We start from the raw sequence: 115,343 nt of genomic DNA on the forward strand, positions 1-115,343 counted from the left end.
GGGTAACGTACCGATCGCCGGTAGAAACGGCCGCGCCCGCAGGGCGGCCGTCCCACCACCCGAAAGGAGAAGGGTGTTTCCTTCCCCGCCCGAGGACACGGGGTGCGCGTCCCGGAAACCGGTGACCGCGCGCCGCCAGGGGACACGCCAGCGGCTGTTCGAGGCCGCCGTCGCGCTCATCTCCGAACAGGGCGTCGAGTCCACCAGTGTGGACCGCATCGCGGAACGCGCCGGTGTCGCCAAGGGCACCGTGTACTACAACTTCTCCGGCAAGGAGGAGCTCTACGCCACCCTCATCGAGTGGGGGGTGGACCGGCTCGCGGGCGACCTGCGGGCGGCTTCCGCCGGTCCACCGCGGGAGGCCCTGTTCTCGGTGCTGCGCGCCGAGCTGGAGTTCATCGGCACCCACGAGGCCCTCGCCCGGCTGCTGATGGCCGAGGCGTGGCGCACCGGCCAGGCGTGGTACACCACCGCGCGCCACATCCGCGACGACGCGATCGGAGCGATCGCCGAACTGCTGGACAGCATGGCCGCAGAGGGCCAGATCCCGTCCGACCTGGACACCGGGGTGGCCAGTTCGGCGCTGTTCGGTATGACGGTGACCGTCGCGCTGGACTGGCGCGCCCTCCAGCCGGAGCGCCCCATCGAGGAGATCCACGCCACCCTGGTGCGGATGGCGGAGGGTTTCCTCACCGCTCCCTGACCGTCCGCGCTGCGGGAGGCGCGCTGCCCAGCCGCGCCGGTTGCGGTAACGTTCCCTGCCGGAAGCGTGTCAGTACCGTCCGAGTGGGTGCGTTGTGGCGGACCTCTATCCTCTGTTGCCGATCGTGGCCGGGCTCGTGGTGCTCGTGTTCCTGCTCCGGCACGTGCGTTTCTCGGTGTTCCTCGCCCGGAACGGGGCGCGCGCCGAGGGGGTGATCGTCGGTTACCGGGAAACCAGTACCTCGTCCCGGATGGTGGTGCGTTTCCTGACCGAGGACGGCCGGCAGATCTTCGCCACCCACGACAGCACGGGCTGGACCGCCTCCCGCAACGGCGACCCCGTGGTGGTGCTCTACGACCCGGGACGGCCGGACCAGGCCCGCATCGTCGACGCGCCGTGGCTGAGCAGTTGGGTGCGGGTGATGTTCGGCCTGTTGGCGGTCGCCCTGATCGCCGTGGGGATGCTCTTCGCCGCCGTCACCTGGGGGTGAGCCGCAGCCCGGTACGGCCGTCGGCTACTCGGTGGTCCGTGCGGTGACCGCGCTTCCGGCGGGTGCGCGGACGAGGTCGCGCGGCAGCCCGCCGCACAGGGTCATCCGGGTTACCACGCGTGTACCCGCGATGAGGTCGGCGAGTCCCGCCTGGTCGCGGCGGAACAGGATCGGCGCGCCGTGCACCGCAGCGACAGCGGGCGCCCACCACCCCAGGTCGAGCAGGAACAGTGTTCCCAGCGGGACGTACAGCAGCCCCGAGCGCAGCAGTGTGCGCGGCCGGGACGCGGGTTCCGGCGGCCCCTTCCTGGAGAGTGCCAGCCGCGAGGCGGCCCGGCCCGGGGGGCAGCGGTCCCGGCGTACCAGCGGGGTCACGATGCCCAGCGCCAGTGCCAGCGCGACCAGGGCCGCGGTGCCGACGACGTCGGTACCGACGGACGGGAGGGCGCCGACGGTGGCGGCCGTGGCGGCGAGGACGGCAGCCCCGTACCACCACACGCCCACGTCGAGGACGTGGCCGAGCACCCGCCGGGACAGTCCCGGCGGCATGATGTCGGGGACCGCCGACGGCCAGGCACGCGGCAGCACCCGGTCCAGGGCCGCTCCCGCGAACCACCCGGCGAACGCCCCGAGCGCTCCCAGTACGACGTCGTCGAGAGCCGCCACCCGGTACGGGCAGGGATATGTCCCCGCGACGGCGCTCGCCTGGACGAGCTCCACCAGTAGCGCGAGCGTCCCGCCCGCCGCGAGTGCGGCCGGTATCCCGCGGCGGTAGCGGTACCGGGCGAGGAGCCCCACGGGGAGGAGCGCGCCGGCGGCCAGCCCGGCGTGCGCGGCCGCTTCCCAGCTCAGGGGCGACACTGTGGCGAGCGGGGCGGGTTGCCGTATGTCCCCCGGCGCGGGGCACACGACACCGGCGGGGTGCGGCAGCGGCCAGAGGGCGTAGGCCCCCACGCCGACGGCTGTGGCCAGCACGGCCATGGTGACCTGCCCGGGCCAACCGTTGAACCGTCCGAACCTGCGCCGGTGGTTGGCGCCGAACACCGCGAGGGCGACGAGCGCCGCAAGGGCGAAAGCGGACGGTGCCAGCGCCGCGGAACCGGGAGTGCCGGTGAAGATCCCCTCCATAGCCTCAACAGGCTAACCGGGACGCGGGCGGCGCGCAGCGGAAACGTGTGAAGCCGGGGGACGCGACCGTAGCGCGTGACACTACCAGCGCGTTTTGTAACTTTTTGATAATTGCTTCGTTTTCCCGGCACCCCCGCTTCACCTGCCAATTCGCACTGCTCCATTGCGAATTTCCAGTTCGGAGCCGATACTTCCGGGACGGCACCGGCCCCGCCGTGCCCACCCCTCCTGTTCCGGGCGGTTTGTCCATATCCACGACAAGATAAGATCTTCTCGCCAGAACAGCCTTCTGTTCGGCTGATATGGCCGCATTTCCCGCAACCCGGCCGATCCCCGTTCCCCGATGCGCGCTTTGCCAGGGTCATAGGAGAGCAGTGCAGGCAGCAAAGCAACGAAACACGCGCACTATCAGCAGCCGACTCCGCAGGATCGTCCTGACCTCGACCGCGACCCTGCTCGCGCTGTGGCTCGTGCTGAGCGGTTACCTCTTCTACAACGCCGGGATGGAGTTGGCGCTCTCCCAGGGCAACGAGGAAGTGCTGACCCCGGCCGCCGTGGCCCTGGCCTCCGTCATGGAGGAACGCTCCGCCACGATCGCCTACCTCGAGGAACCCGACGAGCACGAGGAGGAACTGGGTGAGGCCCGCGCGCAGGCCGACAAGCACATGGAGGAGATCCTCGGGACACTGGACTCCCTGAAGCCCTACGTCGAGGAGCCGGTCAAGAAGCGCGTCACCGAACTGGACGAGGGATTCGACGACATCACCCAGATCCGCGAGCAGGTCAACCTGGGCCAGGCGACCCGCCAGGACGTGTTCACGCGCTACAACGCCCTGACGGAGGCCGGAGCCGACCTGTTCGACACCCAGTCCCGGCACGGGCGCATCCCCGAGATCATCGGCCCCGGTTCGAGCGCGACCTACATGTTCCGCACCGTGGACCAGCTGTCCCAGGCGGACGCCTACCTCTCCCGGTCCTTCGACAACGGCGAGCTCACCCGGTCCGAACAGCGGGAGTTCACCCGGCTCGTCGGCTCCTACCGCGGGTTCCTGGACGCGATCACCGAGTACATGGGCCCGGAGGAGAGCGAACGCCTCACCGAGCTGCGCAACAGCGACGACTTCGCCACGCTCACGGACCTCCAGGACGAGATCGTCGAGCGCGACGTCACCGCCTCCACCGACCCGGTCACCGGGGACAGCGAGGAGGACCTCGCGATGCCGGTGAGCGAGGAGGAGTGGAACGAGGTCTACACGCCGGTACGCGCGGAGCTCGTCGACCTCGGGAAGAGCCAGGCGCTCTACGCGGGCGATCTGCAACACGAGAGCGCCATCGACTCCCTGATCCTGGCGATCACGGGCAGCCTCACCGTCGCCGTGGTCACGGTGGGCGCCTTCGTCATCGCACGCCGCTCGTCCCGACGGCTGGTGGGGCGGCTGCACCTGCTGCGGGACGGCGCGCAGGAACTCAGCGACGAGGGACTGCCCGACCTCATGCGGCGGCTGCGCGAGCACGAATCCGTCGACACCAGCGAGGAGCACCGCGACCTGGCCTCCCAGCAGCAGGACGACGAGATCGGCCAGGTCGCCACCTCGTTCGACGCCGCGCACCGGACAGCGGTGGACGCGGTGGTCCGTCAGACCGAGCTCCGCCAGGGCGTCAACCGCGTCTTCCTGAACATCGCCCACCGCACCCAGACCCTGGTGCACCGCCAGCTGCGTCTGCTGGACAAGCTGGAGCGCCAGCAGGAGGACCCGGAACAGCTCACGGAACTGTTCAAGCTGGACCACCTGGCCACCCGTTCCCGACGCAACGCGGAGAACCTGCTCATCCTCGGCGGGGAGGCGCCCGGCCGCACCTGGCACCGGCCGATGCCGCTCATCGACGTGCTGCGCGGCGCCATCTCGGAGTCCGGCGACTACAGCCGGGTCCAGCGGGAGCACATCGCGCCGGTCGCGTTGAAGGGCCCCGCGGTCGCCGACGTCATCCACCTCGTCGCCGAGCTGGTCGACAACGCCACCACGTTCTCCCCGCCGCACACCCACGTCCAGCTCCGCAGCGAGCAGGTCCCCAACGGGGTCGCGGTCGAGATCGAGGACCGTGGTCTGGGAATGCAGGAGGAGGAGTTCACCTCCGCCAACGAGCTGCTGGCGGACCCACCCGAGTTCGACGTCATGCGGCTCAATGAGAAGATGCGCCTGGGCCTGTTCGTGGTGTCACAGCTGGCCCAGCGGCACCACATCAAGGTGTGGCTGCGTTCCTCACCGTACGGGGGTGTGCAGGCGATCGTCCTGCTTCCCTCCGAGCTGATCTCCGGGGACGCGCTTCCGCTTCCCTCCGGGGAGGAGGACGACAGCGAGCCGGCCAGTACCCGAGGGGGCACCACCCTCACAGCCGTCCCGGCCAGCAGCCGGGACGCTTCGCCCTCCCCCAACGGGTCCGACGGTGCTGCCCGGCCTGCCCCGACTCCGGAACGTTCCACGACCACCACCGGCTCGGACAACCCCCTCCCGCGCCGGTCACCGGACACCGGAGGGCAGGCCGCCGACGGGGAGCACGAGTCCTCGGACTCGTACACGCCGTCCGGGCTTCCCCGCCGTGGGACGCCCAGGAAGGGAGCCGAGACGACAACCACCGAGGACGGGCGCCCTTCCCTCCCCAAGCGCGCCCCACAGGAGAACCTGGCACCCCAGCTTTACGACGAACCGTCGGATTCGACGTCCTCCCCCGCGGCGTCGGAGACGGCGGAGGACGAGGACCGTTCGACCAAGCTGCGCCACAACATGGCCGCCTTCCAGCGGGGTACGCGCCGCGGGCGCGAGGAAGGACAACAGCGCTCGAACGACACTGAGAAGGAAACGTAACCGTGACGAACGATGCCGCGAAGGATCTGAACTGGCTGCTGGACGAGCTCGTGGAGCGGGCCGCCGGCGCGACGTACGCCATCGTGCTCTCTGCGGACGGTCTCCTCATTGGCAGGTCCAACGAACTGAACGCGGAGGACGCCGAGCACCTCTCCGCGGTCGCCTCGGCTTTCCAGAGCCTCGCCCGGGGCACCGGTAAGCAGTTCAACGGCGGGAAGGTGCTGCAGACCGTCGTGGAGATGGAACGGGCGTACCTGTTCGTCACCGGGGCGGGGAACGGAGCGTGCCTCGCCGTCGTCGCCGACGAGAGTTCCGATGTCGGCCTGGTGGCCTACGAGATGAACGTCCTCGTCGAACAGGTCGGCAGGTTCCTCGAGTCCGCGCCCCGCAAGAACGACAGTCAGGCTCCCACGGATCAGGCCAGATAGCGGAGGCACGCATGTCCGAGGGACACGAACCGGGACTGGACTCCGAGAACAGCGAACCGCTGGTCCGTCCCTACGTCATGACCCAGGGGCGGCAGCACAGCGACTCCGTCCAGCTCGACATGGTCAGCGTGGTCATCACGGCCCGCACCGACGTGGAACGGATGTCCCTGGAACCGGAGCAGCTCAGGATCCTGGACATCTGCCAGCGGGCCCAGTCGGTGGCGGAGGTCTCGGCGCACCTGGATATCCCCGTAGCGGTGGTCAAGGTCCTTCTCGGCGATCTCATCAGCCGCGGATACATCCTGGCCCGCGCCCCCTACACGACAGAGAGCCCGGTCAACCGGGACGTACTGCAGGCGGTACTCGATGGCATCCAACGACTCTGACAACACCAACGCGATCCCCTCCGCGATCAAGATCCTCGTCGCGGGCGGGTTCGGCGCGGGAAAAACGACGATGGTCAGCACGATCAGCGAGATCTCCCCGCTGAGCACCGAGGAGCTGATGACCGAGGCCAGCCTCGGGGTCGACGACCTCGCCGGGGTGGAACGCAAGGACACGACCACGGTCGCCCTGGACTTCGGCCGGATCACGATCAGCGACGAGCTGGTGCTGTACATGTTCGGGACCCCGGGCCAGCAACGGTTCTGGTTCCTGTGGGAGGAACTCGCCCAGGGCGCGCTGGGCGCGGTGGTCCTGGCGGACACCCGGAGACTGGAGACCTGCTTCCCTGCCGTGGACTTCTTCGAGCGTCGCGGCCTGCCCTTCATCGTGGCGGTGAACTGCTTCGAGGGCGCCCACCACTACGACACGGAGGAGGTACGGGAGGCGCTCACCATCCCGGAACGCATCCCGGTGCTGCTGTGCGACGCCCGCAGCAGGGAGTCCAGCAAGGAGTCCCTCGTGACGCTCGTGAGCCACGTCGCCGAGAACACCGCGACACCTGTGTGAATCCTCTCCCGCCTGAAGGCGGGCGATCCCTGGCTCAGGCTGCCCGAGCGCCCAGCGGACGCCCGGGATGCACGCCGTCAACACCAGCCGGGCCGGAACCTGCCCGGACCAGCGTGACGCGCGCGGAGTTCCTGTCTCTCGGGAGCGGGGTACCGCACGCGGTACGGGTGTGGGTGCGGTGCGACAGCGGCAGTGCGTGCGTGGTTCCCGCACGGCACTGTCCGCAGCCCATCGTCGTGTAGGCCGGTTCGGCCAGCCGCACGTCCCGCGCGTGCTTGCGCCCCCATCGCCGCTAGGTGCTGTTTTTCGGACGCTTGTCCTGCTGCGCGCCGCCCCAGGACACCGCCCGGCGGCGTTCTCGTCGGTCGACGGAGGGTCCGCTCCGCCTCCCTGACCGGCCTTGCCGGGCGGCACCGGAGACGCCGCTCGCGACGAACAGCGCCCAAAAAACAGCACCTAGTTCGCTCTCGGCGGCACTGATCGCACCATCAGCGGCTTTGCGGGACATCGCGGTCGTGCCGGGAACGGCGCCCGGAGGCCCGCGGAGAGCCACACCGCCGTGGCCGGTCACGACCCGTTCGGCCCACGTGCGGGCGTCGCCGTGGCGCTTCCGGGTCGCTGTGCGGTGTTGCTTTGCCGCCTGGCGGCAGCGGCTCGGTCTGGGCGGGCACGGCGAACGAGCAGTGCCAGTGTCCCAGCGCATCGCGGTACACCCGCACACTCGACGGGCAAGCGGGCAGGTCCCGCGACCGCACCGGCCGCACCTTGGTACCGACCGCCAGCACGAACCGCCCGTCCGCACCGCGCCCCAGAGCCCGCCGCATCGTGCCGCGTCTCACGGCCCGCTGCCCGCCCCGGTGCTGTTACCGAAAAGTTTCCCTTCCGGGAGCAGGGGCGGAGACGACGCTTCCCCCAACGGGATGCGACCGTGAGAGTAGGTACAACGACGATATCGGAAGGGTTCTGTTGAAACGGTTCGACTGGTACACGGAAACCCACCGGCTGGACGCGCGAACGGACTGTCGGAGGATCACCCAGATCCTGTCGATGCACGAGTTCCCGTGGGACATGTCCCAGGCATTGGGGTTGGCCCTCTACCGGACCTACGCTGTTCCCAGTATCGGCCAGCTCCTCGGCGACACCCGCGAGTTCACCGAGCGGACGCAGCACCGCTACGACGACACCGCGCTGATCCTGGACGCGATCCTGGCGCACGGCTTCGAGCCCGGGAAGGGTCGCGACGCGCTGCGCCGGATGAACCAGATGCACCGCTCCTACGACATCAGCAACGACGACTACCTCTACGTGCTGAGCACGTTCGTCGTGATGCCGGTGGTGTGGCTGAACGACTGGGGGTTCGGCTGGCGCCGGCTCACCGAACACGAGATCACCGCCAACACCAACTACTACCGGGAACTCGGCCGGCACATGGCGATCAAGGACATTCCCGCCACCTACGCCGAGTTCCACGAACTGCTGAACTCCTACGAGGAGAAGCACTTCGGCTACACCGAGGACGGCCGTGCGGTGTCGGACGCCACCCTGAACCTGATGGTCGACTTCTACCCCTCGTGGCAGCGCCCCCTCGTACGCCCCTTCACCATGGCGCTGTTGGACGAACGGTTGATCACCGCGTTCTCCTACGACTCCCCCTCCCGGTTCTGGCGGTTCGCCGCCCGAACCGCGCTGAGGACGCGCGCCCGCATAGTCCGGTTCATGCCCCCACGCGAAGAACCGTTGCTGGTGGAGAACAACGGCAACATCCGTAGCTACCCCCACGGCTACGACGTCAACCGGATCGGTTCCTTCCCCGCGAAATGCCCCGTCCCCCACGACATGGTGACCACCGAGCACCCCGAGACCGGGGCCCGTATCCCCGCTGAGGGCCAGGAGCTCCCGCCGCACAGCGACGAGCGGGTGTAGGCCGGTCCCGGTGACCGACCGCGCGCTTTCCGTGCCCCACAGCGCGGAAAGCGCCCCACGAACCACCGTTCAGGCCTCCACTGACAACGCCCCGCGCAGCTCCGGAACGGCCGCCTCGGCCCACGCCTCGATCACCGGTTGCGGCTGCGCGAGCTCCTCCCCGGAGAAGACCAGGCCCGGTTCGGCCACCCACGCCCCCAGCTCGGACAGCAGAACACGCACATCCTCCTCTGTGTTGCGTCCGTTGCGGGGGTCTGCCACCGAGACCATCGGCACCGCGACCGTCTGCCCCAGCCCCAGTTCCGGGAGCAGGTCCGCGAACGCCTTCAACAGGCCGGTGTAGCTGCCGTGGACCTGGGGTGACGCCACCAGCAGGACGTCGCTGTCGCGGACGGTCTCCAACGCCGCCGCGACCTCCCGTCCGGTGTCGGTGGCGAGCAGAGCCGGTCCGAAGTCGGCGAGATCGACGCTCCGGGACTCCGTGGACGTTCCCAGGCGGGCGGCGAGCGTGTCAGCGGCGCGCGCGGCGGCGCGTTGCAGGGGCGAACGCGGGCGCGGCGCGGCGGTGAGCACGACGAAACTGACCAAAGTGCCCTCTTTCCGGTGGACGCGGCGGACGGCCGCCGCGTGTGTCGCTTCCTCGGGTGACGCGGTTCCCACCACGCGGCGGGAGGGTCACGAACGACACAGCGCGCTCGCCTGCTGCCTCAGATCGACGTGCAGGCGCTGGACGAGCAGCTCACCGACAGACACGCTCCCCATATTGAGCGCCCCGGGCGCTGGCGTCAACGCCGCCGGGACCCCGCCCCGGCCGGACCGGCACGGCACCGGGAGGAAACCCCGACCGTGTGGCACGGAACACCGCACCACCGGAGGAACGTTCCCACCGGCGTCACGCCCCCGCGCCACCGTGACACGGCCGCCTTCCTCCCACCGGCGACCACACGCCGACCGCGCGTCCGGTAACTTCAGTGATGACCCGACGACACCGTTGCGAACCGGACGCGAACAGTCCCCGCCTGCCCCTCGCGGCACGCGGGTCCGCCGACACCCGGGCGAAAGGAGGAGGGCGCTTCCGCCCCCGGCACGCGCTGCTGCCGAGGCGCCACGCCCGCACCACTGATGACGACGTTGACGAACGCACGACTGGTCACACCCGACGGAGTCCGGAACGGCTGGCTGCGGGTCGCGGGCGACCGCATCACCGGGATGGGAACGGGAGAGACCCCCGGTGGGGAAGCGTCCACCGACGTCGGCGGCCGGTGGGTGCTTCCGGGCGGCGTGGACGTACACGTGCACGGCGGTGCGGGCGCCGCGTTCAGCGACGCGGACCCGCAGGCGGCGATGCGGATCGTGGAGCACAACCGCTCCCACGGCGTCACCACCCTCCTCGGCGGCCTCGTCGCGGCCTCCCCGGCGGACACCCTGCGCCAGGTCGCGGCTCTGGCGGAACTGTGCGACACGGGCGATCTCGCCGGCATCTACCTGGAGGGCCCCTACATCGCGGCGAGCAAGTGCGGGGCCCACGACCCGGAGCTGCTCCGCGACCCCGACGTGGACGAGTTCTCCCAGATCCTGAAGGCCGGGCGGGGACACGTCCGGATGATCACCGTCGCCCCGGAGCTCCCGGGCGCGCTGGAACTCGTCCGCGCCGCCACGGCGGAGGGCGTGGTCGCCGCCGTCGGCCACACCGAGGCCGACTACGAACAGACACGTGCCGCGTTCGACGCGGGCGCGACCATGGCCACCCACCTGTACAACGCGATGCGGCCGCTGCACCACCGCGAGCCCGGCCCGATCGCGGCGGCCCTCAACGATCCGCGGGTCACGGTGGAACTGATCAACGACGGGGTGCACGTCCACCCGGGCGCGGCCCGCCTGGTGTTCGACACCGCCGGGAGCGAACGCGTCGCCCTGGTCACCGACGCGATGGCCGCCACCGGGCTCGGCGACGGCGAGTACACCCTCGGGAAACTGCGGGTCCTGGTGCGCGACGGCCAGGCGACCGTCGCCGAGACCGGTGCGATCGCCAGCAGTACCATCGTGCTGCCCGACGCGATCCGGCGCGCCGTCCACACCCTGCCCGGGGAGGACGGTGTCGGTCTGGCGGCCGCGGCCCGTTCCGCCACCGCCACCCCGGCCCGCGCGCTCGGTCTGGAGAGGGTTGGCGAACTGGCCACGGGCAACCGCGCCGACCTCCTGCTGCTGGACCCGGAACTGAACGTCGCCGGGGTCATGTACGGGGGCGCCTGGACCCGTCCGCTGTAGCGCCCCGCACCCCCTGCCTCCCAGGGGGCCGGGGTCCATCCGCGTGCGGCTTTTTGGCATCCTCCCGATCATGGACATCGACACGGCTCGCGAGCTCTGGGACCTCGACACCACGTGGCTCAACACGGCACAGGTCGGCGTGCCGCCGCGCCCCGCCCAAGCGGCGCTGGACGCGGCGCTGCACGACTGGCAGCGCGGCTCCCCCGACCCCGCCGGGTGGAGCGCGACGGCGGAGGCCGCCCGGGCCCGCTTCGCCGAACTCACCGGTTCCGAGACCACGGACGTCGCCCAGGGCGCGAGCACCGCGCAGCTGCTGGGGACGGTCGCCTCCTCGGCGCCGGACGGCGCGCGGATCCTCGTTCCCGAGGAGGACTACGCCTCCACGGTCTTCCCCTGGATGGCACAGGCCACACGCGGGGTCGAGGTGCGTCCCGTCCCGCTCGAGGAACTCGCCGGGGCGATCGACGCGGACACGTGGCTGGTGGCGTTCAGCATCGTCCAGTCCGCCACCGGCGAGGTCGCCCCCTGCGGTGAGATCCTGCGTCGGGCCCGGCACCACGGCTGCCTGGTGGTCGGCGACGCCACCCAGGCACTGGGGTGGCTACCGGTGGACGCGACGGACTACGACGCGCTGGTGTGCTCGGCCTACAAGTGGCTGATGGCTCCGCGCGGCCTGGCCTACGGGTACTTCTCGCCGCGGATACGCCCGCTGCTACGGGCGGTGAACGCGGGCCCCGGCGCGGCGGCGGACCCGATGGCGTCGCTGTACACCAGCGACATGCGGCTGGCGCAGGCGGCGTCACGGTTCGACCTCTCGCCCAACTGGTTCGCCGGTGTGGTCGCCGCCGAGTCGATGCGCGTCCTGCTGGAGGTCGGCGTCGACCGCGTCCACGCGCACAACACCGCCGTCGCCAACCGGTTCCTGGAGGTCCTCGGTCTCACGCCCCGGGACTCCGCGATCGTCACCGTCGACGCGCCCGACGGCGCGCGGCGGCTGCAGGAGGCGGGTGTCGCCGCCAGCGAGCGCGGTGGCCGGACGAGGCTGGCGTTCCACCTGTACTCCACCACCGCCGACGCCGAGCGGGCGGCGAAAGCACTCGTGTAACGTTCTCTCCCCGCCCGGCGAGCGAGCTGGCGCGCGGGACGTTCCGACCGCCGGGGCGGGGGCGGACGCGGTGGCCGGGTCAGCCGGTCGCGAGTGTGCGCTCCAGCAGCGGCAGCAGACGGTCCCAGTGCCGTTGGAGACCGGAGGCGCTGAAGGCGGCCGTGTCGGACATGGTGAAACCGTGGACCGTGTCCGGGTAGACCTCGGAGGCGTAGGCGACCCCGGCGGCGTCCAGGGCGCTGTGCAACCGCTGCACGCTCTCCGGGGGCATGGCGTCGTCCTCCTCCGGGAAGCCGAAGTAGCACTCGGCCGCCAGGTTCGGGGCGAGCAGGTGCGGACTGTCGGAGTCGCCAGTGGCCAGAGAGCCGGGGTGGAAAGCCGCGACGGCGGCCACCCGCTCGGGGTTGGCCGCCGCGGTCCGCACGGCCAGGATCCCCCCGAAGCAGTAGCCCACCACCCCGACCGGCCCGGGGCGCACCTCCGGTTGGGCGGCCAGGAAGTCCAGGTAGGCTCCGGCGTCACTGACCGCCTGCTCCGCGGTGAACTCCCGCAACAGGGGCATCACACGCCCGAAGAACGGCTCGCGGTTCTCGGCCACCGTCAGGTCCGGTATCTCGACCACCGGCGCGGCGCCGTGCCGGTGGAAGACGTTGGGGACGAGCACGTAGTAGCCGTGCGCGGCGAGCTGTTCCGCCATCCCGTACAGCACCGGCCGCAGCCCGATGACGTCCATGTACAGGAGTACCGCCGGGTGGCGCTCCCCGTCGTCCGGGAACGCCGCGAACGCGTCGGCCGTACCGCCGGGCGTCGGGATCTCGACCATCGTGGTGGGCATACAGGCTGTTCTCCAGGTATCGGCCGGGCGGGATCCGGCTCCGCGCCCGGTGTCCGTTTGTCGTCGGTCTCCGGCAACCGTAGTACCGGCTCCGGGTGGCCCTCCGCGCGACGCTCCCCGCACCGGACCGGAGGAGCCCCGCCCAAGGCCCGGGAGAACACCCGCACAATGGCACCCATGCACAACCCGACCCTGCACCTGGTCCTGTCCGGAGCCACCACCGCCGGGGAGAGCGCCGCCGACCTCGTCCGCATGCTCAGCGGCGACGGCTGGTCGGTCACCGCCTTCTCCACCCCCATGGGTGAGCGTTTCCACGACCTCGCCGAGATCGCCGAGATCACCGGAACCGAGGCGGCCACCGAGTTCCGCACACCGGGCACCGGCCAACGCGTCCAACCGGCCGACCGCGTCGTGGCCTGTCCTCTCAGCTTCAACTCGACGAACAAGCTGGCGGCCGGTTTCGCCGACACCATGGCGCTGGCGCTGCTGTGCGAGATGATCGGACTGGAGGTTCCCACCGTCGTCGTCCCGAAGGGAAACACCGCCCTGTACAACCATCCGGCCTTCCCGAGAAGCCTCGCCGTTCTGCGGTCGGTTCCCGCGACGACCGTGCTGCACGATCCCGACCGGGGCGTTCCGAGCTGGCGCGAGGTCGTTCGGGCGGCCCGAACAGCACCCACTTGACGAGCAAGCGCGGGGCACCCGAACGGGTCCCGAACATGAAAAGGCCCCTGACCGCTAGGTTCCCTAGCTGGTCAGAGGCCTGATCTCTGGTGGAGGTGGCGGGAATCGAACCCGCGTCCTTCAGTGCCGGCCCAGGTCTTCTCCGGGCGCAGTCCGCTCAGCGTTCTGCTCGGCTCCAGCGTTCTCGCGGACAAGTCGCTGACGAGCCCAGCCACGTGAATGTCCCGAACGGACCCCGTGGCATGATCCGTACGGTAAGTCTCCTAACCGGTGCCGGACAGTGGGCCGGAGACGAGCCCACGCCGACAGAGATGCTATCGCCTAGGCGGCGAGAGCAACCTCAGTGCGCTTAGAGTTGGCACTTGTGTTTAGTGCGAATGCAGGATTTACGAGGTTACAAACGCAACCCTCGGCCCGCTTCACCTGGAACGACTACCGAAGTCGAAGCCAGTCACCCCCTGTGCAATTGTCAATGGACCCGCGGCCCACGAGCAGGAACCGTGTTCCTGCACCTCTCACCGTATCGCGATAACAACCACAGCACCAAGTTCATTCCCGTCCGACGGGAGAACCGGTGCCGGTCCCCACGTAAAGAATCCCCCGCGGGCGCGGATTCAGAGCCATCAACGCTGCCCGCGAGGGCGGTCGGCAGGGTCAGGCCGACCTCGGAAAACAGGGCCTCCCCCGAGATGAGGTCCTGTCCTGTGACTGGTCTCCGCAACCCCCTTTACGGACCCAGTCATAGGGGAAGACGCGTGTAACGCCGCGCAGGGTTGAGCCGCCGCGGAAAAATTGACTTCCTCCCCACGGCTAAAGCCCAATGCCGGGGGATTCCCACCAGCGGGAGTGCTGGCTGGAGAGGTACTTCCTCGCGGGTTCCCTCGGGTTCCTGCTTCGCGGACCGCCTATCGGCGAGGTCTCCACAGGCTGGCACCGCATGCCCTGCGGCGCTAAGGATGTTCATGGCGGCGTTGACGTCGGCGTGGCAGGAGTGTCCGCACCGGGTGCACCGGAAACCCGCTTGGCTCTCGCGGGAGGCCGGGTCCGTGTGCTGGCACTGGTGGCACGTCTGGGACGTGTAGGCCGGGTTGACCTTGGTGACGGTGGTGCCCGTGTAGCGGGCGGCGTTGCGCAGCGCGGTTTCCAGCCGGTGCCACCCCTTGTCGAGGATGGCCCGATTCAGCCCCGCCTTCTGGCTCACCCGCGTGCCGGGTTTTTCGGTGGTGCCGCGCGCGGAGGCGGTCATGCCGCTGGTGTTCAGGTCCTCCAGCACGATGGTGCCGTGTTCGCGGGCGAGCCGGCTGGCTGTTTGGGCGCAGAAGTCGGCGCGCCGGTCCACCGCCCGGGTGGTGATGCGGTTCATCGCGGCGCGGGTCGTGATCCGGTTGGTCGAGTTCTTCTTCTGCCGGGCCAGTGTGCGCTGGAGCCGCAAGTACCGGGTCTTCTCGCCGGTGGTGGCGAACTGCCGGTCGTGGAACTCGCCGTGGCTGGTGGTGGCCGCCACTTTCACGCCCCGGTCGACGCCGACCGGGGCGCCCGGGTGCGACTCGGGGGGTGCGCTGGCCGTCTTCCACCAGCCACGACACGAACCAGTGGCCGCCCTTGCGGGACACGGTCGCCGAGCGGATGGTGCCGCCGATGGGGCGGGACATGCGCAAAGCGACCCAGCCGAGCTTGGGCAGCTTGACCCGCCCCCGTTTGCGGTTCAACCGCTCCACGGCGACCTGCTTGGCGTCGGGGAACCGGAACGAGGGGTTCCACCGGTGCTTGGCCCGCCACCGCACTTTGAAGGTGCCGTGTGTGCGGCAGGCGGCGTCCAGGTCCTTCAGTGTCTGCTGGAGGATGTGCGACGGCGCTGCCTTCAACCACGTCTCTTCGGTCTTGGCCTCGGCCAACTCGCGGGCCTGGAGGTGGTATCCGCAGAACTCCCCGCCGCGGCCCCGGGTGTAGCGGTCGACGTAGACGCGGCGCTGGTCCAGGGCGGTGTTCCACACCGCCCGGCAGATATCACCGAACTCCTGGCACGCGGCTTCCTGTTCGGTGGTGAGTTCAAGCCGGTACCTGCGCCCCGACAGCATGGAACACCTCCCTTCTCAGCGGTTCTTCTGGTTCTCGACGTAGGCGCGGATCTGCTCCAACAGCGCACCACCCACGGTGGCCACGACGTAGGAGTTGGTCCACAAGGTCGGCAACCGCGACTTCAGCGCGGGGAACTCCTCCCGCAACGCCCGGGAGGCGCCCCTTGATGGCCTTGACCAGCCGGTGCACCCCGAACTGGGGATCGACCTCCATCTCCACCAGCCACGCTTCCTTGTCGGAGACGACCTCGGCCGCGATCTCCGTCAGGTGTGTCTCGACACGCCCGTCGAGGACGCGGCACCGGTACTTGGCACACCACACCACGTGGAAGGCGCACTGGAAGGTGGCATTGCTGGTGGAGCGCAGGGTCGCGAACACACAAACACTACACAGCGGACAATTTTATATCGCAAACGTGTTCGAGGGAAACGGCTAACCCCACGGCTGAAGCCGGGGATCTGCGCCGCTAGAAAACACTGATCAGCGGCGGCTCCGGACCGGGTCTCAGCGCGGGGGGTTCCCATCGCCGGCGGACGCGCCGTCGTCAGGACCGGCGTCGGGGGTGCCGGCTTCGGGAGGGTCGGAGGAGAGCCGGGAGCTGTAGCCGTTCGGCATCCGCTGGAGGAACTCGGCGCCCGAAGTGAGGGCGTACTGGTCCCACTGCTGCTCCGGGGGCGCCTCGGCCGTGACGGCGAACGCGAGGTTCCCCTGGTAACCGACGAACCACTGCACCGCCGTGTCCTCGCCGCCCACCTTCTGTTCGACGCTGGCCACCTGGCCGTGTACCGGGTCCGCACCGACGTCGGCGAGGGACGCCTGGCCGTCGGTCACCGCGGAACGCATCATCTTCTGCACTCCCGCGACAGCGTCCTCGTCGAGGTCGCGCTGGGCCCCCTGCTCGTCCTCACCGGTGCCGTCCCCGGTGCTCAGCTTCGGCGGGTGCCAGGTGCCGTCGGCGACGGCACCCGCCGCCAGCGCCATGGCGAGCGGGCTGACCCGCACGCCGTCCTTCCCGACCATGGTGGCGGCCGTCTCCCCGGCCCCGTCGGGAGTGGTGAACGACCCGTTGAACGCCGGTGCCGGCAGGCGCCACGCGGTGCCGATACCGAAGTCCTCGGCGGCCGACTCCAGCGCGTCGGCGCCCACCTCCGGGCCCAGCCCGGCGAACGCCGTGGTGCAGGTGTAGGCGAAGTCCTCGGTGAGGTCCGGGTCCCCCCACAGTTCGGTGCCGTTGGGGTTGGTGAACGTCCGCTCCCCCACGTCGGTGCTCGTGTCGCAGGGGACCTGGTCGCCCGGCTCCGCCGCGCCGGACTCGATGGCGGCGGCGGAGGAGACGATGGTGAACGCCTCTCCGGGGCGGTACTCGCTGGTCAACGCCCCGGTGTTGTCCACGTTGTCGGGTTTGCCGGCGGCGGCGAGGACCTCGCCGTTGCGGACGTCCACCGCTACCAGCTGCCCCTTGCCCGGCATGGTAGCCATCGCGCCCGTGGCGGCCTCCTGGAGGTTCGTGTCCAGGGTCGTGTCCAGGGAGTTGCTTTCCGTTCCCGCCCAGGAGTGCAGCGTGTCGGTGCGCTCTCCGTCCTCTCCCAGGGTGACGACCGCGGTGGTGGCGCTGCCGGCGAGGTGCTGCTGGTAGACGTTCTGCAGCCCGCTCAGCCCCACCGTGTCGCCGGCCTGGTAGGGGCCGGCCACCCGTGAGGAGACCTTGTGCTCGACCGTGCCGGCCACCTCACCGACCACGGACTTCGCGGCCTTCGGTTCCAACCGCATCGCCAGCTCGTTGGTCTCGACACCGGGGATGTCGGTGGCGTCGCTCTCCACCGAGGAGGTGACCTCCTCGTCCCGCAGGAGGATCAGCGGTTGGAACTTCTCCGGCGGCGCGGAACGGACCCGGTTCAGCAGCGGACGCGCGTCCTCGTCCAGAAGGTCGGCGAGCCGGGAGACACCGTCCTCCATGTCCTCCAGCTCGGCGGGAACCACGCCGAACGCCGTGACCTCGTCCTCGGCGACGAGCGGTTGTTCGTTGCGGTCCCTGATCTGGCCGCGGTCCGGGACGTCGTAGCTGACCGCGAGCCGCTCGCCCTCCCCGAGGTCGGGGTGGATCACCTCGGGCGACCAGGCGATCCGCCACCCGTCGGGCCCCTCGTTGAGGGTCATGCTCCCGGTGTAGTTCCACACCGGGTCCCCGATCCCGAGGTCGGCCTCGACGTCGAACTCGGCCGTCGCCGTGTCGCCCTGCGCGTCGATCGGCCCCAGGCCGAACTGCAGGTCCGCCAGGTCGAGCTGGGCGTGCGCCCGTTCCAGTGCCGCGGCCACCTCCTCCGGGTCGCCGTCGGTCCGGTTGGCGGCGGCCTCGTACGCTCCCGCCTGCCAGTCCAGCAGGAACGTACGCACCGCGACCTCGGGACTGGGATTGGTCGCGCATCCGGCGAGTACAGCCACCAGTACGAGACTGGAACCGGCGGCTGACCACCGGCGGAAGTGACGGGGGGACACCGTGGTGATCCTTTCACATCGCCGTTCGGCACCTGAGGGCTGTCCGGAACGCTCGTCCCTCAGCGCCTGCGGCGAAGGGCACGCTCGATGTCGCGTTTCGCCTCGCGTTCGGCGATATCCCGGCGCTTGTCGTGGGTGCGCTTGCCCCGGGCCAGTGCGATCTCCACCTTCGCCTTCCCGTCACTGAAGTACAGCGACAGCGGGACGAGGGTCCGACCGGCCTCCTGGGTCTTTCCGATCAGTTTGGCGATCTCGTCGCTGTGCAGCAGCAGCTTGCGCGGACGGCGGGGTGCGTGGTTGGTCCAGGTCCCCTGGGTGTACTGGGGGATGTGGACGTTCTGCAACCACACCTCCCCGTCCTTCACCAGAGCGAACCCCTCCATGAGGGAAGCCCGGCCGGCACGCAGCGACTTCACCTCGGTGCCGGTCAGGACGATGCCGGCCTCGTAGGTGGCGTCGATGTGGTAATCGTGCCGGGCCCGCTTGTTCTGTGCGACCAGCGTGCGCCCTTTTTCCTTCGGCACTGGGCTCCCTTCCTCTACCGCGCGGTGGTGACGCCGCTTCCCGACGGGGTGGTTTTATACCCGCAGATAACGCCGCAACGTCAGGAACGACGCGACGGTGCACAGCAGGACACCCACGATCACCGACACACCGATGACGTAGAATACCGCGCCCATGTCGAGCATGACGTCGAAGGAGAACCAGCCCTGGATCTTGTCCAGCAGGAAGAACTTCGTCGCCACGATGAACCCGGAGGCGATCACACCGCCGATCAGGCCCGATATGGCGCCCTCCAGCAGGAAGGGCAGCTGGATGTAGAAGTTCGAGGCGCCGACGAGCCGCATGATGCCGGTCTCCCGGCGGCGGCTGTAGGCCGACAGGCGGATCGTGTTCCCGATCAGCAGGGCGGCGGCGGCCAGCTGGACGAAAGCGACGATCAGCGCCGCCCACTTGAGTCCCTCGAGCAGGTTGAAGAACTGTTCCAGGACCTGCTGGTCGTCGGAGACCGTGTCAACGCCGTCCCGGCCCTGCACCAGGTTCTTGACCTGGTCGTAGTTCCCCTGGTCGGTGAGCTGGACCCGGAAGTTGTCCGGGATGTCGCCCTTCTCGGTGGCCGAGGTGAGCGCCTCGTCGTTGGAGAAGCGGTCCTTGAAGTCCTGCCAGGCCTCTTCCTGGTCCACGTAGTCGACGCTGCGCACCGCGTCCGAGGAGGTGAGGTCCTCCTCGATGGCGGAACGCTGCTTGTCGGTCGCGGCCCCGCTCTCCTCACAGGCCTTGGAGGGCGACGTGTCGGTACACATGTACACCGTCAGGGAGACGCGCTCGTTCCAGTAGTCGCGCATCTCGGTGACCTGCTTGTTGATCAGCAATCCGCCGCCGAACAGGGCGAGCGAGATGGCTACCGTGGTGATCACCGCGACGGTCATCGTGAGGTTCCGGCGCAGGCCGATCCAAACCTCGGATGCTACGAATTGTGCTCGCATGATTTGTTAAGGATCCATCCTCAGGGGCTTGGCCTCGCTGCTGGCACCCGCGGGCACAGCTCGACAGCCCTCAGTACGCCTGACCGTAGACGCCACGCGTCTGATCCCGCACGACCACACCCTCTTCGAGCTCGACGACGCGCTTGCGCATCGAATCGACGATGGCGGCATCGTGGGTCGCCATGACAACGGTCGTTCCGGTTCTGTTGATTCGGTCGAGCACCTTCATGATACCGATCGACGTGGCGGGGTCGATGTTTCCCGTGGGCTCGTCGGCCAGCAGGATCTGTGGCCGGTTCACGAACGCACGGGCGATGGCGACCCGCTGCTGCTCCCCGCCGGAAAGCTCGTCGGGCATGCGGTCGCCCTTGCCTTCCAGGCCGACCAGCTCGATAACCTCCGGCACCACCTTACGGATGAAGCGGCGCGGCTTACCGATGACCTCCAGCGCGAACGCGACGTTCTCGAAGACGTTCTTGTTCGGCAGCAGCCGGAAGTCCTGGAAGACACAACCGATGCGGCGCCGCAGGTGCGGCACTTTCCAGTTGGACAGGCGCGCGAGATCCTTGCCCGCAATGTGCACGTTGCCCCTGGTCGGCTTCTCCTCCTTGAGGATGAGCCGCAGCATCGTTGACTTTCCCGAGCCCGACGGACCGACGAGGAAGGCGAACTCCCCCTTGTCGACGTCCACGGAGACTTCCTCCAGGGCGGGACGTTTCTGGGTCGTGTAGACCTTGGTGACGTTGTCGAAGTGAATCACGGGCGCATCACAAGGTTCTCGAGGATTGGGGAAGCCCTGGCGGACACGTGTGTCCGCTCGGGGCACTACCGGCCACAGGGCCAACCGACAGTGTAGAGGCGATCGTAACCCGGAATGTCCAGATCGGCACACACCCCATGCATAACTCTGGGGGGAACGGGGTAGTCCGAGCGCGACCGCCGCCTATGACAGGTCAGCCCCGGCTGCTGATGTAGCAGCGCAACCGATTGTATCGGAAGAGATAACCGAAGATAACATTCACATATATAACCATGCATCTCGGGCGAACCGCCCGGCCCACTACTCCTGGCTGCGCAACCACCGGATCTCGGCGTCGATGAAACCGTCGATCTCGCCGTCGAGCACCGCCGCTGTGTTCCCGGTCTCCATGTGCGTGCGCACGTCCTTCACCGTCTGGTACGGGTGCAGGACGTAGTTACGCATCTGGCTCCCCCAGCTCGACGCGCTCTCCCCGCGCAGCTCGTCGATCTCGGCCTGTTCCTCCCGGCGCTTGCGCTCCAGCAGACGCGCCTGCAGCACCGACATGGCGGTCGCGCGGTTCTGGATCTGGCTCTTCTCGTTCTGGCAGGAGACGACGATGCCGGTCGGGACGTGGGTGATACGCACCGCCGAGTCGGTCGTGTTCACGCTCTGCCCACCCGGACCGGAGGACCGGTAGACATCGATCCGCAGCTCGTTCTCGTCGATGTCGATGTGGTCGCTCTGCTCCACCACCGGCACCACGTCGACGCCGGCGAAGGAGGTCTGGCGCCGCCCCTGGTTGTCGAACGGCGAGATCCGCACCAACCGGTGGACCCCGTGCTCGCCGCGCAGCGTCCCGTAGGCGAACTGCGCCTTGACCGCGAAGGTGGTGGACTTGATCCCGGCCTCCTCGGCGTAGGAGGTGTCGTACACCACCGTCGGGTAACCGTGCCGCTCGGCCCACCGCAGGTACATCCGCTGCAGCATCTGCGCCCAGTCGGCCGCGTCGATACCGCCCGCCTGCGCGTAGATGCTGACCAGTGCCTCGCGCTCGTCGTAGGGACCGCTGAGCAGGGTCCTGATCTCCAGGTCGCCGATGTCGGAACGCAGGCTCTTGAGCTCGCGTTCGGCCTCGGAGAGGGTTTCGCTGTCGCTCTCGGCCGCGGCGAGGTCGTAGAGCACACCGAGGTCGTCGATGCGCTGCCGGAGGTTCTCCACCTTGGAGACCATGGACTCCAGGTGCGCGAGCCTGCGGGTGACCTTCTGCGCGTTCTCCTGGTCGTTCCACAGCTCAGGGTCAGCAGACCGCTCGCGTAGCTCCGCTATCTCGGTGTGCTTGGCGTCCAGGTCCAGCACGGCCTCGACGCTCGCCAACGTGGACGAGAGTTCCTTGATTTTCTCTGCGGGTTCTTGGTCTGCCACGGCCCCAAGTCTAAGGGCGACGCGCTGTTCTCCACCGGGGCCGACCCCACCACGGCCAACGCGCCGCCCGTGCCGGCGGGTGGTGACACCGCACCCGCCGGCACGCTCGGGGTCACTGGTCGCGGGACGCCACCAGCGAACGCACCGAACGCAGCGCCACCGACAGTGTCGCCAGGTCGAACCGCTCCGTCTCCCAGATCTCCGAGAGGGTCTGGACGGCGCGGTCCACGGCGTCGCGGTTGCGTTCGAACCAGTGCGAGCGCAACCGGTCGGGTGCCTCCCCGGCGTCACCGGACAGCAGCACGTTGGCCGTCAGCTCGGCGTGGCAGGCGTAGAGGTCGTCCCGCAGGGCCGAACGCGCCATAGTGTTCCAGCGGTCGTCCCGCGGCAGGGCGATGATCCGTTCCCTCAGCTGGCTGATCTGCAGGTTCTCGGCGAGATCGAAGTAGACCTCAGCCACCTGGCGCAGCGGCCGGTCCGTCCGGTGGGCCACCTCCACCAGGTCGAACGTGGAGTACGCCGGAACCATCGCCGCCACCCGCGTCGCCAGTTCCGTGGGCACCCCCCGGGCCTCGAACCCGTCCCGCCGGCTGGTGAACGCCGCCAGGTCCCGGCCCTGCAGCAGTTCGGGAAGCTGCGGCGCGATCGAGGCCACACCCTCGGTGAAGAACGCGATCTCACCGGAGAGGTCGAACGGTGAGGTCCGGTTGCGCAGCAGCCAACGCGAGCAGCGCTCGGCGAGCTTGCGCGCCTCCAGCAGCATGGTGACCTGGGTGTCGACGCTGAGCTGGTGGTCCAGTTCCTCGACGTCCTGCCAGAAGGTGGGCAGCCCGAACACGTCCTGCACCACCAGGTAGGCGCGGGCGATGTCGGCCGAGTCGGCGCCCAGCTCCTCGTTGAGACGGAACACGAACGTCGATCCGGAACGGTTCACGATCTCGTTCACCACCTGGTTGGTGATGATCTGGCGCGCGAGCGGGTGGTTGGCCATCGCGCCGGAGAAGCGTTCCCGCAACGCGGCGGGGAAGTACTCGGTGAGCGTGTCCCGCAGGTAGGGGTCGGCCGGCAGGTCGGACTCGGCCACCGCGTCCTTGAGGGTCATCTTGGTGTAGGCGAGCAGCGTCGCGAACTCCGGACCGGTGAGGCCGTGTCCGCTGGAGCGGCGGGAGGCGATCGCCTTGTCGTCCGGCAGGAACTCCAGTTTGCGTTTCAGCTGCCCGGCGCGCTCGAGTTTGCGCATGTAGCGGGCGTGGACGTGCAGCATGCCGCCGGCCTGGTGGCGCGAGGCCGCCAACGCGACGTTCTGGGCGTAGTTGTTGTCCAGGGTGAGTTCCGCCACGTCCTCGGTCATCCCGAGGAAGAGGTCGTCGCGTTCCCGCTTGGTCAACCGGCCGGCGGCGACCTCGCGGTCGAGCAGGATCTTGATGTTCACCTCGTGGTCGGAGGTGTCCACACCAGCGGAGTTGTCGATGAAGTCGGCGTTGACCCTGCCGCCGGCGAGCGCGAACTCGATCCGCCCGAGCTGGGTCACGCCCAGGTTTCCGCCCTCACCCACCACTTTGCAGCGCAGGTCCGCGCCGTCCACCCGCAGGGGGTCGTTGCTCTTGTCGCCCACGTCGGCGTTGGTCTCGGTGGAGGCCTTGACGTAGGTACCGATCCCCCCGTTCCACAGCAGGTCCACCGGCGCGGTGAGGACGTACTGGATCAGCTCCAGCGGGGTGAGGGACGTGACCCCCTCGTCGATGCCCAGGGCACGGCGCACCTGGGGGGTGATGGTGATCGCCTTCTCCGAGCGGGAGTACACGCCGCCGCCCGCGGAGATCAGCCGCTCGTCGTAGTCGGCCCACGTGCTGCGGGGAAGGGAGAACAACCGCTGCCGTTCGGCGAACCCGCGTTCGGCGTCGGGGTCGGGGTCCAGGAAGACGTGCCGGTGGTCGAACGCGGCGACAAGCCGGATGTGCGGGGAGAGCAGCATGCCGTTGCCGAACACGTCGCCGGACATGTCGCCGATGCCGGCCACCGTGAACTCCTCGTTCTGGACGTCCACCCCCAGTTCGCGGAAGTGGTACTTCACCGACTCCCAGGCGCCCCGGGCGGTGATCCCCATCTCCTTGTGGTCGTAGCCCACCGAACCGCCGGAGGCGAACGCGTCGCCCAACCAGAATCCCCGCTCGACGGCGACCTCGTTGGCGATGTCGGAGAACGTCGCCGTTCCCTTGTCCGCCGCGACCACCAGGTAGGAGTCCTCCCCGTCGTAGCGGACCATCTCCTCGGGGTGCGTGACCTCCCCGTCCACGAGGTTGTCGGTGACGTCCAGCAGTCCGCTGACGAACTGCCGGTAGCACGCGACCGCCTCGGCCTGGACCTCCGCGCGCCCGCCCGACGGCAGGCGCTTGCACACGAAACCGCCCTTGGCCCCGCTGGGGACGATCACGGCGTTCTTCACCATCTGCGCCTTGACCAGACCCAGCACCTCGGTGCGGAAGTCCTCGGGGCGGTCGGACCAGCGCAGCCCGCCGCGGGCGACCGCGCCGAACCGCAGGTGCACCCCCTCCGTGCGGGGCGAGTAGACGTAGATCTCGTAACGCGGACGGGGCGCGGGCAGGTCCGGGATGCGCTGCGGGTCGAGCTTGTACACGAGGTAGGGCTTGGGGCCGCCGTCCTCGCGGGCGGGGTCGCTCTGGAAGTAGTTCGTGCGCAGGGTCGCCCGGACCGCCGCGAGGAAGGACCGCAGGATGCGGTCGTGGTCCAGGCTGGCGACCTGTTCCAGCTCCCCGTCGATCTCCTCCGCGATGGCCTCGGAACGCTCGGCGCGTCCCGCCTCGTACGCCGGGTCGAAGTAGGACTCGAACAGTCGCACCAGCAGGTTCGCGATGCGCATGTTCGCGACGAGCACGTCGGCGAAGTAGGCGGGGCTGAAGGTGCGGCCCGCCTGCCGCAGGTACTTGGCGTAGGCACGCAGGAGGGTGAGCTGGCGCCAGGTCAGTCCCGCGCGCACCACGAGCGCGTTGAACCCGTCGGACTCGCTGCGTTGGTGCCACAGGGCCGTGAAGGCGTCCTCGAACAGGACTTTCAGCTGTTCGGAGGGGATGTCGGCCGCTCCGCCCGAGGGAGCGAGTCCGAAGTCGTATATCCAGGCGTGCGCGGACTCGTCCCCGTCGTGCTCGGGGATGGTCAGCCCGTAGGGACGTTCGTAGCGCACCTCCATCCCCAGGTGCTCCAGCAGCGGGAGGACCTGCGACAGCGAGATCGGCTCCCCCCGGTGGTAGAGCTTGAACCGCCACCGGTCCGGGTGGTCGGAGTCGGAGTAGTACAGGTTGACGTCGACACCGCCCTCCTCGAGGGCGTCGATCCGGGCGACGTCCTCCGCCGCCGAGTCCGCCGGGGTGTCGACCTTGTAGCCCTCGGGAAGCACGTGCCGGTAGGAGGCCAGTTCGGTGGAGCGGTCGGCGCTGAACCGGCCCTCCAGCGCCTCGCGGAAGTCGTCGTCCCACGAGCGGGTGGCGGCCGTGATCTCGCTCTCCAGCGCGGCGCGGTCCACGTCGGGAAGCGCGTGTCCGGACCGCGCCCGGACCACCAGGTAGAGCTGGGCCAGCGGCGAGGAGCTCACCATCACGCTGTGGTCCATGCTGGCGCCGTGGAACGCCTCCTGCAGCACGTTCTGGATCTCCAGACGCACCTGGGTGGTGTAGCGGTCCCGCGGCATGTAGACCATGCACGACATGTAGCGGCCGTAGGGGTCGCGGCGCAGGAAGAGTTTGGTGCCGCGGCGTTCCCGCAGCCCCAGCACCCCCATGCCGATCTCGTACAGCTCCGGGACCGGGGTCTGGAACAGCTCCTCCCGGGGGAAGTCCTCCAGGGTCTCCACCAGGTCCTTGCCGTCGTAACTGTCCCGGTCCAACCCGGCCAGTTCGAGGACCTCGCTCTCCTTGCGGTGCAGGATCGGTATCTGGGTGATGCTGGTGGTGGCGGCCTCGTGGGTGAACAACCCGAGGAAGCGGCGCTCTCCCACCACGTTGCCGGCGTCGTCGAAGTCCTTGACGCCGATGTAGTCCAGGTACCGGGAACGGTGCACCGTGGAGCGGGAGTTCGCCTTGGTGAGGACCAGGATGTGGGGTTCCCGCGCCTTCTCGCGGGCCTGGGCCGGGAGGGACGCGAAGCTCTGGGAGGGGGCCGCGTCCATGCGCAGCAGCCCCAGCCCGGTCCCCAGACGCGGCTGCAGCGCCAACGGCGCGGGTTCCTGCCCGTGCCGGGGTTCGGCCGGGGTGTCGGCGGTCTCCTCGTTCACCAGGCTGTACTCCCGGAATCCCAGGAACCGGAAGTTGCCGTCGGCGGCCCAGCGGAGGAACTCGTCGCTCTCGGCGATCTCCTGGGCGTCCACACCGGCAGAGGCCAGCGCGTCGTAGTGCGCGGTGATCTCCCGGGCCAGTTCGAGCGCCCGGTAGCGCATCTTCTCCTTGTCCTCGTTGACCTGGCGCACGTCGGCCAGCACCCGGTTGATCCCGGACTCCAGCCGTTCCAGCAGCTGCGGGTCGGTCTGCCGGTCGATCTCGATGTGCATCCAGGACTCGGCGAGCGGCGGCACGCCCGTGCCGGCGTCACCGTTCTCGATGTCCAGCAGGTTTCCGGAGAGGTCGCGTGCGACGCGGAGCTGGGGGTGGATCACGAGGTGGGTCTCGACGTCCTGGGAGCGCAGCTCCATGGTGACCGAGTCCACCAGGAAGGGGGCGTCGTCGGTGACGATCTCCACCACGGACCGGCCCACGCCCCACCCCTCGTTCTCGGGTGTGGGGGTGTACACCCGCACGTTGGCGCGCCCCTGGGGGCGGTACTCGCCGAGCTCCCGGTGTGCCAGGGCCGCACCGCAGATCTGGTCCGGAGTACGCTCCTTGAGCTCGTCGAGGGAGACGCGGTGGTAGTACAGCGCGAGGAACCGCTTGACGCGTTCCTGGTCCTCGGACGGTTCTCCGGAGAACGGACTCCACTGCGTCACAGCGTCGCGCAGCAGATGGTCTCGCACGGCGTCGGGTTGCCCGGACATGGTTGGTTCTCACTCCCTTGTGAGTCAGCGTTTCTGCCAGGAGCTCCGGCGCTCGCGCGCGGTGTTGCGGAACCGCGCGAGGCGCGGGTGCTGGGTGTGGCTGTTGGTTCGGGATCGGCTGGTTGGTGCGGTTCCTGGGACACGGCCGAGTGTGGCTGGAACCTGTGCGCACAGGTCGTGGGTGTTACTGACCGGACGCCGTTGTCCGGCCCCTGCCCAACCCCAGGCTACTTCGTTTGTCCGCTGAGGGCAGCGCCTGTGGGGCCGTTTCCCGGAGTGACAAAGCCGCCTATGGGGCCTCCTCGTGGGGAGGAAAGAGCAATGACCTGCAATAAGTAGATTTAGCTTTTTATCCGTAAGATGCCGGTCACATTACGATTGTCGTTTTGGTGGCCGCCGCGTCAACGACTATCCCGGCCCGTTTCCGGTGTCCCGGACGGCGCGGAGCAGCGATGCCGTGTCGCCGAGGTCGTCGAGGACGTGGTGCGCCCCCGCCTCACGCAGTTGCCGCCCCGTGGAGGATCCGCTCGCCACCGCCACCGGCCTGGCCCGTCCGATCACCGCGGCCTCGACATCGCGCACCGAATCCGTGACGTAGACCGTCTCCCGCTCGGGGAAGGACGCCTGGTGCGCTTCGGCCGCCCGCATCCGGGTGAACTGGATCAGACTCGCCTTGGGGTAGTTCTCCGAGCCGAACCCGCCGATACTCACGTCAAGGTAGCTGTCCAGACCGAACGCGGCCAGTTTGGCGACCGCGTTCGCCATGGCCGTACCGGTGACCGCCGTCTGGACCGTGTCCTCCAGCTCCGCGACGGCCGCCAGGGCCTCCCTCGCCCCCGGCAGGCAGCGCCCCTGGTCGGCGAGCTGGTCCCGCCGCCGGGCGAACGCGTCTCCCAGCGCCTCGACGAACTCCGGAAGCGTCTCCTCCTCCGTCCCGGCCGGCACGTCATTGCGCGCCAGGAACTCGAAGAAGAGCTCCGAGTCCGTACGGCCCGCCATCGGCGCCAGGTAGACGAGCGGTTCGCCGGTCACCCCCTCGAAGGCCTCAGCGTAGGCCGCGCGGGTCACCCGGGCGACGTCCACGAGCGTGAAGTCGATATTCCACAACACCAGCCGACTGATGACAGGCTCCTTGGATAACGGGGCTCCGGTGATTCCCCATTATCCTCCCGCAGGCGCGCATCGTCAGAAAACCGGCATAACCGGGGTTCATCCCATGTGCGGATAGCGCCAGTCGGTCGGCGGGACGAACGCCTCCTTCACGTTGCGCGGGCTCGCCCACCGCATGAGGTTGAATATGGAGCCGGCCTTGTCGTTGGTCCCGCTCGCGCGCGCTCCGCCGAACGGTTGCTGCCCCACGACGGAACCCGTCGGTTTGTCGTTGATGTAGAAGTTCCCGGCGGAGAACCGCAGCGCGGTGTCGGCGGCCGCGATCGCCGCCCGGTTGCGGGCGATGACCGCGCCGGTCAACGCGTAGGGCGCCACGTCCGCCATCTGGGTCAGGACCTGCTCGTAGCGGTTGTCGTCGTAGACGTGCACCGCGAGGATCGGGCCGAAGTACTCGGTGGTGAACACCTCGTCCGTGGGGTCGTCGCACTCCAGAACGGTCGGTTGGACGAAGTAGCCCACCTCGTCGTCGGCGGTGCCGCCGGTCAGGACCGTGATGGTGTCGGTGGACTTCGCCCGGTCGAGCGCGGCCGCGTTCTTGGCGAACGCTCGTTCGTCGATGACCGCCCCCATGAAGGTGGAGACGTCGGCGGTCACGTCCCCCATCGTCAGCGACTCCGTCTCGGCGAGGAAGTCGTCCCGCATGCGGGCCCAGAGGCTGCGGGGGACGTAGGCGCGCGAGGCCGCCGAGCACTTCTGCCCCTGGTACTCGAACGCACCACGGATCAGTGCCGTACGCAGCACGTCCGGATCAGCGGAGGAGTGTGCGACCACGAAGTCCTTGCCGCCGGTCTCCCCGACGATGCGCGGATAGGAGTGGTAGTTCGCGATGTTCTCCCCCGCGGTGCGCCACAGGTGCTGGAACGTCCGGGTGGAACCGGTGAAGTGGATCCCGGCCAGGTCCGGCTGGGCCAGGGCCGCGCTGGACACGGCCGCGCCGTCCCCGGTCACCATGTTGATCACACCGGGCGGCAGACCCGCCTGTTCCAGCACGCGCATCAGCACCCACGCGGCCAGGGTCTGCGTCGGTGCGGGCTTCCACACGACGACGTTGCCCATCAGGGCGGGAGCGGTGGGCAGGTTGCCGGCGATCGCGGTGAAGTTGAACGGGGTCACGGCCAGGACGAAACCCTCGAGCGGCCGGAGCTCCTGACGGTTCCACACGCCGCGGGTGGAGATCGGTTGCTCCTGGTACAGGCGGCGCGCGTAGGAGACGTTGAACCGCAGGAAATCGATCAGTTCACAGGCGGCGTCGATCTCCGCCTGCTGGATCGACTTGCTCTGCCCGAGCATGGTGGCCGCGTTGATCCGGGCGCGCCACGGCCCCGCCAACAGGTCGGCCGCGCGCAGGAAGACCGCGGCCCGTTCGTCGATGGACATCGCCCGCCACGCGGGGGCCGCGGCGCGGGCGGCCTCGATGGCCTCGCGCGCGTCCAGGTCGGTCGCGTTGGCCATCCTGCCCAGGACGCGGGCGTGATTGTGCGGCTGGACCACCGGGATCCGCTCCCCCACCCCGAGGTGCTGCTCACCGCCGATCGTCTGGGTGAGTTCGCGCTCCTCGCCGGCGAGGGTGTCGATCTCCTCCTCCAGGGCGACCCGTTCGGGGGTCGCCGGCGCGTAGGTCAGGTTGGGCTCGTTGACGGGTGCGGGAACATTCGTCACGGAATCCATGGGACTCACGCCTCCCGATTGGGTGTCGCCGCAGACATACCCGCATGTCACGGGCCGGTAATCCTCCGCCGGACCACCCGTGGACCGAGAGCGGGAGCCCGGCGCGCCTCACCCCTGACCGTCGGACCCCACCAGGAACCGCACCTCCTGGGTGGCGTACCACAGCAGCTCGTGTTCCTCGGCGGTTCCGGCCTCGGGATCGGCCACGGCCGCGGCGATGTCCCCGGCGGCCTCCTCCTCGTCGACGTGCGCGGAGGCCACGCGTTTCACCGGCACGGTCCCCGTGACCGTGACCGCGGCCGGGTCCTCCTGCTCCCCGGCGTCCTCCTCGACCACGTGGCCCGGGATCTCGGCCGCTATGACGACCCGCCGGCGGGGCGCCCCGGGGTCCGCGGCGAGCATCCGCAGCGACTCGTCGGCGGCCGCCTGCAACGCGGCGTACTCGAGTTCCTCGTCGTCCTCGCCGTCCTCACGCAGCGCCCGGGTGACGGCGAAGGCGCGCACGGGACCGCGCGCTCCCCCGTCGGCGAAGAACGTGGCAAGGGCGGACAGTGTGCTGGGCAGGTAGACGCGCATGGGTCGGGCATTCCTTCAACGTGCGGTGCTCTCCGGTCCGGGCCCCGTCTGACGGGCGCTGTTCGTCACGAGCGGCGCGGCGCCGGAGCGACACGCACGCGTCCACCAGACAGGTCCCCGGAGGAGAGTCTGGCAAAGACGCGGACTCCGCGCGCCCAGCGCGCCCCGGTCACACGGCGCCCTCCGGCGCGATCCCGCACAGGCGCTGCACCTCGGCCCGGGTCCGTCTGGGGTCCCGGTGCAGTATCCCGGTCATGCCCAGGTCCCGGGCGGCCTGGACGTTGTGTTCGATGTCATCGATGAACACGCACTCCGCCGCGTCCAGTCCGGTGATGTCGAGGACGCGGTGGAAGATGCCGGGCTCCGGTTTGCGCATCCCGACCTCTCCGGAGATCACGACGGCGTCGAACGTCTCACGGAACCGCTCCCGCGGGTAGCCGTTGCCCCAGGAGTTGGAGAGCAGTCCCGTGACGATGCCGTGGCCGCGGGCCTGGCGCAGCGTCGCGTACATCTCCTCGATCGGCAGGAAGCCCGAGAACATGCGCTGGATCAACCCGTCGGCGGGCACCGGACCTCCGTCGACCAGCCGCAGCTGGGCGGCGAGCTCGCGTTCGAACTCGGCCGGGGTCAGCTCACCGCGCTCCAGCGCGTGGATGGGGTTGTCCGGCAGGTTGCCGTCGTTGGCGTAGGCGCCGTCGACCCACGAGCGCATGACCGCGCGGTAGCGCTCGTAGTCGATCCGGTCGGCGGCGATCCAGGCGTTGATGGTCTCGCGCAGCGGCGCGGTGAGCACACCGCCCCAGTCGGTGATGATGCCGCGGTGGGTAGTAGGCATCCGCGCCTCCTTCCGTCGGGGTTCTCTCCTCCCGGGCCGCCAGGGCACCCGGGAACGCCATCTTTCCCCGACGCGCGGCCGCACAACCGTACGCACCGTGATTCGGGAAAACGTGCGACATCAAGGTACCGACTGGTCGGTCGGATGGCATACTCGGGGTATGGACTTCGAACTCAGCGCGAAAGCCCGCGAGTACCTCTCCGACCTCAACGAGTTCATGGACTCCCACGTGTACCCGGCCGAGCCCGTCTACGACCGCTGGCGGGCCGAGGCCGGACCGGACAACCACGACCTTCCCCCCGTCGTCGAGGACCTCAAGGCCGAAGCCCGCCGCCGCGGCCTGTGGAACCTGTTCCTGCCCGACGTCAGCGGCCTGAGTGTCAGCGACTACGCCCCGCTCGCCGAGGTGACCGGCCGTTCGCCCGGCCTCGCTCCCCAGGCGCTGAACTGCTCCGCTCCCGACACCGGGAACATGGAGGTGCTGCACATGTTCGGCACCCAGCGACAACGCGAGCGGTGGCTGGATCCGCTGCTCGACGGGCGTATCCGCTCCGCCTTCGCCATGACCGAACCCGACGTCGCCTCCTCGGACGCGAGCAACATCTCCACCTCCATCACTCGCGACGGGGACAGTTACGTGGTCAACGGGCGCAAATGGTGGATCAGCGGAGCCGCCGACCCGCGCTGCGAGGTCTTCATCGTGATGGGCAAGAGTGACCCCGAGGGCCCCGCCCACCGGCAGCAGTCCATGATCCTGGTGCCGCGCGACACTCCCGGACTGGAGATCGTCCGCTCCCTGCCCGTCTTCGGGTACCAGGACCAGGAGGGCCACTGCGAACTCCGGTTCACCGACGTCCGCGTGCCCGCCGAGAACCTGATCTCCGGCGAGGGCGAGGGTTTCGCCATCGCCCAGGCCCGGCTCGGCCCCGGCCGGATCCACCACTGCATGCGCGCGCTGGGTATGGCCGAACGCGCCCTGGACCTGCTGGTGGAACGCGCCAACAACCGGGTCGCGTTCGGCACCCCGCTGGCACAGCAGGGCATGGTCCAGCAGCAGATCGCCGAGTCGCGGCTGGCCATCGAGCAGGCGCGCCTGCTCGTGCTGAAGACGGCCTGGCTCATCGACAACCGGGGAACCAAGGAGGCGCGCACCGAGATATCGGCGATCAAGGTGGCCGTTCCACGGGTCGCCGCGGACGTCCTCGACCGCGCCATCCAGGTCCACGGCGGCGGCGGGGTGAGTGACGACTTCCCGCTGGCGCGGATGTACGCGCAGGCGCGCGCCATGCGCATCTTCGACGGCCCCGACGAGGTCCACCTGCGTTCCGTGGCGCGCCAGGAGACCAGACGCTGATCCGTGGCGTTCGGGGGCGCCCGCTGCGCCCCCGAACCCGGGCGGTCTACTCGGTCGAGGAACCGAGCGTGAGGGTCGCCGTCTCCTCCTCCCCGTCGCGCTCGTAGGTCAGTGTGACCTCGTCACCGGGGTCCTTGCTCTGGACGAGAGTGATCAGCTGGTTGGAGTCGGCGATCTTCTCGTCCTGGAACCTGGTGATCACATCCCCCGGTTCCAGGCCGGCCTCGTCCGCCGGCCCCCCGGGTTTCACGGCATCGCCCTCAGCGGTGTCGTCGGAGGCGATCAGCGCGCCCTCCTCCTGGTGGCGCGGGTCCAGCATCACGCCGATCACGGCACGGGTTACCTCCCCGTCCTCCAGAAGCTGGTTCACCACATCCTCAGCTTCCGCCGACGGGATGGCGAACCCCAGGCCGATACTTCCGCCCTGCTTGTTCTGCATCCCTCCGCCCATGGTGGCGATGGCCGAGTTGACCCCGATGACACGCCCCTGCGCGTCGATGAGGGGGCCGCCGGAGTTGCCGGGGTTGATGGCGGCGTCCGTCTGCAGCGCGGTGATGTGAGTCCTGTTGTCCCGCTCGCCCACCGTCACCGGCCGGTCCACCGCGCTGATGATTCCCGTGGTCACCGTGCCCGCCAGTCCGAGGGGGGCGCCGATGGCCACGACCTGGTCGCCGACGGCGGCGTCGTCGGAGTTGCCGAACTCCAGCGGCTGCACGTCGACCGGGTCCGTCAGCTTGAGCACGGCGAGGTCGGAGCTCGGCGCCGTCCCGACCACCTTGACGCCGGAGGAGTCGCCGTTGCTGTACACCGCCTCCATGTTCCTGTCCTTCAGCGCGGAGGCGACGTGGTCGTTCGTCACCACGTGGTTGTCGTGGATGACGAACCCGGAACCGTTACCGCCCTCCCCGTCGCTGGCGCTCGAGGGCTGCAGCGCGACGACGCTGGGGCTTACCCGCTGGGCCACACCGGCGATGGTGTCCGGGTCGCGCTCCGGCTCCCCGCTGGGAAGCTGGCTGTTGAGCGTCGGGGACTGTTCCTCCCCGTCCGTCTCCTCCAGCCGCAGGAACCCGCCGGCCGCACCTCCCACCGTGGCCGAGACCAGGGCGATGACCAGCGACGAGACAGCCAGGACCCACAGCGGCACGCTGCGGCGTCGTTTCGGCGGCCGGCCGGAACCGTCCGGCCACTGCCCGCCGGGAGGGCCGGGCGGACCGCTGGGAGGCCCACCGGGCGGACCGCCGGGAGGGACCCCCATCCCCGCTCCGGTGGGTGGCTGCCCCGCGCCGGGAGCGGCACCGGGCGGAACCGCCCAGTGACCGGTCGCTGACGCACCCGGGCCGGGTGGCGGGCCGCCGGGGGGACCGCCACCCGGCATGGCGGCGGCGCTGCCCGGCTGGGGCGGCCCGTGTCCGCCGGGTGGCGGCGGACCGGGGGCTGCGCCCTGCGGCCCACGCTCGAGGTTCGCCGTGGTTGTCGGAGGCGGAGCCTCGGAGGGGGGCACCGGACCTGAGGGGGTGGGTGGAGGGGAACCCGCGCCCGGCTGCGACGGTGCGGGAGCGGAACCCTCCGGATCCGCACCGGCCGCCTCGGCCGGATGCGCTCCGGACTGCTGCCCCTCCTGCCGGTGCGAGGATCCGGTCTCGTCGGTCATATATGACTCTCCGTCTTGTCGCTACCGCCCCCGAGTCTGGAGCAGCGGACATAAACCGTTCGTTAACAGGACAGGTGTGAGCCGCACTCACCGGCGTACGTCATGTCACTAGATTTCGGGACTGTCGGGCGATTCTAGGTCAACCACGGACATCCGATACCGGACGGGTTCCCTACCCGACGAGCCACGACCCCATCCGGAGGAAGCCGCGTTCCACCCGCGGCCAGACCCCCTCCGCCGGGCCGGGCAACCGTTCCTCAGCCGTCTCGACGGCCGCGGGCGGGGCGTTGGCCAGGATCGTGTACACGTACCCTCCCGACTCCCACACGCGGCGCTGCTGCCCGGTGTCACTGACATAGACCGTGCCGCCGTCGACTACGACCGGCTGCCACCCGCCACTGGTTCCCACCGATTCCGCGCTCAACCGGCCCCGCTGCACGAAGACCGACACCGCCGACACCCCGTCGGAGTACACCAGGTGCACCACGCGCCGCCCGGACTCCCGGGTGGACCGGGCGTTGAGGAGCCGCAGGTCCCAGGAGAGACGTTCGGGAAGGTGCCAGCCGGCGTCCCGCAACCGGGACCGTTCCCGCTCGGAGACCACGTCGTCCCACGGTTCGGCGCGCGCGTCCGCCCGCGCACCGGAGCTCCCCGCGGCACCGATCTCGACCGTGGCGAACACGGTCGCGTGCACGACACCTCCCGCGCGGTCCCGGGTCTCCTTGCGCATCGGCAGCCCGGTGGCGTCGTCCACCCAGAACCGTCCGGCCAGCGTCCCGTCCTCCCGGACGGCTTTCACCACGGTGACGGGGCGCCCGCAGACGACCCCGCTGCCGCCGCGGACGATCCGGAAGTTGGACTCCAGGATCTCCAGCGCCCGTGTGTCCAGCCTCAGCAGGGCGGGAGAGGAACGCAGCAGCAGGCGCCGGGAACCGGCCGCGGCGGAGACGCGCGTCCCCTCCCCCGGACGGTGGACGACCTCGATGCGCTCGGTGGTGACACCGTTCGATCCCACCCGTGTCGCCACCGACCGCACCCCGGTGTAGGAAACGTTCTGGGCCGCCTTGGCCGCGCGGCGCAGGATCCCCGTACCGTCATCGTCACCCCTGGCGGGTACGTCCGCCGCGTCCGGAGCACTCGCTGCGGACAGCGCGACCAGGGCCAGCAGGGCTGACAGGCACACGGAGAGCAGGAAACGCCAACGGTGCGCGTTCCCTCCCCTCACCGGGACGTGGAGGCCGTACCGGAGGCACGCTCCCCGACCGGTTGCCGCGGGGCGGCCTCAGTGCTCGCGTAGGGCAGCGGGTCCGGCACGGTGGCCTGCTGGGCGGTGACCGCGTGCTCGGCGGCGTAGTCCGCGAGCGCCGGCCGGACCACGGGAGCCTGTTGCTGCTCACCTCCGGCGATGAAGGCGCTTCCCAGCACCGCAGCGAGGGCGGATACTCCCGCGGCGGCGTAACGGGTTCCGCGCCAGCGGGTACGCAACACCGACAGGGGGCGGTTGTGCCGACGGCGCGCAGCCGCGGCTCCGGTCGGGGACGGGTCCTTCTCGGCCACCGCCGTGGCCGGCGACACGTCACCGGCCTCCGGCCCTCCGGGCCGTTCCCCCGGAACCGTCGGGGGGCGGGACGTCCGCCCCGGCGGATCGTCGTCGGGAGGGTCGCACTCCCCGCTCGGGGGGCCGCCCATCGCCGTCAGCCTTCCCAGGAAGTCCGTGGACGGTTCGGGAGCGTCCACCACGTGCAGCCGGCGTTTCAGCCGCCGCAGCTCGTCCGCCTCGAACCGGCACTTCTCGCACGAGGCCAGGTGCCCCAGTGCCCGGTCCCGCTCGGCGTGGCCCATCTCGTCGTCGACCAGGGCGGAGAGCCGTTCCCCCAAATGGTCCATCGTTCACTCCACCTCCCGGGTCCCTAGCTGTGCCGCCGCGCTGGCGTCCCCGAACGCGTCCTCCGGTTCCGGACCGGCCGCGGAGTCCCGCTGGGCGGCCAGGCGGCGCCGGTGCTCCAGCGCCCCCCGCAGCTGCGCCCGCCCGCGGTGGATCCGGCTGCGCACCGTTCCCAGCTTCACTCCGAGCGTGGCGGCGATCTCCTCGTAGGAGAGCCCCTCGATGTCACACAGCACCACGGGAGCGCGGAACTCGGCGGGTAGCGCGTCCAGCGCCCCCTGGATGTCGGCGTCGAAGTGCCGGTCGTCGTACGACTGGGCCGGTGAGGGTTCCCGGCCCCGCAACCGCTCCTCCGGATTGTCGCCGAATCCCTCGAACCGGATCCGGGCCCTGCGGCGCGCCATGTCCAGGAAGAGGTTCGTGGTGATCCGGTGCAGCCACCCCTCGAACGTTCCGGGGGTGTAGTTGGCCAGCGAACGGAACACGCGGATGAAGACCTCCTGTGTGAGGTCCTCGGCGTCGTGCCGGTTGCCGGTGAGGCGGTATGCCAGCCGGTACACGCGGGAGGAGTGCTCCCGGACGACCTCGTCCCAGCTTGGTGGCTGCCAGTCCTCGAAATCCACGGCAGAGACAGCGTCTGCCACCGATGCTCCCTTCGGTTCCGTACCACGCGCGGCCCCCAGCCGTGCCCGACAGGGGAGGCGGACACGGGCGCCGCGCGCGGACCCTTCTTCCGTTGCAACGCGACGCAGGGGGGATTAAGTTCCCGGAACCGTCCGCCTATCCTGCACGCAGGCTACTCTTTGCTCTGGGGTATAACCCGGAAGTGACAAGAAGGCTACGCCGTGTGACCGGCACTCCGGCCCGCCGCCGGAGGGTCGGAAACGGACAGCCCCCTCCGGACCCCGAGGGCGCCGGTTCCGCGATGGAGCCCGCCCGGCGACCACACATCCATCCGCACCACGCACGGGAGGCCATCATCGCCAGCCGAGACGAGACACTCGCCTACATCGAACAGTACGCCACCGAGGACGCCCCCCTGTCGTCGGCGCGTGAGGCCGGCCAACACGCCCACGTCCCCTGCGTCAGCGCGGCCAGCGGAGCGGCGCTGCGGTTCCTGGCCGCGGCGATCGGGGCGCGGAGCGCTGTCGAGGTCGGGACGGGATGCGGCAGCTCCGGTATCTGGCTGCTGCGCGGCATGCCGGCGGACGCCATCCTCACCAGCGTCGACGTCGAACCCGAGTACCAGGAGATCGCCAAGGACGCCTACCGCAGAGCGGGATTCACCACGAACCGGACGCGGCTCATCCAGGGACGGGCCCTGGACGTCCTGCCGCGGCTCACCGACGCCGCCTACGACATGGTGTTCATCGACGCCGCCCGCACGGAGTACCCGGGCTACCTCACCGAGTCCCTGCGGCTCCTGCGCCCCGGCGGGATCGTGGTGTTCAACAACGCGCTCGAGGCGGCGCCGCTCTCCGACAGCCCACTGAGCGCCTCCGACGCGGCGACCGCGGCGATCCGCGAGGTGGGGCGGCTCATCCGGGAGAACGAGGCGCTGATTCCGCTGCTCCTACCCGTCGGCGAGGGGCTCCTCGCCGCGATCCGCTCCCACGACGCGGAGGAGGCCTAGGCTCTGTCCGGCGAACGGCGTCCGTCAGACAGATCCCCGCGTCAGCCAACGCAGCAGCGACCGGGTGGCGAAGCCGGTCCCTCCCTTGGTCACCACGCCCTCGTCGCTGGAGGAGCGGCCCGGACCGGCGATGTCCAGGTGGGCCCACCGGCGCCCTCCGGTGAACTCCCGGAGGAACATCGCCGCGTCGGTGGCGCCGGGATTGCCGTAGTCGGAGCTGGTGCCGATGTTGGCCAGGTCGGCCACCCGGGAGCGCAGCGTGTCCCGGTACTCCTCGACGAGCGGCATCCGCCACACCGGCTCGTCCGAACGCAGCGCGGCCTCCTCCAGACCGGCCGACAGGGTGTCGTCCGTGCTGAAAAGCGCACCGGTGCCGGTACCCAGCGCCAGCTTCGCCGCTCCGGTCAGGGTGGCCACGTCCACCACCGCGTCCGGGTCCAGCGCGGCGTCGGCATAGGCGAGGGCGTCGGCCATCACCAGCCGGCCCTCGGCGTCCGTGTTGAGCACCTCGACCGTGCGGCCGCCGTAGGTGGTGAGCACGTCGCCCGGGCGCATCGCGCTTCCGGACAGGGAGTTCTCCGCTACCGCGAGCAGTGCGGTGACCCGCACCCGCGCACCCAGTTCCGCCAGCGCCGACATCACGCCCAGCACCACGGCCGAACCGGTCATGTCGGTTTTCATGAGCTTCATGTTGTCGTTGGGCTTCAACGACAGACCACCCGTGTCGAACGTGATCCCCTTGCCCACCAGGACGACGTGGGAGAGCGGGTCCGCGGGCTCGTAGGACAGCTGGACCAGGCGCGGTGGCCGCTCCGCGCCCCGTCCCACGGCCAGTATCGCCCCGAACCCCTCGGCCTCCAGCTCGTGTTGCCCACGAACGGACACCTCCAGGCCGGTTTCCCCGCCGACCCGCTGCGCCTGCTCCGCCAGCCAGGAGGGCCCCTTCTCGTTCGAGGGCGTGTTGACCAGGTCGCGCGCCCGGGCAGTGGCGTGCGCGAGCGCCGCTCCCTGGCGCACGGGCTCCTCGGCACCCCGCGGATCGCTGGTGAACAGCTCGATCACGGCAACGGATTCCGGTCGGGAAGGGGACGACGCCAGCGAGAACGTGTAGGAGGCCAGCAGCGCGCCTTCCGCGAAGGCGGCCGCACCCGGCTCCGGCACCGCGCTCTCGGACCCCTCGGGCAGCGCCACCGCCGCGCGGTCGCGCCCCTTGGCCGCCCGGGCCAGCGCGGCACCGGCCGCGCGCAGGTCGGAGTCCGACGCGGACCCGACCCCGAGAAGGGCCAGCCGGACGAGTCCGTTCCCGAGATCCACCGGTAGCTGCACCACCTCCCCGGCCTTGCCGGTGAGCCCGTAGTGGTCCACCAGCGCGGGGAGCGGGGCGGGCAACCGCGTTCGCAGCTCCTCGGGGCTCATCCCCGAGGCGGCCGTCTCCACCTCAGGGCCCTGGGGACCCGAGCGGACGGGCAGGGCCACCAGTTCAGCGGCCGACGCGGCGATACTTCCCGAGGACGGGCGGATCTCCGTTGCGATGGACACGGGCGTTCACACATTCCTCTCCGGATCGTGGACCAGTGGGATTCCGCGGGCAGTCATCGCACGCTCCCCGGCGCCACCCGCACTGCTCGGGTATCCGCCGAGGAGCCCGTAACCGGCGGCTCCGTGTTCAGATGTGGCGACGGCGCGTGTCAGCCGAGGGCGCCGTCCAGTGTCTCCTGGAGCTCCTTAGCTTCCTCTTGGGTGAGTTCGACGACGAGGCGCCCCCCGCCCTCCAACGGAATTCGCATGATGATGCCGCGACCCTCCTTGGTGACCTCCATGGGTCCATCACCGGTCCTCGGCTTCATCGCCGCCATGTGGGTATCCCCTTTCCTAGGAAATTCTCGCGGGTCGGTGTCGGCCGTTCTATCGGGGGCGCGGCCCGCTCGTGGCGACCCAGGTCCTGAATCGGGCCTCATCCGCGTGACTCAGGGATGAATCACCGTTACCTCATTATCTCGGTTTCGGTATCCCGTTGGGAACGATCCCGCGGTGCCGCAGCCATCGGGGGCGAGCGATCCGGACAGTAAAGTGTGGGCAGTACCGCCGAATCGCCGTGTCCGTAGCGGGACGGGCCAACCAGATCAGGGAGTTTCGCGTGCCCGAATCAGACAGTGCCAATGTCGCCTACGACCTTTCGGACGGCGTCGCCACGATCACACTCAACCGACCCGACGCGATGAACTCGCTCACCACGGCCACCAAGGAGGAGCTGCTGGCCGCGGTCGAACGCGCCAAGAACGATCCCGGCGCTCGGGCCGTCGTACTGACCGGAAGCGGGAAGGCGTTCTCCGCCGGGCAGGACCTGCAGGAGCACGCGGACGCCCTCGGTTCCGGAGAGGGCCTCGGCGGCACGGTACGCAAGCATTACAACCCGATTGTCCTCGGTCTCACGCGGATGCCCAAACCGGTGATCGCCGCCGTGAACGGGGTGGCCGCGGGCGCCGGGGCCTCTTTCGCCTTCGCCTGCGACATGCGGGTGGTCTCGGACAGGTCGTCGTTCCTGATGGCATTCGCCAACGTCGGCCTGGGCTCCGACAGCGGCGCTTCCTGGACCCTGCCGCGGCTGGTGGGGCACGCGCGTGCCATGGAGCTGCTCACCCTCGCCGAACCGATCAAGGCCCAGCGGGCGCTGGAGATCGGTCTGGTCAACCAGGTGGTTCCGGAGGAGGAGCTGGCTGCCACCGCACGCGGCCTCGCCGAACGGTTGGCCAACGGACCCACGGTGGCCTACGCCGCCATCAAGGCCGAACTGACGTACGGTTCCGGCCTGGATCTGGAGAGCGCGCTGGAGATGGAGGCCAACCTTCAGGAACAGTGCGCCCAGACCACGGACCACACGAACGCCACCCTCGCCTTCCTCAACAAGGAGACCCCCACGTTCGACGGGCAGTAGGCCGCATCCGGCGGGTTCCCGGCCCCTGGCGCGGCGCGCCGGGGCCGACTGCGGTCGGAGCTCAGGACAGGGTCCCGGTGGAGACCATGGAGGTCCCGTCGTGGGAGACGGCGTTCCATCGCGCCCGCAGTTCGCCGTCGGTGTCTCCGGGACGCAGTTCCAGTTCGCTCTCGTCCACGCAGTGCTCCTCAGGGTCGTAGGTCTCCACGTAGTCGAAGACCAGGTCCTGGCCGTCCCGCTCGGTCAGCCTGAGGCTTCCGCGGCAGTTCAGTGTGAACCACTCGGCGCTGCCGCGCTGCGCTCCCGGTTCGAGCGTGACCTCGGCCCCCCAGTCGACGACGTGGTTCCCCGCCTCGTCCCGCTGGGACATCTCACCGCGCCAGGAGCCCGCATACGGCTCCGGGACCCCGTCCTCCGTGGTGGAGCTTCGCCACTCCAGTCCCAGCACCGCGGCACCCGTGGTGCCCGCGAGCAGGACCGCGCCGGCGGCCACGGCCACCAGTACACCGCGCCGGGACCGTTTCCCGGTGTGCCGGTTGGACCTGGGGGGCGGCCACAGCGACATCCCGCGGATCGGGGAGCGAGCCCCGGACTCGCCGGTGCGGCCCTCCTCCGGCGCGGGGGATGACGGCCCCGTCATCGTGCTCTCCTACGGCCCGCCAGTCCGCGATGGCCGCTTCGGCCCGCTTCGTTGGGGTCCATGGTGAACATCACGCCTCCTTCCGAGCGAGCGAAACGTCCGGAACCGCTCGCGGGTACAGCGATCGAGGATAGGCCACGTCAGCCGCGCGATGGCCGGACGCGAGCATGGCGAAGAGCACCATGGCTCCGGCTCCCCTCTCGGGGACGATTCAGGGGCTGGACGGCCGGCGGAGGAAGCAGTCGGCCAGGTGGTCGTCGACCATGCCGGTCGCCTGCATCGCGGCGTAGGCGGTGGTCGGTCCCACGAACCGGAACCCGCGACGTTTCAACGCGGCCGCCATGGCCGTGCTTTCCGGTGTCGTGGCCGGAACCTCCGCCGGTGTGCGCGGAACCGGGGCGCGGTCGGGAGCATAGCTCCACACGAACCCGGCGAGCCCGCCCGGCAGGTCCAGGGCGGCGCGGGCGTTGGAGATCACGGCCTCGATCTTGGCCCGGCTGCGGATCAGCCGCGCGTCGGTGAGCATCCGCTCCACGTCCGCCGGAGTGTAGGCGGCGACCGTCGACGGGTCGAACCCCGCGAACACCTCCCGCAGCGCCTCCCGCTTGCGCAGCACGGTCAGCCAGGAGAGCCCCGCCTGGAACCCTTCCAGGGAGATCCGTTCGAACATTCCCTGGTCGTCACGCACCGTGTGTCCCCACTCGGTGTCGTGGTACTCCCGTTCGTCCCGGGTGGCAAGCGCCCAGTGGCAGCGCGGCCGCCCGTCGGGACCGGGACGCGCGCCCGTGTCGGGATCGGCGGTCACCGCGCGTCCTCTCCCTGCTGGTCACCTCCGCCGTCCACGGCGGTGGGGCTGGTGTCGCCGGCGGTCCCCGTCCGCTCCGGGGCGCGCTCGGAGGGTGCGGCGCCGCGGGTCTCGCCGGACACGCGGCGCTCCAGCTCGGCGATACGGGCGTCGCGTTCGGCGATCGTCTGGGACAACCGCCGCAGCACGTCGTCGACGGCCCGGACGTGGTAGCCCCAGAACGCCAGCGGCAGGATCACACGTCCCACGTCGGCGCTGGTGATGGGGCGGCTGGTGGGAAGCTCAAGCGGGGGGTGGTCGGCTTCGAACCGGGCGAGCTGGCCACCTCGGCCCGTGACCACGGCGGCCACGGCGACGAGGACCGCTACGGCGGCCCCGGCGGTCAGAACCAGGATGGTGGGAGTCACGCTCCCGATGGTGCCATACCCGCAGCGGCGCGGTTCGACGCCCGCACGGCTATGGCAGACTCGACATGGTGGACATGAGCACTGATTTCCGGATAGTTCCGCCCGATGCGGACGTGGCGGACGCGATCGACGCGGGGTACCGCCCGGCCGCGGCGACGGTCCGGTCCCTCGCCTCCGGGTACTGGCCGGTACTCGTCCGCTGTTCCCCACCCGCCGGCCACGGGCCCACGGAGCAGTCCCCCGCCCTGGCCGAGACACTCGGACTGGTCTCGGTCTACGCCTGGCTCGGCGCGCGCGTGTTCGCCACCTCCCACCCGCGCGCCGTGCGCGACGTGCTGGACACCGTGGCCTCCATCAGCGGGGCCCGCCCGCCGGCGGTGACGCGACGCGGCCTGGCGTGACTCCGTCCGGATCCGGTCCCGCTTCCTACTCCGGGGCGGCCCGTTGGGCGGCCTCCACGTCGACGGCGGTCCCGTGCACCTGGCCCGACTCGAACTCGCGGCGGGCAAGATCGATGTGCGCCTTGTGGATGATGTCGACGACCTCGTCCGGGTCGTCCGTCAGGTGCATCAGGTCCGGGTCGTTCTCGGAGATCACCCCCTCCTCGAGGAGGGTTCCGCGGATCCAGTCGCGCAGCCCGCCCCAGAACTGGCTGCCCACCAGGACCACCGGGAAGCGGGTCACCTTGCCGGTCTGCACCAGCGTGATCGCCTCGAAGAGCTCGTCCAGGGTCCCGAAGCCGCCCGGCAGCACCACGAACGCCTGGGAGTACTTCACGAACATGGTCTTGCGCACGAAGAAGTACCGGAAGGTGACGCCCATGTCGATGTACTCGTTGAGGGACTGCTCGAACGGAAGCTCGATGCCGAGTCCGACCGAGGTGCCGCCGACCTGGTGCGCTCCCTTGTTCGCGGCCTCCATGATCCCGGGACCGCCACCGGTGATCACCGTGTAGCCGGACGAGGCGAGCTTCTCCCCGATGGACTGGCCCAGGGCGTAACGGGCGGTGCCGGGCTTGACCCGCGCCGAGCCGAACACGCTCACTGCCTGACCCAGCTCCGCGAGCAGGCCGAACCCCTCAACGAACTCCGACTGGATGCGCAGCACCCGCCAGGGGTCCGTGTGTACCCAGTCGGCCGGGCCGCGCCGGTCCAGCAGCCGCTGGTCCGTCGTGGTCTCGGGAATCGCGCGGCCGTGGTACGTCAGTGGTCCTGCTCGCCGAACATTCTCGAATTCCGTCATGTAGCAACGCTATCCGGAGCGCACCACCGGATGTTGAATTCCACACCACACGGAGTCGACCACCGGACATCGCGGCCGCGCCGCGCCGCCGGCGCGGCCGTCCGGGACAGCGCTCCGTAGGGGGCGGCACGGACGGCGCCTCTTACGGAGCACAGGGGTGTCGCTCACGCGCCCGCCGGGGCCTACGCCGCGCCCGCGGACCCGCGTCCCGACAGCCAGTCGGCCATGCGCCGTTCCGCCTCGGCGACAGCGTCAAGCTCCACGTACTCTCCCGCGGTGTGCGCGAGTGTCGGTTCGCCCGGCCCGTAGTTCACCGCCGGGATCCCCAGCTCGGACATGCGGGACACGTCGGTCCAGCCGAGCTTCGCGCGGGCCTGGCCGGAGCCGACGGTACGCACGAACGCGGCGGCCGCGGGATGGTCCAACCCGGGGCGGGCGGGAGCCGCCGCGTCGGTCACCCGCACCTCGAAGTCCGCGAACACGTCGCGCAGGTGGGCCTCCGCGTCGCGCACGGTGCGGTCGGGCGCGAACCGGTAGTTGACCGTCACCGTGCAGGAGTCCGGGATGACGTTGCCCGCCACTCCGCCGGAGACGAACACCGCGTTGAGCCCCTCCCGGAACTCCAGCCCCTCGACCTCGGGGTAGCGGGGCTTGTACTCCCGCAGGATCTCCAGGATCCCGCCGGCCGCGTGGATCGCGTTCGACCCCATCCAGGAGCGGGCACTGTGCGCGCGTTCCCCGCCGACCGTGACGTCGGCGCGCATCGTTCCCTGGCAACCGCCCTCGATCACCCCGCCGGTGGGCTCCATCAGCACGGCGAAGTCACCGAACAGCCATTCGGGGTGGTGCAGGGCCAGCCGCCGCAGCCCGTTGCGTTCGGCCTCGACCTCCTCGCAGTCGTAGAGGACGAAGGTCAGGTCGTGCACGGGTTCGGTGAGCGTGGCGGCCAGTTTCAGCTGCACCGCCACGCCGCTCTTCATGTCGGAGGTTCCGCACCCGTACAACCGCCCGTCCTCGGAGCGGGCGGGCACGTTGTCGGCGATCGGGACGGTGTCGATGTGGCCGGCGAGCACGATCCGCTGGTCCCGGCCCAGGTCGGTGCTGGCGATGATCGCGTTCCCGTCCCGCTGCACCGTGAGGTGTTCCAGGGGGCGCAGCGCGTACTCGATCGCGTCGGCGAGACTGTCCTCGCTGCCACTGACCGACTCCACATCGACGATGCGCTCGGTCAGCTCGCGAACGTCAGCGGTAAGGTCCAGCATCACGGCGTGCCTTCCATGAAGGGTGTCGACCAGCAGGTGCGGACCGCCGGCGGGGCCAGGCGGCGCCCGCACCCGCCAGCGGCCTCTCGGTCCGGAGCCGGATCCCGGTTGACGGGCGCGTGCCCTCCCGCGCTGCGCCCGGGGCAGACAGCGCCCACCGAACAGGACCTAAGCGTTGACCCCGTGCTCGCGCAGCATGTCGTTCAACGCGAGCTTGTCGTGCTCCTCGCCCTCCTCGAGACGCTTGAGCACCAGCAGGCACGGCATACCGAAGTCCCCGCCGGGGAAGCTCTGCACCCGGTTCGCCGTGACACACACCGACCAGGCGGGCGCCTCCCCGCGGGGAAGCTCCTCACCGGTCTGCGCGTCGAAGACCCGGGTGGAGGAGGTGAGGATGGTTCCGGCACCGAGCTTGGCGCCGCGGCGCACCCGGGCTCCCTCCACGACCATGGTGCGGGAGCCGAGGAACGCCTCGTCCTCGATGACGACCGGGGAGGCCTGCGGCGGTTCCAGCACGCCTCCGACACCCACGCCGCCGGAGAGGTGGACGTTCTCCCCCACCTGGGCGCACGAGCCCACGGTCGCCCAGGTGTCGACCATGGTCCCGGAACCGACCCAGGCGCCGAAGTTCGTGAACGACGGCATGAGCACCACGCCGGGGGCCAGGTAGGCGCCCCAGCGGGCGATGGCGCCCGGAACGACGCGCACGCCCTCGAACCGGCGCTTCAACGGGATGCGGTCGTGCTGGTAGAAGTCGCCGACGCTGGACTCCTCCATACCCAGAACGCGGAAGCTGAGCATGATGGAACGCTTCGCCCGTTCGTCCACGACCACCTCGTCGGTGTCCGAGTCGACGAACGCGATCCGGGCCTTCCCGGCGTCGAGTTCGTCCACGGCACCGACGATCGTGTCGCGGGCCTCGGTGTGGTCGGGAGTCAGATCGGCACGGCGCTCCCACAGTTCGTCGATCTCTGCGGGAAGCGGACTACTGAACGCGGTGGTCATGGCCGCGACTTTACTGGTTCACGGCGCGGAGAACGAACCGGACACCGCAGCGGCCGCCGCTTCGGGCCACAGCCGGTCGCGCGCACGGGGCGCGGTTGCAGACCATGACCTCCGACACCGCCTAATATACGGGTCACGTGTCCGTGCGACACGTCAGATTCCCACGGTGCTGCGCACCGCTGTGCCCTGTTCGACGGGCGATGTTCGTCACGAGCGACGCTGCCAGTGCCGCGCTGGCAGTCCGGGAAGGAGGCGGAGTGGTTCCTCTGCCGAGCGATGGGAACCCGGGCGGGACGGTGCCGGAGCGACGCGCGGTGGGACACGTGCCCACCGGACGGGGCCCGGGGCCCTGTCCCTGCCACCCGGGAACATGCGCCATCATGGCGGTGTGTGTCCGCCCACCCGACGGACGGTTTCGCTGTGCCTAGAAAACGACGCCGAGTATCCGCCTTCGTCAAGATCCTGATCGTCATGAGTGTCATCTGCGGCACGCTGGTCGCCGGTGGCTACTACGTCATAACGTCGGTCGAGCCGTTGGACGTCTCCCCTCCCCCGCCGTCCGAGGGCTGTTCGCTCGCCACGAGCGGCACCGGCGACGGTGAGAGCGACCTCGAACCGGACCAGGCCGCCAACGCCGCCACGATCAGCGGTGTGGCCTTCCAGGAGGACATGCCCCGGGAGGCCGTCACCATCGCGTACGCGACCGTGTGGCAGGAGTCGAAGTTCCACAACATCGAGCACGGCGACCGCGACTCGGTGGGGTTGTTCCAGCAGCGGCCGTCCCAGGAGTGGGGTGAGCCGCAGCAGCTGACCGACCCCATCTACGCCGCCACCGCGTTCTACGAGAAGCTGGCCGAGGTGGAGGACTACCGGTCCATGCCGGTCTACGAGGCAGCCCAGGCCGTGCAACGCAGCGCCGACGGTTACGCCTACGACCAGCACGAGGAGCGGTCGCGCACGATGGCGTCCGCGTTCACCGGGGCCGAGGGCGCCGCCGTCTCCTGCTGGTTCGGCGAGGAGACCCCGACGGGAAGCGACACGGAGGGGGCGCGCGAGGAGATGCGGCGCGTGTTCGGAACCGGGCCCGACTCGCTCACCGGAGACGAGGAGAAACCGACCGGCGACCTGGGGTGGGCGATGGCCTCGTGGTCCGTCGCCAACGCGCACGAGTACGGGATCACCTCGGTGACCTACGGCGACCAGCGCTGGACCGCCGAAACGGGCCGGGACGGGTGGAGCGAGGCCGAAACCCCCGCACCGGAGGGCAAGCTCCTGTTGGACTAGGGCCTGGCTGGTGGGCGCCGCTCGTCGCGAACGGCCCCATCCACAGGATCTCGGGAGGAGCTTGTTCAGCCCGCCAGGCGGGCGGCGGCCGCCGCCACGCGTTCGTCCGTCGCCGTGAGTGCCAGCCGCACGTTCCGGCGCCCCGCGGTCCCGTAGAAGTCTCCCGGCGCCGCGAGGATCCCCTGTTTGGCGAGCGCGGCCACCGACTCCCACGCGTCGGCGTGGTCGGGGTGGTGGGCCCACAGGTACAGTCCCGCCTCGGAGTGGGTGATGACCCAGCCGGCCTCCTCCAGCGCCGCACGCAGCCTGGCGCGCCGGGCCGCGTAGCGCTCCCGCTGCTCGCGGGCGTGCTCGTCGTCGTCCAGCGCGGCGCGCATGGCCGCCTGGACCGGGGCGGGAACGATCATCCCCGCGTGTTTGCGCACGGCCAGCAGTTCGGCGACCAGGTCGGGGTCGCCCGCCACGGAGGCAGCGCGGTAGCCGGCCAGGTTGGAGCGTTTGGACAACGAGTGCAGGGCCAGCAGCCCCTCGTGCGACCCGCCGCACACGTCCGGGTGGAGGACCGACCTGGGCTGGACCCCGTCCCAGCCGAGATCGATGTAGCACTCGTCGGAGGCCACGATGGCGCCCCGCTCGCGTGCCCACTCCACGACCTTGCGCAGGTGCTCGGTCCCGAGCACGCGGCCGGTGGGGTTCGCCGGGGAGTTGATCCACACCAGGCTCACCGGGGCGGGCCCCAGCGAGGTCACCCCGTCGGAGGCGACCGGGGCGGCTCCCGCCAGCCGCACGCCCACGTCGTAGGTGGGGTAGGCCAGTTCCGGGTACACGACGGTGTCTCCGGCGCCCAGCCCCAGCAGGGTGGGCAGCCATGCCACCAGTTCCTTGGAGCCGGTGGTGGGCAGGGTCGCCGCCGGGTCGACGGTGACCCCGTGCTGGCGGTGCAGCCAGCCGGCGATGGACTCTCGCAGCTCCGGTGTCCCGTACGTGGCCGGGTATGCCGGAGCGTCGGCGGCCTCGGCGAGGGCGGCGCGCAGGCCCTGCGGGACCGGATCGGCGGGTGCGCCGACGGACAGGTCCACCAGACCGTCCGGGTGGGCGGCCGCGGTCGTCTTGTACTCGGACAGCCGATCCCACGGGAAGGTCGGCAACCGGTCCGCCACGCGTTCCCGCCTGGCCATTCGTTCACCCCCAGTTCCCCCACGGCCGAAGCCGGGGTACGCGCCACCGGAAAACCCGCCCACCCACCGTGGACGGGTGTGTTCCGCCGCGGCTCGCGGGCCGCGGCGGAACGCGGCTCTACTCCTCGGCCTGGGGCGGCAGCTCCGCCACCAGAGGGTGGTCCTTGTCGAGCTGCCCCACCTTGGCGGCACCACCGGGGGAACCGATGTCCTCGAAGAACTCCACGTTGGCCCGGTAGTAGGCGGACCACTGGTCGGGCAGGTCGTCCTCGTAGTAGATGGCTTCCACGGGGCACACCGGCTCACAGGCGCCGCAGTCGACGCACTCGTCCGGATGGATGTAGAGCATGCGCGTGCCCTCGTAGATGCAGTCGACGGGGCATTCCTCGATGCATCCCTTGTCGAGGACATCCACGCAGGGCTGCGCGATGACGTAGGTCACGTCGAACTCCTCTTCGGTCGTCGCCACGCTGACCGCGTGTCAGGGTCGTCGCCGTCACATAGCCTGGACAATGCCGGAGGCCCGGCATGCGGATGGGCCCGGCGCTTGACGCGGTGTTCGCAGTTTCCAGTATTGCGCTCGTCGCTTTCCGGTACGCAATTGGGGGTCGATCCGGTGGGTTTTGTCTCGCGTTTCACGCAAGAGGTGACATCGCATGACGTTGGCCGACGCGCCACCCTGCGTTCGCAGCTCCCCGACGGCCGTTTCCGGGATATTGTCGGTGTGCTGGAATCGTGGCAGGACGGCGTGATCCACGTACGACGGCGTGACGGCACTCTCGCTGAGGTCGCGGCCGACACTGTGGTCGCGAGCAGGATTGTGCCACAACAACCACCACGCCGTAGGACCACCCCTGGTTCCTAGCCTAAGGACACACGACAAGGAGTACGAACAACCCGCGACAGCACGGCCTGCCGCTCGGCGGTGTGCCTGAACGGGAGGTGGGGAAGTCACGTCATGCAGGAGACCGTCGCGTCCGCGCTCGCCCAGTTGGCACGGCTCGACACCAGAGCGGCCCAAGTGGCGGAGAGCGCCCTCGGCAGCCTCGCGGCCGGGCAGAAGCTGGAGGCCCTGACCCAGCAGGGGGTACAGGAGTTCTGCTGGTACGTGCTCCCCGTACGGTTCGCCAACCACGCCAACGAACGGCTCTTCGCCGTCCAGTCGCTGGGGCGTCTGTTCTCCCTGCTGGACCTCGACCGTTACGCCCGGATCTGTTCCTCGGAGACGACGCGCGAGATCCTGCAGGCCTACTCCGCCAGCCACGACACGGGGTTGGCGGCCTACCGGAAGGCGATGCGCGCCTCCGGGGTGGAACCGCCCGACCTGCCGGAGATGACCTGGGGTACCGTGCTCGGGAACGCCGAGATCGAGGCCTACGAGGCGACCTCGGCCTCGCTGGAACTGGCCATCGCCGTCGGCGACGGCGACCCGCAGGCGCCGGGCTGGCGCACGGTCCAGGAACGGCACGCCCGCTCCTTCCTCACCCAGCCCGACGCGCGGGGGCGTAGCCGCCTGGACCTCGTCCGCGAGGAGCGGGTCCACAACTGGCTGAGTTCCCCCTCCCACCCGCACCGGCAGCGGTTACGACCGCTGTTGGGCCAGATCATCAGCGGAGCCGAGACACCGCACGACGCGGCTACGGCTCTGGCTCCGGCGCGGCGTCTGCTGGACTACGCGGAAGAGGGCATCGGGCTCACCCAGATCGGTTACATCTCGCCGACGGTCGTCCGCGAACTGTGCGTGGAGTTCGACTGGTCCAGCGCCCCCTCCCCTCCCCGCAGCGAGACCGACGTGGTGCAGCTCATAGCGCTGCACAAACTGCTGCGCACCATGCGAGCGGTGCGTCACAGCGGGCGGCGCATGGTTCTGACGCGGCGCGGGCGCCAGCTGCACGGTGACACGAACGCCCTGTGGCGCGGACTCGCCGAGAGCGTGCTGGACACCGACGGTTTCGCCCAGGCGGCGACGGAGACCCTGCTCGGGCTGCTTCTGATGCGGTTCCCGAAGGCGACCGGCAGCCACGCCCGCGACGAGGACGTCAACATCGCCGAGGAGGCCCGGGTGGTCCTGGCCGAGTCCGGGTGGACGGACGACGGCAACGGGAGCGCTCCCGACACGCAACACGTGCGTTCGGTCCTGATCACGACCACGTGGCTGCTGGAGACCCTGGGGCTCGTGGTGGGCCACGATCTGCTGGAGGGCGGCGGATCGTACCAGCTCACCAAGGCGGGGCGCGCGTTCGCGCTGCTGGCGATCCACCTGTCGGCCACCGCTCCTGCGGCCGCCATCTGACCCGGTACCGCCCCGGCCGCGCTTGGGCCTAACCTGGACACGCGGGACCCCGAGTGGTGATCCCCGCGTGTTCGTCTCCTGCCGTCACTAGTAGCGGAAGCAGTATGCCCATGTCTGAGCCGGTCGGAAACGGGGAGGTCGCACGCCCCGAGGCGGCCCCTGGCGACGCCCCCTCACCGGAGGACACCGCCGCGCCGGCCCCGGATCCGGAGGCGGCGGCGCGGCCGTCGAGGCTGGACCTTCTCCCCAGCCCCCTGTTCGTGCTGTTGCTGGGTGTAACCGGCATCGCGGGGTGGATGTCCTGGACCCAGGCCGAGGTCCGGTGGACCGGGGACGACTCGATCGCCTACGCGCCGCTGGTCCTGATCGTCGGCGGGTGGATCGTCAGCCTGGCCGTGCACGAGTACGCGCACGCGCTGGTGGCCTACCGTTCGGGGGACCGCGCGCTGCTCGGGAGTGGCTACCTGCGGTTGAACCCGGCCGCCTTCCGGGAACTGTTCGCGAACCTGGTTCTTCCGGTGGTGTTCCTGCTGCTGGGTCGGTTCGGACTCACCGGACCCACCGTCTACCTGGATCGGGATGCCGTTCCCAGCAGGGCCAGGCGCAGTCTCGCCGCGCTGGCCGGCCCCGTGGCCAGTCTGCTGCTGGCGGCGGTGCTGGGCGTGGTGACCAGTGTGCTCGTACCGCAGGACGCGGTCACCGACAACTGGGCGCTGGGCGGGATCATGTTCCTGTGCTTCCTGAACGCCACCACGGGGCTGCTCAACCTGCTCCCGCTGCCCGGCCTGGACGGTTTCGCCGCCGTGGCGCCCTACCTGCCGCGCCGGTTCGCCCGGCAGAGCCACACGACGGGGCTGTTCGGGGTGATCGCGGTTTTCGCGGTGCTGTGGCTCCCGCCGGTGCGGCCCTACCTGAACGACGTGATGTACGCCCTGTTCACGCTGGTGGGGCTGCCGCAGCTGGACATCGGGCACGGCTCGTTCATGCTGCAGCTGTGGTGACACCGGACTCCCCGCTCCCCGGGTATAGGACTGCCACGGCGCTCCGGGAGCGCGTGGCGGTCAGCGCTCGGTGCGCGCCGTGGCCAGGGCCAGCGCGATGATGCTGCCGTAGAGGTAGGCGAGGTGGAGCCCGGAGGTGATGATCTGGTCCCCCCGCATCGAGCCGACCACGAGCAGGAGGCTCCCGGCGGTCCATCCCAGCGCCGGCAGGGCGGCCCCCAGACGGCTGCTCATACCCCACCCGGCGGCGCGGCACCCGGCGAAGAGCACACCCAGCATCAGGACCAGCGTGACCACGGCGAGAACCTTCCCCCACCCGCCGCTCACCCACAGCCAGGACAGCCAGCCGGCCGCCACACCGCCCACGACGCTGACGGCCGCTCCGGACAGGCCCAGCGCGGTGTAGGCGGCCACGGTGGCCAGGTTCCGCGGCCAGCGGCGCGCGGGATCGCGCGTCTCGGCGGTGGAGGGGGTGGAAGCGTTCACGGGGGCAGCCTAAACGATCGGGGGCCTCGTCCCCACCGGCACCGCTCGGCACCGGTCAGGCGAACAGGTCGGTCTCCCAGCCGCCGCTGCCACTGTCCACTGCGGGGGCCGGACCGCGCAGCAGGGTGAAGTACTCCACCGCCCGGATTTCCTGGGCGATCCCGTTGGACAGGGCGAACCGCTCCCCGTCCACGGTGATCTGCGTCGCGTGCGCGCGCATGGCCAGTGCTTTCTCACCCCAGTGGGCGGAGGCGTCCACCCGGGTGGTGATGGCGGCGTCCGGGACGGGAGGGCCGAGGTCGTCGCTGCCGTGCGGCGCGGTGAACCGGCCCGGGTCGTCCCGCAGACGCCCCAGGGACTCGCTCACCACCGACTCCGGCTGGGCGACGGCGTACAGCTTGCGGGTGCGCCAGGGGGTTCCGGGGAGTGTCCGCTGGGCCGCCAGCTCGAAGGCACGCAGCGCCACCCGGTGCGCCTGGATGTGGTCAGGGTGGCCGTATCCGCCGTTGTCGTCGTAGCTCACCACGACGTCGGGGCGGACCTCCCGGACGATCCCGGCGAGCTGGTGCGCCGCCGCCTCGGTGTCGGCGCGCCAGAAACAGTCCGGGTGGTCGTTGGAGGGGGCGCCCATCATCCCGGAGTCACGGTAGTACCCCGCGCCGCCGAGGAAGCGGTGGTCGCGCACCCCGAGAGCCAGGCACGCCTTGTCGAGTTCCTCGACGCGGTACTTGCCCAGCCCTCCCGACCGGTCACTCGCGAGGTGGGCCAGCTCGGGCGGGATGACCTCCCCTTCCTCCCCGAGCGTGCAGGTGACGAGGGTGACGTCGGCGCCCTCGGCGGCGTACTTGGCCATGGTGGCGCCGGTAACGATGCTCTCGTCGTCCGGATGTGCGTGTACGAGCAATAACCGCCGGTCTGTCGTCATACCGGCGACGATACCGGGCATGCCCGGTCGCTATCCCGGCTTCCGCCGCGTCCGGTCCGGTGCCGGTGGCTCTTCCGGGAACGCGGCGCAGCGGAGATACGCCACAATCGGAGCATGAGTTTTCCCCGGCAGCAGGCCCGGACGCGGCGGTTCACGCTTGGCGCCCCCCGGGCATTCCAGATCTCACCGAACGGGCAACGAGTGTTGTTCCTGCGCAGCAGGGGCGGAACGGACCCCGTCGCGTGCCTGTGGAGCATGGACCTCGAAACCGGCACCGAGCAGGTCCTCGCGGACCCCCGAGCGATCGGCGCGGCGGACGAGGACCTGCCGCCGGAGGAACGCGCCCGCCGGGAACGGCTGCGGGAGAGCGGCGGAGGGATCGTCTCCTACACGGTGGACGAGGGGTTCACCCGGGCCGCGTTCGCTCTCTCCGGCCGCCTGTACTACGTCGACCTGGTGGGTGACGACCCGAAACCGCGCGGCCTCCCGGTGTGGGAACCCGTCGTCGACCCCCTGCTCTCCCCCGCGGGCGACCGCGTCGCCTACGTCAGCGGCGGGGCGGTGTGCGTGGTCTCCGTGGACTCCTCCGGTACGCGGGTCGAGGAGCGCAACCACGTGCTGTCCGACCCCGACGAGGTGGGAGTACCCGGCGTCACGTGGGGGCTGGCCGACTTCATCGCCGCGGAGGAGATGGACCGCTACCGCGGGATGTGGTGGGCACCGGACGGTTCCGCCCTGCTGGTCACCCGGGTGGACGATTCGGCGGTAGCGCGCTGGACCGTGAGCGACCCCGCCAACCCCGAGGATCCGGGGCACACGATCGCCTACCCGGCGGCGGGTGCCGCCAACGCCGACGTCCGGCTGGCCGTGGTCCCGGTGGCGCCGCGCAGCGGGGAGGCGAAGCGCCAGTGGATCGAGTGGGACCGCGACGCGCTGCCGTACCTGGTGCGCGCCGGCTGGACGAGCGGCCCGGACGGCACTCCCACCGTGATCCTCACCGCCCAGAGCCGGGACCAGCGCACTCTGACCCTGTTCACCGCCGACCCGGTGACCGGTCTCGTGTTCGACACGCACACCGAGACCGACGACGCGTGGGTGGAGATCATGCCGGGGGTTCCGGACTTCACCCGGGACGGTTCCCTGGTGTGGATCGGCCGCTCCTCCGACGGGGCGAGGCGGGAGCTGTACGTCGGGGACCGCCCCGTCACCCCCTCCGACGCCTACGTTCGCGCGGTCGTCGACGTGGACGGGCCGCGGGTGCTGTGCTCGCTCTCTCCGGCGGGCAGACCGGGGGAGGTGACACTGTGGCTGGTGGACCTGGCGGAGCACCTGTCCGCGCCGGTGGAGTTCCCGGGCGCGGACGCAGCCGGGGTGCACGCGGGCAGGCTGCGTGGGGACACGCTGGTGCTGCAGCGCCGGGACATGGACACCGACGGTTCGCGCACCGTGGTGATCCGGGAGGCCAGCACCCTCACCCGCCAGTCGGTGACCGAGGTCGCCAACCTCGCCCAGGCCCCGGAGCTTCCCGAGCCGAACGTGCGCACCTGGTTCGCGGGTGAGTCCGGTATTCCCGCCGCTCTGGTCCTGCCGTCGTGGCACGAGGAGGGCTCGGGACCGCTGCCCGTGTTACTGGACCCCTACGGCGGGCCGCACGCGCAGCGGGTACTGCAGGCGCGCCCGGCGTACTGGGGGTCGCAGTGGTTCGCCGAGCAGGGGTTCGCGGTGCTGGTCGCCGACGGCCGGGGAACCCCGGGCGTGAGCGTCGCCTGGGAGCAGGCGATCCACGGCGACCTCGCCACACCGGTGCTGGAGGACCAGGTGACCGCGCTGCACGACGCGGCCGGCAGGTTCGGCTGTCTGGACCTGGACCGGGTGGCGATCCGGGGGTGGTCGTTCGGGGGGTATCTGGCCGCTCTGGCCGTGCTGCGGCGTCCCGACGTGTTCCACGCGGCCGTCGCCGGGGCTCCGGTGACGGACTGGCGCCTGTACGACACCCACTACACCGAGCGCTACCTGGGGCTCCCGCAGGAGGAGGCGGCGGCCTACCGGGAGAGCTCCCTGCTGGATGACGCCGCGGGGCTGCGCCGCAGGCTGATGCTCATCCACGGGTTGGCGGACGACAACGTGGTGTTCGCCCACACCCAGCGGCTCTCGGCCGCGCTTGTGGCGGCGGGGCGGCCGCACACCGTGCTGCCGCTGTCGGGGATCACCCACATGGCCACGGAGGAGGCGACCGCGGAGAACCTGCTCCTTCTGCAGCTTCGCTTCCTCCGCGAGTCGCTCGAGGACCCCAGCACCGGTCCGTGACCCGCGGTCCGGACGACGTGCCTCCCTCGCCGTCCCACGGAACGGGCAGGACCCCGGGGCCGTCCCGCGCCAGCGCGGGGCGGCCCCTTCGTGCGGGGGCGCCGCGCGCGACCGTGCCGGGCGGTAACGGCGGCCCCTACCGGTACGCGTTCGACACCCGGTGACCGCGGGCCGCGCACCGTTGACACCGCGCCCAGCCGGGTCGGCTCAAAGCTGACAGATCATAAAAAACATCACAAGATTTGTGTCATGCAACAAACTCCGGCGTACTAGAGAAATTGGCCGAATCCGGCCACATTCCCCCTCTTGCGTCACGCGGGGTACCACGAGCCAGTAACCGTACCGACACGGTCGGGAATTCCTCCCAACGAGGGGTTTCGCACACACGGCTCCGTCCCTCCGCCGTCGGAACCGGCCGCGCTGTCCCGAGAATTCAACACGCGCGGACATCCGCGCGTCCGTACCGGTCTGTTGCGACCGGGCCGACATGGCCTATGGTCCCGAACGTTCACCGCACGCCGGTGGGCACCGTTCGCTGACCGTCCCCACAGGGGCGGCGGCAACCCGGGATCCCGCGTTGAGTCCCCGCTCATCAACGAGGATCCCGCCCTTGTTCACCCCCAATGAAAGGGCAGGAATTGCGAAAATCCCCCCTGATTACAGCGCTGGGCGGATCCGCAGTGGCACTCGGACTGCTCGGCCTCGGAACCGCGACGCTCGCCACGGGCGGCGGCTCCGAGGTCGAGACCGCCTCCGCGGACTCTCCGAACGCCTCCACCCAGATGGAGGCGATGCAGCGCGACCTTGACCTCACCGCCGAGGAGGCCAAGGAGCGGATGAAACAGGAGGACCGGGCCCGCGACCTCGACAACGAGCTGCGTTCCCAGCTGGGCGAGGCGTTCGGCGGTAGCGTCTTCGACAGTGGGAGCAACGAGCTGACCGTCTCGGTGACCGACAAGGACGCCGCCGAGGAGGTGCGCGAGGCCGGGGCCGAGCCGCGGGTCGTCACCTACGGCCAGGATCGGCTGGAGTCCATCGCCGACAGGATCGGTTCCCAGGATGTCGGCCTCGACGACGGCATCGCCGGCTACGGGCCCGACATCGACAGGGACGCGGTCGTGATCACCGTGCTGGAGGGCGAGAAGGCCAGCGCCCAGCAGCTCGTCGCCGACGCCGGCGTTGACTCCGAGGCCGTGGAGATCGAGCAGACCAGCCAGGAGCCCCGGCTCTACGCCGACATCGTGGGCGGCGAGCCGTACCAGATCGACGGCACCGGGCGCTGCTCCATCGGGTTCCCCACCACCAACGGTTTCGTCACCGCGGGCCACTGCGGCGAGGAGGGCACCCCCGTCTCCAGCCAGGACGGTTCCGGCAGCGGGACCGTCACCGGGTCGAGCTTCCCCGGCAACGACATGGGTGTCGTCGAAGCCGACTCCGGCTGGGAGCCCACCTCCACCGTCACCAGTGACGAGGGCCCCGTGACCGTGGCGGGCTCCGAGGAGGCCCCGGAGGGCGCCTCCATCTGCCGCTCCGGTTCGACCACCGGCTGGCACTGCGGCACGGTCGAGTCCAAGGGCCAGACGGTGGAGTACCCCCAAGGCACGGTCGAGGGCCTGACCCAGACCGATGTCTGCGCTGAGCCGGGCGACTCCGGTGGCTCCTGGTTGGCCGACGACCAGGCCCAGGGGGTCACCTCCGGCGGATCGGGTGACTGCACCACCGGCGGGACCACCTTCTTCCAGCCGGTCAACCCGATTCTGGACGAGTACGGCGTCGAGCTGATGACCGGCTAACCACCGGCATCCGGTACGGCACCGCCCCGGCGCCTCCCACCGGAGGTGCCGGGGTTTTCGTGTGCGCCTCTGGAAGAGGCGGGAACGGGAACCGGCGTCCCGTATCGTGGACACGATGTCTCACCAGACAGCCAAACGTTCTATGCTCTTCCCGTCAAAAGGGACCTATCGGGAGGTAATGGAACAGTGTCTGTGGGAACAGAACGGCGGGACGCCGAACCGCCACCGGTGAACCGACGCGGCAAAGTGGCCGTAGCCAGCCTCGTCGGGACCTCCATCGAGTTCTACGACTTCTACGTCTACGCGACGGCTGCCGTCCTGGTCTTCCCGCACCTGTTCTTCCCCGCCGGCGACGACACCGCCGCCACCCTGCAGTCGCTGGCCACCTTCGCCATCGCCTTCGTCGCGCGCCCCGTGGGCTCGGCCCTGTTCGGCCACTTCGGCGACCGCACCGGCCGCAAGGCCACCCTGGTGGCCTCCCTGCTGACCATGGGGATCTCCACCGTCGCCATCGGGGTACTTCCCACCTACGCCAGCGCCGACCTGATCGCCCCGGCGCTACTCGCGGTGTGCCGCTTCGGCCAGGGACTCGGACTCGGCGGCGAGTGGGGCGGCGCCGCCCTGCTGGCGACCGAGAACGCCCCCCGGCGGAAACGCGCGCTGTACGGCACCTTCCCGCAGCTGGGCGCCCCCATCGGGTTCTTCTGCGCCAACAGCGTTTACCTTGCGCTGCAGACCACCATGACCGACGAGGCGTTCATGGACTGGGGATGGCGGGTGCCGTTCCTGCTGTCCGCCGTGCTGATCATGGTCGGCCTGTGGGTGCGGTTGAGCCTGCACGAGACCCCGGCCTTCACCACGATGCTCTCCTCGGGGCAGCAGGAGAAGGCCCCCGCCATACGGGTGTTCCGCACCAGCCCCGGCGGCATCGTCCTCGGCACGCTCATCATGCTGGCCACCTACGTGCTGTTCTACCTGATGACCGTGTTCTCCATGTCCTACGGGACCAGCGCCGACGGGCTGGGCTACGAACGCACCGAGTTCCTGGTGCTGCTGCTGATCGGCGTCGTCTTCTTCGCGCTCACGATCCCGGTGGCCGGTCTGGCCGCCGACCGGTTCGGACGCCGCACCACGCTGCTCACCGTCACCGCCGTCATCATCGCCTTCGGGTTCGTCCTCGGCCCGCTGCTGGGGTCGGGCAGCCCGCTGCTGGTACTCGCCTGCCTCGTCATCGGCCTGTCCCTGATGGGTTTCACGTTCGGACCGATGGGCGCCGTCCTGCCCGAGCTGTTCCCCACCAACGTCCGCTACAGCGGCTCCTCGATCGCCTACAACCTCGGTGGACTGCTGGGCGCCTCCCTGGCTCCCTACACGGCCACCTGGCTCGCCGCCGCCTTCGGGTTGTGGGCCGTGGGCGGCTACCTCATCGCGGCCGCGGCGATCACCCTGGGAGCGCTGCTCGTCGCCCGGGAGACGCGCGACGACTCGCTGAACACCGCACCGACCGACACATGAGGCACTGCGGCCCCGGCGCTCCTCTCCGAGGGTGCCGGGGCCGGGCCTCGTGCCGCGGAACGCCGCCCGCGGCGGACAGCGCCCACCGGACAGGGCCTAGTCTGGCGGTATGCGAACTCTGTCGGTACCGGGAGCGGCGGTCGCGGACCTGCTGTGCCTCCTCGCGTTCGTGACGATCGGACGCGCCAGCCACGACGAGGGCAACGCGCTGGCGGGAATCGCTACGACCGTGTGGCCGTTCGCGGCCGCGCTCGCCGTCAGCTGGCTGGCCACCCTGGCGTGGCGCGCTCCCGCCCGGCTCGTCCCCTCCGGTCTGGGGATCTGGGCCGGCACCACGGTGGGGGGCCTGGTACTGCGCGTCGCCACCGGTGCGGGCGCGGAACCGTCGTTCGCCGTGGTCACCGCCCTGTTCCTGGCCGCCACCCTGCTCGGTTGGCGCGCCGTGACCCGGCTCGCCCGGGTCCGCGCCTCCCGCTCCACCGGCTGAGGCATCCGGAATGCGGGACAGCGCCGGAAAACGCCCCACGGTGCGGGCCTCTCACCCGGTACTGGCGGTGGCGCGCAGCGTTCCCGCCACCGACCGCGTCCTGGACGTCCTGCAACTCTTCCGCGGCGACGACCGGGTCGAGGTGACGTTCACGGTCAACCCGGGATCGGCCTCCGGCGCCGGGGTGGCGGGCATGCTGCGCGACGCCGGGGTGGAGAACGTCATCGACTGGGAGCAGGCCGTCCGCGAGCGGGACCGCTACCGGCTCGCGCTCGCCGCCTCACCCAAGGAGGACCTGCACCGACTGGCACGCGTGCCCCACCCCGGCCGCGCCGGAACCGGACACGGCCCGCCGCTGGTCCTGATGCCGCACGGGATCGGACACAACCGGCGCGTTCCCGACGCCGGCGGTACCCCCGACCGCGCCTCCGGGCTCGACCCCGGCCAGCTGCTGCACGAGGGCCGCCCCGTCCCCGCCCGGGTCGCGCTCTCCCACCGGGAGCAGCACGAGCGGCTGGCCGCCGCCTGTCCGGAGGCGGCCGAGCGTGCGGTCGTCACCGGTGACCCCTCCCACGACCGGATGCTGGCCAACCTCGGGCGGCGGGCGCGGTACCGCGCCGCGCTGGGTGCGGCCGAGGGGCAGGTGCTGGTCGTGGTCTCCTCCACGTGGAACCGGGACTCCCTCCTGGGCGCGCAGCGGGAGACACTGCGCCGTCTCCTCGCCGAGCTGCCCGCGGACGAGTACCGGGTGGCGCTGGTGGCGCACCCCAACGTCTGGCACCAGCACGGCCGGGCGCAGCTGGAGCTGTGGCTGGCGGACGAGATCGAGGCCGGGCTGACACTGGTCCACCCCCACAACGGGTGGCGCGCGGCGCTCGTCGCCGCCGACGCCGTCGTGGGCGACCACGGTTCGACCACGTACTACGCGGCGGCCCTGGGGCGCCCCGTGCTCCTGGCCGCCTTCGGGAACGCCGAACTCGACCCGGACTCCCCGCTGCGCGCCTTCGGCCGGCGCACACCGTTCCTGCGGGCGGACCGCGGCGTCCCCGACCAGGTGGAGGAGGTTCTCGCCGCACCCGCGCCGGAGGCGCGCGGACTGCTGATCGAGCACCCCGGAACGGCCGCGCACCGCTTACGTGACCTGTTCTACGGGCTGCTGGGGCTGCGGCCGCCGCAACAGCCCGCCCGGTTCTTCGCCGTCCCGGAACCGGTGGCCACGTCCTCCGACGTCACGGCCTGGCGGGTCTCCCACGCGACGCAGGCGGGCACACCGGCGGCCCCGCCCCGGGTCCGCGTGCGCCGGACCGCTGCCGCCACCGCGGCTCCGGAAGCCGGGTTCCTCGTGGTCGACGAGGAGGACGCCGCGCTGGAACGCCGGGACATGGCGTCGGTGTGGGTGCGGTCGCGGCCCGCCTCCGACTCCCGGGACTGGGTGGCCGGGACCCTGCGTTCCCGGGACTGCGCCGTGGCGGCGGCGGCCACACCGTCCGGGGAGGTGGTCCTGGGCGACCGCGGGGGCCACTGGCTGCGGCTGGCCGCCGCGGAGCAGGCACTGCCGCCCGCCGTGGTCGCCGCCGCGGTGGCCGCCTGGAGCCGTTCCGGCGGTTCCCCCGAGGCGTGGAGCACCGGCATCCGGGTGTGTGCCGGCGGCACCGAGACCCTGGTGCGGGCTACCCCCCCCCCCCCGTTGAATTCCGGGGACGGGGGTGATCCGGAGGCGCCGCCGCACACCGGGGACGAGGCGCTCACTCACCCTCGGCGTTCAGCAGCCGGTCCACCTCGTCCGCCTGGGGCATCCGGTGGGCGGCGTACAGATCCCGGGCCCGACGCAGGAACCCGGCACGCATCCCGTGCTCCCCGCGCCGCCCGGCGAGGTCGGCGAGCACCCGCTGCGCCTGCGCCTCCCGAACGTGGTACCCGGCCTCACTGAAGTTCCGCATCGCCGTCGCGGCCTCCGTCTCGGCGTGCTCGTCCTCCTCCAGCGACATCAGTACCCGGGCCAGGCACAGCCGCATGCGGACACGCAGCAGCCGCCAGCCCGACACGTCCCGCTGCGGCGCGTCCGGGTTCTCGTTGAACCACGTCCGGACCAGCTCCATGGCACCGTCCAGCTCCCGGCGGGCCGCCGCGGTGTCCCCGGCGTCAAGCAGCGCTTCGGCGGCCTGGTAGCTCTGCAGGGCGACACCGCGCGGGTTCCCGGCCTCGCGGTGCAGGTCGCGGGCGCGGCGCAGTTCCGCCACGGCCTCACCGGGGTCTCCCCGGGCCTGGGACAGCAGCGCGGCCCCCTCCCGGGCCACCGCTAGGTCCAGCCGCAGCCGCGTGTCGTCCTCCAGCTCCCGGCGCGCTTCCCTGAGCAGTTCCCCGGCGGGGGTGAGCTCCCCCAGCTCGATGTGGATCCGCGCGCGGTAGATCCGCAGACGCGCCACCACCCCGGCGGGAAGGGCGTTGCCGCGGGCGTAGCTCGTGACGCGCTCCAGCGCGGTCGCGCCCACCGCGTAGTGTTTGCGCTCGTGGACCAGGGGCCACAGGCTCTCCACGATCTCCACGGCCTCCCCGGTCATGCCCTCCTCCAGCGCCGTGTCGACCACCGCCGGGACGGCGGGGGCGAGGGCCGCCAGCTCCGCCAACCCCTCCTGGGGCGTCGCGAACGGGTTCTCGCCGGCGGCCGCGGCCCCGTCCGTCGCCAGCAGTCGGGCGGCCCGGAGACGCTCGCCGTACACGGCCCGGTCGGCGTGCGCCAGCTCCCGGCGGTACCAGTCGACGACGCGCCGCCGCGTCCCGGAGGGGCCGCTGTGGCGGGCGTGGTCCACGGCGCGGTTGCGCGCGTCGTGGGCGGCCATCCCGACGAACGTGAACCGCTTCCGCTGCGCCCGGGAGGAGTCCGCCTCCGTCCTGTGGACGAGGAAGGACCGGCACAGCTCGTCCAGCGCCTCCCGCCCGGCCTCGGGCGACCCCAGGACGGCCTCCGCCAACCCCTCGGGGAAGTCGTCCGGGCCGAACCCGCCGAGCGCGGAGTACAGTTCGGCCCCGTTCGGACCGAGGAGCGAGTACGCCATGTCGCAGACGGCGCGCAGCCGTCGGGTACCGGCGAGTTCGTCGATCCCGCCCACCGGGTCGCCGCTGTTCTCCAGCCGCCGCAGCACGTCCGGCACCCGCGCTGCGGTGTTCTCCTGCAGGTAACCGGCCACCATGCGCAGCGCCGGGGGCAGGCCGCCGCACAGCGCAACCAGGCGCCGCGTGTCCTCCGGTGCCGCCATGACCTTTCCGGCGACCGGGCCGAACTCGGCCAGCAGGGCCTGCCCGTCCTGGGCGTCGAGCCCGGTGAGGTGCAGCACCTCCATCCCGGACTCGGGGACGCCCGGCAGCATGCGCCGGCCTGTCGCCACCAGCGTGTTCGCCCCCGGACCGGGGGCGAAGGCGTGCACCTCCTCCTCGGCCCGGACGTTCTCCACGGCCACGAGCACCCGGCGGTCCGTGGTGAGGCGGGTGAACGCCTCCGCGCGGCCGGAGGCGCTGGCGGGGATGGCGGAGCTGTCCATACCCAGCGCCCACAGGAAGTTGGCGAGCACCGCCGACCGGTCTAGCCCGCCGCGGCGGCGGTGCTCGTCCAGGTCCGCGTACAGGGCGCCGCCGGGGAAACGCTGCCGCTCCTCCAGGGCGAACGCGACGAGCAGTGCGCTCTTGCCGACCCCCGCGGGTCCGGCCACGAACGCCACCTGGCCGCGGCCGGTTCTCTCGCCGTCCCGCACCAGTTCGGAGAGCCTGCCCAGCGGGTGTTTCCGGTCCACGAACTTGAGGACGTAGGGGGCGATCTGCCACGGCGGCGCCGGAGGCTCGGGCGGTGCCAGATTCACGGTTACGTCTCTGGCCTGGGTCAGGTTCCTGGCGTCCCCGTGGTGCTCGTTGTGCACGGGTGGCCTCCTGCGGAGCCGGGGGGCGGGCACGTTCCACCGTGATTCTATTCACGCGGGCCCGAAGCCCCTGACCCGGTCCGCGGCGTGGCCGGATGCGGCCAGCCGGCCGTGGGATGCACCCGCGCGTCGACACGGCGCGGGCGGGCGTGGAAGAGTGAACGGAGTCGCGCTCTGCCCCCACTGTTCGTTTGTTCGTTCCGTCCCGCTGGAGGTCGTGATGGTCGACGAGGTCATGCTCGCTGTCGCCGGAGCCGTCGCCGGGAAGGCGGCCGAGTCGCTCACCGAGGGCGCGAGGACGGCGGTGCGGAACCTCCGCCGGGCGCTGCGCGCGCGGTCCGAGGAGCAGCCGGAGACGCAGCGGGCGCTGGAGGCCGCCCGGGACGAGGACGGGGAGGACGAGCGGCTGGTGTCCGAGTTCGCGGAGCGCCTCGCCGCCGTCGCCGAGCACGACCCCGAGATCCGCCGGCTCACCGAGGATCTGCGCCCCCACGTCACCGCCGGTTCGGGCAACGTCACCAACACCGTGCGGGGCAACGTGAGCGGCACGCTCGTGCAGGGGCGCGACTTCCACGGGGACATGACCATCGGCGGCCAGTAGCCCACCGCTCCTGCGCACCGGTTACCTTGGACAGGTGACCGAACAGGCAGTTTCGTCCCCCTCGTCCGAGTCCGCGGGGGGACACGAGGAATCCGCGGTGGGCGTCGGCCCGTGGGAGGGCCCCTGGCCCGAGGGCGAGCACTACGATCCCGAGCTTCTCGCCCACGGGGACCGGCGCAACGTCGTCGACCGGTACCGGTACTGGCGTCGCGAGGCCATCGTCGCCGACCTGGACACGCAGCGGCACCCGTTCCACGTTGCGGTGGAGAACTGGGACCACGATTTCAACATCGGTTCCGTGGTGCGCACCGCCAACGCGTTCGGCAGCGCGGCCGTGCACATCGTCGGCCGCCGCCGCTGGAACCGGCGCGGAGCAATGGTCACCGACCGCTACCAGCACGTCCACCACCACCCGGGCCCGGAGGAGCTCGTGGCCTGGGCGGCCGAACGCGACCTGCCGCTCGTCGGTGTGGACAACCTGCCCGGCGCGGTGGCGCTGGAGACCTACCCGCTGCCGCGCGCGTGCGTGCTGGTGTTCGGCCAGGAGGGGCCGGGGCTGTCCCCCGAGGTGCGCGAGGTGTGCCGGGCGGTGCTGTCCATCGCCCAGTTCGGCTCCACCCGCTCCATCAACGCGGGGGCGGCAGCGGCTGTCGCCATGCACGCCTGGGTGCGCGCCCACGCGTTCGGCCAGCCCGTCTGACACGAGCCCGTTGCCCGTCCCGGCGCCCTGGGCGCCGTTTCCCGCGCGGTCGCGGAACCGGCCGCGGCGCCGGGACGGTCGGGCGTCACTCCGACCCGCTGGCGAGCGCTCCCAGCAGGTCGCGGTTGAGGTCGGAGATGGTGTCCAGCGGGATGCCCTTGGGGCACACCGCGGCGCACTCGCCGATGTTGGTGCAGCCGCCGAACTCCTCCTCGTCGTGCTGGTTCACCATCTGGATCACCCGGGCCTCACGCTCGGGCTGCCCCTGCGGCAGGGACCCCAGGTGCGCCGCCTTCGCGGCGGTGAACAGCATGCCCGAGGCGTTCGGGCAGGCCGCGACGCACGCGCCGCAGCCGATGCAGGTCGCGGCGTCGAACGCCCGGTCGGCGTCGGACTTGGGCACGGGTGTGGCGTGCGCGTCCGGCGCGGTGCCGGTGGGGGCGCTGACGTAGCCGCCGGACTGGATGATCCTGTCGAACGCGGACCGGTCCACCACCAGGTCCTTGACCACGGGGAACGCCTTGGCCCGCCACGGTTCGACGGTGATGACGTCGCCGTCGCTGAAGCTGCGCATGTGCAGCTGGCACGTGGTGGTGGTCTCCGGGCCGTGGGCGACACCGTCGATCACCACACCACAGGCGCCGCAGATGCCCTCGCGGCAGTCGTGGTCGAAGGCGACCGGTTCCTCGTCGCGCAGCGTGAGCCTCTCGTTGAGGACGTCGAGCATCTCCAGGAACGACATGTCCGGGGAGACGTCCGAGATCTCGTAGGTGACCATCCGGCCCTCGTCGTCCCGGCTCTTCTGGCGCCAAACGCGCAGGGTGATGTTCACTTGTAGCTCCGCTGCTTCATCTCGACGTACTCGTACTCCAGGTCTTCCTTGTGCAGCACCGGCCGCTCGCCGACCCCGGCGAACTCCCACGCGCCCACGTAGGAGAACTCGTCGTCGTGACGCAGCGCCTCACCGTCGGACGTCTGGCTCTCGGCGCGGAAGTGGCCGCCGCAGGACTCGGCGCGGTGCAGCGCGTCCACGCACATCAGTTCGCCCAGCTCCAGGAAGTCGGCGACGCGTCCCGCCTTCTCCAGCGCCTGGTTGAGCTCCTCGTTGCTGCCGAGGACCTTGACGTCGCTCCAGAACTCGGTGCGCAGCTCGCGGATGCGGTCGATGGCCTTGCGCAGGCCCTCCTCGGTGCGCTCCATCCCGCAGTAGTCCCACATGATGTGGCCGAGCTCCTTGTGGAAGGAGTCCACGGTGCGGTTGCCGTTGATCGAGAGCAACTTGTCGACACGGGAGCGGACCGCGTCGGCGGCCTCCTTGACCTCCGGCGTGTTCTCGTCGAGTTTCTCGAACGGCCCGGAGGCGAGGTAGTCGTTGATGGTGTTGGGCAGCACGAAGTACCCGTCTGCCAGCCCCTGCATCAGCGCGCTGGCCCCGAGCCGGTTGGCGCCGTGGTCGGAGAAGTTGGCCTCACCGGTCACGAACAGGCCGGGGATGCTGCTCTGCAGGTCGTAGTCGACCCACAGCCCGCCCATCGTGTAGTGCACCGCCGGGTAGATGCGCATCGGAACCTCGTAGGGGTTCTCGCCGGTGATGCGCTGGTACATGTCGAAGAGGTTGCCGTACTTGGCCTCGACCGCCGGGCGCCCCATGCGCTTGATCGCCTCGGAGAAGTCCAGGTAGACCCCGAGCCCGCCGGGGCCGACCCCGCGCCCCTCGTCGCAGACGTTCTTGGCGGCGCGGGAGGCGATGTCGCGCGGCACCAGGTTGCCGAAGGAGGGGTAGATGCGCTCCAGGTAGTAGTCGCGCTCCTCCTCGGGGATCTGGCGCGGGTCGCGGTCGTCGCCGCCCTTGGTGGGGACCCAGATGCGCCCGTCGTTGCGCAGGGACTCGCTCATCAGGGTCAGTTTGGACTGGTAGTCGCCGCTGACCGGGATGCAGGTGGGGTGGATCTGGGTGTAGCACGGGTTGGCGAACAGGGCGCCCTTGCGGTGCGCCCGCCACGCCGCCGTGACGTTGCTCCCCATCGCGTTGGTGGACAGGTAGAACACGTTGCCGTAGCCGCCGGAGGCGAGCACCACCGCGTCGGCGAAGTGGGTCTCGATCTCGCCGGTGACCATGTCGCGGGCGATGATGCCGCGGGCGCGGCCGTCCACCACGATGAGTTCCAGCATCTCGTGGCGGGTGTTCATCTCCACGGTGCCGGCGTCGACCTGGCGCTCCAGGGCCTGGTAGGCGCCGAGCAGCAGCTGCTGCCCGGTCTGGCCACGGGCGTAGAAGGTACGCGAGACCTGCACCCCGCCGAAGGAGCGGTTGTCCAGCAGGCCGCCGTACTCGCGCGCGAAGGGCACGCCCTGGGCCACGCACTGGTCGATGATCTCGACGCTGATCTGGGACAGCCGGTAGACGTTGGCCTCACGGGAGCGGAAGTCGCCGCCCTTGACGGTGTCGTAGAACAGCCGGTAGATGCTGTCGCCGTCGTTGCGGTAGTTCTTCGCCGCGTTGATCCCGCCCTGGGCGGCGATGCTGTGCGCCCGCCGGGGGCTGTCCTGGTAGCAGAAGGACTTCACGTTGTAGCCGGCCTCGCCGAGGGTGGCCGCGGAGGAGGCGCCGGCCAGGCCGGTGCCGACCACGATCACCGACAGTTTCCGCCTGTTGGCGGGGTTCACCAGCTTCGCGTTGAACCGGCGCTTGTCCCACCGTTCGGCGATCGGACCCGCGGGGGCCTTCTCGTCCTGGATGGGTTCGCCTTCGATGTACAGTTCACTCATTCAGCTCACCAGCCCGAAGAGAACGGAGAACGGCGGCACCAGGAAGCCGACCGTGATGACAGCGGCGAGCACGTTGGAGACGACATGCAGCGCGCCCTCGCGGCTCTGCCGGTTGAGGCCCAGCGTCGCCAGCGCGCTCCAGATGCCGTGCCGCAGGTGCAGCCCGACGGCCAGCAGTGCGATCACGTAGCTGAGCGTGACCCACCAGACCTGGAACCCGTTGACTACGCGCTCGTAGGGACTGGCGGAAGCGCCTCCCGGGTGGATGGTGTTCGTCGTCAGGTGCAGCACGTGGTAGACCACGAAGAGCACAACGATGATCCCGCCCCAGCGCATGGTCTGGGTTGCGTACTTGCGCGAGGGTGTCTGCGCGCTCTTCTTCACGACGTAGCGCTGGCCGGCGGGACGGGCCCGGTTGGCGCGTGCCCAGAGCGCGAACGCCGCGTAGGCGTGGACGAGCACGCTCGCCAGCAACACGACGCGCATGATCCACAGGAATCCCTCGTGCGGGAGCATCGGCTCGCCGATCTCGCGCAGGTGCTGCGAGTACGTGTCGAAGGTCTGCTGACCTCCGAAGATCATCAGGTTGCCGTACATGTGCGCGATCAGGAAGAGCACCAGGATCACACCGGTGAGCGCCATCGCGGACTTCAGCGCCACCGCGGACCCGAATGCCTCTGATCGCTGTTTGACCAGGGTACTGTTCGCCACGGGCGGCACTTTATGCGCAGTTAACACGAGCGTCTAAGATATCGTGACACTCGTGTCGATAGACAGGGGCTATGAAGCATGCAGTTTCAGCAGCTCTCCTACTTCCTGGCCGTTGCCGAGACGCGCCATTTCACCCGCGCAGCGGAGGTTTCCCGGGTCGCCCAGCCGAGTCTGAGCAAGCAGATCCGCGCCCTCGAGGAGGAACTCGGCGCTCCGTTATTCAGTCGTGTCCGGGGAAACATCACACTCACACCGGCCGGCGAGGCCCTGCTGCCGCTTGCCCAGCGGATCGTGACCGACCTGGACACGGCGCGACACGAGATCGGCGAGCTCGCCGGGATGCGCAAGGGACGCGTCCGGCTGGGAGCCACACCCTCGCTGTGCGGGGGGTTGCTGGCGGACGCCCTCGCGGGTTTCCACACCCGTTTCCCCGGGGTTGAGCTCCAGGTCGAGGAGAGCGGGTCGCGCGACCTCATCCGGGCACTGGGCAACGGAGAGCTCGACCTCGCCCTGATCATCCTGCCGCTGCAGAGCAACGACCCGGCGTTCGTGACCACCCCGCTGCTGCGCGAGAACCTCGTCGTGGTCAGCCCCGCCGACGGCCCCGCTCCCACACGCGGGAGGTCGATGCGGGTCACCGACCTCAGGGACCGCCCGCTGGTCATGTTCCGGCGCGGCTACGACGTCCGCGAGGCCACCCTGCACGCCTGCCGCAACGCGGGGTTCGAGCCGACGCTGGCGGTCGAGGGCGGCGAGATGGACGCGGTGCTGCGGTTCGTGGAGGCCGGACTGGGGATCGCCGTGGTCCCCAGCATGGTGCTGAAGAACCGGCCCGGGCTGCGCGGCACCCCGCTGGCGCGGCCGCGGCTGCAGCGCACCATCGCGCTGGCGCACCGCCGCGACGTGGAGCCGATGCACAGCGCCAAGACGTTCCACCGCTACCTGCTGCGCCACCTGACCGGGCTCAGCCGCGCGGAGCTGGGCTCGGACCTGGAGCTGATCGCCGGGGAGGAGTAGGCGAATTCCCGTGTGTCCCGGCCGGGGCAGGAGCGCGCCCCGGCCTCGGCTGTCGGCACGGGCGGCTTCGCCCCGGCGCCGCGATGCGCCCCGGGCCCGGGAACGGTGTGCGGTTGCCCCGCCGGATTTCCCCGCGTTCCCGTCCTCGCGGAATACGCGGGGTTTTCTCCCCGGTGCGGGGAACAACGCGTCCCTACACCTCCCGGCGCCGCGGTGGAACGCTGCCTTCCCTCCTCGACCGGGGCTCGCCCGTCCCTCCCGTGAGAAGGCCGGTTGTTCCCGGACACCGCAGTCGAGGGTCCGATTCCCGCACCGCCGACGGAGCGACGCCCCTGCCCCCGCTCCTTCACAACACGCGTCACACGAGGAACACAAAAACCAAAAAAGGAAAATTCAACGAAACCCCCATTTCTCTTTTTTCATAAAAAGATTCCCAGGATACAACGCGGGCCGTCAGGCGTGGTATTTTTCACTTTCACACCGATGAAACGCCGTCGAGAATTCCTGATCGCGTCGTCCCAGCGTCACTTTCCGGGGGCGGGCACGCGCCGCGTCCCGGAAGCGTACGCGCGAGTCGCACGAGTTGGAGACATAGTCCCATGGCATCGACGCTTCCCCCGCCAGCTCCGGCCAGGAAACGCGCCCGTCTCACGCGGCGGACGCTGCGGAGCGACCGGTGGTGGCTCGGGCCACTGCTCACCGTCCTGGGGCTGAGCGGCTTCCTCCTCTACGGTCTCGTCCGCGCGCTCCAGCAGGACCACTACTGGGTCTCCGACTACCACTACCTGACCCCGTTCTACTCGCCCTGCCTGTCCGCCTCGTGCGAGCCGGGTTCCGCGGCACTGGGCACCCTCCCCTGGGAGTTCCCCTGGTTCCTGCCCTACGCGGTGGTCAGCCTGCCGCTGCTGCTGCTCTTCCGCTTCACCTGCTACTACTACCGCAAGGCCTACTACCGGTCGTTCTGGCAGGCCCCCACCGCCTGCGCCGTCCGCGAACCGCACGGCACCTACACCGGGGAGAGCCGGTTCCCCCTCCTCGGGCAGAACCTGCACCGCTACTTCTTCTACGCCGCCGTGGCGATCTCGGTGATCAACAGCTACGACGCCGTCCTCGCGTTCCTGCACGGCGCCGAGGGCGGGTTCGGCCTCGGGGTGGGCAACCTGGTCCTGCTCACCAACGTCGTGCTGCTGTGGTGCTACACCCTGAGCTGCCACTCCTGCCGGCACGTCATGGGCGGACGGTTGCGGAGCTTCTGGAACCGGCCGGTGCGCTACTGGATGTGGACCCAGATCTCCCGGCTGAACACCCGGCACATGCTGTTCGCCTGGGTGACCCTGGGAACGCTCGTGCTCACCGACCTCTACGTCGCGCTCGTCGCCAGCGGGACCATCCCCGACCTGCGGATCATCAACTAGCGGCGCTCCGAACCGAGTCCCAGCGCCCCGCGGCTCGCGGGGAGCGACCCGACCGAAAGTCACACAGATGCCCGAGACAACACGACACTCCTACGACGTGGTGGTGATCGGGGCCGGGGGTGCCGGCCTGCGCGCCGCGATCGAGGCACGCCAGCAGGGAAAGCGGACAGCGATCGTCTCCAAGTCCCTCTTCGGCAAGGCGCACACCGTCATGGCCGAGGGCGGGGCGGCGGCCGCCCTCGGCAACGTCAACGCCGGCGACGAGTGGCGGGTGCACTTCCGCGACACGCTGCGCGGCGGCAAGTTCATGAACAACCCGCGCATGGTCGAACTGCACGCCCAGGAGGCCCCGCAGCGCATCCTGGAGCTGGAGTACTGGGGTGCGCTGTTCGACCGCACCGAGCAGGGACGCATCAGCCAGCGCAACTTCGGCGGGCACGAGTACCCGCGGCTCGCCCACGTCGGCGACCGCACCGGGCTGGAGATGATCCGCACCCTGCAGCAGCGCGTCGTCCAACTGCAGCAGGCCGACGCCGCCGAGCACGGCGACCCGGACGCCATGCTGCGGGTGTTCGCCGAGACCACCGTGACCGAGCTGCTCACCCTCCCCGACCCCACGAGCGGGGGCGCCGGCGGCCGGATCGCGGGGGCGTTCGGATACGACCGGGAGACCGGCGACCACCTGGTGTTCGAGGCACCCGCCGTCATCCTGGCCACCGGCGGTATCGGAAGGTCGTTCCAGGTCACCTCGAACTCGTGGGAGTACACCGGGGACGGGCACGCCCTGGCGCTGCGCGCCGGCGCCGAGCTGCTGAACATGGAGTTCGTGCAGTTCCACCCCACGGGCATGGTGTGGCCGCCGTCCGTGACCGGGATCCTGGTGACCGAGTCCGTGCGCGGCGACGGCGGGGTGCTGCGCGACTCCGAGGGCCGGCGGTTCATGTTCGACTACGTGCCCGCCGTGTTCCGCTCCCAGTACGCCGAGACGGAGCGCGAGGCCGACGGGTGGTACTCCGACCCGGAGAACAACCGCCGCCCCCCGGAGCTGCTGCCGCGCGACGAGGTGGCGCGCGCCATCAACAACGAGGTGAAGCAGGGCCGCGGAAGCCCGCACGGCGGGGTCTACCTGGACATCGCCAGCCGGCTCCCGGCGGAGGAGATCACGCGCAGGCTGCCCTCGATGCACCACCAGTTCCGGGAGCTCGCCGACGTCGACATCACCGCCGAGCCGATGGAGGTCGGGCCCACGTGCCACTACGTGATGGGCGGTGTCGCCGTGGACGCCGACACCGGCGCGGCCGGCGTTCCCGGCCTGTTCGCCGCGGGTGAGGTCGCCAGCGGGATGCACGGCTCCAACCGGCTGGGCGGCAACTCGCTGTCGGACCTGCTGGTGTTCGGCCGCCGCAGCGGTCTGGGCGCCGCGGACTATGTCACCGCGCTGGGCGGCGAGTACCCCTCCCCCGCCCCGGAGGACCTCGAACGGGCGGCGGCCGCCGTGGACGCGCCGCTGGAGCGCGACCGCGGCGAGGACCCCTACGCGCTGCACCACGAGATCCGCGCGGTCATGCACGAGCTGGTCGGCATCATCCGCAGCGGTTCCGAGATCGAGCGGGCACTGGGCGAGCTGGCGCAGCTGCGCGAGCGGGTCGCCGACGTGCGCGCCACCGGAGGCCGGGTCTACAACCCCGGCTGGCACCTCGCGCTGGACCTGGCGAACATGGTGCTGGTGTCCGAGGCCGTCGCCCGCGCCGCCCTGGAGCGCGAGGAGTCCCGCGGCGGCCACACCCGGGACGACTTCCCCGAGATGTCGGCGCTGTGGCGGCGCGTCACCCTGGCCGTCTCCCGGGCGGACGAGGGGGTCGCGCTCGAACACCGCCCCCTGGAGGAGCTTCCCGGGGAGCTGCTCGAACTCTTCGACCGCGAGGAACTCGGCAAGTACCTCACCGCGGAGGAGATGCCACCGGAGAAGGACTCCGCCGCTCCCGGCGCCGGGAGCGGGGAGGGGACCTGACGCGGCGCCGGACGTCCGCACACCGTTTGCCAGGCCCTGTTTGACGGACACGTCGACACCATCCGAAAGGAGGAAGGGGCGTCCTTCCCGCCCGACGGACGGGACCCGCGCCCCGACCGCTATGACCACCACCCGAACGTTCCACGTGTGGCGCGGCGACGGCGACGGTGACCTGGCCACCTACGAGGTCCAGGCCCAGGAGGGCGAGGTCGTGCTGGACGTGCTGCACCGGTTGCAGGCCACCCAGGCTCCCGACTTGGCGGTGCGGTGGAACTGCAAGGCCGGCAAGTGCGGCTCGTGCTCGGTGGAGATCAACGGGCGACCCACACTGTCCTGCATGACCAGGATGAGCACGTTCGGCCCGGAGGAGGAGATCACCGTCACCCCCATGCGGACCTTCCCGGTCATCCGCGACCTCGTGTGCGACGTGTCGTACAACTACCAGAAGGCCCGCGAGATCCCCTCGTTCACCCCCGACCCGGAGAAGCAGCCGGGGGACTTCCGGATGGCCCAGGCGGACGTGCAGCGTCCCCAGGAGTTCCGCAAGTGCATCGAGTGTTTCCTGTGCCAGGACGTCTGCCACGTGATCCGGGACCACGAGGAGAACAAGCCCGCCTTCTCCGGGCCGCGCTACCTGATGCGGGTGGCCGAGCTGGAGATGCACCCCGAGGACACCGCCGACCGGCGCACCATCGCCCAGGACGAGTTCGGGATGGGCTACTGCAACATCACCAAGTGCTGCACCGAGGTGTGTCCGGAGAACATCGCCATCACCGACAACGCCCTCATCCCCCTCAAGGAGCGGATCGCCGACCGGCGCTACGATCCCGTGGTGTGGCTCGGGGAGAAGATCGGCCTGCGCAGCGGCGCCGACACCCCCAGTGTGCCCAACACGCGTCCCGACACCGGACAGCAGTGACCGCCCCGCCCGGGGTGGTACGGGTCAGTACCCCTGCCAGGCGCCGCGTTCGTAGTCGAGGATGCGCGGGCTGAGGAGGCTGGAGGCTTCGGTTTCCGTGGCGCGGCGGTCCTTGGGGAACACCCGTGCCGCGGCGAGGGTGCGCTCGTCCAGGAACCGCAACCGGGGGTGGCTGTCGGGAAGCGCCACCTCGGGGGCGTCCCCGCGGGGTTGCGCGAGGAAGAAGCCCCAGTTGCCGAAACTGGGCACGTCCACGTTGTAGGGGGTGCGTTCCCAACCGGCGTCGTCGAGGCCCTGGCCCACGCTCCAGAACGCCTCCCGGGCGAAGTAGGGCGACCCCGCCTGCACCGTCATGCGTCCCCCCTCGGCGACGGCGTTGCGCGCCAGGGTGTAGAACTCCGTGGAGTACAGCTTCGCCGTGGAAACACTGTCGGGGTCGGGCATGTCGGCCAGCACCACGTCGAACCGGTCGCCGTTGTCCCGCAGCCAGTTGAACGCGTCGGCGTGCACCACGTCCACCCGGTCGTCGTCCAGGGAGTCGCCGTTGAGCCCGGTGAGTTCGGGCATGGAGCGCGCGAGCCGGGTCACCGCCGGGTCCAGCTCCACCAGGGTCACGTGCTCCACGTCGTCGTAGTCCAGGATCTCGCGCAGTGCGAGCCCGTCGCCGCCGCCGAGCACGAGGACCTCCCCGTGCGGTCCGTTCATCGCCGGGTGCACCAGCGCCTCGTGGTAGCGGTACTCGTCCAGCGAGCTGAACTGCAGGTCCCCGTCCAGGAAGAGCCGCGTGTCGGAGCCGTCGGGTTTCCGGGTGACGACGATCTCCTGGTACTCGGAACGCTGCGCGTGGACGACCGGGTCGCGGTACAGCGCCTGGCGCGCGCTCACCTCGAATTTCCCGGACAGCAGGAACGCCGAGGCGAGCACCGCCAGCACCAGCGCCAGTCCCACTGCGGGGAGGACGCGGCCGCGGCGGGACAGGGAACCGCGGAACAGCCACAGCACGACCAGCACCCCGACGACGGCGTTCACCGCGCCGATGAGCAGCGTCCCTCTGAGCAGGCCGAACAGCGGAAGCAGGGCGAACGGGAACGCGAGGCCGCCGACCAGCCCTCCCACGTAGTCGGCGGCGAACAGGTCGGCGGCGGCGCTGGCCGCCTCCTGGCGGCGGATGCGCTGGATCAGTGTCATCAGCAGCGGGATCTCGGCCCCGATCAGCGCGCCGATGGTGAACGAGACGGCGACCATGGCGGGCTGGTACAGCGAGTACCAGGCGAAGGCCGCGTACAGCACGAGTACGGACATCCCGCCGACGAGGGAGAGCACCCCCTCGATGATGGCGAACCAGAAGGCGGGCCGGTCGGTGAGTCGTTTGGACAGCAGCGACCCCGCCCCCATGGCGAACACCATCACCGACAGCACCACCGAGGCCTGGACGATGGTGTCCCCGAGGAGGTAGCTCCCCAGCGCCACCAGAGCGAGCTCGTACAGCAGCCCGCAGGCGGCGCAGACGAACACCGCCGTCAGGACGAGCCAGCGTGCCGCACGGGTGGAAACGGGAAGCCGGACCGGTGGCGTGTCGCCGGCTTCCCGCTCGTGTTGCTGCTGCTCCATCAGGAGATGGCGGCGGCGAGGACGAGCGCCAGCGCGAGGTGCGCGGCGGAGTTCACCCACACGGCCGGGTGCGGCTGGTCGTCGGTGACGAGCTCACCCAGCTTGCCCGGGGTCAGCAGGTCGATGACGAGGAACGCCACGCCCATCAGCAGCAGCCCCACCGTGCCGTAGGCGGCGCTCGCCGCCGCCCCCGGCACGAAGTGGCCCTCGCTGACGTAGATGGCGGTGGAGACGATGACCGCCACCCCCAGCATGTTCGTGGCCACCAGGACGGCCGCGTTGCGGTTGCGGTTCCGCCAGATGAGGGTGTGCAGCCGCCCCGGGGTCAGCAGGTCGACCAGTAGGTAACCAAGCACCATCAGCACCATGCCGACCGCGCCGTAGGCGAGGCTGGCCAGGATCTCGTAGACCAGGTTCATCAGTTGGGTGTCCAATCGGGGGTCGGGGGAAGGGTCCGGGAGGGTGGTTCACTTGCCGAAGCCGGGGCCGCCGCCGCGGAAGGAGAAGATCCCGCCGGTGGAGCCGTGCGAACTGTCGCAGTCGTCGTAGTCGTCGCTGTCGTGCTTCGCGCTGTAGTGGTCGTCGTCGCCGTAGCGGTCGTCGTCGCAGCCCGAGTTGGGCAGGATGACCACCGCCACCAGGATGACTCCCAGGATGCCGAGCACCCACAGCACGGTCTTGGGCGTTCTCTCACTCACGGTCGGGGCTCCTCTCAGCACCAGCCAACTGTGCCGGAGGCGGCGCTGGAGGCCGCTCCCGGCGTGTTCGTGGCGACCGGGGCGGTCGGGTCGCGGTCGCGGTTCCGCCGGACGGGGGCACGCGGTTCACTTTCCGGATCCCGGACCGCCGCCCCGATGGGAGAAGATCCCGCCGGTGGAGCCATTCGAACCGTCGCAGTCGTCGTAGTCGTCATAGTCGTCGCTGTCGGACTCTGTGCTGTGGTCGTCCTCGAAGGGGTCGTCCTCGCTGCCGGAGCCCGCGCCGCGGTCGTCCTCCTCGAAAGGGTCGTCGCTGTCGGACTCCAGGCTGTACTCGTCCTCCGAGGAGTCGTCCTCACTGGCGGAGCCCGCCACGTGGTCGTCGCTGTACCGTCCCTCGTCGCACTCTGAGGAGGCCACGCTGAACACCACCACCACGACCGCTATGACGAGGCCGAGAATGCCGGACACCAGGCGCGCCTTCGCTATGCGCGGGTTGTCACTCACGGTCGGGGTGCTCCTTTCGGCCCCGTCCCGCCCGGTCCGGTGCGCAGACGGTGGTCGTCGTCACCAGTTCCCCTGTGTTCGGGTATCCGTGCCAGGTACGCCACCGCAGCTGCCCTTCCTCGGGGGGCTGGACGGTGAGTGTGGTGACCGCGTACGGGTTGCCCGGAAAGGAGGCCACGACGGAGTGGGGGTCGTATCCGGCCGCGGCCCGGACCCGGTCGACCCGTTCGGTGAACTCGGTCCAGGCGAGCACCGCCACCTCGCTGGTGAAGGTGTAGGTGCCCGCGCCCGCGGGCGTGGTTTCCACGTGCGGGGGCAGTTCCCCCTCCCGGCCGGGCAGGCAGGCCACCGTCTCGACGAGCGGGGTATGGCCGTTGCGGTGCAGCACCACCTGGTGGGAGGCCCCCAGGATGCGCAGTTCCGCACGGCAGGCGCCGAGGGGCACGGTGAGTTTCGCCAGCGGCGCGAGCTCGGGCTCCTCCAGCGTCCACACCAGGTCGGACGCGCGGGTGTCGGCGAATTCGGCGTTCAGTGAGGTCCGCACCGGATCACTGCCCCGAGGCCGGGTAGATGGTGAAGTCCCCACGGGTGACGGTGACGCCGGTGCTGGGTTCCCACCGCCCGTGGTCGAACCGTTCGAACGCGAGGCGCGCGCCGCCGTCGCCCTCGTAGTCGGCGTAGTCCATACCGCCCTCGGCTCGCAGGCCGGTGGTTCCCTCGGAACGGTAGGCGGCGGATCCCCGTTCGGCGAGCCGGTAGCGCACCCCGTCGAGTTCCAGGGAGGAGTCGTGCGGGGTGAGCTCGAGTTCGGGGCGGCCGGTCCACAGCACCATCCGCAGGTCGGGGTCGTACTCGACGGACAGCCAGCGTTTCCCCTCCTCTACCTCCAGGAAGTGCTCCGCCCAGCTCACTCCGCCTTCGGAGAGCCGTAGCGTGCCCCGGATCCAGGTGCGTTCGGTGCCGAACTCGAGCATGTCCCCGGCCTTGAGCGCTCCGGGGTCGCCCTGGATGTCGCCGACGTCGGCGAACGGGTCTTGGGGCGTCGCGGACCTCGTCGGTGTGTCGGGGTTTCTGCGTCTGTTTCGCCTCACCAGTGCCGCCGTCACGGCCGCGGCCACCACCGCGGCCACCACCACGAGCACGACGGCGAGGACCAGTAACGAACCCGGGCCTACCACGGTTCCCCCTCGTCGGTCTTGACACGTCTCCCCGCTGCGGGACCACTAGGTCCTGTTTTTGGACGCTGTTCGTCGCGAGCGGCGTCTCCGGTGCCGCCCGGCAAGGCCGGTCAGGGAGGCGGAGCGGACCCTCCGCCGACCGACGGGAACACCGCCGGGCGGTGCACCGGGGCGACGCGCAGCAGGACAAGCGTCCGAAAACAGGACCTAGGGTCCCAGGGGTCGGTTGCGTCCGGTGGGACGTGCGGCAGGCCCGTACCCGCTCCCCGACGGTGGTTGCATTGCTATAACAGCCTGCCGGTGGCCCGCAGTGCCACGTGCCGGGGACGCGGGTTCAGGGGCGCCGGCCGAGGAAGGCCACGAGCCGGTCGGATGGTGTGGCGTCGGAGGGCGCCTCAACCTCCGCGGCGAACACTCCCTCCCGGACCTCGGGCGTGATGGCGCCGGAGCAGAACTCGTACAGGTCCTGGGCGAGGTCGTCGGGAAGGCTCGCGTCCTGGCCGCTCGCCCGCGCGATGTCCCAGCTGTGCACGGCCAGGTCGGTGGCGAGCAGGGACGCCGCCACCCCCGCGGGAAGTCCCGGCATCGGCGCGTTCACGGTGCGGTTCCACAGCCCGGGGTCGGAGAACACCGGACGGGCGCGCGCGGCCGTCCGGGCGAGCGCCTCGGCGGGGGTGCCGTCGATCCCCACCGCCGCTGTCCGCTGCGGATCCATCTCCTCGGGGGTGGCGTCCGCGCCGGAGAGGCCGCGCGAGGACACGTCGAGGGTGTTGATCATGTGGCTGAGGAGCTGGCTCAGGTCCCACTCGGCGCACGGTGTGGGCGAGTCGAGCGGGGTGGCGCCGAGCCCGTCGACGGTGGAGACGGCGACGTCGAGCGCGCGGTGCAGGGTCGGTTCGGAGACCACGGGGCGTCCCTTCCGGATGGCGAACGGTCGCGCCCATTCTGGCCGGTGCGGGACGGGGCGGCCACCCCTGCAGGAGGGCGCGGGGGCCGTGTTCCGCCCCGGGCCTGGCGGACGAACCGCGTCCGTCCGCCAGGGCCCGGATTCGCCGGGGGTCTCCGAAGGAGAGTCGGGCGGGGGCTACTCCTTCTTCTTCTGCGCGGCCTGGCGTCCGCGCTGCCGGTGGTCCAGGACGTTCTTCCGGATGCGTACCGCGTCCGGGGTGACCTCGACGCACTCGTCCTCGCGGCAGAACTCCAGCGACTGCTCCAGGGAGAGGTGGCGGGGCGGAACCAGCCGTTCCAGCTCCTCACCGGTCGCCGAGCGCACGTTGGTGAGCTTCTTCTCCTTGGTGATGTTGACGTCCATGTCGTCGGGGCGGGAGTTCTCCCCCACGACCATGCCCTCGTAGACCTCGGTTCCCGGGTCGACGAACAGCGTGCCGCGCTCCTGGAGGTTGAACATGGAGAACGTGGTCGCCTTACCGGTGCGGTCGGCCACGATGGAACCGGTGGGACGGGTGCGCAGGTCACCGAACCACGGCTCGAAGCCCTCGAACACGTGGTGGGCGAGGCCGGTACCGCGGGTCTCGCTGAGGAACTCGGTGCGGAAACCGATCAGCCCCCGGGAGGGAATCAGCCAGTCCATCCGCACCCAGCCGGTGCCGTGGTTGGTCATGTGTTCCATCCGGCCCTTGCGGACGCTGAGCAGCTGGGTGATCGCGCCGAGGTAGTCCTCGGGGGCGTCCACGGTGAGGCGTTCGACCGGTTCGTGGAGCTTGCCGTCGATGGTGCGGGTGACCACCTGCGGTTTGCCGATGGTGAGCTCGTATCCCTCCCGGCGCATCTGCTCCACCAGCACCGCGAGCGCGAGCTCGCCGCGACCCTGCACCTCCCAGGTGTCGGGGCGCTCCGTGGGTACCACGCGCAGGCTGACGTTACCCACGAGCTCGCGGTCCAGCCGGTCCTTCACCAGCCGCGCGGTCACCTTGGCGCCCTTGGTCCGGCCGACGAGCGGCGAGGTGTTGGTGCCCACCGTCATCGAGATCGCGGGCTCGTCCACGGTGATCAGCGGCAGCTGGCGCGGGTCCTCCGGGTCGGCGAGCGTCTCGCCGATCATGATGTCGGAGATACCGGCGATGGCGATGATGTCGCCGGGGCCGGCCTGCTCGGCGGTCTGGCGTTCCAGGCCGTTGGTCATCATGAGCTCGCTGATCCGCACCTTCTGCACGGAACCGTCGCCCTTGATCCAGGCGACCTGCTGCCCCTTGCGGATCTCACCCTGCTTCACCCGGCACAGCGCGATCCGCCCGAGGAAGGAGGACGCGTCCAGGTTGGTGACGTGGGCCTGGAACGGGATGCCCGGCGTGTACTCCGGGGCAGGGATGGTCTCCAACAGGGTGGTGAAGAACGGCACGAGAGTGTCGCTGTCGGGGGCCTCGCCGTTCGCCGGCCGTTCCAGGGAGGCCTTCCCGTCGCGCGCGCACGCGTAGACGATCGGGAACTCGATCTGGGACTCGTCGGCGTCGAGGTCGAGGAACAGTTCGTAGACCTCGTCCACGACCTCGCCGATGCGGCTGTCCGGCCGGTCCACCTTGTTGACGACCAGGATCACCGGGAGTTTGGCGTCCAGGGCCTTGCGCAGCACGAACCTGGTCTGCGGCAGCGGCCCCTCGCTCGCGTCGACCAGCAGCACCACGCCGTCCACCATGGACAGGCCGCGTTCCACCTCACCGCCGAAGTCGGCGTGGCCCGGCGTGTCGATGATGTTGATCACGACGTCCTCGCGTTCGGGCGTCGTGTAGTGGACGGCGGTGTTCTTCGCGAGAATGGTGATGCCCTTCTCGCGCTCCAGGTCGTTGGAGTCCATCACGCGCTCGTCGACGTCCTCGTTGGCCCGGAACACGCCCGACTGCCACAGCATGGCGTCAACGAGCGTGGTTTTGCCGTGGTCGACGTGCGAAACGATGGCGACGTTGCGGAGGTCACCCCGGCGTGCGGAGCCTTCGACAGGCGTAGCGCTGGACATGCGAAAGTCTCGATCTCATCTGCTGGGAAGAACCGCGACACCCGCGGCCTCCCCCAAGACTATCCGCCCGTGACCGCGACAGCGGGAAACGGGCAGCGCAGCGGGGTACCGGGCCGGTGGGGCCCCGGGCGCCGATCCGCGCCGACGCCCGAGGGAAGCGCTGACGCTCTCCGGGGGGAGTGGCGAGAGCGGCAGCGCCCGGCCGGGGAAGCGGTGAGCCCCGCGGGGGCTCTTCCCACCTCGGACTTCCCCGATCCGGAAATGAGCCTATGCACTCGCGTAGCGGCTCGCAGGGAAAACCGGAAACTACCCGGTAGTCGGGGCGCTGGACCGCCGCCCGTGTTCCGCGGCGGGAATGGGACGGGGGCGCTGTGTCCCGCACGGGCGGCGGTCCCGCCCGGCCGCTCTCGTTCCCGGGAGAGGAGCGGGCGCGAGGGCGGCCCACGGCGCTGCGGGGCTGGAGAGGGGGAACAGCCCGCACTACCGCAGGGTCCACGTTAGGTCATGCCGTCCGAGAAATCAGTTGTCCAAAAATACAAAATCAGCGCAAAATCCAGGCCTACCGGACAAAACATGTACGCCAAATGAGGAATATCGGAAATAGTAATCGATATGCCGCTGAGAAAAGGGTCCGGGTGGTTCCCCCGCTCGCGGACTCTCCGCCTCACGCGGCGACGAGACGGTGCGCCAGCGCGGTGTGCCGGCGTCCCGCGCTGGCGTTGCGTACCGCCTGCGCGATGGCCCGGCGGGAACCGACGAGCACCACCAGCCGCTTCGCCCGCGTTATGGCGGTGTACAGCAGGTTGCGCTGCAGCATCATCCACGCGCTCGTCGTCACCGGGATCACGACGGCGGGGTACTCGCTGCCCTGCGAACGGTGGATCGTCACCGCGTAGGCGTGCACCAGCTCGTCCAGCTCGACGAAGTCGTAGCCGACCTCCTCGTCCTCGTCGGTGCGCACGAGGACCTGCTGCTCGTCGTGGTCCACCCCGGTGACCACGCCCAGCGTCCCGTTGAACACCCCGTTGGCACCCTTGTCATAGTTGTTCCGGATCTGGGCGACCTTGTCGCCGACCCGGAACACCCGCCCGCCCGCACGGCGCTGCGGCACCCCCTCCCGTTCCGGGGTGAGCGCCTCCTGCAGCCGGGTGTTCAGGTTGCCGGCCCCGGCGGGGCTGCGGTGCATCGGGGCCAGCACCTGGACGTCGCGCCGCGGGTCGTAACCGAACTTGCGGGGGATCCGGTTGGCGACCACGTCCACCGTGATGTCGGCCGTGCTCTCGGTTTCCTCGCACGCGAACAGGAAGAAGTCGTCCATCCCCTCCAGCCGCGGCCGCTGACCGCTGTTGACCCGGTGTGCGTTGGCGACCACCCCGGACTGCTGCGCCTGCCGGAACACGCGGGTGAGCCGCACGTCCGGTATCGGGGAGTCCTCGTGCAACAGGTCCCGCAGCACCTGCCCGGCGCCGACGGACGGCAGCTGGTCCACGTCGCCCACCAGCAGCAGGTGGGCGCCGGGCGGCACCGCCTTCGCGAGCTTGTTCGCCAGCAGCAGGTCCAGCATGGAGGCCTCGTCCACCACGAGCAGGTCGCAGTCCAGCGGCCGGTCCTTGTCGTAGGACGCCTCCCCTCCGGGTTTGAGCTCCAGCATCCGGTGGACCGTGGACGCCTCGTGGCCGGTGAGTTCGGTCAGCCGCTTGGCGGCCCGGCCGGTGGGCGCCGCCAGCAGGATGGTGGCGCGCTTCGCCGCCGCCAGCGCGATGACGGAGGACACCGTGAACGACTTGCCGCACCCGGGGCCGCCGGTGAGGACGGCGACCTTGCTCGTCAGCGCGAGCCGCACCGCATCCTCCTGCTCCTCGGCGAGGTCGGTCCCGGTGCGCTCCCGCAGCCACCCCAGCGCCCTGTCCCAGTCCACGTCGGCGAAGGACCCCATCCGGTCCGAGGGGTTGTTGAGCAGCATCCGCAGCTGGGCGGCGAGCCCCACCTCCGCCCGCTGGAACGGCACCAGGTAGACCGCGTTGACCGTCTCCCCGTCCGGTCCGGGCAGCGCCTCCTTCACCACCCCCTCCTCGGCCACCAGGTCGGCCAGGCACTCGATCACCAGGGCCGAGTCGACCTGCAGGATCTTGACGGACTCGGAGATCAGCCGGTCCTCGGGCAGGTAGCAGTGCCCGTCCGAGGTGGACTCGGACAGGGTGAACTGGATACCGGCCATGACCCGCTGCGGACTGTCGTGCGGGATGCCCACGGACTGGGCGATGGTGTCGGCGGTCTTGAAGCCGATCCCCCACACGTCGGTGGCCAGCCGGTAGGGCTCGTTGCGCACCACGCTGATGGACGCGTCCCCGTACTTCTTGTAGATCCGCACCGCCAGCGAGGTGGAGACGCCCACCCCCTGCAGGAAGACCATCACCTCCTTGATGGCCTTCTGCTCCTCCCACGCCTCGGCGATCAGCCGGGTACGCTTCGGGCCGAGCTTGGGCACCTCGTTGAGCCGCTGCGGGTCCTCCTCGATGACGTCCAGCGCCGCGACCCCGAAATGGTCCACGATCCGTTCGGCGAGCCGCGGCCCGATCCCCTTCACCAGACCAGAGCCGAGGAACCGCCGCACCCCCTGCACCGTGGCGGGCAGCACGGTGGTGTAGTTCTCCACCCGGAACTGCCGCCCGTACTGCGGGTGCGAGCCCCACCGCCCCTCCATCCGCAGCGACTCGCCCGGCTGGGCGCCCAGCAGCGCGCCCACCACGGTGGTCAGCTCACTGTCGCGCCCGTTGTCGACCTTGGCGACGGTGTAGCCGGTCTCCTCGTTCGCGTACGTGACGCGCTCCAGGACACCCTCCAGCACCGTCAGGTTCGGCCCCTGACTGGACGACGCCACCAGACCCTCCCTCTCGTCTCCGCTCCCTCCAGCATGCCCGCTACGAGCGGGGCGCGGAGCGGCCCGCGGCGTTTCGCCGCGGGCCGCAGCGACGTGTCACTCCCCCCAGTAGTACGCCCGGGACCTGCCGTGCAACAGCAGCCCCAGCAACAGCGCGGCGAAGAGCACGACGGTGACGTTTCCTACGCCCACTCCGGTTTCCGTCAGCATGCCCGCCGCGGTCATCACGACGATGAACGCCTGGAACGCCACCAGGAGCGCGTGCACCACCCGGGACCGGATCCCCAGCACACTGGCCAGCGCGACAGACAGCACACCGTAGATGCCGGTGATAATGGCCGTCGCCATGACGAAGGACTGGATGGAGACCCCGTCTTGGCCCTTGTCGTCCATGGACTCTCTCATTCCCGCCGCGACATCCGGGTCCATGGCGAGAAGCGCCACGAGGACGGGGATCAGCAGCCCCAGCGCCCCGGCGAGGAACATCAGCACCCGGACGGCGACCAGTGTGCCCGGTTTGCCGTGCCGGACGGACTGCTGCGGATGACCGGGGGCGGGGTAGCGCGGGTAACGGGGCTCAGGGTAGCGCGGATAAGCGGGGGCGGGGTAGCCCGACTGGCCGTACGCCTCGTGCGGGCCGGAGGGCTGTTGGGGATCCATGGGGGTACCTTTCCGGGGGTGTCTCGCGTAGGGGCGCGCCGGACACGCGACCGCCGCGTTCCGGCCGCCTATTGTGCTACACCAGGTAGCCGTGCTCACTGCCGCCCGCGTGCCGGACCGGCCCGCTTCCTTCCCTCGGCTCCACCCCGCCGTCACCCCGCGGTGGCGGCGCGGACACCCGAGCATGGTGGAATCGCGGCATGCCAGCACCGACACGCCTCGCCGCGGCGGGCGCGCTCGCCCTGAGCCTCACCGCCGCACCCCAGCCAGCCTCCGCGGAGCCGGCCGGTGACTCCCCCGTCCGGCTGCTGGGTTCCGCCACCGTCCCGCACGGCACCACTGTGGCGGGCACCACCGTGGGAGGCCTCTCCGGCATCGACCGCGACCCCGCCACCGGCCGTTACCTGCTCCTCAGTGACGACCGCTCGCGGCACGACCCGGCCCGGTTCTACACCGCGGACATCGACGTCTCCCGCGACGCCCCGCCGGAGGTGGACATCACCGGGGTCCGCACCCTGCGCGCCGAGGACGGTTCCCCCTACCCGCCGCTGGGGGAGTTCGCCGCCAGCGGGTGCGCCAGCCCCGACGCCCGCTGCGCCCGGGAGGGGACCGTGGACCCGGAGGAGGTACGCGTCGGCCCGCGCGGCCGCGTGTGGTGGACCACCGAGGGCGAACGCAGCGCCGAACCGCGCGTGCGGCTGCACCCGCAGGTGCGGGTGGCCGACCGCGACGGCACCACCACCCGCCGACTGCCGGTTCCGCACCTGCTGCGCATGAGCCCGGCCCAGCGCGGCCCCCGCGCGAACCTCACCCTGGAGGGGATGGACCTCACCCCCGGCGGCGACGTCGTCACCGCGATGGAGGGGCCGCTGCTGCAGGACGGCGCCGTTCCCACCCCCGAGGAGGGGGCGGTGGCGCGGTTCACCCGCACCAGCGGCGACGGCACCGTCCGGGCACAGTACGGCTACCCCGTGGACCCCGTCCCCGCCGCTCCCGACCCCGCCGGCGGCGCCGCCGACAACGGGGTGAGCGCGCTCCTGGCCGACCCCGCCCGGCCGGGCGAGTACCTGGTGGTGGAACGCGCCTACGTGTCCGGCGTCGGCAACGACATCCGCGTCTACCGGGCCGACACCACCCGTGCCGCCGACATCGCGGGCGTTCCCGCCCTGGAGTGGGGGCACCGCGATCCCCGGCTGGTGGAGAAGACGCTGCTGGCCGACCTCGGCGACACGGGCCTGGAGCATGTGGACAACGTCGAGGGCGCCACCTGGGGGCCGCGCCTGCCCGGCGGGGAGCGCACCCTGCTACTGGTGACCGACGACAACTTCTCCACGAACCAGGAAACCCAGGTCATCGCGCTCGCGGTGGGGTGAGCCCGCGGCGGCGCACCGCTGGGTACGCGCGCGAGCACGTATTGCACCCGGAACCGGTGGTGGGATAGAAGGGGTTCCGCCCCCTGTCCCGGCCCCACGGAGGCGAACGTGCCCCTCCCCGAGCCATCCCGTGACGGAGTGAACCGCCGCGACCTGTTCGCGCTGGGCGGCACCCTCGCTCTCGCCGGGGGAGCGCTGTGGCTGCTCGACCCCGACGGCACCGTCCTGGCCGAGTCCGGCGACGCCGACACGTCGGGCACGGTCACGGTCACCGAGGGCACCAACATCTCGGCCACCGCTTCCCCGGACGGCTCCTGGCTCGTCCTCGACCTGTACACCGTGCTCTGGCTCGTGCCAGCGGCCGGTGGTAAGGCCCGGCGGCTGACCAGCGACCTGCAGGACGCCACCCGCCCCCACTTCGCCCCGGACTCGCGCACCCTGACGTTCCAGTCCTACCGGGAGGGCACGTACCACGTGTACACCCTGGAACTGCCCGACGGTGAACCGCGGCGCGTGACCGAGGGGCCGCACGACCACCGCGAACCCCGGTTCTCCCCGGACGGTTCCACCATCGCCATGGCCAGCGACCGCGACGGCGGCTACGGTGTCTGGCTCTACCACCGGGACTCGGAGGAACTCACCCCCCTCACGGGAGGCGATGTCGAGGCGGGCCATCCGAGCTGGGCGGCCGACGGCGGCCGTGTCGTCCACACCGCCGGCGCGGGGCGCAGTGTGCGCGCCACCGACCTGGACGGCGCCAGCACCGAGCTGGTGGCCGCCGTGGAGGGAACCACCGTCTCCTCGCCCGCGCTGAGCCCCGCGGGGAAACTGGCCCACGTACGCTCCGCCGAGACGGTGGACCTCGTGGTGGAGGGGACGGCCGTCACCGACGGTGAGGACGTGTTCCTCGGCGCGGTCTCCTGGACCGGGGAGGACACGCTGCTCTACACCGCCGACGGCGCGGTACGCCACCGTGATGTCTCCGCTGGCACGGCCGACGACACGGGGTTCCGCGCCTCGGTGGGCTACCGTGCCGCCACCGGCCACCCCGCCCGCCGCGACGTGGACGACACCACCGAGCGTCCGGTGCGCGGGATCGCCGGGCCCGTGCTGTCCCCGGACGGCCAGCGGGTGGCCTTCCGGGCCCTAGGGGCGGTGTGGGTGCTGGACATCGGCGGTGAGGCCCGCCGGATCACCGAGGAGGGCTACTTCCACTCCGACCCGGACTGGCATCCCGACGGCACCGCGCTGGTGTACTCCAGCGACCGGAGCGGACACCCCGCCCTGTGGCGCCATGACCTGGAGAGCGACACCCGCACCCGGCTCACGCGCCTGTCCGGGGCCCAACTCGCCCCTCGCTGGTCCCCCGACGGCGACCGCGTCGCCTACCAGGACCAGGACGGCGCGACGTGGGTCCACGACATCGGGGCGGACTCCACCAGGAGGGTGCTGCCGGAGCTGTTCCAGCCCGGCCGCCCCACCTGGTCGCCGGATGGCCGCACGCTGGCGCTGGCGGCGGTCCGGCCGCGCTCCCAGCGGTTCCGCGAGGGAACGAGCCAGATCCTCACCCTCGACCTGGGCAGCGGTACCACCCGCTACACCGAACCCGCCCCGTACCGTTCGCTGTCCACCCGGGGCGACGACGGTCCCGTGTGGTCCCCCGACGGCCGGATGCTGGCCTTCGTCATGGAGAGCGTGCTGTGGGTGGTGCCCGTGGACGGGAGTGGCGCGTTCACGGGCACGGCGCGGCGGATCACCTCCGAGGTCACCGACTCCCCCACCTGGAGCGGCGACTCCCGCACCCTGCTGTACCTCAGTGGCGGGCGGCTGCGCCGCGTCAGTGCCACCGGCGGCGAGCCCGAGACCGTGTCCGTTCCGTTGACCTGGAAGCGCCCCGCGCCGGAGGGACGCACCGTGATCCGGGCGGGGGCGCTGTGGGACGGCGTCGCCGAGGGGCTGCGCCGCGACGTCGACATCGTCGTCGACGGCACCCGCGTCACCGAGGTCCGCGACCGCTCCGACGAGCCCGACACGGAGGGGGAGGCGACGGTGGTGGACGCCACCGGACTCACCGTGATCCCCGGCCTGATCGACGCGCACAACCACTGGCACCTGCGCGGCCGGCAGTGGGGCTCGCGCCAGGGAAGGTTGTGGCTGGCCTACGGCGTCACCGCCACCCGGTCGCCCGGCGACCCGGCGTACCAGATGCTGGAGACCCGGGAGGCGCTGGAGTCCGGCGCCGTCACCGGCCCGCGGTACTTCGCCACGGGTGAGGCCGTCGACGGCTCACGCGTCTACTACGACTTCATGCGCCCCACCCGGGACCGGGAACAGCTCGAGTTGGAGCTCCAACGCGCGTTCGACCTCGAGTACGACCTCGTCAAAACCTACGTGCGGCTTCCGGTGGACCTGCAGAGGGCGGCCGTCGCCAGGGCCCACGCCCAGGACCTGCCGTTGAGCTCGCACTACCTGTACCCGGCGGTGAGCCTGGGGATGGACGGTATGGAGCACACCGGCGCCACCAACCGTCTCGGCTACTCGCACACGGTCAGCGAGCTCGGACGCGCCTACGAGGACGCCACCGAGCTGTTCTCCCGCTCGGGGATGTCCATCACCCCCACCCTGTTCACCTCCGCGGTCCTGTACGGCGAGGACCGCTCGCTCGTGGACGACGAGCGCACCCGCACCCTGTTCCCCTCCTGGGAGTACGAGGACCTGCGGGCCAAGGCGGACCGGATGTCCCGCGACTCCCCGGAGGTGCGGCTGTACCGCGCCTCGCTGGAGAACAAGGTGGCGATGCTGCGCGCGATCCACGACGGCGGCGGCACCATCATCAGCGGCACCGACGCGCCGTTGGACAACACGGCGATCAGCCTGCACCAGAACATGCGCGCCATGGTCGCCCACGGTTTCACGCCGCGCGAGGCGCTCACGGTGACGACCACGGCCCCCGCCCGGTGGCTCGGCCTCGGCGGGGATCTGGGAACCGTCGAACCGGGGCGTCTCGCCGACCTCGCCATCGTGGACGGCGACCCGCTGGAGGACATCAACGCCGCCGCGAACGTGCGCATGACCGTCAGCAACGGGACCGTGCACACGGTCGAGGAACTGCTGGAACCGTTCGCCGACACGGCGAGGGCCACCGAGGACGAGGAGCGGACCACACGGCAGCGGGAACAGCTGGCCGCCGACGGCGAGCACTGGTGGCACGGCGAGTCGGAGCGCTCCTCCCCGCACCGCTGCTGACCGGCATCCGGGCTCCCCGCCCCGAGGCCGCACACGCGTACCGCCGTCCCCGGCACCATGACGTCACCCGCCAGAGTCGCCGCGCGTCCCCGGGCCGGTGCCATTCCCCGTGCCGCGGGGCCTCGCGCCAGCACCGGCCGCATCCGGACACGTGGGAACGACGGTCCTACGGGACCACAGCCCTACTCGTCCTCGGCCGGGTGGACATCGGCCGTTCCGGGACCGTGGTCGGGAAGCACCGACCGGGCGGTCGCCTCCCGGTGCAGCCGCAGGAACTCCAGGTGGCGCTCGTACTCGTCCAGCACGTTGGCGATGAGCTGCTCCTTGCTGCACCCCATCACGTCGTAGCCCTGGCTTCCCTCGGTGAGATACACCTCGAAACGCACGTAGGTGTCGCGTTCGGCGACCGAGCGCATGGCGAACGCCGGGGTGGGCATCTCGATCGGCCAGACCCGGTAGCTGAACTCTTCCTCCTCACCCATGGGAACCCGCAGTTCCACGTGCGCGAGTCCGACGTCCTCGTCCGTCTCCTCGGTCACCGACGCCTCCACGCCCTGGTTGCGCAGCTCTTCCGCGACCTCCCGCAACGCGGGGCGGCACACCTCGTCGATGAACCTGGCGGCTCCCCGCCTGCCGGGGAAGCTCATCGCCCGCGCCAACCGCTGACGCCAGTTCCGGCCCGTTCCCGGACCGCCCGGTCCCCGTTCCGGCATCGCCGGCGAAAGCGTGACCTGGGAGGCCTCCCGGCGGAACTGCTCCACCCGCAGGGCCTTGTACAACCCCCAGATGATGAGCAGCATCACGAACGAGAACGGCAGCCCCATGATGATGGTGGCGTTGGTCAGCGCGTCCACACCGCCGACGAGGAGCATGGCGATCGTCAACAGCCCGGTCGCCGCGGCCCAGAAGATGCGCAGCCACGGGGTGGCGTCCGTGAGCGGGGTCGACAGGTGGGAACTGAGGTTGCCCATGACCAGCGCGCCCGAGTCCGCCGAGGTGACATACAGCAGCAGCCCGACGAACGTCGCCAGCCCCGCGCTGAACGTCACTGCCGGATACTGGGACATGAGCGCGTAGAACCCCTGTTCGGGCGTGTTCATGGCGGTCTGGCCGAACTCGGTGTTGCCCTGCCGCACCACGCCCAGCGCGCTGTTACCGAATACCGACAGGAACGTCAGCGTGTACAGCAGCGGCACCATCAGCGTCGCCGCGACGAACTGCCGGATGGTGCGGCCGCGCGAGATCCGGGCGAGGAACATCCCCACGAACGGGGCCCAGGCGATCCACCAGGCCCAGAAGAACAGGGTCCAGGCGTTGAGCCACGCGGTCGGCTGGTCGTAGGCGAACGTGTTCAGCGTCATCGAGGGGAAGCGGCTGAGGTAGTCGCCGATGTTGAGCACGAGGGCGTTGAGCAGCCGCACCGGGCTGTCGAAGACGAGCACGTACAGCACCAGGACGATGGCCAGCACGACGTTGAGCTGGGACAACCGCCTGATCCCCCGGTCGACACCCGCCACCGCCGACACCGTCGTCATGGCCACCGCGAGCAGAACCAGCCCGACCTGGGCCGGGACACCTTCGGGCACGTTGAACAGGAAGTTCAACCCGTAGTTGAGCTGCACCACGCCGATCCCCAACGACACGGAGATCCCGAAGATCGTGCCGATGACGGCCGCGAGGTCGACGGCGTCCCCGAGCCGGCCGTGCACACGCTTGCCGATCAGCGGGTACAGGGCGGAACGGATCGCCAGCGGCAGGCGGTAGCGGAACGCGAAGTAGCCGAGCACCATGCCCATCAGCGCGTACATCGCCCAGCCGGTGATGCCGTAGTGGAACAGCGTCCACACGACACCCTGCCGTGCCGCCTCGATGGTCTGCGGCTCGCCCTCCGGCGGAGCGAGGTAGTGGGTGACCGGCCCGGAGACGGAGAAGAACATCAGGTCGATGCCGATGCCCGCCGCGAACAGCATGGCGGCCCAGGCGAACACCCCATAGTCCGGGGTGGAGTGCTGCGGCCCGAGCTTGACCGTGCCGTACTTGGAGGCGGCGACGAACACCACGAACACCAGGTAGAAGGTGGCGACGAGGAAGTAGTACCAGCCGAACCCCTCGGAGATCCAGCCGACCACCGTTCCGATGGTGGTCTCGGCCCCTGTCGGCGTGATGATCGCCCAGATCGACAGCGCGAGGATCAGCACGGACGAGCCGAAGAACACGACGGGTTTGAGTCGGCCCCTGCTGTCCCGCCTCTCCCCGGTCTCCGATGTTTCCGGGCCCGCTGCGCTACCGTCAGCCCCGTTGGTGGACATGCCCTCACCTCTCCTCCGTACGGCGCCGGTAGCGCCCCACTGTGTCTGGCGAGACCGGTCTGATGCCAGGCGGGAAGCCGGCGTTTTCCGTGGGAGCCCCGCTACCGGCGGATGGAGGTCCTCGCGGGCGCCCCGAGCGCCACGGGCTCCGCGAGGGTGTTCACCGTCTCCCCTCCGGCGCGGTGCCGTGCAGCGACCTCCCCACCGCTCTCCCGGCAAACCACCGGCCCCCACTGTGTGGGTGGACGCTAGCCAGTCTTGAGCCTGCGAGCGCTCTCGTCCAGAACCGTTACCTCCGTGTTGGCCACGAGCACTCAGGGGCATCGGGCAGGAGTGGCGGCAGGATCCGAGCACGGGGCCGGCACGCTTCCGGAGCGCTCCCCCCCCCGCATGCTCGGATCCTGCCGCACCGGAACTGTCCGATGCCGGCCACGGAACAGGACATGACGTTCGGCCTCTTCGTTCGCGTGGGTATCGAACCGGGCGCCGCACCCGTCCCGTACGCGGGTCCGGGACGCTCAGCCGTGCCGTGCTGACCGGCGACCGGCGGGCAGTGGGCCGGTTCCCTCGGTGGGGGTGTGGCCGAGGAGTTGTTGCACCGCGGCCAGCTCGCGATCGGCCCGCTCCGTGCTCTGGGCCAGCCGGGCGCGGATGTCCTCGGCCCGCTCCAGCTCGGTGCGAACCCGCTCGCGCGCCTCGCGCAACGCGGTGGCGTGCTCCTCCTCGGACATGTCCTGCTGGGCGTCGCGGTAGTAGAACACGCAGCAGGCGCCGAAAGCGATCAGAGCGAGCACCCACGCTTCCGACGCCCCTCCCGTGGCTATCCCTAACACCGCCAGCAGAACCGCCACACCCAGGAACACGTAGGTGAGGTTTCGGTATATGGGGTCGCGTTCGGGTTCCGCCCCGGCCACCAGGTAACGGGCGGCGTTCTCCCTCCCCTCCTCGCCGTCCCGCAGCGCGACCTCCGTCTCGCGGTCGTGCGCGGCGACGGTGACGTGCTCCGGCCCGGCCGGTTCCTTCGCGCGTTGCGCCAGCCGTTGGGCGGCCCCGACGATGCGCGGGGAGAACAACCGCACCGCGAACGCGTGCCGCTCCGGAGGCGCGTCCGGTTGCGCGTAGTCGCGGCCGAGTATCTCGTCGGCCGTTCCCACCGTGTCGGTCCACGTGTCCGGTTCGGGTTGCTCACTTCTGGGCACCCCGTTGGCCAGAGCCGAACGCAGGTGGGAGCGGCGGTGCAACAGCGGGATCTCCTCGGTGTACCCCTCGTGCACCAGCAGTTCCAGGGTGCGGGTGGCGAACGGGTCCACCGGCGGCGGCTCTCCGCTGGTGGTGGCGCTGCGCTCCACCCACACGCGCAGCGCGGTGAGGCGTTCCACGGCGGTCAGGCGCTCCACCGCCTCCTCCTGGTTCTCCAGCCCCTTGGGTACCGGGGGAAGTTCGACCGGCCCGCCGGCCCTCTCCCACGCATCGTCGTCCTCTCCGGTCGTGGAGGTGTGTTCCAGTACGGCGCTGATCCGCCGTGCCGCGGTCTCGCGCGCGTTGCCGCCCAGGTGGCCGTCGGCCGCCAGCAGCCACAGCGCCCGCTGGTAGCGCACGACCTCACCGGAGAGGTCACCCAGCAGCTCGTCCAGGAACTGGTCGGCGAAACCGGGGGCGTTCCCGGTTCCGGTGACCGCGTTCGCCAGGACAGCGAACACCAGTGCCCGGGTGGCGTCGCGGCGCGCAGCGGTGGAGAAGCCGCGTTGCAGTCCGGCCTTGTCCCCGGACAGTGCGGCGTGCAAACCGCGGGTGGCGGGAACGAGCCAGTACCCGGACACATCCTCCAGTTCCAGGTCCTCGGGGACCTCCCCGTCCAGCAGCAGCGCGGCGCGGCTGCGGGCCCATACGCACCGGGGGAACATCGCGAGGCGTTCCCGCACGTCGCTGAGTTCGACGAACGTGTTCATCGCGGTGAGCTGCTGTTCCACCGAGCTGCGGAACTCACCCAGCTCGGAGCTGAGCCGTTTCCGTTCCTCGTCCAGCGCGGTCAGCCACTCGTTCTGCCAGTGGTCGACGCGGCGCCCGCCCCAACTGTCGTCGCTGGAGAAGAACGGGATCTCGATGAACTCGTCCGGCATCAGCGGGCTGTCGCCACCGAAGCTCACTCCGCCGTCAGCGCCGCCTCCGGAAACGTCCATGGGGGATCTCCATCATGGGGTAGGGGGTATCCGCATCCGGAAGGTGATGCGGGGAAACACGGGGATGCTAGCGGTGGGACACGGAAACCGGACGGTGGGGTCACGGATCACCGTCGCGTTCCGCATTGTCCTGTTCGTATGGCTCCGAGCTACCCGTGGATTCCTGCGTCGCGGTACCGGAATGAGGCGGAACCGATGACATCGGAGTCCCCTCACCATCCGCGTTCCCCCGGAACAAGGCTCCCATGGACTCCGTCCAGTCCCGCGGCCACCGCAGGATCGTCACCGTCGTGATGACTGCCGTAGGGAAACCGACCAACATCGCCCACGACATCCGCTGCGCGCGGTGCGCGTCACAGATATCGTTCGCGTCGTTATCCAGCATCATATCCTCAGGAACAGTATCCCATGCGCGGTATATATTTTCTTTTGTTCCAGCACTGATCGCCGGAGAACAGACAAGACCTCCATCCTCGGGGTCAAAATTACCTTGATATCCTGGCGGAGAACTCGACAGCAAATAGACAAAAAAGGAAAACCCGACAAAGGAAATCAAAGCAGAGACCAATGAAGCGATGTGTTTCACCATTACCTCCTAGGTATATTTAAATAAAATATATCTATTCTTCTTCGATTCCGTTTTGGTTTTCATAGTCTGGCTTATTTCTTGCTCTATATCTATCTGTTACTTCATCGTATTTATTTCCGTGACTTTCTTTATACAAAGAAAAATACTCACTCGCGTTCATTTCTCTATCTGAGAAATTTATTTTCTTTCCTTCTAATGCTTGATTTATCCCGCTATCCAGATCCCCTAGTTTATCCTTGTCTTGTTCATGCTCTCCTGACATGACATAGGTCATTCCATTTTTATCTTTTGTTGTCAAACCTTTATCCTCCAACTCCTTCATTTCTATGTCCCCATTTTTTTCCATCGATGAAAGTAACTGCAAAGCAAAATTCCTTTTTGCCGTACCTGCATCTTTAGATGCGATGGGTTCATATTCATTTACATTTGATTTTGTCTCCTCAGACATATTATCCAAAGACATAGAAATACTGTCTTTTGCAATGCTTTTAGCTGCCTCTGCAACAGCTCCCCCAATAGGATTATTTTCTGCCCCTCCCTGAATCGCAGATATAACAGCATTAGCAAACATCTTAGCTCCATTCGCCTTGCTCTTTGACAAACTTTCTTCCGCATCGGAAGTACTATTTTCTCTATCCATGGCTTCATTTGTCAAAGAGGAATCAATCAGAGCTTGAATCTTCCCATTCCTTGATGCTGCATCATAGGCATCCCCTGAAGTCATATTTTCATAATCTACAATATTACTCATTCTATAAGCCTCTGTCTCTGCTACCATAGTCTCCCTTGAATCCTCGTCTCCTGCAATAAACTGCATAAATCTTACTCTTGCCCTATCGGGTATCTCTAAATCTTCTCCCTTATAAGAATAGTCATCCGAACTCTTCTGATGCGAAAAATCTTCTATGTAAGAGGAATATATACCCAAATAACTGTCAGCTATTTCAGGGTTCAACCGAGTAAATGTTATATCATCCTCTCCATTTAATGAATGTCCAGTTTCCGTTAGGTTTACAAATCTTTCATTAGTGGAAACCATAGATTCTATAAGACTTGCAGCTGCCTCACCGGCCCTTTTAGCCTCCTCAGGATCATCACTATCGGCATCACGTGCGATCCAATCCGTAAGACCCCTCAACTCTTTCCCATCATCTTTCCAATCATAAGTATAAAGAGTCTCCAAAACATCAGCAGTATTTATTTCACCATTTTTAGGATGCTTATAATCTACTTCCTCACCATTTTCATCTTCCATTTTTCCAGTTAAAATTATGTGATTCGCTTTTTCGTTCCTGGTGGCACCATCAATAAGGGACCCCAAAACTTTCTCGTTGTTTTTCCTGTCAATGTCATAATCTTTACCTTCTATGCTATCCATTTTTTCAATTGCTTCAGGAATTGTTAGTGTGATATTTGCTGAAAGAACCTTTCCTCCCTGGATTCCATCACTACTGGTGTTGTCAAACAGATTTCCTAATTTTTTTTGCATCTGCAACCCAATCATCATATTCATGTCTTTCGGTAGTCGAAGGGCTCCGAGGTTCATCTGGCCCTTCGGCCACTCTTTTTATGCTCTGTGGAATATCATCATAAGAACCACCCAATTCCTCATCAGAGAGAGCAAGAACAGCACTTGCTATTCCTTCTTTGAATTTCCTATCACCGGAATTTGCCACATCAAGGATTGAGCGATCATATGACCCTTCATCAACGCCAAATACAAGTTTATCCATATAACCAATCTCAGCTTTAGTTAGCTCTCCGCCATTCTGTTGTTTATAAGCAATCCTTTCTTTTAGTATATTTAGATTTTGCGCAAGACCAGGAGGAAAATTATCTATTTCTTCTAAATCTTTGTCTTTTTTCTCTATATATTCATTTATCTTTTCCGCATCCTTTCCTCCCTGTTTTTTGTCTATTGGTATGGGCTGCTCCGCTCCCTTGAGGTTGAAGGGAGCCCATTTGAGAGCGCCGTCGTCGATCAGGTTCTGCACGTTCTCCTGGGTGGGTCCTTCCTTGAGTGCGTCAGTGTGCTCGTTGGCCCGTTCCACGAGCTTCGTCCAGTGGTCGTGGGCCTGACTGTTCAAAGACTCGGCCGTATTCTCCCGAGCGTTCAGCAGGGCTTTGTCCGCACCGATACCCCCCGCTCCCTGCGTGTTCTCCATGTCGACGCCAAAATTATCCTTCCTCTCTTCGTCCCACTCGTCCTGGAGTTTCTCGATCTTTGACTCGTAGGAACGGACGTCAGAAGCCCATCTCCGCGCTATCTTGCTGGCATAGATACACGCGAAAACGGCGTCTCCCCATGCCTCACGGTTCCGTTCTGCTACGCCTCGGATTCCTTCGGATACCATCTCAGAGAACTCTTTCGCGGAGTCGTTGAACTGCGAGTTCAAGTCCCCTGATTTTCCGGTGATACGCTCCGCTAGACCCTCGAGCTCGTCGGCCTGGTCCTCCAGCGCCTCGGGCTTCGCGTCACACTCTTTCGGCGAAAAACTGTTCATCCCGGTTCTCCCCTAGCGACAGGTTGTACAGTAGGACTCCTCATCACCTGATATTGATATTTCTGCTGAGTCCGTACCTCGCACCGCTGTACTTGTTCGCGTTCTCGTTGTCGGTGTTGGCACCTTCCGCGGCGCCGGACTGCACGTTCTCCGCCAGGTCCAGGCCCTGTTTCTCCACGGACGACATTTGGTTGCTCTGCTTGTCGGCGAACCCGTTCCAGCCGGACACACCCGGCTCGCTTCCGGAGGCCGCTTTCGCTGCCTGCAACGCGTCCGAGAAATCGAGTTCCAAATCGCGGAATCCCGCTGCGAGCGATTCCGCTTCCTTTCCCTTCTCCTGCGCGGAGTCCGGGTTCATACCGATGTCGCCCACGGAGCACTCCTTCCTCTGGTTCCTCGTAGCCGCAGCGCGCTCGGACGAAAGACACAAAGCTCCGCCCGGCCAGGCGATGTTACCAATGCGAGGAAACCGGGAATCAGATGCGAAATCGATATTTTCCCTGGCCAGGAAGGAACGGAATGGTTCGGGTCCGTGAATGGATGCACGGCCGGTTCCGGCCACGGCTGTGACGGCGGCCGGAACCACGGAAGCGAACGGGAAGCTCCCTGCGGAAGGGGAGGGATCGGGACACACCCGGCCGGGTTCGTACGGCCGCGCGGGTGGCCACAGGACGCCAGTGGCCGCGTCCGAGGGGCACCAGCCGCCTCGTACGTATACCTTCCCGCGTCGCGTGTGTCTCCCGGTGGTGGCCGCACGCGCCTGCCGCGCGGCCGCCACCGGGGAAGACCAGGGGTGTTACAGAAGGGGACGGTCGCCGACGACCGAGCCGAGGTAGTCGTTCAACTGGTGAGCCAGCCCGTTCGCCTCTACAGTGCCGTGCTCGATACGCATCCGCTTGAAGGAGTCCCGCCCCTCGGTGAACAGGCCCCCCTTCTTGTCCAGCTCCAGAATGAGGTCGCACGCGCGCTCGTCGGTGATGAACGTGACCTCGAGTTCGTTGAGCCCGGCGTAACCGCTGGGGGCGCGGTACTCGACCTCCTGGTAGAACGGCAGCTTCTGGCTGGTGTCGCGGATCCTTCCCCGCTCGCAGTCGGCCTTCATGAACCTGAACCCGAGCATGCTCACCGCGTCCAGGATGATGGTCTGGGTTTCCATGGCGTGCACCGACACCGGGTCCAGGTCGCCGGGGTCCACCCCGCCCGCCACGTGCAGCTGGGTGTTCAGCCCCACGTGCATGCCCGTGAGGTGCTGGCCCCGGTAGGCGGTCAGCGGCGCCTCCCACGGCACCGGAAGCTCGAACGGTACGTGCACATGGGCGTCGGCCTGCAGCTGCAGCTCCCCGCCGATGCGCGCCCGCGCGAACTCCAGGTTCTGGCTGTGTTCGGCGTCGCCGTGCTCCACCTCGGCGCGCGCCTGCAGCCCGACCGTCAGTTCCTGGATGTGCTGGTCCACCGAACCGCCGTTGATGTACACGTCGCCCTGCAGCACCCCGCCGGGGACGGTGTTGGGGTCGCGCAGCACCGTCTCCACCGAGGCGTTGCCCAGCCCCAGGCTCGCCAGAATACGTTTCACTGTGGTGTCCTTTCGTGTGTGCGGGTCCGGCTCTCGTCACTGGGACGTTCCGGCCCCACTGGCCGTTCCGGCACTCCCGAGTGTGGCGGAACAACCAGCCGCGTCGGAACGTCGGGTTTTCCCGACCGGTGCCCCGGTGTCCGCGCCCCGGTGGGGGATACTGGAAGCGACGCGGACTCCGGCACGATCGCAGGAGAAGCACCGACGATGGCTGTTCCCGGGCAGCACTGGCCCCCTCCCCCGCCCCACCTGTGGCCCCGCGTGGACGAGTTCGGGGGGCGCGGCCGGAGCCGGGATCACACGCCCGCCGCCGGGGAGCTGCGTGGTCAGGTACGGGAGGCCGGCATGCGCGGCGGCTTCGTTCTGGTCCCCTCTGGGCCCGGTTCCGCGGACGCCCGTGCGGTGTTCGAGGCGCTGCGCGCCGAACTTCCGGACTGGCCGGTGCTGGCGCCGCACGGCGGTGCCGACCTGACAGCGGCGCCCGCCGATCCGGACACGCCCTACGTGCTGTGGCTGGGCGACGTCACCGGCCGGCTCGGTTCCGAGGGGGTGGAACCCGCCACCGTGGGGCGCCTGCTCCGCGCCGGAGCCGTGGTGGCCGCCACGTTGGACACCGCCGAGTACGGGCAGCACCGGCACGACCTGGAGACGTCCCCGGCGCCGCACCTTCTCCCGCCGCGGCGGGTGCTGGGCATGCTGCTGCTCACCATGGCCCGCACCGTGGTACCCGAGCCGCGCCCCGACGACGCCGGGCCCGGTACCGCCGCGGGCGAGGCCCGCGAGGAATCCCCCGTCCCGGCCCACGATGCTGGGGACAGCGGGGACGGCCTCCCGCTGGTGGCGTGGCGGGCCGCGTTGGACAACGCCGCCACCCCGGAAGAACGGTTCCTCGTGGGCAGGATGGCCCACCGGGCGGGACGCGGCGACCTCGCGGAGAGCGCGTGGCAGCAGCCCGCCATGCAGGGCGAACCGCGTTCCCTCACGGCACTGGGCAACCTCCTCACCCGGCAGGGGCGCGCCGGCGAGGCCGAAGCACTGTTCACCTCCCTCGCGCGGCGGGGGTTCCCCCAGGCGGAGCGGGAGCTTCACCGGCTCCGCGGGCAACGTGGCAGCCACACCCGGCGAGAGTAGTGCCCGCCGGTGCCGCCCCGCGGTAGCCTCCCCCCACGTGTGGCCGCGCGCAACCGTGGAGGTGGGCCTTGTCCGGCAGCCAGCTCGTGGACTTCTGGTTCGACCCGTCGTGCCCCTACACCTGGATCACCTCCCGGTGGGTGGTGGAGGAGGTCGCCGAGGCGCGACCGCTGGAGGTGCGCTGGCACGTGATGAGCCTGGCGGTGTTGAACGAGCACCGCAGTGACAACCCGGAGGGCGACCCCGAACGGTTGTGGCCACCGGTGCGGGTGGCCGCCGCGGTGCGCGGCCACCACGGGTCACAGGCCTTCGGCCGGTTCTACACCGCCCTGTGGTCCCAGGGACGCTCTCCCGTCTTCGTCAACGGTGACCAGGAGCAGCGGTCCGTGCTGCGGGAGTCGCTGCGCGCGGCGGAACTCCCCGAGGACCTCGCCGAGGCCGCGCTGTCCGCCTCCTACGACGCCGAGGTGCGCGCCTCCCACGACGAGGGGATCTCCCTCGTCGGCCCGCACATCGGAACCCCGATCCTGGCGGTGTCCGACGGGGACGACCGCACCGCGTTCTTCGGCCCGGTCACCTCCCGCGTCCCGCGCGGGAACGAGGCGTTGCGGCTGTGGGACGGGACCCTGCAGGTGGCCGGGGTGCGGGGGTTCCACGTCCTCAAGGGGCCGCCCTACGATCCTCCCGAGCTGGGTTGAGGTGCGGGTGACGACCTAACGTGGAGTCATGCCGCACCCGTACACGGGGTGGGTGACGGCGCTTCCCCACCCTGCCCTGCGGAACCTCGTCCGGCGCTACACCGGCTACACCCAGCACGGTGCCCCGCCGGGGGTGCACCGCGGCCTGCCGTCCCGGCACGTGACCCTCGTGGTGAGCTTCACCGCCCCTATCCGGGTGGTGGACGGCCCCTCACCCGGCCACGCGCCGGTAACCGCGCGGGCGACCGTGTCGGGCCTGCGCACGCGTCCCACGCTCCTCGCGCGGGAGCAGCACCAGTGCGGGGTCCAGGTCGAGCTGGACCCGCCCGGTATCCGGGCGCTTCTCGGTGTCCCCGCCGCAGACCTCGCGGGGGCCGCGTTCGACGTCGCCGATCTTCCGAACCGGTGGGGAGGGGACCTGGCGGAGCGGTTGTCGCTCGCCCCTTCCTGGGACGGCGTGTTCGCCGTGTTGGACACGGTGTTCACCGGTTCCCTCACGCCGGTGCGGACCGCCCCGGAGGTGTTGCGGGCGTGGCGGGTGCTGCTCGCCTCCGGCGGGACGGTGCCGGTGGCCGGACTCGCCCGGGAGGTGTCCTGGAGCAGGCGCCACCTGAACCAGCGGTTCGGCCGGGAGATGGGGGTGTCGCCGAAGCGGGCTGCGCGGCTGGTGCGGTTCGAACGCTGCTGCCGGCTGCTGCGTGCGGGCAACCGGGACCTGGCCCGTGTGGCGGCCGAGTGCGGCTACTACGACCAGGCGCACCTGGCCGGCGACTGGCGGGAGTTCGCCGGGTGCAGCCCTACCGCCTGGCTGCGGGAGGAACTTCCCCTCCTTCGGGACACCGCCGGCGCAGTACCGGGATAGCGGGTCCCGCCCCGGTCGCGGACGGGCCTGACCGGCAACGGGGCCGGACCGGCCGTGGTGGGCGCGACGGCCCTATTCGGGGCGCTCGCCGGCGGGCACGGTGGGTATGCGGTCGAGCAGGTCGCACAACCCGTCCAGGACGCCTTCGATGCTCTCCGGGTCGAAGGCGCGCGTCTGCTTGTACCAGGTGGTGAGTTCGCCGCCGCCCAGACGCACCACCCCGTTCGGCGGCGGGTGGGCGAGCATCCGTTCCCGCAGCTCGGGGGTGAGCACACGCGCCGCGAACCGCTCGTCGCTGGTGGCGACGGCGAACGCGCGGTCGAACCGTTCGTCGCCGGTCGTGCGGACGCGGGTCCACAGCGGGGACCACCGGACCGCCGTCACCTGCAGATCCGGCACGTCGTCGGGGAGGGTGACCGTGAACACCCGGTGGTAGCGCGTGTTCCGGCCGTCCTCGTCGCCGCTGGTCCGCCGGTGTTGGAAACAGCGGAAGTTCCGGCCGCGGTGGGTTCCCCACACCAGGTCCCACACCCGGGTGGATTCGCGTGCGGACGAGTTCCCGACAAGGCCGCTTCCCGGCGCGAGCCCGCCGTGGCGCTGGTAGGACCAGCCGCGCTGGGACGCGAACCGGTGCAGCCGCTCGGCGGTATCGTCGCCGCGCAGTTCCCGGTCCCTGCGGAAGGTGTGGACGAACATCCAGATGACCGTCGCGAAGATCGCCGCTACGAGCAGGAAAAACACGATCGGCGCGAGGGTCTCCACCACGGCTCGCCACTCCTCTGCTGTCGCGCGTGCGCTGCCGGGATCAGGTTAGCCGCGCTGCCCTCTCCCGGCCAGGGCGGTTCCCGGTCCTGAGGAAGAAGGGGGACCGGTTCTTTCCGCGCCGGGACGTCCTGGCACCGCTCATCCCGATCCCGTGTCGGGGAACGTGAACCAGCAGATGTGTATGGAGTCCAACGGGTCGTCCAGGTTCTCCAGTTCGGAACGTATCCGAGCGAGCGTCTCCGCGCGGGAAAGCCCCCACGGCACGTGGGCGGGATCGTCCGCGGAGGTCAGCTCGACCGCCTGCGCACCCGCGTCCAACAGGTCACCGACGAGCGACAGCACCGTTTCCCGCACCTGGTCCTCGTTGGCGTCGTCCCCGAGCAGCACGCGGGCCGCGCCCTCGACCGGATAGAAGTGCAGCCAGTCGCTGGCCGCGTACGAGACGAGGTAGGAGAGCTCCTCCCGGTACCTCTCGTTGCCGCGCACCGGATCACGCCTTCCCGCGGCACATGTCCCGCCTCGGGCGGGGAACCGGAACCGGTGAGGTATCCCCGTTCGCGGGGAACGGTGATGTCGACCGGAAGCACTCCGGTTCGACCTCGGCGGCAGGCGCCGTGTCGGAGACGCGCACATCCGCACTGGCCGGTCCCGGGCCCAAGGAGCGCGGACACGATGCGCTCCGTCTGCTGCCGGAGCTCCCGCATCCCCGGAGAATCGTGGACGCACACGCTCCGGAACAAGGCCCGCACGGTTCCGGCTGGCGCGGGATTGCCGTCCGGCCGGCGGATCCTACACCTCCCCTTGGACCGCCTCGACGAAACCGCGCGCCGCGCTCCGCAGCTGTTCCTCGTCGAGGTCTGACGAGTCCCGTATGTCCGGGTCGGGGCAGTAGGCGTCCACAGCCCAGAAAAGCTCGGCCATGTCGCTGTAGTGCGACTCGAGCTCCCGCATCTCGCTCTTGTACATGACCAGGAACAGGCTCTCGAAGCACGAGGCGGTCATCCCCCCTCGGACGAACTGCCTGCACAGCTCCACGTACGGAGCGACCGGGGCCGACGACATCACAGGTCTCCCGTACTCGTGACGTGTTTCAGTTGCTCGGGGCTCAGTTTCCAACCGCTGACGAAGTTCCCGTTCGGGTCGACTATGACGTTGAGCCTGGTTTTCGGGTCAACGTAGTGCGTTACGGAACCTCCCCGGTATGTACCGGACACCTGCTTCGTACCGGAGGAGTTTACGTGGTCCTTCAGAACCTCCCGGAACTCCTCCCTCTTGTTCTTGTTGAAGTTCCCCTGGACCCCGAAATCGTCCGCGTGCTTGAACTTCTTCTGCAGTTGTTTATCGTCGAAGTCCGCGGGACAGTTCCCGCCGCTGTTATGGACGAGTGTGTTCGTCCGTGCCCCGCCGACATAGTACGTGTGCAGGTCCGCGACGGTGAGGTTGTGTACGCGCTGGTCCTCGGACGAACGCTGGTCCACGGACGAGACCTGGGCCCAGGTTCCGCTGGAGGTCCGTAGCCACGTTCCGGGGGACAGCTCCGCGGCCTCGATCCACTGTGCCCGCGCCGGTGCCCAGAAGGGGTGTTCGGCGGTGGCGGTCAGCGTGTCGCTCGTGCCCTGACCGTCCCGAACCGTGACGTCCACCAGGTCCTTGGTGCCGGCCGAGGTGATGGTGTCGGTCACCTGACGAGGGCCTTCGGTACCGGTTCGGGGGTCGAACGCCCACACCGTGTCACCGCGCTCCACCTCGTCGATCGGCACCGTGGTTCCGTCGGCCAGCAGCACCGGTGTCGCGGGCAGGAAACTGCTGGGTTTGCAGGGGGCACCGTCCCGGTTGTTGCCGTTCTGGTCGCTGTCCCCGTTCCCGTTGTTTCCGCTGCCGTTGTCGCCGTCCGCCCGTTGCGTGTCGGGTTTCCGGTTCGGCGCGTCCGGTGCGTCCGGCGCCTGCCGGCCGAGTTTGCCCAGCTTTCCGGCCTTGCTGGCCCAGCCGGGTCCCGGGATGAGCCACGAGCCGGTGTCCCAGATCCCTCGGCCGATGGCGCTGCCGTAGTCGCCCTCGCCCCAGGACTCCCGGGCTTCCTTGCTGACCAGCAGCGACACGGGGTCGTTCTTGATGCCCTCCCACATCTGCTGCACGGTGTCCACCGGGTTGGTGGTCACCACGTCCACCATGCCCTCGGCATCGTCACGGATGCCCCCGAAGAAGCCGCTCACCCCGTCAGCGACGTGGTCGAGCACCCCCTTGTCGTCGCCACCACCGCCGTCTCCGCCGCCGTCACCGTCGGGGTTGTTGGCCGCGGGCTCGGCACGGGGCTGCGGACTGGCTGACGCGTCCTCGTTCCCGTTGTCGTCGCCGTTGCTCCCCCCACCGCTGCCGTCGGGTTCCCCGCCGTCGGGTTCCTGGTGGGAGAACAGCTGCTCACTCGCCGAGCCCACGGACTCGGAGATCGTGGTGGTGATCCCACTGAGCATGAACGCGGTGAACACGGCGGCGGCCAGGACGACCACCGCCCCGTACTCGAGCAGATTCGCGCCCCGATCGGGGTCGTGGATCGTGCGCAGCATCGGTGCGGTACTCCCGAGACGACGCGGAGGGGGTTGGGGTCTGACTGGCGTGCGCTAGCGGACGAGGTAGGAACGCGACGCGGGCCGGGTGACGAGGACCAGCACGACGGTGGGCAGCACCATCTGGAGCAGTCCCTGCGGCTGACCCGCACCGAGGTTGCCGAGGGCCTGCAGCAGGCTGAACACCTGCAGTCCGACGGTCGTCCAGAACACTCCCCGGCCGCCCCGGGGCAGGCGCAGCGCCAGCACCGTGGCCACGACCCCGGGCAGCGCCACCCACAACAGGCGTCCCACCACACGTCCGTCGACGTCTGCGGCCATGAGTCCGCCCACGAACACCAGGGCCGACAGCGCCCCGAACAGGAACAGCAGGACGCGCGCCCCCCTCAGGGGGCTCGGCATACGTCCCGACACTCGCGACCTCCCGAATCCGACACCCCACGCGGCCAGGGCCATAGTGCACAAGCGCGTTGCCACGTCAGGTTAGGGGCTCCCGCCCGTCCTCGTCGTGAGCCCGCAGCCCCAGATCCGGGTCCCAACCACCGTCCCAGGGTCGTCCCCGGCTCACGGCACGGGGACGACGAGCACCAGACCAAGCACGGCATCGCCAGACGCGTGCTGACCAGGACCACACGTGTGGAACTGCCGCGGCTGCGGACCAGCGGCGAACGCGAGCGGGCGCTGCGCACCCGGGACAGCCGCCGCACCGGGACGGTGGACTACCACGGGACGTACGGCATCGCCGAGTACCTGGCCGTCGGCCCCCAGATACTCAAGGAGTGGAGCGACGCCTACCGCCCCGCCTCCCAGAACGGCCACCAACCCGATCGATCTCCCCGCAAGCAGGGCCGCCATGACGAGCTGCGACGGTGGCTCTCCCCCGCGAAGGGCAGGCCGCGTTCCGCGTTCCGGGCCGGGTCCACCACATGAGGGGCGCCTTGTGGGGGCTCCACCGGTTGTTCGGGGGACCGAACCACCGCACGGTCTTGTCGCCTGGGGTGGCGGGACCGTATGTTGCGTGTCACCCCGAGAAGCGGCCGGCTGTCACGGCGCCGCCACGGCCGGCCACCGTTGGCGCGAGGAGGCGTGATGGAGACTGCCCTCACCCCGTTGGAGTTCGCCCGGCGCACCCGCAGGCTGCACCCGCAGCGGGAAGCGGTCGTCGACGGGAACACCCGGATGACCTACGAGCGGTTCTTCGACCGGTGCGACCGGTGGTCGGCGGCGCTGCAGAACATGGGGGTCTCCAAGGGTGACCGGGTCGCCTACGTCGCGCCCAACACGCACGGCCAGCTGGAGTCGTTCTACGCCGTGCCGCAGATCGGGGCGGTACTGGTGCCCATCAACTACCGCCTCTCCCCCGAGGACTTCGTCTACATCGTGAACCACTCCGGCGCCACGGTGGTGTGCGCCCACTCCGACCAGCTCGACGCCCTGGACGGGGTGCGCGACCGGATGCCCGGGGTGCGGCGGTTCGTGGCGCTGGAGGGCGCCCGCGCCGGGTGGGAGGACTACGAACAGCTCCTCGCGGAGACCGGCCCCGATTTCACCCGGCCGGAGATCTCCGAGTCGGACCTGTTGACGATCAACTACACCAGCGGCACCACCGCCCGCCCCAAGGGCGTGATGATCACCCACCGCAACGCCTACATGAACGCGGTCGGCACCCTGCTGCACCTGCGGATGGACGTCGGCGAACGCTACCTGTGGACCCTGCCGATGTTCCACGCCAACGGGTGGACCTACACCTGGATCGTGACGGCCGCGGCCGCCACCCACGTGTGCCTGCGCGCGGTGGACCCGGGGCACGTGTTCGAGCTCGTCCGCGCCGAGGGGGTAACGTGGCTGTGCGCCGCCCCGACCGTGCTCATCACGCTCGCCAACACCCCACCGGAGGTGCGTGGGGAGACCCCTGCCGGGGTACACGTGGTCACCGCGGGCGCCTCCCCCGCCGCGGACACGATCGAACGCCTGGAGTCGGGTTTCGGTTGGACCGTCACCCACATTTACGGCCTCACCGAAACTACGCCGTTCATCGCGGTGTGCGAGCCCCGGCCGGAGCACGCGGGGTTGGACGTGCGCGAACGCGGTGTGCTCAAGGCGCGCCAGGGGGTGGAGCTCATCACCTCCGGTGAGTTGGCGGTACTGGCCGACGGCGGCGGCGAGGTCCCCTGGGACGGGGAGACGATCGGGGAGATCGCGGTGCGCGGCAACGTGGTGATGGCGGGCTACTTCAACGACCCGGAGGCCACCGAGCGGGTCATGGGCGACGGCTGGTTCCGCACCGGAGACGCCGCCGTCACCCACCCGGACGGTTACGTCGAGATCCGCGACCGCATCAAGGACGTCATCATCTCCGGCGGGGAGAACATCTCCTCCATCGAGGTGGAGGGGGTGCTGCTGCGCCACCCAGCGGTGCAGGAGGTGGCGGTGGTGGGAGTGCCGCACGAGAAGTGGGGCGAGTCGCCGCGGGCGTTCGTGGTCGCCCACGACGGGCAACCGGTCACGGCCGAGGAGGTCATCGCCTTCGCCCGGGACAACCTGGCGCACTTCAAGGCGCCCACCGGGGTGGAGTTCGTGGACCAGCTTCCCAAGACCGCCACCGGCAAGATCCAGAAGTACGTCCTGCGGGACGGGGCGCCCGCCGTCGCCCGCCAGTAGCTCACCGGGCCGGCGGGCACCGGGGCACCGCCATCCGGGCGGGCGCTACGGCTGGCGGTGCCCCCGACCTCCCCTCAGGGGTGTCCGGCCGCCGCGCGGTGGGGAGTCAGGCGTCGCCCTCCTCCACGCAGGAGGGGAACTCGCGGAAGGCGCGCTCGCCGTCGCCGGGTTCGCCCAATACCCGCGCCTGCCGGGTGCTGGCGCTGGTGTTCTCCCAGTCGAAGTCGAACCCGAACTGCAGTCCCCACTTCACGTCGGCGTCGAAGCCTCCCTCCGCGTGGTCCAGGTCGGACTGGCTCTGCCACACCTTGCCCTTGTCATAGACCAGCTGCTGCCACGCGGGGGCGTCTGCGTCGGGTGGCGGCACCGTTCCGTTCCCAGCGTTGGTGGTCTGGTGCAGCTGTTGGTCCATGAGCCGCAGGAGGTTCCGGGGAGGGGCCGGGCCGCGCTGGCGCAGCAGCCGCTCCCCGGTGGCGCGTTCCTGGGGTGTGTCGAAGGTGACCTCCACCCCCTGGGTCACCGCTGTGCCGTCACCGCCGGCCCCGTTGCCGTTGCCGCGCGGGGTGGTCCCGGAAGCGCCGGCTTTCCCGAGTTTCTCGGTCTTCGTGATGTAGCGGATGCTGTGCAGGGTGCCGTCCTCGTTGCGCATGATCCGGACGGCGCCGTCCCAGGAGTACTCCGCGCCGGCTTCGGCGTCCCAACCGTAGCCGAGCGCCCTGCCGCCCTTGGCCGCTTTGCCGCTCGCTTCCGCCGAGTAGGTGCGGGTGAACGCGTAACGCGTGTTGTCGGGGTCGTCGCGCCGCTCGGAGACCGTCACCGACTCGTCGAACTTCACCTCCGCCTCGGCCTCCATGTTCATGCCGACCGTGCCGTGTTTCTCCGTGTCCTCCCCGACCAGCAGCTCGCCCTCGAGTTTGGCCGCCGCTTCCGCGCCCATGCTGGCGCTCCGGATGTCGGGGTCCGGCGGGTCCGGGGGTTCGGTGATCCCGGTGGCGTCGCCGACGGCGTAGGCGAGGTCGGCCCGCCAGCCTCCCACGTTCCTCACCTGGTCCCGGACGAAGGACTTCTCCAGGTCACCCTTGAACTTCTGGAACTCCTCCTCACCGTCGAAGTAGTAGCCGTTGCCGGCGGAGAAGTGCCCCTCGATGCTGCCTTCCAGGCTGGCCTCGCCCTCGGCGACCTTGTTCTCGGGCATGTTCCACCCGGGCGGCCCTCCGGTCGCCCCGACCTGGCTCTCGTCGACGAACATCACCTTCACGCGGCCGTCGGCGAGGGTCTTCTTCACGTAGGTGTACTCCTTGCCCAGCGTCAGTGAGGCGACCTGCACCTCCGCGCCGACCTTCTCGTTGGAACGCGACCGGGTGCAGGGCACGTCGGTGTGGTTCACGTCGGCCTGCTGCTGCCCGTTCCCGTTCTGCTGGCCGTCCTGCTGGTCGGCCCGCTGGCCGGGTGCCACGGAGTCGCACCCCTCCCGGACGAAGATGAGGCACACGGCCCGTTCCACGTTGCCCTGCACGCGGCCGGGGATGACGGTGTTCAGCACCACGGCACCGACGACGCCGGCGAGTACGACGAGCGCGAGGTACTCGGTCAGCGACGCGCCGACGTCACCACGGGGGAACAGCATGACGGACACCTACGTCGCCCATCGGGATCAGGGAAGGCAGCACGACGGTAGGTATCCGCGCTCGTGGGCGTCATGAGGCTGTGGTCCCAGATGGGCGCACGGATGTTCCCGGGCGCGGATAGGTCCCGTTTTTCGGACGCTTGTCCTGCTGCGCGCCGCCCCGCCACACCGCCCGGCGGCGTTTCCGCCGGTCGGCGGAGGGTCCGCTCCGCCTCCCTGACCGGCCGTGCCGGGCGGCACCGGAGACGCCGCTCGCGACGAACAGCGTCCGAAAACAGGACCTGGGCCGGTCAGCGCTGCGAGCGCGGCCGGGGTTCAGCGGCGCCGCGGCGACCGGCGCGGGGCCAGCAGCCACCAGGCCGCGGCGATACCCGCCGCTCCGGCCACGAACCTGGCGAGGACGGCGACGACGGCGGCCTCACCCAGGGCGGTCTCCACCACGCCCGCCACCAGGTCGAGGGCGGGAAGGGCGACGGCGATGACCACCCCGGCGGGGGTGGCGATCCGGTGGCGGCCGTAGACGGCGCCGGCGGCCAGCACCAGCGCGAACGACGTCGCCAGCTGCGACACGGCCAGCCACGCGCTCTGGCCGAGGGGCTCCTGCAACCGTTCCGGAGGAACCAGCACCTGGGGCACCAGGAAGGTGGCCATGAGCGCCACCATCCAGACGAGCGCCAGCGCGAGGACCGCGAGAGCTCCCCGCGCCACCGGGGCGTCGTTCCTGACCACCATCGCCTAACCACCTTCGTCGTCGGGCACTGTCGTCGGCACCGGGGGCGGGCGTGTGACACGTCGGGGGCCGGGTGCGGGACGCGGCCAGGGTCACGAACGGCCGCACCGCCCGCCCACCACCGTGGTACGGGCGGCTCTGGAACGGTACGGGGATCGGGCCGGCGGTTCCGGGAGTGCGGGGCCGCGCCCTGTCTCGACTGCGACGCTGGGCCCGTGGGACGCCGAGGGCAGCCTAGTCCTCGTCCTCCTCATCAGCGCGCTGGCGCGGCGTCTTCCAGAAGCCGGTGAGGGAGTAGCGGCGCTCCCGTCGGATCATGCGGTCCAGTTCCGCGTCGGTCTCCGCCTCGGAGAACCCCATAGTGTCGCACTGGCCGCATTTACGGACGTACCGCCAGGCGAGCGCCTCACGGGAGGAGTCCTCGCCGGGGAGGTCGTCCTCTTCCAGGGGGTCGTAGGCGTAGCCGCCGATGGTGGTCCCGGCGGGACGCACCCCGCAGATGTCGCACCGCGTCCGTGGTGGCACGGGACGTGTGTGCCACCATCCCACTCCCCACACCGCGTCCTTCTCGTACGCCCACACCGCGAGGCGGGCGTCGTAGCCCAGTCCGACCCGTTTCATCCAGCGGGCCACGACCGGGTGCGCCATCAGCTTCTTCAGCCTCAGGTCCGTCCCATAGGCGCCTCGGACCACCGCCAACCGCGCGACCTCTCGTACCGGCATCCTCGGGATGGTATCTCAGTCGGGAACGCCCCATCCGATCTCTTCCAACCACTTCCGTTGCTTCTTCGTGGGGTTTCCCGGCGGGTGTCCGCCTTTCCAGGAGCCGTCCAGGTTCAGTGCCGACCCGTCGTCGAAGTGGATGTGCGGCTGTTCGCCGGTTTCCGGCTGGCCCTTGTCCAGGCGTTCCACTCCCCGCGGCGCGTTACCTTTCTTGATCTTGTCCGCGACCTGGTTGACGCTGGGGCACTTTGTCTTCTTCTTCTGGTTGTGCACCAGCATCCAGTCACCGCCCGCCCCGACGTAGTACGTCGGGATGTCGGCGACGCTGATGTTGTACACGGCCTGCGGTTGACGGTAGGTGGCGGTGTGGGCGACGGTGACCCGCTCACCGGTCGGCGTACGGAGCCGGTCCCCGGCGGCGAGGTCCCCGGCGTCGGTCCATGACCGGCCGTTGGTCCAGAAGGGGTGGCCGCCGGTAGCCGTGAGGGTCTCCGCGCCGTCCCGCGTCAGGACAGTGACCTCAACGGTTTCCTTCACCCCGGTACCCGACATGGTCGCGGTCACGGGACGCGGGGCGGTCTCCCCCGTCGCCGGGTCAGTGGCCAGGACCCGGTCTCCCTCTTCCAGCTCCGCTATCAGCGTCGCCGAGCCGTCGGCCGTGAGCACTGGGGTGCCGCCCACGAAACTGTTGCCCTCGCCTCCGGCCGCACATGCGACGAGCGCCTCGTTCCGGCTCTTTTTCGCGTTGTCCAGCTTGCTGGAAGCGGTCTTCTTGGCCTTGTAGAGCTTGTACCACTTCCTGCCGAGCTTGACGATCTTGGGAATCTTGGAGATGAACTTGCCGATCTTGGTCCACGGAACGAGGCTGACCAGTGTCCACAGGCACCCGGCGATGTCGCCTTCCATGAAGCACTTGCGGGCGTCCTCGATCCCGATCAGATCGCCCAGCAGCTGGGGCAGGTCCTCGGTGAGGAGGTCATCCATGTCCTGTTTGGCCGACTCGTACTCGTCCTCGGCCTCGGATATCTCCTCTTGGGCGTCCTCGAACTCCTGGGCCTTCTCGGGGTCGTAGGCCACCTGCTCGCCCTCGGAGGAGTCGTCCCCGTCCCCGGAGTCCTGACCACCGGATCCGTCCTCTTCGGAGTCCCCGCCTGAGCCCTCCTCGGAGTCGTTTCCGCCGGAGTCGTCGGAATCCCTGGCGGAGTCACCATCCTGTGAGTCCGACCCCTCCTCGGAACTATCGCCGGAGTCATTTCCGCCGGCTTCGATCTGGCAGCCGTCCTCGCCGTACAGCAGGCACAGCCCCTCCTCCACGGCCGCGCCCACCCGGGTCGTCAACCCCGCCGAGATCAGCGCCACCACAAGAGCGGATGCCAGTGCCACCAGAGCGGCGTACTCCACCAGGGAAGCGCCACTCTCCGCCCGCCACACCCAACGCAAACGACTCACCACACAACAGACACTCAAGGGGTAAAAGCAGAGCAAAACTACCGGAACCCAATGACTGTGTCACAGGCACTGGCCGCATCCGGCCACTCGGGCTCCACCCCCGGGCAGAGTGGCGAGAGGCTCCCCTGCCGAGGAGGCCACGTGCGGGAGAGCGGCGAACAGCTCCACTGCTGGGAACCGCCGACGGTGTCAGCTCCCGGACGGAACGTCGAGGGAGATCCTGAGCTCGTCGCGGTCGGCGCGCACGCGAAGTACGCGGTTCCCGAGACTCAGGGCGGCACCGGTGGTTTTCCCCTGGCGCGTGCCCTCGAAGGAGACCTCGTCGACCACGGCGCCGACGACCTGGGAACGGAGGTCGGTGGTGTGTTCCGGTGCCACCCGTGTCCACTTGCCGTAGTCCCTGATGAACGCGAGGTTCTCCCCGGGCTGCTCCCCGGCGAAGGGGTCCTCCCACGCGCCGCGCTTCATCGTCATCTCCTCACCGTCGCCGCCGCACTCGAAGAGCACCACGGCACCGTTCCCGAGGTGGGTCTCCACGGGACCTTCGTCCCCGGTTTGTTCTCCCTGGTGGAAGTAGCGGACGACACGAATGTCCGTGATCCGCTGGCGCAGTACCAGGTCACGGGTTTCGTCCGCGTTGAGAGGGGTCTGTGAACCAACCACCGTTCACCTCCTCCCATAGAAGCATCGCGCCACGAATCGGAAAGGCCGCGTTTCCTGAGGAGGGAAGAGGCGGTGCGATGAATCTGGGGAATGCTCCGTTTCACCACATACCCTCGGAAGCATGCTCCAACAGTCGTCACGAGTGTGGGCCCATACCCGATAACCTTTGCACCTCACGGTCGTAAGCCAGGTTCACCTCCTCCATGGCCGTGAAGAATATGAACGCTTCCTTCTTCATCACCTCCAAGAACCTCCTCTCGTTCACACGTGCCGACCTGGCGGGCGGGTTTCCGCAACAACCGGAACAGACCAGAACATTGTTTCCTCCGACCCGTTCGACATGGAGTTCGAGTGGTTGATCCGGGAAGCCCGCCTTCGCACGGTCCCATTCGCGCAGATCTTCCAGCATGTTGAGGATGTATGACCAGAGAGTGTCGACACAGTCCCACATTGATGTGTCCATGATGCTCTTACCGTGCACCGTCAGTTCGATCGCCCCATCGACGCAGTTCCCGTCATCACGGGAGATCAGCTTGGCGAAAGGATCGGTAACGGCAACGAACTCACCCTCCGAACTCTTGACAAAAGACTCAACCTCTATATCCACCGGTCTGCCAGCGTTGGAACCCGATACAGTGTCGTGGTGGTACATATTCCCCTGTCTTTCAGCGCTCCTCCCCGGCCCAAGTGAATGCCGCCGGAGGGACGAGTGGGCACAGCGGGAGCGGTGGGCACGCACAGATCCGGTACGAGGCCGGGTGTGCTGGGGGCCGGACCGAGGAAACCAAGCGATCACTGTTGATCCCGGGAAATCGCTCGTACCCGGCAGCCATAACACGCGGACGTGGCGGGATCAGCGGTGCTGTTAGGGATGTTCGTCAGGTTGGAAAGAAGACCTCAGGATAAGGGTTCTGAGTCATCCTTCTGTTCCTTGATTCGTGCGTGGATAAGGCGAACAGCCCTTTCGGTGTCCTCTTTTTCCGGCATCTCTCCGAAGCGCCTGGCTAACGCTCCCTCTACCGCGTCTCTCAGTTGGGGTAGCGATGCGTTCTCCAATTCCGGGGAGATCCCGAACAGGAGCACGAGCAGCTCCATTACCACCTCATCGTAATCGCCGGTGTGTCCCGGGTATACGGTGTCCTGTGGGTCCGACTCCTCAAAGCACTCGATGAGGAGAGGGATGAGCTGGGGGAAACGACGCAAGAGCAGAATCTTTATCGTTCGTTTTTCGGACGGGGACTCGAAGGACCAAAAGGGTTCTTGCAGTGCTCTCTCGTCTTCCTCAGCTTCTCTCCAGGTGGTCGATCCGATGCGGATGCTGCCTTGCAGTTCTAGCAGTGTTTCCACCGTTGGCCTTCTCCATGTTTCGTTCGCGGGCAGCACCTGGGCGTCCGAGCTATGAACAGCTACACCTCGTCCTCGACAGTGGGGATCAGGGGGACAGGAAGGTATCCGGGTGTTCGGTGACTCCGCCCCGTTTCATCACGAGGGTTGTTAACTCGTTGTCCCTTCCGTCGGGGGCCTCGTCGTGGATATGCATGATCCCGTAGGAGCCGGGCGCCAGGTGCGCGACGCGGCGGAAGAGGGCGATAGCTTCCCCGGTATCGGGGACCGGCATGGTTCGTGAACCCTGCCAGGTGCAGCACCAGAAGGCCGTTGACCCAACGCAGGTAGCCAGTCCCGGTGCCGTTCCCAACTCGTCGACACTTTCCCTGATCGTGTTCTCCACACCGTTGGAGCGCAGAAGATCGTGGTCGAGCGGCTCCTCATGCGGGGTAGCACGGATCGCGGCCCACCCGTGGTACTCGAACAAGAGAACTACTCCCGGAATTGTTCGTTGGGTACGTTTCCTGATTCGTCCGGATCTCCAGAGCGGTGTCAGAGAGAAGGAGCAGAGAACAACGGAACCGACGCCGCGGATGAGGGGTATTCCCCGCTCCTATGTCCTCACTGATCGCGACGAAAGCCCGAAACGCTCCTGACACGGCGTGAAAGGCTCGTGTTCAGTTTGGGGAGGTTGCTGGTTACTCATGAGGTATGCCCTACCCATAGTCGCCGTCGTACGTCCTCAGCTCGTAGTCGAGGTTCTCCTCCCGCTGGAATCCGCCCAGCCGTTCCGCCGCCCCCAGTGCCTCCTCGGACGCCAGATCGTAGGGAAGCACGACACAACCGTCGTAGGGGTCGAGGTCCAAGTACGCGCTGAGCTCGCGCACCGCTTCCTCGTTCACGACGATGCTCCACACCAGGAGCTCTGTCTTCTTGTCGAACGCCGCTATCTTCCGGATGAGGTTCGCACCGCATGTGTGGCACGCGTCAGACATATGCCTTTCTCCTCCGCCCCTCCTGGGGTGGGGGCGGTTAACGTTCTCCGCGGACGGTCTCGCCGCACCGGCGCGCCCAGGTGAGTTGCAGGTCGGTGAGGTCGCGGCGTCGGGACACCAGCCGCACGTAGTGGGTGAGGTTGCTGTCTCGGGTGTCTCGTGCGTGCCGGGCGAGGGTGCGCAGTGCCACCAGCCAGACCCTGCGATCCGCATCCCAGGAGACACCGTCGACTATTCGCACCAGCTCCGGCAGTATCTCGGCTACTCTCCCACTGCTTCTGATGTGCCTGATCAGGAGTACCGCCGGACCAAGACTGCGGGCCCCTTCGAACGCGGAGACGAAACAGGGCAGATACTCGCAGGGCTCAGCGAGCCCGGGCAACGCGTTTATCAGCGCTCCCAGTTCCTCGTCCGTTCCCCGCTGTCGGGAAACGCGCTCAAGCATGTCCGCGACACCGTTCCGAGCCACACACCACCCTCCAGGCACTCCCAGGCCATCCAGCCCTTTCGACGATCCTTCCAGCGAGCATCATTCGTTACCGGCTCTTCGTTTCCTGAGCGGGAGCAGATCCGGGAAGACGCGGCCCCACTCCTGGAAAGAAACAGACGCGTGCGCTGCGGATCCTGAGACAGTTCAGACACCGGGAACACGGTTCGGTGGACTCGTCCACTGGCTGCAAGCTGCATGAGGAAGAAGATGGTCGGGTTCCATCGGGTGCGAGGTTACCCGTCCTCGTGGAGGATTCTCTCTCCGAGAGCGTCCCCACTACTGGTGTTGCATAGCCAGCAGATGTCTCCCGCGGTTATGGAGTCGTCCCCGATAGCTTCGCGCCTGCCAAGGATGCGCTGGAACGATGCGGACGCGCCCGTCCCCCACAGAACGAATCCGTCTCCCTCTGTCACGTCCCCGGCGACCATCAACCGTCCTCGATGAGGCCGCGAATGGCGGGGATTCCGATACCGAAGGCCGCTTCCCAGCTGCTGTCACCTGTGAGTTGTTTGACGATCCAGTTCAGTTCGCTGAACATCACCCAGTCGTCCAAGCCCTCCACCAGCAGCGCACGGCTCAGCCGACGAACGGGGTCAGCGTTCCCCTCGTACTCCATCCGGCCTCCCAGAGTTGTGTCCCAGTTATCTCAAGACCACCGATAGGTTCCCCGACCGCACCGTTGGCTTGGACCGGCCGCGTGTTGGCATCAGTTCCAGGGGATAGTGACTGGCTTCCTCCTCCAGCGCTCGTTCCTTTCCGCGAAGTTCTCACTCTTGGGGCGCCACAATGACAACTCCGCCCCGCCGTCGTACACGCTGTAGTGCATGAACCAGGCGTCCAACTCGGCGAGCAGACTGTCCAAGGGAGGCTGACCCAACACCGGGTATTCAGCTATGATCTTGTCAATCCTGTCCCGGACGATGATGTCGTTGATGTATTCAGCCGGATCACAGAACACGTCCGGCTCCCACTCGTCCGCCATGTTACGCACCAGCATCTCCCAAATTCCGAACATATTCTTGAAGGAGTATGTTGGTTCCTTGACATGTGCAGCTACTTCTGCTGGCATCTTCAGCCGCTCTAGTTTTAACCTCCTTTTGTCATGTCTATTTACCGCCTCTTCCTGTTCGGTCGCCAACAGGTTCCATACTTCCGCAACCCGCGGGGCCTTCGAAAAATCTTTCAATACTCCTCCACGTCCAAATGCATGCTACCGGAATGGCAATATGGGATCCATGAAAAAGCCAGTGTTCTCGATGCTTAGCCTTACTGCTCTCAGCACGTCTGTTCCTCGTATTCGAGGAGACATTCTCGCGCACCGGTGTAGGCGAGTCCACCCCGG

The 115,343-nt window shown here is 69.4% G+C and carries 103 protein-coding genes, 1 other RNA gene and 3 pseudogenes; 36 read left to right on the forward strand and 71 right to left on the reverse strand.

Annotated elements, in window-relative coordinates; translation table 11 throughout:
• The first annotated feature begins 73 nt into the window (after positions 1-73).
• Complete coding sequence (locus FHX37_RS13235; protein ID WP_246062279.1) at positions 74-703, forward strand: TetR/AcrR family transcriptional regulator; 630 nt, start codon at positions 74-76, stop codon at positions 701-703.
• A 124-nt stretch (positions 704-827) separates the two neighbouring features.
• Positions 828-1,193, forward strand: coding sequence for a DUF3592 domain-containing protein (locus tag FHX37_RS13240; protein WP_342777629.1), 366 nt, complete (start codon positions 828-830; stop codon positions 1,191-1,193).
• 24 nt (positions 1,194-1,217) lie between these two features.
• Here the strand turns inward: FHX37_RS13240 and FHX37_RS22890 are convergent, their stop codons facing one another.
• Positions 1,218-2,321 (reverse strand): hypothetical protein, encoded by a 1,104-nt coding sequence (locus tag FHX37_RS22890; RefSeq protein WP_170181582.1) that lies wholly within the window; start codon positions 2,319-2,321, stop codon positions 1,218-1,220.
• Between the two features lie 374 nt (positions 2,322-2,695).
• Between FHX37_RS22890 and FHX37_RS13255 the strand changes: the two genes are divergently transcribed.
• Genes FHX37_RS13255 through FHX37_RS13270 form a run of 4 tightly spaced genes read left to right on the forward strand, consistent with a single transcriptional unit; the run spans position 2,696 to position 6,564 of the window.
• Positions 2,696-5,185 (forward strand): sensor histidine kinase, encoded by a 2,490-nt coding sequence (locus FHX37_RS13255; protein WP_211351824.1) that lies wholly within the window; start codon positions 2,696-2,698, stop codon positions 5,183-5,185.
• Positions 5,186-5,211: 26 nt separating this feature from the next.
• Complete coding sequence (locus tag FHX37_RS13260) at positions 5,212-5,613, forward strand: roadblock/LC7 domain-containing protein (protein ID WP_141925246.1); 402 nt, start codon at positions 5,212-5,214, stop codon at positions 5,611-5,613.
• Positions 5,614-5,624: 11 nt separating this feature from the next.
• Positions 5,625-5,999, forward strand: coding sequence for a DUF742 domain-containing protein (locus tag FHX37_RS13265; protein ID WP_141924191.1), 375 nt, complete (start codon positions 5,625-5,627; stop codon positions 5,997-5,999).
• Positions 5,980-6,564, forward strand: a complete 585-nt coding sequence (locus tag FHX37_RS13270) for a GTP-binding protein (RefSeq protein WP_141924192.1) — start codon at positions 5,980-5,982, stop codon at positions 6,562-6,564. Before FHX37_RS13265 ends, FHX37_RS13270 begins: the two co-directional genes overlap by 20 nt.
• Before the next feature lie 34 nt (positions 6,565-6,598).
• Here the strand turns inward: FHX37_RS13270 and FHX37_RS13275 are convergent.
• A pseudogene (locus FHX37_RS13275) lies at positions 6,599-6,829 on the reverse strand (RNA-guided endonuclease TnpB family protein); the annotation flags it as partial.
• Positions 6,830-7,530: 701 nt separating this feature from the next.
• Here FHX37_RS13275 and FHX37_RS13280 point away from each other — a divergent pair.
• A complete protein-coding gene (locus FHX37_RS13280; protein WP_141924194.1) occupies positions 7,531-8,487 on the forward strand; it encodes an oxygenase MpaB family protein in 957 nt (318 codons plus the stop codon).
• A gap of 69 nt (positions 8,488-8,556) precedes the next feature.
• On the opposite strand, the gene FHX37_RS13285 is transcribed toward FHX37_RS13280, so the two are convergent.
• A complete protein-coding gene (locus tag FHX37_RS13285) occupies positions 8,557-9,075 on the reverse strand; it encodes an NADPH-dependent FMN reductase (RefSeq protein WP_141924195.1) in 519 nt (172 codons plus the stop codon).
• A 534-nt stretch (positions 9,076-9,609) separates the two neighbouring features.
• Here FHX37_RS13285 and nagA point away from each other — a divergent pair.
• Together nagA and FHX37_RS13300 are read left to right on the forward strand one after the other, a co-directional pair.
• Positions 9,610-10,755, forward strand: coding sequence for an N-acetylglucosamine-6-phosphate deacetylase (nagA, locus tag FHX37_RS13295; RefSeq protein WP_141924196.1), 1,146 nt, complete (start codon positions 9,610-9,612; stop codon positions 10,753-10,755).
• A 70-nt stretch (positions 10,756-10,825) separates the two neighbouring features.
• The gene (locus tag FHX37_RS13300) at positions 10,826-11,860 is read left to right on the forward strand and encodes an aminotransferase class V-fold PLP-dependent enzyme (protein ID WP_141924197.1); all 1,035 of its coding nucleotides are present in this window, start codon (positions 10,826-10,828) and stop codon (positions 11,858-11,860) included.
• A 79-nt stretch (positions 11,861-11,939) separates the two neighbouring features.
• On the opposite strand, the gene FHX37_RS13305 is transcribed toward FHX37_RS13300, so the two are convergent.
• Complete coding sequence (locus tag FHX37_RS13305) at positions 11,940-12,695, reverse strand: dienelactone hydrolase family protein (protein ID WP_141924198.1); 756 nt, start codon at positions 12,693-12,695, stop codon at positions 11,940-11,942.
• Between the two features lie 177 nt (positions 12,696-12,872).
• Between FHX37_RS13305 and FHX37_RS13310 the strand changes: the two genes are divergently transcribed.
• On the forward strand, positions 12,873-13,379 hold the full coding sequence (locus FHX37_RS13310) for a flavoprotein (protein WP_141924199.1): 507 nt from the start codon (positions 12,873-12,875) through the stop codon (positions 13,377-13,379).
• Between the two features lie 87 nt (positions 13,380-13,466).
• Here FHX37_RS13310 and ssrA read toward each other — a convergent pair.
• The 14 genes and pseudogenes from ssrA to FHX37_RS13375 form a co-directional block, all read right to left on the reverse strand.
• Positions 13,467-13,838, reverse strand: a transfer-messenger RNA (tmRNA) gene (gene ssrA / locus FHX37_RS13315).
• 280 nt (positions 13,839-14,118) lie between these two features.
• Positions 14,119-14,883, reverse strand: coding sequence for an RNA-guided endonuclease InsQ/TnpB family protein (locus FHX37_RS23610; RefSeq protein ID WP_246062281.1), 765 nt, complete (start codon positions 14,881-14,883; stop codon positions 14,119-14,121).
• A gap of 511 nt (positions 14,884-15,394) precedes the next feature.
• A pseudogene (locus FHX37_RS23615) lies at positions 15,395-15,457 on the reverse strand (hypothetical protein); the annotation flags it as partial.
• Positions 15,458-15,472: 15 nt separating this feature from the next.
• Positions 15,473-15,836 (reverse strand): annotated as a pseudogene (tnpA, locus tag FHX37_RS13325) (IS200/IS605 family transposase).
• A gap of 126 nt (positions 15,837-15,962) precedes the next feature.
• Positions 15,963-17,954, reverse strand: a complete 1,992-nt coding sequence (locus FHX37_RS13330; RefSeq protein WP_141924200.1) for a penicillin-binding transpeptidase domain-containing protein — start codon at positions 17,952-17,954, stop codon at positions 15,963-15,965.
• A 59-nt stretch (positions 17,955-18,013) separates the two neighbouring features.
• Positions 18,014-18,478: an SsrA-binding protein SmpB gene (gene smpB / locus FHX37_RS13335; RefSeq protein WP_141924201.1), complete on the reverse strand. Its 465-nt coding sequence runs from the start codon at positions 18,476-18,478 to the stop codon at positions 18,014-18,016.
• 54 nt (positions 18,479-18,532) lie between these two features.
• Positions 18,533-19,441 carry a permease-like cell division protein FtsX gene (gene ftsX, locus FHX37_RS13340; RefSeq protein WP_141924202.1) on the reverse strand — a complete coding sequence of 303 codons (909 nt, stop codon included), beginning with the start codon at positions 19,439-19,441 and terminating at the stop codon, positions 18,533-18,535.
• 70 nt (positions 19,442-19,511) lie between these two features.
• Positions 19,512-20,201 (reverse strand): cell division ATP-binding protein FtsE, encoded by a 690-nt coding sequence (gene ftsE / locus FHX37_RS13345; protein ID WP_141924203.1) that lies wholly within the window; start codon positions 20,199-20,201, stop codon positions 19,512-19,514.
• 300 nt (positions 20,202-20,501) lie between these two features.
• Positions 20,502-21,605 (reverse strand): peptide chain release factor 2, encoded by a 1,104-nt coding sequence (prfB, locus tag FHX37_RS13350; RefSeq protein WP_141924204.1) that lies wholly within the window; start codon positions 21,603-21,605, stop codon positions 20,502-20,504.
• A gap of 112 nt (positions 21,606-21,717) precedes the next feature.
• Positions 21,718-26,646, reverse strand: coding sequence for an NAD-glutamate dehydrogenase (locus FHX37_RS13355; protein WP_141924205.1), 4,929 nt, complete (start codon positions 26,644-26,646; stop codon positions 21,718-21,720).
• A 408-nt stretch (positions 26,647-27,054) separates the two neighbouring features.
• On the reverse strand, positions 27,055-27,753 hold the full coding sequence (locus tag FHX37_RS13360) for an HAD family hydrolase (protein ID WP_141925248.1): 699 nt from the start codon (positions 27,751-27,753) through the stop codon (positions 27,055-27,057).
• Between the two features lie 102 nt (positions 27,754-27,855).
• Complete coding sequence (pruA, locus tag FHX37_RS13365) at positions 27,856-29,484, reverse strand: L-glutamate gamma-semialdehyde dehydrogenase (protein WP_141924206.1); 1,629 nt, start codon at positions 29,482-29,484, stop codon at positions 27,856-27,858.
• 108 nt (positions 29,485-29,592) lie between these two features.
• Positions 29,593-30,060: a DUF6912 family protein gene (locus FHX37_RS13370; protein ID WP_141924207.1), complete on the reverse strand. Its 468-nt coding sequence runs from the start codon at positions 30,058-30,060 to the stop codon at positions 29,593-29,595.
• Between the two features lie 169 nt (positions 30,061-30,229).
• Positions 30,230-30,895: an HAD family hydrolase gene (locus tag FHX37_RS13375; protein WP_141924208.1), complete on the reverse strand. Its 666-nt coding sequence runs from the start codon at positions 30,893-30,895 to the stop codon at positions 30,230-30,232.
• A 160-nt stretch (positions 30,896-31,055) separates the two neighbouring features.
• Here FHX37_RS13375 and FHX37_RS13380 point away from each other — a divergent pair, with 160 nt between their 5' ends.
• Positions 31,056-32,249: an acyl-CoA dehydrogenase family protein gene (locus FHX37_RS13380; RefSeq protein ID WP_141924209.1), complete on the forward strand. Its 1,194-nt coding sequence runs from the start codon at positions 31,056-31,058 to the stop codon at positions 32,247-32,249.
• Positions 32,250-32,295: 46 nt separating this feature from the next.
• On the opposite strand, the gene FHX37_RS13385 is transcribed toward FHX37_RS13380, so the two are convergent.
• The 4 genes from FHX37_RS13385 to sigE all read right to left on the reverse strand — a co-directional run bounded on the left by FHX37_RS13385 (position 32,296) and on the right by sigE (position 36,468).
• Positions 32,296-33,393 carry a S1C family serine protease gene (locus FHX37_RS13385; protein ID WP_246062282.1) on the reverse strand — a complete coding sequence of 366 codons (1,098 nt, stop codon included), beginning with the start codon at positions 33,391-33,393 and terminating at the stop codon, positions 32,296-32,298.
• A gap of 679 nt (positions 33,394-34,072) precedes the next feature.
• Positions 34,073-35,125 (reverse strand): sigma-E factor regulatory protein RseB domain-containing protein, encoded by a 1,053-nt coding sequence (locus tag FHX37_RS13390; protein ID WP_141924211.1) that lies wholly within the window; start codon positions 35,123-35,125, stop codon positions 34,073-34,075.
• A complete protein-coding gene (locus FHX37_RS13395) occupies positions 35,122-35,787 on the reverse strand; it encodes an anti-sigma factor family protein (RefSeq protein ID WP_141924212.1) in 666 nt (221 codons plus the stop codon). Before FHX37_RS13395 ends, FHX37_RS13390 begins: the two co-directional genes overlap by 4 nt.
• A gap of 3 nt (positions 35,788-35,790) precedes the next feature.
• The gene (gene sigE, locus FHX37_RS13400; RefSeq protein WP_141924213.1) at positions 35,791-36,468 is read right to left on the reverse strand and encodes an RNA polymerase sigma factor SigE; all 678 of its coding nucleotides are present in this window, start codon (positions 36,466-36,468) and stop codon (positions 35,791-35,793) included.
• Positions 36,469-36,710: 242 nt separating this feature from the next.
• Between sigE and FHX37_RS13405 the strand changes: the two genes are divergently transcribed.
• Positions 36,711-37,418, forward strand: coding sequence for an O-methyltransferase (locus tag FHX37_RS13405; protein WP_141925249.1), 708 nt, complete (start codon positions 36,711-36,713; stop codon positions 37,416-37,418).
• Positions 37,419-37,442: 24 nt separating this feature from the next.
• On the opposite strand, the gene FHX37_RS13410 is transcribed toward FHX37_RS13405, so the two are convergent.
• Both FHX37_RS13410 and FHX37_RS13415 read right to left on the reverse strand, forming a co-directional pair.
• Positions 37,443-38,957: a leucyl aminopeptidase gene (locus FHX37_RS13410; RefSeq protein ID WP_141924214.1), complete on the reverse strand. Its 1,515-nt coding sequence runs from the start codon at positions 38,955-38,957 to the stop codon at positions 37,443-37,445.
• A gap of 149 nt (positions 38,958-39,106) precedes the next feature.
• The gene (locus FHX37_RS13415; protein ID WP_141924215.1) at positions 39,107-39,274 is read right to left on the reverse strand and encodes a DUF3117 domain-containing protein; all 168 of its coding nucleotides are present in this window, start codon (positions 39,272-39,274) and stop codon (positions 39,107-39,109) included.
• Between the two features lie 281 nt (positions 39,275-39,555).
• Here FHX37_RS13415 and FHX37_RS13420 point away from each other — a divergent pair, with 281 nt between their 5' ends.
• Positions 39,556-40,353 carry an enoyl-CoA hydratase-related protein gene (locus tag FHX37_RS13420; RefSeq protein ID WP_281288297.1) on the forward strand — a complete coding sequence of 266 codons (798 nt, stop codon included), beginning with the start codon at positions 39,556-39,558 and terminating at the stop codon, positions 40,351-40,353.
• A 61-nt stretch (positions 40,354-40,414) separates the two neighbouring features.
• On the opposite strand, the gene FHX37_RS13425 is transcribed toward FHX37_RS13420, so the two are convergent.
• The 3 genes from FHX37_RS13425 to FHX37_RS13435 all read right to left on the reverse strand — a co-directional run bounded on the left by FHX37_RS13425 (position 40,415) and on the right by FHX37_RS13435 (position 42,205).
• The gene (locus tag FHX37_RS13425; RefSeq protein WP_141924216.1) at positions 40,415-40,993 is read right to left on the reverse strand and encodes a hypothetical protein; all 579 of its coding nucleotides are present in this window, start codon (positions 40,991-40,993) and stop codon (positions 40,415-40,417) included.
• 211 nt (positions 40,994-41,204) lie between these two features.
• A complete protein-coding gene (locus FHX37_RS13430) occupies positions 41,205-41,798 on the reverse strand; it encodes a DNA-3-methyladenine glycosylase I (RefSeq protein WP_141924217.1) in 594 nt (197 codons plus the stop codon).
• Positions 41,795-42,205 carry a hypothetical protein gene (locus tag FHX37_RS13435; RefSeq protein WP_211351825.1) on the reverse strand — a complete coding sequence of 137 codons (411 nt, stop codon included), beginning with the start codon at positions 42,203-42,205 and terminating at the stop codon, positions 41,795-41,797. Before FHX37_RS13435 ends, FHX37_RS13430 begins: the two co-directional genes overlap by 4 nt.
• A gap of 74 nt (positions 42,206-42,279) precedes the next feature.
• Between FHX37_RS13435 and FHX37_RS13440 the strand changes: the two genes are divergently transcribed.
• Positions 42,280-42,606, forward strand: a complete 327-nt coding sequence (locus tag FHX37_RS13440; protein WP_141924218.1) for a hypothetical protein — start codon at positions 42,280-42,282, stop codon at positions 42,604-42,606.
• Positions 42,607-42,631: 25 nt separating this feature from the next.
• Here the strand turns inward: FHX37_RS13440 and FHX37_RS13445 are convergent, their stop codons facing one another.
• From FHX37_RS13445 to FHX37_RS13455, 3 genes are all read right to left on the reverse strand, one after another.
• Positions 42,632-43,447 (reverse strand): LOG family protein, encoded by an 816-nt coding sequence (locus tag FHX37_RS13445; RefSeq protein WP_141924219.1) that lies wholly within the window; start codon positions 43,445-43,447, stop codon positions 42,632-42,634.
• A gap of 182 nt (positions 43,448-43,629) precedes the next feature.
• Positions 43,630-44,709, reverse strand: coding sequence for a succinyl-diaminopimelate desuccinylase (gene dapE / locus FHX37_RS13450; protein ID WP_141924220.1), 1,080 nt, complete (start codon positions 44,707-44,709; stop codon positions 43,630-43,632).
• 168 nt (positions 44,710-44,877) lie between these two features.
• Positions 44,878-45,714: a 2,3,4,5-tetrahydropyridine-2,6-dicarboxylate N-succinyltransferase gene (locus tag FHX37_RS13455; RefSeq protein ID WP_141924221.1), complete on the reverse strand. Its 837-nt coding sequence runs from the start codon at positions 45,712-45,714 to the stop codon at positions 44,878-44,880.
• A 420-nt stretch (positions 45,715-46,134) separates the two neighbouring features.
• Between FHX37_RS13455 and FHX37_RS13460 the strand changes: the two genes are divergently transcribed.
• Positions 46,135-46,998 carry a hypothetical protein gene (locus tag FHX37_RS13460; RefSeq protein ID WP_141924222.1) on the forward strand — a complete coding sequence of 288 codons (864 nt, stop codon included), beginning with the start codon at positions 46,135-46,137 and terminating at the stop codon, positions 46,996-46,998.
• A 65-nt stretch (positions 46,999-47,063) separates the two neighbouring features.
• Here the strand turns inward: FHX37_RS13460 and dapC are convergent, their stop codons facing one another.
• Positions 47,064-48,176: a succinyldiaminopimelate transaminase gene (gene dapC / locus FHX37_RS13465; RefSeq protein WP_141924223.1), complete on the reverse strand. Its 1,113-nt coding sequence runs from the start codon at positions 48,174-48,176 to the stop codon at positions 47,064-47,066.
• A 118-nt stretch (positions 48,177-48,294) separates the two neighbouring features.
• The gene (gene fdxA / locus FHX37_RS13470; RefSeq protein WP_141925251.1) at positions 48,295-48,618 is read right to left on the reverse strand and encodes a ferredoxin; all 324 of its coding nucleotides are present in this window, start codon (positions 48,616-48,618) and stop codon (positions 48,295-48,297) included.
• Between the two features lie 174 nt (positions 48,619-48,792).
• On the opposite strand from fdxA, the gene FHX37_RS23620 reads away from it, so the two are divergent.
• The 3 genes from FHX37_RS23620 to FHX37_RS13485 all read left to right on the forward strand — a co-directional run bounded on the left by FHX37_RS23620 (position 48,793) and on the right by FHX37_RS13485 (position 51,470).
• Positions 48,793-49,041 carry a putative acetyltransferase gene (locus FHX37_RS23620; protein ID WP_141925252.1) on the forward strand — a complete coding sequence of 83 codons (249 nt, stop codon included), beginning with the start codon at positions 48,793-48,795 and terminating at the stop codon, positions 49,039-49,041.
• A 93-nt stretch (positions 49,042-49,134) separates the two neighbouring features.
• On the forward strand, positions 49,135-50,469 hold the full coding sequence (locus FHX37_RS13480; protein WP_141924224.1) for a hypothetical protein: 1,335 nt from the start codon (positions 49,135-49,137) through the stop codon (positions 50,467-50,469).
• A 110-nt stretch (positions 50,470-50,579) separates the two neighbouring features.
• Positions 50,580-51,470, forward strand: coding sequence for a site-2 protease family protein (locus FHX37_RS13485; RefSeq protein ID WP_141924225.1), 891 nt, complete (start codon positions 50,580-50,582; stop codon positions 51,468-51,470).
• A gap of 60 nt (positions 51,471-51,530) precedes the next feature.
• Here FHX37_RS13485 and FHX37_RS13490 read toward each other — a convergent pair whose 3' ends face one another.
• The gene (locus tag FHX37_RS13490) at positions 51,531-51,956 is read right to left on the reverse strand and encodes a hypothetical protein (RefSeq protein ID WP_141924226.1); all 426 of its coding nucleotides are present in this window, start codon (positions 51,954-51,956) and stop codon (positions 51,531-51,533) included.
• A gap of 55 nt (positions 51,957-52,011) precedes the next feature.
• Positions 52,012-52,881 (reverse strand): N-acetyl-1-D-myo-inositol-2-amino-2-deoxy-alpha-D-glucopyranoside deacetylase, encoded by an 870-nt coding sequence (gene mshB / locus FHX37_RS13495; protein ID WP_141924227.1) that lies wholly within the window; start codon positions 52,879-52,881, stop codon positions 52,012-52,014.
• Positions 52,882-52,995: 114 nt separating this feature from the next.
• Here mshB and FHX37_RS13500 point away from each other — a divergent pair, with 114 nt between their 5' ends.
• The 7 genes from FHX37_RS13500 to FHX37_RS13530 all read left to right on the forward strand — a co-directional run bounded on the left by FHX37_RS13500 (position 52,996) and on the right by FHX37_RS13530 (position 64,195).
• On the forward strand, positions 52,996-55,188 hold the full coding sequence (locus FHX37_RS13500; RefSeq protein WP_141924228.1) for a S9 family peptidase: 2,193 nt from the start codon (positions 52,996-52,998) through the stop codon (positions 55,186-55,188).
• A gap of 638 nt (positions 55,189-55,826) precedes the next feature.
• Positions 55,827-56,981 carry a S1 family peptidase gene (locus FHX37_RS13505; RefSeq protein ID WP_141924229.1) on the forward strand — a complete coding sequence of 385 codons (1,155 nt, stop codon included), beginning with the start codon at positions 55,827-55,829 and terminating at the stop codon, positions 56,979-56,981.
• A 186-nt stretch (positions 56,982-57,167) separates the two neighbouring features.
• Entirely contained in the window at positions 57,168-58,496 is a 1,329-nt protein-coding gene (locus FHX37_RS13510) for an MFS transporter (protein WP_211351826.1), read from the forward strand.
• 109 nt (positions 58,497-58,605) lie between these two features.
• On the forward strand, positions 58,606-58,983 hold the full coding sequence (locus tag FHX37_RS13515; RefSeq protein WP_141924230.1) for a DUF3054 domain-containing protein: 378 nt from the start codon (positions 58,606-58,608) through the stop codon (positions 58,981-58,983).
• Positions 58,984-58,993: 10 nt separating this feature from the next.
• Complete coding sequence (locus FHX37_RS24115; RefSeq protein ID WP_394344496.1) at positions 58,994-60,913, forward strand: hypothetical protein; 1,920 nt, start codon at positions 58,994-58,996, stop codon at positions 60,911-60,913.
• Between the two features lie 2,201 nt (positions 60,914-63,114).
• Positions 63,115-63,495, forward strand: a complete 381-nt coding sequence (locus FHX37_RS13525; protein WP_141924232.1) for a hypothetical protein — start codon at positions 63,115-63,117, stop codon at positions 63,493-63,495.
• Positions 63,496-63,529: 34 nt separating this feature from the next.
• Positions 63,530-64,195, forward strand: a complete 666-nt coding sequence (locus FHX37_RS13530; RefSeq protein ID WP_211351827.1) for a TrmH family RNA methyltransferase — start codon at positions 63,530-63,532, stop codon at positions 64,193-64,195.
• Between the two features lie 85 nt (positions 64,196-64,280).
• Here the strand turns inward: FHX37_RS13530 and FHX37_RS13535 are convergent, their stop codons facing one another.
• From FHX37_RS13535 to FHX37_RS13545, 3 genes are read right to left on the reverse strand one after another with little or no spacing between them, the layout of a single operon-like run.
• Positions 64,281-65,027 carry a succinate dehydrogenase/fumarate reductase iron-sulfur subunit gene (locus tag FHX37_RS13535; RefSeq protein WP_141924234.1) on the reverse strand — a complete coding sequence of 249 codons (747 nt, stop codon included), beginning with the start codon at positions 65,025-65,027 and terminating at the stop codon, positions 64,281-64,283.
• On the reverse strand, positions 65,024-66,964 hold the full coding sequence (locus FHX37_RS13540; protein WP_141924235.1) for a fumarate reductase/succinate dehydrogenase flavoprotein subunit: 1,941 nt from the start codon (positions 66,962-66,964) through the stop codon (positions 65,024-65,026). Before FHX37_RS13540 ends, FHX37_RS13535 begins: the two co-directional genes overlap by 4 nt.
• Positions 66,965-67,675, reverse strand: a complete 711-nt coding sequence (locus FHX37_RS13545; RefSeq protein WP_141924236.1) for a succinate dehydrogenase cytochrome b subunit — start codon at positions 67,673-67,675, stop codon at positions 66,965-66,967.
• A gap of 78 nt (positions 67,676-67,753) precedes the next feature.
• Between FHX37_RS13545 and FHX37_RS13550 the strand changes: the two genes are divergently transcribed.
• The 4 genes from FHX37_RS13550 to FHX37_RS13565 all read left to right on the forward strand — a co-directional run bounded on the left by FHX37_RS13550 (position 67,754) and on the right by FHX37_RS13565 (position 73,037).
• Entirely contained in the window at positions 67,754-68,692 is a 939-nt protein-coding gene (locus tag FHX37_RS13550) for a LysR family transcriptional regulator (RefSeq protein WP_141924237.1), read from the forward strand.
• A gap of 599 nt (positions 68,693-69,291) precedes the next feature.
• The gene (locus FHX37_RS13555) at positions 69,292-70,107 is read left to right on the forward strand and encodes a hypothetical protein (protein WP_141924238.1); all 816 of its coding nucleotides are present in this window, start codon (positions 69,292-69,294) and stop codon (positions 70,105-70,107) included.
• A 67-nt stretch (positions 70,108-70,174) separates the two neighbouring features.
• Positions 70,175-72,118: a fumarate reductase/succinate dehydrogenase flavoprotein subunit gene (locus tag FHX37_RS13560; protein WP_141924239.1), complete on the forward strand. Its 1,944-nt coding sequence runs from the start codon at positions 70,175-70,177 to the stop codon at positions 72,116-72,118.
• Between the two features lie 121 nt (positions 72,119-72,239).
• Positions 72,240-73,037: a succinate dehydrogenase/fumarate reductase iron-sulfur subunit gene (locus FHX37_RS13565; RefSeq protein WP_141924240.1), complete on the forward strand. Its 798-nt coding sequence runs from the start codon at positions 72,240-72,242 to the stop codon at positions 73,035-73,037.
• Between the two features lie 24 nt (positions 73,038-73,061).
• Here the strand turns inward: FHX37_RS13565 and FHX37_RS13570 are convergent, their stop codons facing one another.
• The 10 genes from FHX37_RS13570 to FHX37_RS13615 all read right to left on the reverse strand — a co-directional run bounded on the left by FHX37_RS13570 (position 73,062) and on the right by FHX37_RS13615 (position 83,543).
• A complete protein-coding gene (locus tag FHX37_RS13570) occupies positions 73,062-74,648 on the reverse strand; it encodes a polyamine aminopropyltransferase (protein ID WP_141924241.1) in 1,587 nt (528 codons plus the stop codon).
• Complete coding sequence (locus tag FHX37_RS13575) at positions 74,648-75,067, reverse strand: DUF350 domain-containing protein (RefSeq protein ID WP_141924242.1); 420 nt, start codon at positions 75,065-75,067, stop codon at positions 74,648-74,650. The genes FHX37_RS13570 and FHX37_RS13575 overlap by 1 nt, the downstream gene beginning before the upstream one ends.
• A 48-nt stretch (positions 75,068-75,115) precedes the next feature.
• Positions 75,116-75,346 carry a hypothetical protein gene (locus FHX37_RS13580; protein WP_141924243.1) on the reverse strand — a complete coding sequence of 77 codons (231 nt, stop codon included), beginning with the start codon at positions 75,344-75,346 and terminating at the stop codon, positions 75,116-75,118.
• A gap of 126 nt (positions 75,347-75,472) precedes the next feature.
• Positions 75,473-75,853 carry a hypothetical protein gene (locus tag FHX37_RS13585; protein ID WP_141924244.1) on the reverse strand — a complete coding sequence of 127 codons (381 nt, stop codon included), beginning with the start codon at positions 75,851-75,853 and terminating at the stop codon, positions 75,473-75,475.
• Positions 75,846-76,397, reverse strand: a complete 552-nt coding sequence (locus FHX37_RS13590; protein ID WP_141924245.1) for a DUF2617 family protein — start codon at positions 76,395-76,397, stop codon at positions 75,846-75,848. Before FHX37_RS13590 ends, FHX37_RS13585 begins: the two co-directional genes overlap by 8 nt.
• A 4-nt stretch (positions 76,398-76,401) precedes the next feature.
• Positions 76,402-77,031, reverse strand: a complete 630-nt coding sequence (locus tag FHX37_RS13595; protein ID WP_394344497.1) for a DUF4178 domain-containing protein — start codon at positions 77,029-77,031, stop codon at positions 76,402-76,404.
• 334 nt (positions 77,032-77,365) lie between these two features.
• Positions 77,366-77,938, reverse strand: coding sequence for a TIGR03086 family metal-binding protein (locus FHX37_RS13600; RefSeq protein WP_170181583.1), 573 nt, complete (start codon positions 77,936-77,938; stop codon positions 77,366-77,368).
• A 177-nt stretch (positions 77,939-78,115) separates the two neighbouring features.
• Positions 78,116-80,002 carry a translational GTPase TypA gene (gene typA, locus FHX37_RS13605; protein ID WP_141924247.1) on the reverse strand — a complete coding sequence of 629 codons (1,887 nt, stop codon included), beginning with the start codon at positions 80,000-80,002 and terminating at the stop codon, positions 78,116-78,118.
• A gap of 664 nt (positions 80,003-80,666) precedes the next feature.
• Complete coding sequence (gene recD2 / locus FHX37_RS13610) at positions 80,667-82,883, reverse strand: SF1B family DNA helicase RecD2 (RefSeq protein ID WP_246062283.1); 2,217 nt, start codon at positions 82,881-82,883, stop codon at positions 80,667-80,669.
• 96 nt (positions 82,884-82,979) lie between these two features.
• On the reverse strand, positions 82,980-83,543 hold the full coding sequence (locus FHX37_RS13615; RefSeq protein WP_141924249.1) for a hypothetical protein: 564 nt from the start codon (positions 83,541-83,543) through the stop codon (positions 82,980-82,982).
• A 200-nt stretch (positions 83,544-83,743) separates the two neighbouring features.
• On the opposite strand from FHX37_RS13615, the gene FHX37_RS13620 reads away from it, so the two are divergent.
• Complete coding sequence (locus FHX37_RS13620; protein ID WP_141924250.1) at positions 83,744-84,916, forward strand: esterase-like activity of phytase family protein; 1,173 nt, start codon at positions 83,744-83,746, stop codon at positions 84,914-84,916.
• Positions 84,917-85,024: 108 nt separating this feature from the next.
• Positions 85,025-88,162 carry an amidohydrolase family protein gene (locus FHX37_RS13625; protein ID WP_141924251.1) on the forward strand — a complete coding sequence of 1,046 codons (3,138 nt, stop codon included), beginning with the start codon at positions 85,025-85,027 and terminating at the stop codon, positions 88,160-88,162.
• 182 nt (positions 88,163-88,344) lie between these two features.
• Here FHX37_RS13625 and betT read toward each other — a convergent pair whose 3' ends face one another.
• The 7 genes from betT to FHX37_RS13660 all read right to left on the reverse strand — a co-directional run bounded on the left by betT (position 88,345) and on the right by FHX37_RS13660 (position 97,317).
• Complete coding sequence (betT, locus tag FHX37_RS13630) at positions 88,345-90,471, reverse strand: choline BCCT transporter BetT (protein WP_141924252.1); 2,127 nt, start codon at positions 90,469-90,471, stop codon at positions 88,345-88,347.
• Positions 90,472-90,989: 518 nt separating this feature from the next.
• Positions 90,990-92,651: a hypothetical protein gene (locus tag FHX37_RS13635; protein WP_141924253.1), complete on the reverse strand. Its 1,662-nt coding sequence runs from the start codon at positions 92,649-92,651 to the stop codon at positions 90,990-90,992.
• 100 nt (positions 92,652-92,751) lie between these two features.
• Positions 92,752-93,240, reverse strand: coding sequence for a hypothetical protein (locus FHX37_RS13640; protein ID WP_141924254.1), 489 nt, complete (start codon positions 93,238-93,240; stop codon positions 92,752-92,754).
• Between the two features lie 31 nt (positions 93,241-93,271).
• On the reverse strand, positions 93,272-94,753 hold the full coding sequence (locus FHX37_RS13645; RefSeq protein WP_141924255.1) for a TPR repeat region-containing protein: 1,482 nt from the start codon (positions 94,751-94,753) through the stop codon (positions 93,272-93,274).
• Entirely contained in the window at positions 94,701-95,744 is a 1,044-nt protein-coding gene (locus FHX37_RS13650; protein ID WP_141924256.1) for a hypothetical protein, read from the reverse strand. Before FHX37_RS13650 ends, FHX37_RS13645 begins: the two co-directional genes overlap by 53 nt.
• A gap of 43 nt (positions 95,745-95,787) precedes the next feature.
• Positions 95,788-96,117: a hypothetical protein gene (locus tag FHX37_RS13655; RefSeq protein ID WP_141924257.1), complete on the reverse strand. Its 330-nt coding sequence runs from the start codon at positions 96,115-96,117 to the stop codon at positions 95,788-95,790.
• Positions 96,118-96,540: 423 nt separating this feature from the next.
• Complete coding sequence (locus tag FHX37_RS13660; RefSeq protein WP_141924258.1) at positions 96,541-97,317, reverse strand: sporulation protein; 777 nt, start codon at positions 97,315-97,317, stop codon at positions 96,541-96,543.
• 207 nt (positions 97,318-97,524) lie between these two features.
• Here FHX37_RS13660 and FHX37_RS13665 point away from each other — a divergent pair, with 207 nt between their 5' ends.
• From FHX37_RS13665 to FHX37_RS13675, 3 genes are all read left to right on the forward strand, one after another.
• The gene (locus FHX37_RS13665; protein ID WP_141924259.1) at positions 97,525-98,448 is read left to right on the forward strand and encodes a hypothetical protein; all 924 of its coding nucleotides are present in this window, start codon (positions 97,525-97,527) and stop codon (positions 98,446-98,448) included.
• A gap of 68 nt (positions 98,449-98,516) precedes the next feature.
• Positions 98,517-99,146 (forward strand): mycothiol-dependent nitroreductase Rv2466c family protein, encoded by a 630-nt coding sequence (locus FHX37_RS13670; protein ID WP_141924260.1) that lies wholly within the window; start codon positions 98,517-98,519, stop codon positions 99,144-99,146.
• Positions 99,147-99,174: 28 nt separating this feature from the next.
• Positions 99,175-100,008 (forward strand): helix-turn-helix domain-containing protein, encoded by an 834-nt coding sequence (locus tag FHX37_RS13675; RefSeq protein ID WP_141924261.1) that lies wholly within the window; start codon positions 99,175-99,177, stop codon positions 100,006-100,008.
• 72 nt (positions 100,009-100,080) lie between these two features.
• On the opposite strand, the gene FHX37_RS13680 is transcribed toward FHX37_RS13675, so the two are convergent.
• The 5 genes from FHX37_RS13680 to FHX37_RS13700 form a co-directional block, all read right to left on the reverse strand.
• Complete coding sequence (locus FHX37_RS13680; protein ID WP_141924262.1) at positions 100,081-100,773, reverse strand: hypothetical protein; 693 nt, start codon at positions 100,771-100,773, stop codon at positions 100,081-100,083.
• Positions 100,774-100,911: 138 nt separating this feature from the next.
• Positions 100,912-101,259 carry a hypothetical protein gene (locus FHX37_RS13685; RefSeq protein WP_141924263.1) on the reverse strand — a complete coding sequence of 116 codons (348 nt, stop codon included), beginning with the start codon at positions 101,257-101,259 and terminating at the stop codon, positions 100,912-100,914.
• Between the two features lie 303 nt (positions 101,260-101,562).
• A complete protein-coding gene (locus tag FHX37_RS13690) occupies positions 101,563-101,835 on the reverse strand; it encodes a colicin immunity domain-containing protein (RefSeq protein ID WP_141924264.1) in 273 nt (90 codons plus the stop codon).
• Positions 101,835-103,337: a colicin D domain-containing protein gene (locus FHX37_RS13695; RefSeq protein ID WP_141924265.1), complete on the reverse strand. Its 1,503-nt coding sequence runs from the start codon at positions 103,335-103,337 to the stop codon at positions 101,835-101,837. Before FHX37_RS13695 ends, FHX37_RS13690 begins: the two co-directional genes overlap by 1 nt.
• A gap of 54 nt (positions 103,338-103,391) precedes the next feature.
• Positions 103,392-103,739 (reverse strand): hypothetical protein, encoded by a 348-nt coding sequence (locus tag FHX37_RS13700; RefSeq protein WP_141924266.1) that lies wholly within the window; start codon positions 103,737-103,739, stop codon positions 103,392-103,394.
• 213 nt (positions 103,740-103,952) lie between these two features.
• On the opposite strand from FHX37_RS13700, the gene FHX37_RS13705 reads away from it, so the two are divergent.
• The gene (locus FHX37_RS13705) at positions 103,953-104,267 is read left to right on the forward strand and encodes a hypothetical protein (RefSeq protein ID WP_141924267.1); all 315 of its coding nucleotides are present in this window, start codon (positions 103,953-103,955) and stop codon (positions 104,265-104,267) included.
• A 159-nt stretch (positions 104,268-104,426) separates the two neighbouring features.
• Positions 104,427-105,998: a long-chain-fatty-acid--CoA ligase gene (locus tag FHX37_RS13710; RefSeq protein ID WP_141924268.1), complete on the forward strand. Its 1,572-nt coding sequence runs from the start codon at positions 104,427-104,429 to the stop codon at positions 105,996-105,998.
• A gap of 106 nt (positions 105,999-106,104) precedes the next feature.
• Here the strand turns inward: FHX37_RS13710 and FHX37_RS13715 are convergent, their stop codons facing one another.
• The 12 genes from FHX37_RS13715 to FHX37_RS13770 form a co-directional block, all read right to left on the reverse strand.
• Positions 106,105-107,625 (reverse strand): hypothetical protein, encoded by a 1,521-nt coding sequence (locus FHX37_RS13715; protein ID WP_141924269.1) that lies wholly within the window; start codon positions 107,623-107,625, stop codon positions 106,105-106,107.
• A 315-nt stretch (positions 107,626-107,940) separates the two neighbouring features.
• The gene (locus tag FHX37_RS13720) at positions 107,941-108,357 is read right to left on the reverse strand and encodes a hypothetical protein (RefSeq protein WP_141924270.1); all 417 of its coding nucleotides are present in this window, start codon (positions 108,355-108,357) and stop codon (positions 107,941-107,943) included.
• 232 nt (positions 108,358-108,589) lie between these two features.
• Positions 108,590-109,078 carry a hypothetical protein gene (locus tag FHX37_RS13725; protein WP_141924271.1) on the reverse strand — a complete coding sequence of 163 codons (489 nt, stop codon included), beginning with the start codon at positions 109,076-109,078 and terminating at the stop codon, positions 108,590-108,592.
• Positions 109,079-109,093: 15 nt separating this feature from the next.
• Positions 109,094-110,527 carry a polymorphic toxin-type HINT domain-containing protein gene (locus tag FHX37_RS13730; RefSeq protein WP_141924272.1) on the reverse strand — a complete coding sequence of 478 codons (1,434 nt, stop codon included), beginning with the start codon at positions 110,525-110,527 and terminating at the stop codon, positions 109,094-109,096.
• 189 nt (positions 110,528-110,716) lie between these two features.
• Positions 110,717-111,190: a hypothetical protein gene (locus tag FHX37_RS13735; RefSeq protein WP_141924273.1), complete on the reverse strand. Its 474-nt coding sequence runs from the start codon at positions 111,188-111,190 to the stop codon at positions 110,717-110,719.
• Between the two features lie 136 nt (positions 111,191-111,326).
• On the reverse strand, positions 111,327-111,842 hold the full coding sequence (locus FHX37_RS13740) for a hypothetical protein (RefSeq protein ID WP_141924274.1): 516 nt from the start codon (positions 111,840-111,842) through the stop codon (positions 111,327-111,329).
• A 245-nt stretch (positions 111,843-112,087) separates the two neighbouring features.
• Complete coding sequence (locus FHX37_RS13745) at positions 112,088-112,537, reverse strand: hypothetical protein (protein WP_141924275.1); 450 nt, start codon at positions 112,535-112,537, stop codon at positions 112,088-112,090.
• Positions 112,538-112,622: 85 nt separating this feature from the next.
• Positions 112,623-113,003 (reverse strand): Imm7 family immunity protein, encoded by a 381-nt coding sequence (locus FHX37_RS13750; RefSeq protein WP_170181584.1) that lies wholly within the window; start codon positions 113,001-113,003, stop codon positions 112,623-112,625.
• Positions 113,004-113,232: 229 nt separating this feature from the next.
• Entirely contained in the window at positions 113,233-113,511 is a 279-nt protein-coding gene (locus FHX37_RS13755; protein WP_141924277.1) for a DUF7683 domain-containing protein, read from the reverse strand.
• Positions 113,512-113,548: 37 nt separating this feature from the next.
• A complete protein-coding gene (locus FHX37_RS13760; protein ID WP_141924278.1) occupies positions 113,549-113,956 on the reverse strand; it encodes a hypothetical protein in 408 nt (135 codons plus the stop codon).
• 472 nt (positions 113,957-114,428) lie between these two features.
• A complete protein-coding gene (locus tag FHX37_RS13765) occupies positions 114,429-114,617 on the reverse strand; it encodes a hypothetical protein (protein WP_141924279.1) in 189 nt (62 codons plus the stop codon).
• A gap of 90 nt (positions 114,618-114,707) precedes the next feature.
• Positions 114,708-115,139, reverse strand: a complete 432-nt coding sequence (locus FHX37_RS13770; protein WP_141924280.1) for a hypothetical protein — start codon at positions 115,137-115,139, stop codon at positions 114,708-114,710.
• Positions 115,140-115,343: the final 204 nt, after the last annotated feature.

Origin of the sequence: Haloactinospora alba (assembly GCF_006717075.1) — a bacterium.
Taxonomy (GTDB): Bacteria; Actinomycetota; Actinomycetes; order Streptosporangiales; family Streptosporangiaceae; genus Haloactinospora; species Haloactinospora alba.

What these genes read in the sequence shown, in the direction of transcription:
- FHX37_RS13415 (WP_141924215.1), bottom strand. Translation starts at nt 39,274, where the DNA reads ATGGCGGCGATGAAGCCGAGGACCGGTGATGGACCCATGGAGGTCACC.
- FHX37_RS22890 (WP_170181582.1), bottom strand. Translation starts at nt 2,321, where the DNA reads ATGGAGGGGATCTTCACCGGCACTCCCGGTTCCGCGGCGCTGGCACCG.
- FHX37_RS13620 (WP_141924250.1), top strand. Translation starts at nt 83,744, where the DNA reads ATGCCAGCACCGACACGCCTCGCCGCGGCGGGCGCGCTCGCCCTGAGC.
- FHX37_RS13765 (WP_141924279.1), bottom strand. Translation starts at nt 114,617, where the DNA reads ATGGAGTACGAGGGGAACGCTGACCCCGTTCGTCGGCTGAGCCGTGCG.
- FHX37_RS13440 (WP_141924218.1), top strand. Translation starts at nt 42,280, where the DNA reads ATGAGCACTGATTTCCGGATAGTTCCGCCCGATGCGGACGTGGCGGAC.
- FHX37_RS13740 (WP_141924274.1), bottom strand. Translation starts at nt 111,842, where the DNA reads ATGTACCACCACGACACTGTATCGGGTTCCAACGCTGGCAGACCGGTG.
- FHX37_RS13615 (WP_141924249.1), bottom strand. Translation starts at nt 83,543, where the DNA reads ATGGATCCCCAACAGCCCTCCGGCCCGCACGAGGCGTACGGCCAGTCG.
- nagA (WP_141924196.1), top strand. Translation starts at nt 9,610, where the DNA reads ATGACGACGTTGACGAACGCACGACTGGTCACACCCGACGGAGTCCGG.
- FHX37_RS13665 (WP_141924259.1), top strand. Translation starts at nt 97,525, where the DNA reads ATGGCTGTTCCCGGGCAGCACTGGCCCCCTCCCCCGCCCCACCTGTGG.
- FHX37_RS13760 (WP_141924278.1), bottom strand. Translation starts at nt 113,956, where the DNA reads ATGCTTGAGCGCGTTTCCCGACAGCGGGGAACGGACGAGGAACTGGGA.
- FHX37_RS13700 (WP_141924266.1), bottom strand. Translation starts at nt 103,739, where the DNA reads ATGCCGAGCCCCCTGAGGGGGGCGCGCGTCCTGCTGTTCCTGTTCGGG.
- FHX37_RS13540 (WP_141924235.1), bottom strand. Translation starts at nt 66,964, where the DNA reads ATGAGTGAACTGTACATCGAAGGCGAACCCATCCAGGACGAGAAGGCC.
- FHX37_RS13715 (WP_141924269.1), bottom strand. Translation starts at nt 107,625, where the DNA reads ATGCTGTTCCCCCGTGGTGACGTCGGCGCGTCGCTGACCGAGTACCTC.
- betT (WP_141924252.1), bottom strand. Translation starts at nt 90,471, where the DNA reads ATGTCCACCAACGGGGCTGACGGTAGCGCAGCGGGCCCGGAAACATCG.
- mshB (WP_141924227.1), bottom strand. Translation starts at nt 52,881, where the DNA reads ATGACGACAGACCGGCGGTTATTGCTCGTACACGCACATCCGGACGAC.
- FHX37_RS13565 (WP_141924240.1), top strand. Translation starts at nt 72,240, where the DNA reads ATGACCACCACCCGAACGTTCCACGTGTGGCGCGGCGACGGCGACGGT.
- FHX37_RS13370 (WP_141924207.1), bottom strand. Translation starts at nt 30,060, where the DNA reads ATGCGCGTCTACCTGCCCAGCACACTGTCCGCCCTTGCCACGTTCTTC.
- FHX37_RS13645 (WP_141924255.1), bottom strand. Translation starts at nt 94,753, where the DNA reads ATGAATATGATGATTGGGTTGCAGATGCAAAAAAAATTAGGAAATCTG.
- typA (WP_141924247.1), bottom strand. Translation starts at nt 80,002, where the DNA reads ATGTCCAGCGCTACGCCTGTCGAAGGCTCCGCACGCCGGGGTGACCTC.
- FHX37_RS13725 (WP_141924271.1), bottom strand. Translation starts at nt 109,078, where the DNA reads ATGCCGGTACGAGAGGTCGCGCGGTTGGCGGTGGTCCGAGGCGCCTAT.
- FHX37_RS13270 (WP_141924192.1), top strand. Translation starts at nt 5,980, where the DNA reads ATGGCATCCAACGACTCTGACAACACCAACGCGATCCCCTCCGCGATC.
- FHX37_RS13380 (WP_141924209.1), top strand. Translation starts at nt 31,056, where the DNA reads ATGGACTTCGAACTCAGCGCGAAAGCCCGCGAGTACCTCTCCGACCTC.
- FHX37_RS13710 (WP_141924268.1), top strand. Translation starts at nt 104,427, where the DNA reads ATGGAGACTGCCCTCACCCCGTTGGAGTTCGCCCGGCGCACCCGCAGG.
- FHX37_RS13755 (WP_141924277.1), bottom strand. Translation starts at nt 113,511, where the DNA reads ATGTCTGACGCGTGCCACACATGCGGTGCGAACCTCATCCGGAAGATA.
- FHX37_RS13575 (WP_141924242.1), bottom strand. Translation starts at nt 75,067, where the DNA reads ATGAACCTGGTCTACGAGATCCTGGCCAGCCTCGCCTACGGCGCGGTC.
- FHX37_RS13405 (WP_141925249.1), top strand. Translation starts at nt 36,711, where the DNA reads ATGGAGCCCGCCCGGCGACCACACATCCATCCGCACCACGCACGGGAG.
- FHX37_RS13635 (WP_141924253.1), bottom strand. Translation starts at nt 92,651, where the DNA reads ATGGACGTTTCCGGAGGCGGCGCTGACGGCGGAGTGAGCTTCGGTGGC.
- FHX37_RS13650 (WP_141924256.1), bottom strand. Translation starts at nt 95,744, where the DNA reads ATGAACAGTTTTTCGCCGAAAGAGTGTGACGCGAAGCCCGAGGCGCTG.
- FHX37_RS13265 (WP_141924191.1), top strand. Translation starts at nt 5,625, where the DNA reads ATGTCCGAGGGACACGAACCGGGACTGGACTCCGAGAACAGCGAACCG.
- FHX37_RS13690 (WP_141924264.1), bottom strand. Translation starts at nt 101,835, where the DNA reads ATGTCGTCGGCCCCGGTCGCTCCGTACGTGGAGCTGTGCAGGCAGTTC.
- FHX37_RS13425 (WP_141924216.1), bottom strand. Translation starts at nt 40,993, where the DNA reads ATGACGGGGCCGTCATCCCCCGCGCCGGAGGAGGGCCGCACCGGCGAG.
- FHX37_RS13640 (WP_141924254.1), bottom strand. Translation starts at nt 93,240, where the DNA reads ATGGTGAAACACATCGCTTCATTGGTCTCTGCTTTGATTTCCTTTGTC.
- FHX37_RS13525 (WP_141924232.1), top strand. Translation starts at nt 63,115, where the DNA reads ATGGTCGACGAGGTCATGCTCGCTGTCGCCGGAGCCGTCGCCGGGAAG.
- FHX37_RS13310 (WP_141924199.1), top strand. Translation starts at nt 12,873, where the DNA reads ATGCACAACCCGACCCTGCACCTGGTCCTGTCCGGAGCCACCACCGCC.
- FHX37_RS13445 (WP_141924219.1), bottom strand. Translation starts at nt 43,447, where the DNA reads ATGACGGAATTCGAGAATGTTCGGCGAGCAGGACCACTGACGTACCAC.
- FHX37_RS13455 (WP_141924221.1), bottom strand. Translation starts at nt 45,714, where the DNA reads ATGACCACCGCGTTCAGTAGTCCGCTTCCCGCAGAGATCGACGAACTG.
- FHX37_RS13675 (WP_141924261.1), top strand. Translation starts at nt 99,175, where the DNA reads ATGCCGCACCCGTACACGGGGTGGGTGACGGCGCTTCCCCACCCTGCC.
- dapC (WP_141924223.1), bottom strand. Translation starts at nt 48,176, where the DNA reads ATGGCCAGGCGGGAACGCGTGGCGGACCGGTTGCCGACCTTCCCGTGG.
- FHX37_RS13720 (WP_141924270.1), bottom strand. Translation starts at nt 108,357, where the DNA reads ATGGTGGTCAGGAACGACGCCCCGGTGGCGCGGGGAGCTCTCGCGGTC.
- FHX37_RS13485 (WP_141924225.1), top strand. Translation starts at nt 50,580, where the DNA reads ATGTCTGAGCCGGTCGGAAACGGGGAGGTCGCACGCCCCGAGGCGGCC.
- FHX37_RS13305 (WP_141924198.1), bottom strand. Translation starts at nt 12,695, where the DNA reads ATGCCCACCACGATGGTCGAGATCCCGACGCCCGGCGGTACGGCCGAC.
- FHX37_RS13555 (WP_141924238.1), top strand. Translation starts at nt 69,292, where the DNA reads ATGGCATCGACGCTTCCCCCGCCAGCTCCGGCCAGGAAACGCGCCCGT.
- FHX37_RS24115 (WP_394344496.1), top strand. Translation starts at nt 58,994, where the DNA reads ATGCGGGACAGCGCCGGAAAACGCCCCACGGTGCGGGCCTCTCACCCG.
- FHX37_RS13480 (WP_141924224.1), top strand. Translation starts at nt 49,135, where the DNA reads ATGCAGGAGACCGTCGCGTCCGCGCTCGCCCAGTTGGCACGGCTCGAC.
- FHX37_RS13355 (WP_141924205.1), bottom strand. Translation starts at nt 26,646, where the DNA reads ATGTCCGGGCAACCCGACGCCGTGCGAGACCATCTGCTGCGCGACGCT.
- FHX37_RS13500 (WP_141924228.1), top strand. Translation starts at nt 52,996, where the DNA reads ATGAGTTTTCCCCGGCAGCAGGCCCGGACGCGGCGGTTCACGCTTGGC.
- dapE (WP_141924220.1), bottom strand. Translation starts at nt 44,709, where the DNA reads ATGCTGGACCTTACCGCTGACGTTCGCGAGCTGACCGAGCGCATCGTC.
- FHX37_RS13375 (WP_141924208.1), bottom strand. Translation starts at nt 30,895, where the DNA reads ATGCCTACTACCCACCGCGGCATCATCACCGACTGGGGCGGTGTGCTC.
- FHX37_RS13550 (WP_141924237.1), top strand. Translation starts at nt 67,754, where the DNA reads ATGCAGTTTCAGCAGCTCTCCTACTTCCTGGCCGTTGCCGAGACGCGC.
- FHX37_RS13300 (WP_141924197.1), top strand. Translation starts at nt 10,826, where the DNA reads ATGGACATCGACACGGCTCGCGAGCTCTGGGACCTCGACACCACGTGG.
- ftsX (WP_141924202.1), bottom strand. Translation starts at nt 19,441, where the DNA reads ATGCGAGCACAATTCGTAGCATCCGAGGTTTGGATCGGCCTGCGCCGG.
- FHX37_RS13560 (WP_141924239.1), top strand. Translation starts at nt 70,175, where the DNA reads ATGCCCGAGACAACACGACACTCCTACGACGTGGTGGTGATCGGGGCC.
- FHX37_RS13395 (WP_141924212.1), bottom strand. Translation starts at nt 35,787, where the DNA reads ATGGACCATTTGGGGGAACGGCTCTCCGCCCTGGTCGACGACGAGATG.
- FHX37_RS13570 (WP_141924241.1), bottom strand. Translation starts at nt 74,648, where the DNA reads ATGGAGCAGCAGCAACACGAGCGGGAAGCCGGCGACACGCCACCGGTC.
- FHX37_RS13695 (WP_141924265.1), bottom strand. Translation starts at nt 103,337, where the DNA reads ATGCTGCGCACGATCCACGACCCCGATCGGGGCGCGAATCTGCTCGAG.
- FHX37_RS13515 (WP_141924230.1), top strand. Translation starts at nt 58,606, where the DNA reads ATGCGAACTCTGTCGGTACCGGGAGCGGCGGTCGCGGACCTGCTGTGC.
- pruA (WP_141924206.1), bottom strand. Translation starts at nt 29,484, where the DNA reads ATGGATTCCGTGACGAATGTTCCCGCACCCGTCAACGAGCCCAACCTG.